Source organism: Arthrobacter sp. R4-81, assembly GCF_054792365.1.
In genome coordinates, this window is the sequence record NZ_CP096445.1 from 918728 (window position 1) to 1030827 (window position 112100).

The window sequence follows — 112100 nt, forward strand, 5'->3', positions numbered from 1 at the left end:
CGTCAGAACCGTAGGTCTCGCCGTCGGCCGTGGTTACGCCGCTGGCCACACCGTCGGTAAGAACCACCGACGCTTTTCCGGCGTTGGTGACCAGCTGGCCTCCGCGTTCGTGGAATTCGCCCATGAGGAAGTCCACCAGATCGGGCAGGCTGACCCAGCCCTCACCAGGATTGAAGATGGCGTTCTCCGGAATAGCGGAAGCATCTATCCCCGGCGTGACAGTGCCGACGGCGGCCGGTTCGAGCAGCTTGGAGTCGTAGCCGATCGACTTCTCGTAGACGTGCCTGGCCTCGGTGACTCCGGACTTGCCTTCGACATTCCACATGAGCCCGCCGCCGAACTGCAGCCACTCCCGGTGGGGGTCTGCGGCAAACAGGGTACGGTAGCGGTCGACGCCGGCCATCCGCAGCTCATGGTACGGACGGGAGCGTTCCCCAGCGGAATTCAGCCAGGAGAGGGACCGTCCGGTCGCCTCGCTGCACAGCTGGCTTTCGGTAATGAGGGTGACGGCCGCACCGGCCCGCAGCAGATGCACTGCCGAGGAAACGCCGAGGATTCCGCCGCCGATAACGGCAACGTGCTTGGCGGAAACAACGGATGACATAACGGGCTCTCTTTCTTGAGGCTAGGAAATAATCAGGGGGCAGCTGCCCGGCTAAGGAATGCCAGGGAAGCAAAGGTGTGTGGGGCTAGCTCTGGGAGTGGATTTTCTCGATGATCCGGAGTGCTTGCACTGATTCGGCGGGGTCTACCGGCAACGGTCCCTGACCCATAAGCGCATCGCCCAGGACCTGGTAGAACTCGGGATAAGCGCCGCGTTCCGGCCGCACCAGCTCCTCGGAGCCGTCAATGCCAAGCCGGCCCCACGTGCTTTCGGGTTCCACCCCATAGTGCGGATCGGTGGGACGAACGCCCGCGTCCAACGCAGGTTCCTGCCCGTCCAGGCCCCACTTGGTGTAGCCGGCCTTGGTCCCCAGAATATGGAAACGGGCGCCGACCTGGGCTGCAGCCCCGTTCATCCAATGGCGGGACCGGACGCCGGACTGGTGCAGTAATGACACAAAGGCCTCCTGATCTGCACCCTCAGCCCCCGAGCCGGAGCCCTGTCCGTGTATGGAAGTTTCGCCATAGCTCTCCTCCACGGGGCCAAAAAGCTGGATGGCCTGGTCGATCAGGTGCGCGCCGAGATCATGCAGGATGCCGCCGCCGTCGCTAATGGGAGTCGTATCCCGCCAGTTGCCGAATCCTTCGGGGCGCCACCATTCAAAGCGGGATTCGAAGGTGCGTACTTCACCCAGCGATCCCGCGTCCAGGAGCTTTCGGACAGTGAGGAAGTCGGCGTCCCACCGCCTGTTCTGGAAGACGGTGAGCCGCACCCCTGCCTCTGCAGCCCGGGAGATAAGCTCCTCGCCTTGTGCTGAGTTGGGCACAAAAGGCTTGTCCACCACCACGTCCAGTCCACGGTTGATAGCCTTCACCGCCAGATCAAAGTGTGTAACGGGCGGCGTCGCAAGGACAATCAGGTCCACAGCCCCGGCCCGGTCGAACAGCTCCTCCGCTGTTGTGACGACGTCGGCAGCGGGATAGCTGCTTTTCGCTTGACGGGAGCGTTCGGGATCGGCCGTGACAATAAAGTCCAGCGAGTACCGGGGATCGGCGGCAATTAGCGGGGCGTGGAAGACGCGTCCCGAAATTCCAAAACCGACGACGGCGGTGCGGACAGGATCACCGTGCAGGTCCCTATTCACCCCTTGGTCCGTCATTACAGCACCTCGGAGAGGAAGCGCTGGAGGCGTTCGCTCTTGGGGTGGTCGAAGAGGTCCGCAGGGGTGCCGACTTCCACGACTTCGCCTTCGTCCATGAACACCACTTGGTCAGCCACCTTGCGGGCGAAGCCCATCTCGTGGGTGACCACCAGCATGGTCATGCCGCGGCGTCCAAGTCCGGCCATGAGGTTCAGAACGCCCTTCACGAGTTCAGGGTCCAGCGCGCTGGTGGCTTCATCGAAGAGCATGACTTCCGGTTCCATGGCCAGTGCCCGTGCGATGGCGACACGCTGCTGCTGTCCGCCGGAAAGGTCTCGAGGTCGATGGTCGGCCTTTTCTGCCAGCCCTACCTCGGCGAGGCTCCGGTGTGCCCTTTTCCTGGCCTCGGCTTTGGACATGCCCTTGACGCTCCAGAGTGCCAGAGCGACATTTTCAAGCGCGGTGTGATCCGGGAAGAGGTTGAAGTGCTGGAAGACCATGCCGATGCGGCGGCGGAGGGTGTCCGGCTGCACGGCCAAGGCGCTCTTGCCCGCCAGCAGGACATCTCCGCTCTTGGGTTCGTGCAGGCGGTTGACTCCACGCAGCAGGGTTGACTTGCCTGAACCGGAGGGCCCGATGATGCAGGTGGTGGTGCCGGGAGCCACAGACAGGCTGACGTTACGGAGGACTTCGATGTCGCCGTAGGCCATGGTGAGGTTCCTCAGTTCCAGGCTGGAGCCGTGGAATGTGTGGATCTCCTGTGCTGGGATATTGGTGCTGGTGCTCATGTGTTGCTCCCGGTGATGAGGGGCGATGCCGAGTCGAGTTCCTTGACTTCCTTCAGCCCGCTGCTGGGCGGGGCAGGCAGGCGGCGTCCGGTACGGAACCGGTTGTCAAAGTAGTTCACGAGGTGCGTCAGGGGCACCGTGATGATGAGGTAGAAGATCCCGGCCATTACCAGGGGCGAGAGGTTGCCGGACAGAACTGCGGCGTCCTGGCCTACGCGGAACAGTTCGCGTTCGCTGACGAGCAGGCCCAGGAAGTAGACCAGGGACGAGTCCTTGACGATGGCGATGAATTGGTTGACGAGGGCTGGCAGGACGCGGCGGATGCCCTGCGGAACGACCACCAGGGCCATGGACTTGGCGTAGCTCATGCCCAGGGCGCGGCACGCCTCGCCTTGCCCTTTGTCCACGCTTTGGATGCCGGCGCGGAAGATCTCGCCGATGTAGGCGCTGGCGATCAGGCTCAGGGCGATGATGCCGAGCGGGTAGGGGGAGGGTCCGAAGACCGATTGGCTGAACCGGGCGAAGCCCTGGCCGATCAGGAGGATAGTGAGGATGGCCGGAAGGCCGCGGAACAGGTCCGTGTAGATCCGGGCGGGGATGCGCAGCCATTTCGACGGCGATATCCCCATGACTGCCACGATCATTCCCAGTACCAGGCCGATGGCCGTAGCAGCAATGGAGATGATCAGGGTGTTCATGAGTCCAACGCCGAGGAGTTGGGGCAGGACTTCGGCCATTGCCCCGAAGTCGAAGAACGTGCGGATGATGGTGTTGAGCCAGTCCATGGTTGCTCTCAGTGCTAGTAGCGAAGGATGGGAACCGGGCGGGCCAGTCGGCCCGCCCGGGCTGCTTACTTAGTGGCGGTCGCCGTCGGGCTGGAAGTCTGCTCCGCCTTGGGCAGGTACTGTTCCGGCATGGGGGAGCCGGGGAACCACTTCTCGTAGAGCTTCTTCCAGGTGCCGTCCTCCATGGCTTCGGCAAGTCCCTTGTTCAGGGCTTCCTTGAATTCGGTCTTGCCTTTGGCGATGGCAAAACCCGCCGGTGCGTCGAAGGAGGGGATATCGGCGGCGCTGACCAGACCGTACTGCTCCTGGTAGGCCTTGGCTGCCTCGTAGTCCAGGAAGTGGGCGTCAGCTGAGCCGCTGTTCACTGCAGAAATAGCTGAGTTGTTGTCGGGGAAGCGCACCAGGTTGGCATCGGTGAAATTCTTCACCGCGTATGCTTCCTGAAGGGTGCCCTGGACCACGCCGAGCCGCTTGCCGCCGAGATCGTTCTCGTCTTCGATGCCGGAGGTCTTGGTGGTGATGACCGTCAGGTAGCCAGCCAGGTACCCGTCGCTGAAGTCGACAGTCTCCTTGCGTTTGTCCGTGATGCCGATGGCGGCAACGCCGACGTCGAACTGGCCGTTGGCGACGGCGGCGAGCAGACCGGAGAAGTCCTGGCCGGTGAACACCACATTGTCCACACCGGCACGGTTCGCCACGTCCTTGAAGAGTTCGACGTCGAACCCGGTGAACTGGCCCTGGGCGTCCGTGAAGGTGTACGGCTTGGAGTCTCCGAGGCTGGCCACGCGGATGGTGCCGGGTTCGATCAGGCCGTACGGGTTGTCAGCTGGAGCCGCAGCGGGGGTGCCTGAGCCGCCACAAGCGGACAGGGCAAGGACGGCGGCGAGGGCCGAAGCTACGATTCCGCCTTTGCGGCGGCTGTTTCCTTTGAACACGTTATTTTTTCCTATCGGGGGTGTGAGTTGGGGAGCCCGCAGTTTTTGCGGTAGTCAGATTTTCCTGCGGAATCCCTTGTGGAGTCCGGTCTCAGTGCTTACGATTGAGACCGGACTCACATGGGCTTGTTTTCGACTGTAAGTCATCTCATAAACCCTCGTCAAGAGGTTTCGGAAAGGCAGTAATGAAAAATTCTTCCTCCCGGCAGCGCGACACCACAGTGGCGGATGTCGCGAAGGCTGCGCAGGTTTCGAAGGCCCAGGCCGCCCGGGCGTTGGGAAACTATGGGGCAGTCAGCGATGACGTCCGCGAGCGCGTGCTGGCTGCGGCGGAAGAGCTTAACTACCGCCCAAATGAGCTAGCCCGCACCATGAACACGGGAAAATCGAACACCATCGGCGTTGTGGTGGGAGACATCGAGAACCCGCATTTCGGCTTGGCGATGCGGGGGATCTCGGACACGGCGAAGGCCGCCGGGTTCGACGTCATCCTGATCAATACCGGCGAAGATCACATGGCTGAGGTGGACGCCGTGCGGGTCTTGCTGGAAAAGCGTGTGGACGGGCTGATCGTCGCGCCCGCGTCCTCGGCGGAGTACGAACATCTGCGGCGCGTGCACGACGCCGGCAGGCCGCTGGTTCTCTTTGACCGGAAGGCGCCAGGGTTGGACGTGCCGGTGGTTGCTGCAGATATGACGCCGGTTGCGCGCGAGTCCACGGCCTACCTCATCGAGTCAGGACACCGCCGTATCGCCTTCATCTCCACGTTGGAAATTCAGGGACCATACCGGCATGGCATGGAGCTTGCATCCTCACAGATCACTGAGCGGATCGAAGGCATGAACCAGGCGCTTCTGGCGGCCGGACTGGATCCTTGCGAAGAACTGGTGCGGTTGAATGCCGGGGATGCCGACTCCATCAGGGCGGTTGCACGCGAATTGCTGCTCATGCCGGAACCGGCGACGGCGATGATCGCCTCCGATGGCCTGGTGGCGTTGGGTGTTGTAGAGGCCATCCAGGAGTTGGGCCTGCGCATCCCGCAGGATGTCTCGTTTCTGATGTACGACGATTTCGCTTGGACCAAGCTCACCACGCCGCCGCTGACCGTGATCTCGCAACCCGTCTATGACATTGGTGCCTCCGCTGCCGAGGCTTTGATCCGCCTGATCAGGCAGCCGGGGAAAGTCCTTGAGCTGCCCGTATTTCAGGCAACGCTCAAGCATCGGGGATCCATTGCCGCCCCAGTGTCCGAGCGGAAGCGGAAGCGGGAGTCTGCCGCGGCAGTCTCCTGACTGAGAGGCCTGCTTCTTACAGTCCCTCTGCGATCCGCTTGATGGCAACGAGGCGGCGGTCCCACTCATTGCCGATGCTGTCGAGGCGCCGTGCCGTCTCACTGAGCTGTGAGCCGAGCACCCGATAGCGGAGTTCGCGGCCGACGCGTACGGACTCGACCAGCCCGGCCTCCTGCAGCACAGCAAGGTGTTTGGCGATTGCCTGGCGGGTGACCGGCAGGCTCCCGGCGAGGGCCGACGCAGATGCGTCGCCCTCGCCAAGGGCCGCCAGGATACTCCACCGGGTTTCGTCTCCGAGGGCGGCGAACACCGGAACGAGGGTACTTGTGGTCACGAGCCGCCCTCGAGGTAAGCGACCAACTCGTCCAGCTCGGCGTCCCAGCCTCCGCGGTGGCTTTCCATCGCAGAGGAGGGGTCGGTGTGGGTTTCAAAGCCCGATTCGACCACTGTCAGCTGCGTGCCGCCCTGGTGCGGTTCAAGAGTGAAGCGGAACAGCGTGGAGCGGCTGGGGTCGATTGGTGCGTGGGGATCGGCCTGCTCATTGCTCCAGCGGTAGGCGATCATCCGTGGCGCGTCCAGCTCTTCGATCCGCACAGGGACGTCGCCGTGGCCCTCGAAGGAGAAGACGCCGCTGGCGCCGACGGCGGCGCCGTCAAGCACTGCAGACTGGCCAAACCATTTCGCGATGTGCTCTGGCTCAGTGATGGCAGCCCAGACTTTTTCGATTGGTGCTTCGATGGAAATGGTGCGCCTGACAGTGAGTTCGTCCGCGTCGATGACGGAGGGCTGGTTTGTGGTTGTGGTCATGATTCCTGTTTCCTTTCGATGATGTACTGCAACCATATGGTTGCACCGCACCATCAATAAAGCAACCCTCCGGTTGCAGTTCATGTGCCTATGGGCTCGTGGGAGGCCTGCTCCCGTGACGCAACCCGGGCTGCCCGGCCAATAATGGCGCTGTAGGTGGGGTAAGCGAACTTGACCCGAGCCAGGGTGGCAAGGTCGGTGCCCGAGGCCATGGCGGATGCAACAGCTTGGATAACTTCCACGGCGTTCTCGCCAACAGCGTGAGCACCGAGGATCAATTCCCGATGCCGGTCTGTAACGAGCTTCAGGAAGCCGGTTTCACGATCATCGATGATCGGACGCTCCACCGCCGCATATGGAACGGTAACGGAGCGGCACTCGGAGTCCCGCTTCCGGGCCTGCTCCTCGGTAAGGCCGACCCCCGCATAGTCAGGGTCGGTAAATCCTCCCTCGGGCAAAAGATGGTGGGGAGTGGTCCGGTTGGCGCCCAAAACCGCATTGCTCGCCGCCGTTTCACCTTCAAAGACTGCGGCCTGCACCAGCATGCTGGTGCCGTTGGCGTCCCCGGCCACAAAGATGTGCGGAACGTTGGTGCGCAGGTAGTCGTCCACCGGGATGAAGGACCGCTCAGTCTCCACCCCGGCGGCTTCCAGGCCCAGTCCGGGGATGTTGGCCGGCCAGCCGGCTGCCATGATCACGGCGTCAACATCTGCGGTGAACGCTTCTCCGTTCTTCGTCCAGGTGATGCCGAGACTTCCGTTGGCTGATGTCCTGGTAATCCCTTCGATTCCTTGGATTCCCGTCTCCACCCGGATCCCCTTCGAAAGGAAGCTCTGCCCCACAAAAGCGGCGACGTCGTGGTCCTCGGTCAACAGCAGGCGCTGAGCGACGTCGAGGAGCAGAACCTCAGACCCAAGAGCGTTGAAGATGGTGGTTAGTTGCGCGCCTGTATGGCCGCCGCCGATGATGGCCAACCTTCCAGGAAGCTCCGTCAGAGCCAGTACTTCATCGGGGAGAACGGAGAGTTCCGCGCCCGCAATGGGAAGCCGCCTCGCTGCCCCACCGACACAGAGAATGAAGGAGCGTGCGCTGAGTTCCTGCCCGTCGACGTCGACTGTGTGCTCTCCCGTAAACATCGCCTGTCCGGAGAAGAGGTCGATGCTGAGGCGTTCCATCATGGCGTCGTATTGCTTGGCCTGGAGGACCCGCTGCACGGTGTCCTGGACGCGGGTGACCGTCTTCTTCCAGTCAACTGCGGGCTCCTGGACCACGATTCCGTAGTCAAAAGCTGTTCTGACTTCGCGATACAACCGGGCAGTCTTGGCCAGCACGCGCGTGGGTACACAGCCTGAGTTGAGACAGGTTCCGCCCAGTGCAGAACGCTCGACGACGGCGGTTTTGGCGCCCAGTTCCGCAGCGCGTTCGGCCGCAGCCATCCCGGCCGGCCCACCGCCGATGACGAGGACATCGTACGTGTAGTCCATGAGCTGCTCCTTGAATCGGCTGGCCTCGGCTGGTTTACACGGTACCGGAGCGCTCGGAACTTTGGCCCCACGGCAGGCGTAGCAAGCATGCGGACAACAGCTGTCCTGAGTGCCACCATTGGGCGCGCCTTAAGGACAGATCCTGTCCGCAAACCACCCTAGCCTCGAAGTATGGCAAAGAAGGGACGGGAAGAGATGATCTCAGTGAGCAGCAGGTTCGAGGAAGTGTTTTCGTTTATGGGCAAGCGGAAGGGGATGAAGAAAGAAAGGCCCCTGTTCAATGGCGACCTGCTCGATCGGAACAGGGAAGATGTGTTTTCGGAGATGTGCGCGATGGGCATGGGCCGCTGATTCCCGAGCGGACGTGCACCCCAACTACCTCGAGGACGTGTACAGCTGGCGGACCAGATCCTCGATGCCAGGCTCGTGCAACGACAGATCGGCCACCTCTGCAGTTGCTGAGACTGCCGCCAGCAGGACCGCGGCAGAGAGCTGACGCGGATCAAACACGATGCGGTGCCGGATCCCCTCCGCCTCAGCTCCCAGGTGTACTGCACCTGTGGGCAGGACGAGGTCTGCACCATCCAGCGGCGCGATGAGATCCACCACCATGGTCCGCCGCGCTTCCGCCACGTCTGAAAGGCCGGTGAGAGGCCCGTCAAAGGCGATAGCGCCGTCGTCCACTACCAGAATCCGCTGGCAGAGACGCTGGACGTCACTCATGTCGTGGGTGGTCAGCAGCAGGGTGGTGCCGTGTTCACGGCGCTCAAAGTCCAGGAAGCGGCGGAGGCTTTCCTTGCTGATCATGTCAAGGCCGATGGTGGGTTCGTCCAGGATCACCAGCTCGGGCCGGTGCAGTAACGCGGCTGCAACCTCTCCCCGCATCCGTTGTCCGAGCGAAAGCTGCCGCACTGGCGTGCTGAGAAAAGGCCCGATCGCCATGTGTTCAGAGAGCTCCTTAAAGCGCGGCCGCCATCGGCTTTCAGACTGGCGGTGCATCGCGCCCAGGATGGGGAACGAGTCCTTAAGGGGCAAATCCCACCAAAGCTGCGAGCGCTGACCGAACACGACGCCGATCTTGCGGGCCAAGGCCTGCCGCTGCGGCACCGGCTGCAGCCCGCAAACGGTGACCCTGCCTGATGACGGTACCAGGATGCCCGTGAGCATTTTGATGGTGGTGGATTTCCCCGCACCATTGGCGCCGATGTATCCCACAGCCTCACCCCGCTCCACAGTGAAGCTCACGTCCCTCACGGCGTGGACTGTCCGGGAACGGCGCCTCAGCCGGTTCCAGCCCCGGCCCTCACCGGCTTCCGTAACGGTAAAGTTCCGGCACAGTTGCTCTGCCTCGATAATCATTCAGCCTCCTGCTCCGGTGTACTTTTTGATGGCTGCCCGCCACAGCAGCAGCATGAGCCCCCAGAGCACGACGGCGGCCGGCAGTCCCAGCCAGCCCGTCCAGCCTGGGATTCCAGCAGGGCCCTCCAGCTCCAGCAGGACCAGGCTCGGGGCGTAGGCCACCAGCGTGGCCGGGACAACGAACGTAAAAAAGACCTGCATGGGGAGGAACAGGGCGGCGCCCGGCATGGACGCCACGTAGCGGCCCCCGTAGGTGAAGGCGTTTCCAAGCTGGCGCCCGTCCACAAGCCAGAATTGCACCGCCCCCGCGCCCACGAAAAGCGCACCGAAAATCGCGGCACCGGCCAGCGGGGTGATCATGAACAGCAGCACTTTTCCCGGATCCCAATCAATGTCCGTCAGGAACAATGCGGCCGCCATTGCCAGCAATGCGAAGGCCAGCCGGCCGACGCGCCGCAGCTGGAAGTCAGACGTCATGAGCTGCAGCAGCACCGGAAGCGGCCGGGTCAGGAGCACCTCCAGCTTCCCCATCCGGATGGCATCGCTCATAGAGTCGGTCTCGCCCAGCAGCAGATCGCCGATAGAGAAGCCGATCGACGCAAAGGCAAAAACCAGCAAAGCCTGGGCGAAGGTCAGGCCGCCGAAGGTCGGAACGTTATGCAGGATCGCATACAGCTCAACGAACTCCGTAAGCGCCAGCACCACCTGGCCCGTAACATCGGCGGCAAAGCTTCCGCGGTAGGCGGTCTGGGAGCGCAGCCGGGCTGAAATCAGCAGCCGAAGGAGTTTGGCGTTCGAGACCCTGGTGCTGTCCAGGGCTTCACCATCAGCCACCTTGCACCACCAGCTTCCGGGCACCGAACCGGATCATGATCTGCGTGCCGGCCAGCAGCACTGCCAGCCATAGGAGCTGGACGCCCACCAACGCAAGACTCTGCACGCCGTCGGTCCTGCCGGCAAGGATGTCCACCGGCGTCTGCAGCATCGACGGGAAGGGAGTGGCACGGGCGAACTCGAGCATCCATTGCGGGAACCAGGTCACGGGAACCAGGAATCCGGACAGCAGCTGCATGAGGACCAGGTACAGCATCCAGTAGCCTCGGATTTCCACTACCCAGAACGCCAACAGGTTGATGATGAAAAAGCCCAGGAAGTTCAGGGTCATCGCCGCAAGGATGGAGATGAAGCCGAGCACGTAGGGACCGGCTGTAGTGGGGAGCGACAACCCCGTGACAAGGGCCCCAATGAGAAGGGGCGGCAGTCCGCGGGGAAGGACGTCGAAGGCTGCCCTGCCGAGATCCTGTGCCCAGTAGGACGCCGTCAGATTGACCGAGCGGGTAAGGTCGACGGCGATATCCCCGCTTTTGACCCTGTCAGCAACTTCGGCCCGGCCGAAGAGCCCCAAGGGTGACAGGAGGGCCTGGCCCAGCCACACATATGTTGCCGCCTCGACAGGGGAGTAGCCCCCGATCGATCCTCCCGCCGTCGAAATGGCTGAGAGGAGCAGCGATGCGCGGATCAGGCCGAAAACTGAATTGGTGAATGCGCCGGAGACAGCAGCCAGACGGTAAGTGGAGTGGCGCCGGAAGGATGACTTGGCCAGCTCCCAATACGCGTTCACCGGTCGAGTCTACTTGGGCCGGTGCTTTCTCAGGCTGTGATCAGCTGCAACGGCCGGTCGCCGAGGCGGACCTTGATTTCCTGGCCCCAGGTAGCCGTGAGCCGGTCCTCCTCCATCCCGTCGCCGAACACCACCAGCTGATCCGAGGCGACGGTGATGTTCAGCGCTTCCGCGGCCTCCAATGAGCCCTCGGTAAGCGTGGTTCCCGTGACGGGGGAAGGCCAAGCCTCGCGCACAAACCATGCAAGCTTGCGGTCCACGGGCCGGGGGAGTGTCCGGCCGCCGCGTTCAAGGGCAATGGATGCGCACCACCCGGTGGCGCCGGTTCCTGTTGAGACTATGAGGCCGGATGAGGATTGCCGCTCGGTCCCGCCTCCGGGTGTCCGCAGCAAATAACGGGCGGACTGGTGGGAAGCGTGTCCGATGAAGATCTCGTTGAGGCCCGAGAGCTGCTGACCGTCGTCCAGCTCGGCAGTGACGGTGGGAAGCTGTTCGCACGTGGGAACCGGCAGGGTGCCCGTCTCCGCCTGCCCCAGCCGCTGGAAAATCCGGACAGCGTGGGCAACTGTGTGCCGGACAAGGATGCCCGGGTTCGCTCCTGGCTCCGGGTCAATTCCCAAGACCGGTTGGCCGGACAGATACTTTGCGACGTTGGCCACCAGCCCGTCCTGGCCCACGACGGCGATGATGTCCTCGGGCGCCAGAAGGAACCTGCTCAGGTCCGCCCGTTCCACTTCGGCCCGCCGCCAATCGGACGGGATGGCTTCACGGAAGGTGGCCAGTGAATCCTGGAGAAGGTCGTGCCGTTCCTGCACGGACTCGATGGTGCGGCCGCGAGTGCGGAGGAAGAACTCAGCCTGCCCCCGGGTGGCATGCCGGTCAAGCAGCTCCTGAAGTTCGGTGCGCCGGTGCACAATAACCACTCGGGGGTTGGCCATCTTAGGCTCCTGCCTGGTTGGCTGCTGCCGTGCCCGGTATGGCGGCAGGTGCCCTGTGGCCATCACCGCCAGCTGGGAGGTTACCGCCGAGCAGTCCGGCGAGTGCGCCGCTGAGGAGGTCAGGGGTGATGGTGAGATTCCCGATGTTGGGCAGGGATCCGGCTGCGTCCCGCAGGGCCAGGGCCAGAAGCGTGGCCTGGTCCATGCCTTGGTAGACCTCCATGGCGGCGGCTTCCTTGGCGGCGGATGCTTCACCGACAATACGGATGTGGTTCGCTTCCGCGGCAGCTCCGATGCCCTTCCTTTCGGCTGCGGCGTGGGCTTCCACGAGTCCTGCAGTCGCTTTTTCCTCGGCCTGGCGCCGTGCGTTTGCGCCTTCCTGAGTGACCAGTTGCTCCCGGCGGATGGCCAGTTCGATCTGGCTTGCCATCTCGTTTTCGGAGATGGCGCGTTCCCGCTCCACGGCAAGGGCCCGGCGCTCGTAGACTGCCCTGTCCGCTTCGGCCTGGAGTTGTTCGCGGACGGGTGTCTGCAGGGCCCGTTCGACGTCGGACTGGGGGCGGATGGCCAGGACCTGGACTCCCAGGATCTCTATACCGGTGGACTCGAGGCGGGCATCTCCGCGGAGGGCGGCGATAAGGATGCCGCGCAGCTGACTGATCCCCCGTTCAAGTGCTTCCGCCAGCGTGGTGGTGGCCAACTGGTCGATCGCGTGGCTTTGGCAGAGCTGTCCGATGATGCTGGCGACTTGTTCGCGGCCACCTGCCGGACCTGCGCCGACAGGCTGCAGCCCGAAATCCAGGCGTCCTGAAACGGACACCGGATCGATAAAGCGGTATGTCACGTTAGCCTGGACGCTCACGTCCTGGTGATCCCGCGTGATGGCGTGGAACAGGATAGGCAGCTCCTGATCGTCCACGGGAACTTCGCTCAACACAGAGGTAGAGGGCCGGAACCAGAAGGCCTGCCCCACACCCTGGTGGCGAACAGAGCCCGCCTGCAGATGAACCACATAACCTGTGGGGCTTCCCAGGAAGTGGCTTATCCACGGGTAGTTCTTGATGCTGGCCATGAGCTTCTCTTTAGCATTCCGGTTATCGTCAAGGTGACGATAACTTCACAGTAAGTGGTGGGATCATTATTGTCAAGGTGACGATAAGTCGCTTAGGATGGAACGGTGTCCTCCCGTGATCACTCTCCTGCGCGCTTCCCGGTTGCTGTCGACGTCGTTGCCTTGACAGTGCGCGACGACGCCCTGCACGTCCTGCTTGTCACTCGCCTCATAGAACCGTTCCAGGGACGGCTCGCCCTGCCAGGTGGTTTTGTCCTGCCAGGCGAGGACCTCCAAGAGGCGGCTGTCCGGGAGCTGGCCGAGGAGACGGGGGTTGAAAAGGTAGCCGGGCATCTGGAGCAGTTAGGCAGCTACGGGCCACGCGGCCGTGACCCACGCGGGGACGTGCTTGCAGTGGCGCATCTTCTGCTCGCCCCCGACTTCCCGGTCCTGTCCGCCGGAAGCGACGCTGAAATGGCGGCCTGGTATCCCGTGAGCAGCGTCCTTGATGAACACGGGATCCGGCTCGCCTTCGACCATGAGAAGATCCTCAGCGACGGGCTGGAACGGGCCAGGTCCAAGCTGGAGTATTCCCCTTTGGCTGCGGCGTTCTGCGGGGAGGAGTTCACCATTGCACAGCTACGTACGGTCTACGAGGCGGTGTGGGGGCTGCCCCTGGACGCCAGGAATTTCCACCGCAAGGCCACCGGAACCGCCGGTTTCCTCGAAGAGACCGGAAAGCTGACATCCGGCGACACGGGCAGGCCGGCAGCGCTTTACCGGCTGGTCGCAGCCGCCCGGCCGGAACCCGGACATCCCGCCCGGGCCGTGCTGAATCCTCCGCTCATGCGGCCGGTGTCTTAGGCGCCAGTACCTTCAGTGCGGCGCTCTTGGGCCCGTCGGGTCCCTTCATTTCTGCTCCGCTGCCATCGGCGAACGAGGTCCGCTGCTGCCAGTCCTCCAGCGATGGGCGTGATGGCGACGGCGGCATAGACAAAGATCAGCCAGGCAAGAGTGGACAAGGGCGGCCTGGGCGCGCTGAGGAAGGACAGGTTCCCGAGCACTGCTGCTACCCAGAAGAGCAGGACACCGCCCAGAACGGCAGTGCCCGGAACGAATTCCCTGCGCATCTCACCGTCCTCGCCTCAAAATAGGCCCAAGACAGGGGCAGCGGCGCTGGATATTCCGCTGGTGCATTTGGCAGCAGCAGAGGAACCCGCGGTGAGCCGATCCGGCGTCCTTCAGTTTGCAGGTCATGGCAATCCTCAAAGAAACGGGGTGGCCACTGCTCAACCGAGACCATATTAGCCAGACAGAGGTAACGCCCCGCCAACTGCCTGGCCTGACACGCCGCAGTTGCTGCGGGAGCCCTCGACCGGGCCTGAAGCACGGCCGTAAAATTGGAGCCACGAGGTGCATGAAAATGTCTGTGGCAATGGCCGTGGTACTCATCTTCCTCGGCCTGGTTTCCTTTGCGGCCATGATCGGCACGGTCGTCCTGGTGATCCGCGACGGCCGTGGGCACACTCCCGTGGAGCCATCCGTGCGTCCATGGACGGCGGGGAACCTCCCCAGCCGGCCGTATTCCACAATCCGCTTGTAGCCCTGCCGACTGCGTGCGGCCGGGTCCCTGTTTCGAAACGAGGCAACCCGATGAGATCCCGGCCCAGTCGGCTGCAGCATGTGGCCGGATTCAATATCGATACAGTGGCCGCGGCGGCAGGGGACGACCCCGACATCCTCAGACTGGAAAATCTTGACACTGACCTACGCCGGCATGCTGAATCGAGTGCATCTCGCCGGCGGCGTGCCGCGCCTGGTGCCGATGAGGGTGTCTGGCGGCGCGTGGCGGCTGGATCTTGAGGCCTTGGAGGCCGCCGTCTCGCCAGGGACGCGGGCCGTTTTCCTCCAGAATCCATCCTTCCCTTCGGGCTACCGACTAAACGAAGATGAGTGGAGGGCCATTACTCGCTTGTGTGTTGATCGGGACCTGTGGCTGATTTATTGGTCCTTCATGGAAGGGGTTGTCTACGACGGTCAGCCAGTCCTGAGTCCGGTAACGTACCCCGGAATGCGGGAGCGGACAATAATCATTGGCGCGGCCTCCATCGAGCAGCGGATGATCGGTTGGCGGATCGGCTGGATCGTGGCGCCCGCGGAGGTCATGTCGGATCTCGCCGTCGTCCACATCTATAACGGCATTACGCCAGGCGGCATCGCCCAAGCCGGCTTGATTGCGGCGACGGCGACGGCGGTCTGGGGTTGCGTTGAGGAGTGGCAGCGGCGGCGCAATGCCCTCACCACGGCCCTCGACGGTTTTGCCATGATCCCGGCAGCCGGCGGCTGGTCCCAGATCCTGGATACCGTGGAACACGGTGTTGACCCCGGTGACCTTTCGCGCGTCCTGTTGCGCCACGGTGTGGCAGCTACGGCCATGACGGGCTAGGGCGGAGAAGTTGCAACCGCCACCTTCGGCTGGTGTTCAGTAACGAGCCCGTGGAAAGGATTAAGTTGGTGGGTGATCGTTTCAGGGCGGCGATGCGCGAAGCGGGTGGACGGGTCTAGCCGTCCTGGCGCTGTCAGGCAGGCATTCCTGGCGCCCAGGTCTGCAGCCGCCCGCACATTCCAAAGAGCCGCTCTGCGCTCCTGGGATTGGCCCGGGCCACGGATGCCTTCGCAAGGTGTGGGCCCTCACCTTGCTCCAGGTCAGTGAGCCAGGTGTCTGTTTCGTGGACCTCAGCCAGGACCTTATCGGCCCACAGCTTCCGCCACTCCGGAACCCGCCTCCGCACCACATTAACGGCGGCCTTGTGGAATTCCTCCAAAGCGGCATAGCCGCGGCGCTCGACGTCGGCCCTTAGCTCCGCATAGCCGGCCAAGGCGGCGTCTCGCCGGGCGATGGCAGCTGCCGCCACCACCTCGGCACCGGCTTCCGGCGACGGCAAGGCGGCTAGTCGCCGGTATCGCTCCGGGTCTGCGAGGACGTCCGGCTCAAAGGTGAGCACGGCGTCTCCGGCCTCCGGGAGCCCCGAGTTTTGCATCACCACCAGAATGTCCAGGTTTCCGCCGTTGATGAGCCGGTGAACAGTTCCGGGGCTGAACCACAGCAGGTTGCCGGCGGTCAGTTCGTGGGCTGCATAACCGTCGCTGCTGAGAGTCTCCACCTGTCCAGTCCCGCCGATGACCAGGTAGGCCTCCGTGGATGCGGTGTGCAGATGGGGCGAACCGCCGCAGACCCCATCTGCAGCAGCCGAGTCATAGACGGCGAGCCGTGTCACTGCGGTCCCACCAGGGAAAAACGGCAGTTCCTGCACAATGCTCATCGCCGGCTGCCCACTTTCAGGTTTTGCAATGCCTGCCGCCCGGCTTCCGCCAGGTCGGCAAGCCTTTCTTCGGTGGACTCGCCGTTGGCCGCGACGAAGGAGTAGCGGTTGGTCAAAGTGGCTCCGCTGCTGAAGAGGACCTCTTCACTGAAGAACGGTGCCGGCCCCATGCAGGCAAAGGGCTCGCTGCGCGTGAACCACTCGGGTGGATGCTGCTCGTTGCGGTGATCGTCCACCATCATCACGGTGGAGTGGTTGCACGTTCCGTCATGCTGCCCCACGAAGGCGAGCCATTCTCCACGGCCCCCGCGCAGTTCTTCTCCGGAGAGCCCGTCCGGCCCCAGGATCCGGCCGCCGGTGAAATCCCGCGGTCCGCGCCAGAAGAGGCCCCCGTAACCCGCATTCTCCCGTCCCTCGGTGGTGGGTGAGCCGATCCTGATGTCATGGCCGGACACGTTCTGCATCGACGTTTCGAAGGCAATGGCCCAGGAATCGTCATCCGGGGACTCCGAGATTTCAAACGTGCGAAGCTCATCAACCACGTGTTCCCGGGCCTGGGTCCACCATGCGAGCGAATGGCTGAAACGGAAGCGGCCCTCAATCCTGCCCGCTTCAAGAATGTCTTGGTGTTCCATGGAACCGTTGTTGGGCAACCACTGATAATCCTTGCCCCGGCGATAACTGGGGCCGCCCCAGAAGTTGTCTTCGCCCAGGTGCGGCAGCGACCAAGCGAGGCTCTTGTGCCAGGTGTGGTCGTGGGGGCGGAAAACACTGAGTGCGTCGCCGGCGAGCGTCCGCAGTGTCTGGAAACCGGGCCGCGGTGATTCCTGCTGGGCGTCGTCCGGAACGTAGGTATAGCCGGCAATTTCGACGCCGTCGATGCGTACCGCTATTGCCTTGCCGCTGTCCTCCCATTCAATCCCGACGCTCATACGTTTGCGCTTTCTTTTTCGGCAACTTCCCCGGACGCTTCGGGGGCCTGCTGCGTCCACGGTTCCAGGTGGCCGTCCATCCGGGTGAAAAACGCGTGCCCTTCATTGATTTCACCTTTGCGGATTGTTTTTCCCGTGATGCTGGAGGCGTAGATCGCGGCGGCCAGTTCCATGGTGGGGTACGCCCCGGCCAGCGAGACCGGCGGTACTTCTCCGGCTTTGAGCTGGTCCAGAACCACGCTGTACTGCGCGCTGTGTCCGCTGGGGATGTTGGTTTCAGCGGACTCCCACAATTCGGCGAGTTCCTCCGATCCGGGTGCCGGCGTCAGCGTCCAGTGATCGTTGTCGTAGCCGTACAGATGCTCCAGCTCCAGGGTGGCGTGCTCAAAGTCCAGCCGAAGCTGGGAGGTTTCGCGCGGGGAAATCACCGAGTTCATGATGGTGACAATTGCTCCCGACTCGAAGCGGACCACACCCGCGGACACATCCTCGGTGTCCGTTTTCCTTGCAAGCTTGGAGGCGAAGGCTGTGACTTCCTGCCAGGGGCCGAAAAGGTGCACCAGCAGATCGAACTGGTGGATTCCGTGCCCCATGGTGGGGCCGCCGCCTTCCACATCCCATAGTCCCCGCCAGGGCACATCAAAGTACGCCTGGTTCCTGAACCACAATGTGTTGCAGGTTCCCACGAGCGGCTGGCCCAGCCAGCCGGCCTCTTGCAGGGCCACAACGCGCTGGGCGCCGGAGCCGAACCGGTGCTGGAAGACGCAGCTGACAGATCCGCGGGACGCTGCCTCCGCCTTTATCAGGGTGTTCATTTGTTCCAGTGAAAGAGCGGGAGGTTTTTCGATGACCACATGGAGGTCCATGGCGAGGGCCTCCAGGGCAAGGCCCATGTGGCTTGCCGGGGGAGTGCAGATGACTACGAGGTCCAGCTCTCCATTGGCCGCAGCTGTGCGGAGGTCGGGCGCCGTCCTCTGCATGCTCCATTTAGCGGCGAATTCCTGGGACCGGCCTGGATCAAGATCAACTGCCACGGCAAGCTCAACGTTCTCCTGCGTCGACAGGGCATCGGCATGCGCGTGGGCAATGCCTCCCGTCCCAATGATTCCTACGCGCAACGGGCCCGCCTGCGGATTCCACATGTGCTTTGCTCCTTGGTTTGTCCTTTGGCGGCCCTGCTGGTTGTGTGACCCGGGGCACAAAAGTGATCGATAACAAATGATTATGTTATCGATCACTTTTGCTGTCAATGGAGCCATGGAAAGTTACAGCAGTCCCGGAACCTAGTCTCCGAAGGCTGCCAGTCGTGTGGGGTGGGGAGCTGCCGTGGACTCGCGGATCTCCAGTTCGATCAGGCCCGGCCTGGTGTCATCAGGCGACGGCGGAACCCGAGGCTGGCTGGCCGTGTTCCCTTGGATGATGCCCACGAGTTCGCTCATTGCCTGCCGGCCCTGGCCTTCAAGGTCCATGCTCACCGTAGTGAGTGAGGGAACCAGATAACGGGATTCGGGGAGGTCGTCCCAGCCACAGACGCTGATGTCTCCAGGCACCTTGAGGCCACGTTCATAAAGGGCCCGCATCAGGCCGGTTGCCATCTGGTCGTTGGCTGCGAACACCGCCGTAACGCCGGTGTCCATCGGGAGTGTGAGTCCGGCCTGGTAGCCCGAGGCGGCGGACCAGTCCCCTTGGGATTCACCAACAGCGGCCAGGCCCAGCCGGGCGATCGCCTCGCGGTAGACGGCCCGCCTGTTCCTGGCGGAGGGCCATTGTTCCGGTCCCGCCACGTGAAAAAACCGGCGGTGACCCAGTGAGGCGAGGTGCTCCACGATCTGTGCTGCCGCGGCGCCGTCGGCAAGAGTGCCGCGTGCCCGCATCTTGTCGTCATATTCTCCGGCCACCACAACGGGAAGGCCGGAGTGTGCGGCGTCGAGGTGCTGCTGCATGCCGCCTAATGGGACAAATGACAGGACTCCCGCCAGTTGCTCGCTGCCGAGGAGTCCCAGGAGGCGGCTTGAGCGGGTGTCCGCGATGCCTTCAAGCGCGATCACATCCACCAGGTAGCCAGCCTCATGGGCAGCTGCCGCAGCGCCGTTGAGCATCCTCACCGGGACAAATTGAGTGGCTTCCGGAACGATGATGACGATCCGGTAGACCAGCCGTGTCCTCAGGGAACGTGCAGCCATGTTCGGGCTGTAGTTCAGCTCGAGGATGGCCTGCTGGACTTTGGAAACGGTGGCGGGTTTGAGTCCTCCGCTGCCCCGCAGATGCCTGGACACGGTTTGATGTGAAACGCCGGCCAGCCGCGCCACCTCATAGATCGTGGCAGGTTTGGCCGGAGCCTCGCCACCCGCGGTCCTGTCAGTTTCCACAGCAATGCCTCCGCAGCAGGATGTCTGAGTTTGTCTGATTTTCGCTTGGTGTCAGGATAGCCCGGGACCGGGGACCAGAGTGGCCAACGATGCCCAAAACAACGGGAACCCCGCCGGAAACCGGATGGTCCTGACGGGGCTCCCGCTATGCTGCCGGGCCTACTTTTCAGTGGCGAAGTAGCTGATGCATTCTCCTTCACCCTTGAAACCAGGTTCCACGTTGGTGGCCCAGCCGCCGTTCAGGCATGCCTGCTTGCCGGTAACGAAGGCCACCCGGTACTCCTTGAGCTTGCCGTTGGGCGCGTTTACCGTGACGGTAGCAAGGGGATTCTGCACTGTGGCCTGAGCGACTGATACGTTTGCGTTCGTGTCCAGGGCATAGCCCGCAACGGTGGGAACCGCCGTCGACGCCGTCAGCACCTTGTATTCAGTGGTTCCGGCGTCGAAGCCGACAACGGATTTTTGGTCCACGAGCAGACGGCCAAGTCCGGCGGCACCCGCATCAGCCAGCCGTGTTCCGGAAATCGCTACTTCGGCAACCTTGGTGTATGAACCGGGAGTGGCCAGCGAGACGCGCATCCCGCGGGTGGTGACCGGGTTGAAGACCACCTTCACGGGGGACGTCGTGGTCAGGCCGGTAATCACCCCCGCCGAGGTTCCCTGCCAGCCTCCCTGCGCGTCCTGGAACTGGACACTCAGGCTTTGGGCTGCGTGCTCGGCAAGGGTCACAGTGACAGAATCCACCGTGTAATTGCGGGTGAAGGCGTAGCTCAGGCTGTCAGCATTCCGGCCGCCGCCCACCCAGTTGGACCACCGCGTGGTGGTGTTGCCGTCGCAGGTGTTTTTCGGCGCATAGGAGGCTTCCGAGTAGCTGGCGGTCGCCGTCGTCGAGGTGTCCTCCTTGCAGATATGGGTACTGGCCACCCGGTCAACCACCAGGACGGTCAGGACAGCGTCAAGGGGTTTGGAACCGTCGACGCCGGTTGCCGCCTTACCGGCGACGGTGACCGTCCCGGTGGATTCCAGCGCAGCTGATGACAAAGTGCTCCAGTCCCACGTCACTGCAAGGTTGTTTCTGGCTGTCCCGGTACCGATCTGGCCCGGAACATGCGTGGGAGCAGCAGCCTGGACCTCTGTGACAGCCGATCCAACCCCCACCGTCAGCGAGACGGGGTCGGTGGCCACGTACTTGCCGACGGTGACCACGAGCTCGGCGTTGTCAAAGGTCTTGCCGTAACGGTCAACGCCTGATCCATGCAAAGTCACGGTCCCGCGCTTGTTCCAAACTGTCGGATCCACTGCTTCCCACTGGACCGCGATGGGGCTTCCCGGTCCCTTTTCGTACAGCGGAACGACGGTGCCGGGCAACGCGGGGGCAGCGCCAAGGGGAGTGCTGAGGTCAACCCGCCGCGTTCCCTGCAGCACGAGGTCCTCGAGGTCCTCGAATCCCCACGTCTGGTGCGCATTGCTGGTGGCGGTGGCCGTGGATCCGCTGGACGAGGCCAGGGCCACTGAAGAGCCGGCAGCGGTCTGGCTGCCCGAAACCTGCAGCGCGATTGCCGCAGCAGCGTTCACCAGCGTCCATTGCTTCCCGTTTTCGGTGCTCACAATCCACTGTGCCTTGGGCTGGGCCTTGGCCTCCTCCAAACTCAGGCTGGCCAGACGGGCAGATCCAGCCTGGCTTCCGTTCAGGACCCCGCCATCGCCGGTCAGCACCTTGCCGTCTTTATTGGTGACAACAAACCGCCGGTCGTGGGCGTATTCGTCGTCGGCCTTCACAGCGTTGAACGTCCACAGCTGTGGCGCGATTTCCGTGGCATTCGCTCCGAGGTCCTGGATGGAAACAGTGGCGTCCGCCTTAGCCGTGAGGTACTTCCCGCTGGCCTCGCCGCCAACCTGGTAGGTGTGGCCGTCTTTCACGGCCGGGGCGTCTTCAGCCACGCCGCTGACGCCATCCACCAGGAAGGTCACTACTGACGCCGCGGGAATCTCCAGCGTTGCTTTCTTTCCTGCACGGTCCACGGATACCGGTGCACCCTTGATCAGCGCGTTGCGTTCGATGTCCTCAATGGGCGACTTCGTGGTGATCACCGGAGTGACAGTGGCGCCGTCGGCGATGCTGCCGAACTTGGAGAGGTCAATAGTGACCGTCTCGGGGGCCGCGTTGTCATTGAAGTGCACCAGCGTGGCACCGCTGCCGTCAGCCCGCAGTGCGCTCGCGGTCTCCGGGTTGTCGTTGGCGATGAGGAAATCGCCGGGACGGATGTAGTGCGTGAAGTTTCGGGTGGTGTTGTATTTCTGGTTGGTCAGGACACGGCACTTGGCGTCTTCGGCGGAGTCGCCGTCGTTGAGCCGGCGGTTGGAAGAGCCCACACGGCCTTCATAGTTGCAATCGAAGTCGACGTAAATGGAGCCCCAGCCGCCGTTTCCGTGTTCCTGCTTGTAGGTGTCCTCCACCGGCTGCCAGAAGACCCAGGCCTCCGGCTCAAGCTCGCGGAGATCGTTGACCATGCGGCCCGCGATGCCGAGGCCGTTGTTGATGTTGGAGCGGTCCCAGCCTCCGGTGGTGTCGCCGAGGGCGGGGTTGCCGCCCCAGGAACCGCCTACTTCACTCATCCACAGGGTTTTCTGGGTGGATTTCGCGAGGTCCCGGACGCGCCGCCGGTCGTTGGTGCCATAGGTGTGGACGTTCAGCTGGGCGACCGCGTCCTTTGCCTGCTGGCTGTAGGCGTTCCAGTTGTTCATGAACTTCGTGGGATCTGTCTCGTCCATCGCGGAAATGACAGCGGCAGTGGTGGTTCCCTCCTTGCCGAGCTCCCCCGCGAGCAGTTTGGTGACACGGTCCTGTGCGGGCGGGTAGATCAGGGCCCCTTCCTGCTTCTGCGTGTAGGAAGTGGGCGGCTTGCCGGTGACGCTATCGATGGTCGTTGACCAGTAGCCGGAGTTCGGCTCGTTGAACGGGTCAATGGTGTCCACCTTGATGCCGCTTCCCTTCTCCAGAAGTTCGACGGACTTCTTCATGTACGCGGCAAACTTCTGCTCAGCCTGGGGCAACAGGTTCTCGCCCTTGTTGGTGCTGACCTGGCCTGAGACGTACCCGCTTTTGGTCATGAACCAGGGTGGCGAGTTGCTGAAGGCTTCCCAATGGGTGATCTGCTGGTCGGCGGCGAGGCGTTCCACCCACCACCGTTGGGTTTTGTCGGCGTCGCGGTTGTAGGAGGCAGGATCATCCGGGTTCCACTGGTTCAGGAATGCGAGCTTGTTTGCCTGCGTTGCGTCCACTGAACCGTCAGGTCGGTACAGATTCGAAAGTACGGGGTTCTCTGCGGTGGCTTCCGTTACCGGGTTCCACCAGCCCTCCACGGCGCTGCCGTCGTTGAGGTAACTGGCGACGTCGGATGCGCTTCCTCCGCCCACGTTGTAGCGGGCAATGTTGAGGTTCAAGCCATTCTCGCCAAACACCTTCTGGTACAGCTCTTCACGGATCTCCTCCGGGTACCCGCCAGTGGCGTTGGCGAACCAGACGAGGCTGGTCCCCCAACCCTGGAAGGCCTTGCCCTTGCTGGCAGGGTTGGGAGTGATGGTGACAGGAGTACCCACGGTTTCGGCGGCAGTTGCCGGAGCCTCACTGCCGGAGAAAGCCACCAGTCCCGACGCTGCTGTTGCAGCCATGACGGCCATTGCCGCCGAGCGCCGGAACCGGCCTTCGGAAAACGTCATTGTTCAGCCCTTCATCGTTGGAGAGTTCTTGATCGGGCGCGACCGTCATCCGTCAGCGACGTCCAGCCGATCCGCTACCCGCCGACGCTATTACCGCCACCGGTGGCCCACAAGGAATGCGAACATGAACGAACAAACTCGATCATCAACATGCAGGGGGAGCTGAAGCAAGTAGTCCGCGGTATTGTCCTGCCCTATTGTTCGGGGACCCGACCGGATCCATACTGGCAAAATGTTGATGGCGGTCCTCTTTGGCGCGGTGGCCTCCAGCGCGCTGCTGGTGGGGGCCTTCATCGGCATGAGGTTCGAGATGCCCAAGCGGCTCCTCGCCATCCTCCTCTCTTTTGCCTCCGGCGCGCTCATCACCGCCCTGACATTTGAACTCTTCGAAGACGCCTACGAACGGGGTGGAATAGAGCGGGCCGCCATTGGGCTTTTTGCCGGCGCTGCGGTGTTCACAGGCCTCAGTGCGCTGCTGGACCGGTGGGCCCAGCCAGGAGCCGGAGGGGCTCCCGCAGATGAGTTCCAGGGGAGTGCCAAACTTGATACGGACGCTGCGGCTTCCGACCGTCCGCCCACGCCTTCGTCCACCCGCGGCGCTGCCGGAATGGCCCTCCTTGCCGCGGTGACGCTGGACGGGGTTCCGGAGAATGTCGCCCTGGGTATCTCGCTCGGAGAAGGGACCGGCGGGCTGGCCTTGCTGGCGGCCATCTTTGTTTCGAACCTGCCGGAGGCCCTTGTGGGGGCGTCGTCCATGAAGGCGCAGGGAAGAGCTTCAGGCCTGGTCATCGGGCTGTGGACAGCCTGTGCTGTGCTATTGGTGCTGGCAGTCGTACTCGGCGCAGGGCCGCTTTCGGGAAGCGACCCCAGAACAATTTCACTGCCTTTGGCGTTCGCCGCCGGTGCCGTCATAGCTTCGCTCGCCGACACACTGATGCCAGAGGCCTATGAGCACGGCGGCCCTGCGGTGGCCCTGGGCACTGCCGCGGGCTTTGTGCTTTCCTTCGTTCTGTCCCTGGCCTGATGATCAGGACGGCGTGCCTGGGACCCCACAGCCCCGCCCGAAAGGACTATTCTGGAGAGTACCGTTCAGCAGCGCGGGGCCAACGCCTGCCTGTGCCTCGCTGGCGGTTCCAGGCCTACCTGTAGAGGCAAGGTGGAGAGGGGTCAGTCCCATGGCAGGTGACGCCAAGAGGGAAACAGCGGCGGACATTGGACTCCATCTCCAGGATCTGGTGCTGGACAGCTCAGACGTGGGGGAGTTTCTTAACGAGCTCGCGGCCTACTCCGCGAAAAGCCTGTCCAAGCCAGGCCTGAGTGTCTACTGTGGCATCACTGTAATCCGGCGGAAACGGGCACTGACAATTGCCAGCAGCAATGATTGCGCAAGGGCCATGGACGAGCTGCAGAACACCTTCGGTGAGGGGCCGTGCCTGACTGCAATGAAGGAAATGACCACCATTCATGTGCCGGATCTCCGTGATGAATCGCGCTGGCCGGACTATGTCCGGGCCGTGGGAGGTCAGGGCATCCTGTCCATTCTGGGTGTGCCGCTTCCCCTCGAAGGGGAAACGAGGGCCGCGCTTAATCTGTACTCGCCGGAGGCCCATGGATTCTCCGGGGAGGACATTGCTGACGCCGAAGATTTTGCGGAGCGGATCTCGAAGAACCTGCGGCTGGCCCTGCGGATAGCGCAACTGACAGAAGCGCGCAATGACCTCGCGGCCGCAATGCAGTCCCGCACCACTATTGACCTAGCTGTCGGAGCGATCATGGCCCAGAACAGGTGCAGCCAGGATGCCGCCCAACAGATGCTGAACAGAGCCTCGAACAGCCGGAATATCAAGCTGCGGGACGTGGCCGCGGGGATCATTGCGTCCATCAGTGAGGGCTCGGCTGTGCACACCCACTTTGACGAGTAGGGCGGGTTGCGAAGGGCATCCGGTGGACGCAGCCGCGTGCTTGTCGGATTGGCTGCAGGACGTTAGCCTGATCTCGGGAGCATCGCTCAAGCAGCGTGGGCACAGGCCTCCCATACAGCAGGAGTTCTGTCAGTGTCGACCATCTCCAACCGCTTCATTCCAGGCGGCGCCCACCATCCCTACAGCCAGCGGCTGTGGTGCACCCAATGTCATACCGATCGTTTCCTGATCGTCGAGTCAATCGAAGCACTCGAAGGAGGGGAACGGGACTTGGTCAGGGTTTCCTACACGTGCGGGGAGTGTGAATGCTTCTACGAGCACGCTGCTGGTGTGCCGCAGGTGGCGGCCATCCTCAACCGTCCCGGGCCTCCAAAATCGCTGAGCGTTTTGCAGTTTGGCGGGGAATACATCCACTGCGGTGAACCTATGCACGTGGCCGGTTCCGAGCTCCGCAATGCCTATGCCACCATGAAAACGGAGCGGGAGCCTGAAGCGCTCCTGGACGTTTACCTTCGAACCCGCGTCCTCAGATGCAATTGCGGCTTCCAGATGGAGATCCCTGACTGAAGCCCTTCTGCCTGTTTCAGGTGTTCCTCTTGGAGTTCTTGGTGCCGGTGCTGCCGGCGCCGTGGCTGGGCTCGAGCTCCTCAGCGTAAGGGGCACGTGGCAGCGGTGGAACTTCTTCGATCAGTTCGTTGGCGGCGCAGGCCAGCAGGTCGCGCTGCAGCAAGGGCAGGGACAAGAGTCCCTGCAGATACGCGTGGACCTCGTATTCACCCACCGCTCCACCGATGCTGAAATACGTCAGCCATAGGTCCGCAGGGGTGATGTCGGCGGATTTCAGTGCCTTCCTGAGCAGCCGGCACTGTTCTTCTTCGTGGGCCTCGAACCCCATCGGTGACTCCTCTACCCGCGGCGTCCCGGTACAGCCGCAACGATCCGACTGCACTCTTCCAAGAGCGTTGTCCGATCTGCCCTGACACGGCTTAGGAGTTTCCGCATTGCGTCGTCGCTGCTTAGCCCGTGCCGCTCCATCAATATCCCTGTTGCCCTCGCGATGGTGTCCCTGCTGTAAAGTGCGGTTGACAGCGATTCGCTGATGCGGCGTGGCGTTTCAGAACTCTGGACGTTCGCCAGGAGGGTGGCGGCGGGGCCGGCGAACAGCTGAAGTAGCCGGCTTGTTTCCTCGCCATAGATCCCGGGCTGGGCGGCGTAGATTTTCAGCGCGCCGAGTGATTCCTTGCCTGCTGCCAGCGGGGTGCTCAACACTGAACGGATGGGGATCTCCTTCATTGCGGCGCACCATTCCGGCCAGCGGGATTCCGTCCGCACGTCCTCGACGAGAATTGTTGCTTCCGAAGCCCATGCGGTCAGGCAGGGTCCCTGCCCCAGCTCGTATTGTGCGGTATCCGCCTGTTCCACAATCTTGTCAGTGGCGGCGCTGCTGGTGCGTTTGCCCTGCGTATCGAGGAGGGAGATACCTGCACCCAGCGTCCCCGGAATGGCCTGCTTTGCGGCGGCCGCGAGCAACTGTACAGCGCGGTCAACTTTCTCCTCGGTAAGGAGGAGCCCCTTCACCCGGGCGATGACAGAAGAGAGTTCGTCGAGGGGAAGCTGTTTGGACATGATTGCCTCTTGGTCGGGTTCGGGGGTGTGGGCTCAGACCCCTTCCCGGGGTTCCCCAGCCCACAAGCCGGCTTCTTCCAGCATAGCCTCATGCCCGCTGGAGCGCCGGAAACCGCTACCGCCATAAGTCTGACTCAAGGTTGAATCAAGAACGCATTTTTTGGTCTTTTGCAGCCTGAATACGCTGTACTTTGTTCTCTAAGCCTCCGCTTTCCCCCGAAGACCGGAGTGCCTGGAAGCCCCCGCGCTTGAATCACAAGCTCGCGCAGGGGCTTCCGTCATGTAGGCCTCATTGACGGCCGCCATGTCAGTGCGGATGCTTAGAGCGGGCCTCTTGGCCTGAAACCGTAGGGGTTCTCTGCGGGACCCCCGGAGGCACTGTCGTAGCCTTCCTGCCAGGCATTCCTCACAGAGGTGACCAGAGCTGCCAGCAGCCCGTAGTAGGGATGATCCGGGCCCAGGAAAATCATCTCTTCACCGGCTTTTTCCAGAACCATCTGGATGTCCTTGCTCATCTGCCATCTCCTCCTTCATTGGAGTGTTAGCCATTCTGGCCATGAGGGAGGACCTGCGCAATGGCGGTTCGATCAGCCTGTTCCAGACGGGCAGCCAGAACAGGATGGCAGCCATGCTCATGAGTACTGCACCCAAAACATCGCTGGGGTAATGCACGCCCAGATACAGGCGGGAGTATGCAACGCCAATGACAAGAACCGCGCCGGCGACGGCAGTGACTGTTCGTTGATGCCGGGTCTGCGCCAGTACGAGTACGGCACCCCATGCGAGCGCCGCTGCGAACGCCGTGTGCCCGCTGGGGAAGCTGTCGTGGCCGGCTTCTGCGATCAAAGCCTGCGTGGCGTCCGCGGGTGGCCTTAGCCGGAGGATGGCGATTTTCCCCAGTTCCGACGACAACCACCCAACGGAAACCAGCGATCCGAATGCGATAGCAGCAAGTGGCTTCTTCAGAATCACCAGGAGCAGGCAGGCGAGCGCAAGAATAATGATGTTCCCCAGCGGGGAAAAGACGGCATTAAAGGTCAGGAATAGTCCTGTTAGGACAGGGTTTCGCCCGGGAATGAGCAGTTGATCCATTGCCAGGTCCGGTCCCGGGGATCCGTAAGTTTTCCCCAGGTATCCCAGCCCTAGCGTCAGCGCAAACAGTGCGAAGGACGCTGTCAGTAACAACCAGCTTTGACCTGGCATGCGGAGGCAAGGCACGGGACGGCGTGGTTCCTTCATGTCTTCTTTCTGGCATGGATCTGCAGGAAAAGGAGGGGGTTCAAGTATTCCACCCGAACTATTCCATGTGTAGGTGGGAGGACGCTGAGCGGATGGTGGGGGAGCCGGTCACGGCGGGCGGCCTCTGGAACGCCGGGTCGGCCGGGCGTATTCTGGAAACACGTTTCACCACGTTGAGCTGGAGAGCCATGGAGCTGAAAGATAGCCCAAAGCTGACTCTTGGTGCGGCCCTGGCAAGGGTCCTCGGATTTTTGGTGGTGAGCGTGCTGTGTGGTGTGCTTGCCGCTGGTTTTGTGGTGCCCGCAGTGGCCGTCACAGGGACGACTGTGAGCAATTCCGTTGCCTTCTTCAACAACCTCCCGGGCGAACTGGATGTAGACGCCCCGTCTCAATCCACCAAGGTTCTGACTGCTGACGGTAAACCCATTGCCACGTTCTATGCCGAGAACCGCGTACGCGTCCCGTTGGATCAGATCTCGCCCTATATGAAGAATGCCGTTATTGCTATCGAGGACAGCCGTTTTCACGAGCACGCGGGTGTTGACCCTCAAGGCATTGTGCGGGCACTTAGTTCGAACCTCAGCAGCGGGGGGCGCCAGGGTGCTTCCACGATTACCCAGCAATATGTCACCAACGTCCTCAACGAATCCCGCCTCTCCGAAGGCAACACCGAAGAAATAGTCCTCAGCGGCCAGAAAACAATTGGTGACAAGCTGCGTGAGATGAAGCTGGCCCTTGAACTTGAGAAGAAGTTCACCAAGGACCAGATACTCGAGGGCTACCTGAACATTGTTTTCTTCAATGCCAATGCCTACGGGATAGAAGCCGCATCGCGGTACTTCTTCAGCACGTCGGCCAAAGATCTCAATCTGCCACAGTCCGCGTTGCTCGCAGGGCTGGTCAACAGTCCCAGCTTCTACGACCCCTCGGTCAACCCGGAAAACGCGCTGCAGCGGCGTAACCAAGTGCTGGGAAAAATGCTCGAAGAGCGGATGATTCAGCAGCCAGAGCATGACGCGGCAGTGGCCTCCGGCGTCGAACTTAAGATCACTCCGTCAAAGCAAGGCTGCGCCGGGGCGGAAATGGCCGTGTATTTCTGCGACTATGTCTCGCACCTGATCCTCAACGACCCCGCGTACGGCGCTGATATTTCCGAACGTGAAAGGCACCTCTACCGCGGCGGGCTGACCATCATCACCACCTTGGACAGCAGATTGCAGGGACCCGCCCAGGCCCAGGTGGACGCCACGGCAGGGCCCAACCCTGATAAATGGGGTGCTGCCCTGGTAACGGTCCAACCCGGTACCGGAAGAATCCTGTCCATGGCCCAGAATACAGTTTTCCTTCCCCAGGAAGGCAAGTTTGATACCCAGCTGAACTTCAACGTCGATGCCAAGGACGCCAACGGCGGTGACCTCAACGGGGCCGGCGGCTTCCAGCCCGGATCTACCATGAAGCCGTTCACGTTCGCCCAGTGGCTCAATGAGGGCAAATCGATCACGGCCGAAGTGGATGCCTCGCGGCGGACCTATCCGCTTAATTTCCCGTGGCGGTCCAGTTGCGGGAAGGTGCTCGGCGGCTACAGCACGGCCGAGAAGAATGCCGGTCTGGGCACGGCAGATGACTTGCAGAACGCCGACGAAGGGTACTACAGGAAAATGCCCATCAACTATGGGCTGTACAACTCCATCAACACCGCGACGTTCGCGTCGGCCACCCAGCTGGACTTCTGCGGCATCCAAAAGATGGTGGATGCAGTAGGAATCCACAGCGGCCTGGACGGTGCTCCGGTCAACATGCACCAACTCGGCAACCTCCTCGGAGCAATCGGGGTTGCCCCGCTCCATTTGGCAAATGCCTTCGCGACCTTCGCCAACGACGGCAAATACTGCACGCCGATCGCCATCCTGGACGTCACGGATCCCAGCGGGCGAAAGTTCCCGGCTCAATCAACCAGTTGCCGGGACGCCGTGAAACCCGAGGTTGCCCGCGGCGTGAATGCAGTTCTGCAGGACGTTTTGAAAGTGGGATCCGGTGTACACATCAACCCCAAGATCCACGACAAGGTTCCCACTGCTGCCAAGACCGGAACGTCCAACAACAACGGTGCGAGTTGGGTGGCTGGCTACACCTCCGGACTTTCCACCGCATCATTCTTTGGGGACACCCTGGAAGGGCAGAGCCGGCCGGGCCACAATCTGACCATCAACGGCAAGTTCTATCAGCGGGTTGACGGCTATATGATCGCCGGCCCGCAATGGGTGAACTACATGCTGCAGGTTGCCGGACTTTACCCGGCGGCACCGTTCCCCGGCCCACCGGCGTCAATGATGAAGCCCTGAGAGCTACCCTGGTGCCCTGGAAGCAAACTCGCGGTTCGGACCACAGTTAGCCGGCCGCCGGGGCCGGTACAAACCGCGTCGCCGTCTGATCGCGGAACCAATGGGCCAGCTTCTTGCCTTTGCCCTTCCACCAGTTGTCTTCGTCCTTGCTGGCGTGAAGACGGAAGACCAGAGCCACCATGATGAACGTCCCGAACGCCACGTCCATCCATGCCCAGAAGGCCGCATCCATCAGAACGCCCACGCCGGTGACCAGAATCGACGGCACGGCCAACGTGCGGAAAACGGTGTTGGCTATGTAGCGTCGGTGAGACCGGGGTACCGAGAGCATGCTTACCAGGTCACAGCACAGGCAAAGCACCACCATGGTTTGTCCGAGGCCCAACAGGATCATGCCGGGCATAGTGGCTCCGAAGGAAGCCAAGGACAGCAGCCCGGAATTCATGGCGTGACCCGGCCCTTGGGGTCTGCGATCGGATCCATTGGGGCTCCTTGATGACGTTTTGACCGTTGATGTAACCGCGGACGCCGGGTTTCCGGCTGTGCACCCCAGAATGGCCGGACAACATCAAAAATCGCCTCAATTTCCCAAAAAATCACCTCAAGTTCCAGGCTGGCAGAATCCTGGGACCGCAGACCCTAGGGCAAGCGGCTTGGTTCCGCCGCCAGTGCAGCCCGAACCGTCGGCCACGATCGCAGAATCTCCAGGACGTCAGGATTGCGCTCGGCGGCGACGCATTGGGCGTAGGACTCCTCCAAGAGCCCATCCACCATGATCCTCTTACCGCTGGACGCACTCTGAACGGCAGACTCCACCATGGCCAGGCTCATGATGTTCTGGTGAACCTGCCCCATGGGCGCGGCCCCCGACCGGAGCGCGGACACGAAGTCCACCAGCGCGCCAGCGATCTCCTGGCCCGGATTCTCGCTTTCGAGCTCGCCAACAGGTTCACCATAAGCAGCGGCCGACTCCACGAGGGGCTCGTTGTCCCCGTCCCAGATCACCGATCCATGCTCACCGCTGATCCGCCAAGCGGCGTTCCAGGACGTCTCAAGTCCAGGGCTGCACCAGCTGCCCGTGAAGACAAAACGTTCGCCGCCGGACATCTCGAAGATAGCCGTGGCCGCGGCATCACCCCGGTACCAGCTCCAGGATGGGTTGTACTCCTCGCAGAAAACGGACACCGGATCCGCGTCCAGCAGGAACCGGGCCATGTCGAATTGATGGATGGCCATGTCCAGCAGGAGTGGATGCTCCATGGCGTCACGGAATCCGCCGAAGCGGGGGGCTTTGAAGAAGTCAGCCGACACAATACCGACGTTCCCGATTGAGGAGGCGAGGCGCTTCGCGGCAAAAAGCTGGCGGTTGTACCGGCGGGATTGGCTCACCATAAAGAGCTGCCCGGAAAGCTCGGCCGCGGCCGCGAGGGACATCCCCTGGGCCAGCGTGGAAGCCACCGGTTTCTCGCCCAGGACCGGCAGCCCTGCTGCCAGCGCCTCCGTCGTGACCGGGTGGTGCGCGGCCGGGACGGTGACGTTGATGACGGCCTGGGCGCCGACGTCGGCCGCTAACCGGGCGGTGCCCGTTCCCACGGGAACAGGGCGGCCTACTGCCGCGGCACCGGCAGCCGCAAGGTCGAGGTCAACGATTCCCGCGAGTTCGACGAGCGGGGACTCCTCCACAGCGTTCAGCCACGCGCGGCCCATACCGCCGGCGCCGACGACGACGACGCGCAGGGGAGTCCCGTCGTCGGGAATGGTGGCAAAAGAGTTGCTCACGCCCTGGCTCCCTGGTAGCTCTTGCCGTTGAAGAAATCGTTGGTTTCGTAGCGGAGCAGCTCCGGGTACACACGTTCCGGGCTGTCGGTCAGTGCCCACTCCACGGCATTGGAGATCACGCGGCGGATGTCCTTGTGGTGGTACACCGGGTAGTCCTGGTCGCCGGGGCTGAAGTAGAAGATCTTGCCGTGGCCACGGCGGAAGGTGCAGCCGGAGCGGAACACTTCCCCTCCGCTGAAGGAGCTGATAAACACAAGTTCTTCCGGAGCGGGGATGTCGAAGAACTCGCCATACATCTCCTGCTCGTCAATCACGATGGGGTGCGGAACACCTTTGGCAATGGGATGCGTGGGATCCACAGTCCACACGAGTTCGCGGTCCTGCTCGGAACGCCAGCGCAGGGTGCAGGAGGTGCCCATGAGCTTGGTGAAGATCTTGGACCAGTGGCCCGAATGCAGAACGATCAAGCCCATCCCGGAGAGCACATGGCGGTGCACGCGCTCAACAACTTCGTCGCTGACGTCGGCGTGGGACATATGGCCCCACCAGGTGAGGACGTCAGTGTTGGCCAGAACCTCTTCCGTGAGGCCGTGTTCGGGGTCATCCAGGGTGGCTGTGCGGACGGTCACCCTGCTGCCGAGGTTCTCCTCAATACCCTCCTTGACGGCTCCGTGCATGCCCGTTGGGTACAGGCGGGCCACGAGTTCGTCGTGCTTCTCGTGCTGGTTCTCACCCCACACGGTGACGCGGATTTGTGGTGCTTCAGCGGCATTGGCGCTGGTGGTCATAGTCTCTCCTGGATTGGTTGGGGGTGGGGTTGGTTTGAGTCGGAACTACTTAACAGCTCCGCTGGAGGTGCCCGCCGCGATGTATTTCTGCGCCGCCACGAGCAGGATGATGGCAGGGATGGAGGCCAGGACGGCGGTGGCCATCACCGAACTCCAGTCGTTCACATAGGCGCCGATGTACTGGAAGATGCCCAGTGTTACCGGCCGGACTGCCTCGGTGGTGGTGAGCGTCAGGGCGAAGAGGAAATCGCTCCATGCGAACAGGAAGGTAAAGAGGCCCGCGGTAATCAGTGAATTGCGACTCAGCGGAATGACAATCGAGAAGAATGCCCGCAGATGCCCGGCGCCGTCTACCTTTGCCGCTTCTATCACCGATGAAGGCAGGCCGTTCATGAACGCCCGGATGATCAGGATGGCAAACGGGATCCCATGGGCCGAGTCCGCCAGGATCAGTCCGGGGATGGAGTTCAGCAAACCCAGATCGTTGTAGGCCGTGTAGAGCGCATTGGCTACGACGATCCCGGGAATCATCTGGCTGATCAGGATGGCGAACAGCACCACCCCGGCGCCTTTGACCTTGAAGTAGGCCAGGGCGTAGGCAGCCGGTGCGGCGATGGCCAGGCTCAGCAGCACACTGCCGAGCGAGATGACCAGGCTCGTCACAAGATTTGGCCCCTGCTCCCGGATTGCCGTGAGATAGCCCGTGAAATCCGGGTTAAGGGGCAGCCAGGTTGTGTCCACCGTGGCCCCGTTCGGCTGCAAGGACGCGTTGATCATCCAGTACACCGGGAAAAGCATGATGGCCAGGAACAGGATGGCCAGGGCAGTGTTCCCCCAGCTGCGGGGCTCAGCCTTCTTTTGAATCGGCCGGGTCATGGTTTCCTTACTCATCGACTGCCCTCCTGCTCGCCCGGAGGTACAGGACTGCAAACACCAGCGAAATGATCACCAGGACGTTCCCCAGCGCTGCACCTTCGCCGAACTTGAACTCCTGGAAGGACAAGGCATAGGACTGCGTGGCAATGGTCTGCGTGGAGTTGGCAGGACCGCCGTTGGTCAGGCCCAGGATGATGTCCAGCACCTTGAGCGTGTAGACGACGCCGAGCACCAGGACCACACTGACCACCGGCTTGAGCATGGGCCAGGTGATGTAGCGGAAGGCCTTCCAGCCCGTGGCTCCATCGAGGGAGCCCGCTTCATAGAGTTCGTCCGGAATTTCCTGCAGGCCGCCGTAGAGAATGGTCAGGTTGAACGGAATCCCGATCCAGATATTTACGCCGACGACGGCGATCAGCGCCAGCGATGTGCTGGTCAGCCAGGGAACACCTGTCTCGATGATGTTCAGGTCCCCGAGGAAGCGGTTCAGCGCGCCGCTGTCCTTGTCCAGGATCCAGCGCCAAACGGCGCTGGACACGATCAGCGGAAGCAGCCACGGGAGCAGGAGCAGTGAGCGGAGGATCCCGTTGAGTGGAAATTTGCGCTGAAAGAAGATGGCAAGGGCAAGGCCGATCACGAACTGCCCCAGGATGGATCCGATGGTGAACAACGCCGTATTCAGGAGGGACGTTGAGAACAACGACGACGACAGTACGGTGACGTAGTTCTGCACGCCCACCCAGGGGGCTTCTCCGGTGAAGAAGGTTGCCGTGGTGTAGTCCTGGAAGCTCATGATCACGTTCTTGACCACGGGGTAGCCAAAGAACAGGGCCATATACACAACGGCCGGCACCAGGAAGAGCCACTGGAAGAGGCGTTCTTTTCGATGGCGGTTGCGTCGGCGCGGAACCGGGGGTTCTTGACCCACGCCCGGCAGGTGCTGCCTGGATTGCGCCTTCGAAGGCGACAAGTCAGCTGCTAGTGACATGACTCCCTCTTACTGGCCCTGGGCTTGCTTCAGTGCGTCCGCCGGAGAAGCGCTTCCGGTCAACGCAGCCTGGATCGCGGTGTAGATCTTGGTTGCCTGGGCCGGCCATCCGTCACCGAGCTGCCCGGTACGCGCCCGTGCTGTCTTGACGAGTTCGGTGAACGTTGCGAGCTTGGGGTTTTCCTTTGCGAAGGTCTCCGCCAGCGAGGTCTTGGAAGGAATAGTATTCCGGGCCTTAGCCATGGACATTTGGTTTTCGTCGTTGTTCAAGCACGAAACGATCTCGGCGGCTTTGGCCTGGCGTGCCTTGTTGCCCGTTTGGGGAACAGTCCAGACTTCTCCGCCCAGCGGAGCCACCGCCGTCTGGCCGGCCTCGCGGACAGGGATCTTCACGACGCCGTACTGCAGCGAGGGCTGCTTGCTGAGAGCGGGGATCTGCCAGGGTCCATTGACCATCATCGCTGCTTTACCTGCCAGGAACTGATCGTTGACGTCGGCCTGGGTCCAGTTGAGGGCAGATGAGGAGACTGAGCCATCCTTCACCAGATCCGTCCACAGCTGTAGTGCCTGGGTGGTTTCCGGCGTGTTGATGTTTTTCTCGTCCCCGCCGTTGGACCACATCACGGGAAGGAACTGCCACGTGCCCTCGTAGGTGGGGTTGGCGTTGAACGCCAAGCCGTATTGGTCGCCCTCTGTCAGCTTGGCGGCTGCCGCCTCCAGCTCATCCCACGTTGCAGGCGGGGTGACGCCTGCCTTGGCCAGGATGTCCTTGTTGTAGAAAAGGGCAATGGTGTTGACAGTGGGGGCGAGGCCATAGACCTTGTCCTTGTAAGTTCCCGCACTCAACACACCGGGAGCGAAATCTTCAGTGCTTACCTTGAAGTCGGACAATGGCGCCAGGGCGCCGGTTGCAGCGATCTGCTGAAGATCGGGGTTGTCCAGCATCAGGACATCCGGCAGCGTTTTAGAGGAAGACTGCTGGAGAACCTTGGAGATCAGGGATTTGCCGGGCACTGTCTCGCGCTTAAGCGTGACTCCGGCCTCTGCAGCACAGCTGGTCAGGGCGTCGCCGATGAACGACTTGTCGGGCTCATTGTTGTAGTAGTCCATCACGGAGATTTCCGTGACAGTTTCAGAACCGGCGGAGCCAGAAGGGGCCCCACATCCTGCGAGCAGGAGTGGAAGGCCCACCAGTGCTGTGACGGCGGTGGCAAGGGGCCTGTTTCCGGTGAATGCTGACTTCATTGTCTGTCCTTCTTGATAGTGGTTTAGTCGATGCGTATCGATAATGCGCAAAACGGAATGGCTGGGGGGATGGCGGGTTGATTGGGCTAGCTTGCTTTGGCTTTGGCGGGGCGGATGACGCTGGATCTGTGCGTGATCGTTGGCGGCACCAGCTCCAGGGATTCGTGGGGTCCCTCTGAACCGGATTCGAGCAGATTGCAGATAATCTGCACTGCCCGGCGGGAGACTTCGCGGGGGCGGAGGTCGATGGTTGACAAGGGTACGGGTTGGAGTTCCGCCAGTGCCGGTGATGCGCTGCCGATGACGGAAACGTCGGTTCCCGGCGTCAGTCCTCGGGCGGAGAGAACCCGGAGCAGAATCTCCTGCACTGTTCCCTCGGGAGCGATGAATGCCGGCTGTCCTGTGGTCTGGGCCAGCACCTCATCCACCGACTTGGAAATGGTGCCGATGTCGGTTCCGCCAACCACGTGGACCAGCTTCACTCCCAGCTCCTTCGCTGCCTTGTTGGTGCCCTGCACGAAGCGGTCGACGTAGTTGACCTGGCGTTCCACAACCTCAGGTTGCCATGCGATGACCCCTATGGTTGTATGTCCGGCTGCGGCGAGATCGTTGACAGCCAAGTGCCCCGCCAGTTCAAAGTCGGCGTCGATGCAAACGAGGCCGGAAGGATCTCGTGGAATTCCAATGAGTACCACCGGAACCGTTAAAGCTCGGGCAACAGGAAGCCGTTCGTCCTCTCCCGCCACCTGCATCAGGATCAGCCCGTCACAGATTTGCTGCCCGACGACGCGGCGGAGCCCGTTTGCACCCTCGTCTTCCGTCACCAGGAGGATGTCGTGGTCGTGCTGCCTGGCGGTTGACGCGATGCACGACACAAATTCCATGAGGGAGGCCATATGCAATTCCGGTATGAAGGGAATGACCAGGCCGATGACGCGGGTCCGGCGGCTCGCGAGTGCGCGGGCTCCGGCGTTGGGGTGGTAGGTGAGCTGTTCAATTGCAGCCTCGACCTTTTTTCTTGTCTTTTCCGAAATTGGGCGTTTACCGCTCAGCACGTAAGAAACAGTACTTTGGGCTACTCCCGCGGCGAGGGCAACATCCTTGCTGGTTGGCATGGATTCTGTCCCCTCCCGTGTAGGTGCTTCCGGCTAATATGGTTTATCGATACGCATCGTCGATACGCATCGAGAAAGAGTATGGCACGCATCACTTGAACAGCGCAATGGTTAATTTACGAATCAGCGATGACCCAGGCAGTCGTATCCACCGGAAGCGTGCCATTGACCAACTGCCTGCTGGCGATGACGACGTCGCCCTCGGGCAGTGCGACAGGTTCTGGGCTGAAATTGGTGATGCTGTGCCACCCTCCGGGGCGCACGAAATGCAGGACGTCAGGGCGGTGCCCCTCGACCCAGCTGAGCGTCTCAGCGGACCGCAGCCTCCTGCGCAGCCGGAGCGCGCGGCGGTAGAGCTGCAGGGTGGAATCGGGATCAGCGTCTTGAGAGGCGACGGATAAAGGACCGAACCACGCTGGCTGGGGCAGGTGCGGTTGCGTAGCGCTGAATCCGAAAAAGGGGGCGTCGGCGGTCCACGGGAGCGGAACCCTGCAGCCATCCCGGCCCTTTTCACGGTGGCCGGTCCGGACCCAGATGGGATCCTGCAGGACGGTTTCGGGGAGATCGGCAACCTCGAAAAGACCCAGTTCCTCGCCTTGGTAAAGGTAGGAGGATCCTGGCAGGGCCAGCATCAGGAGCGTTGCGGCTCGGGCCCGTGCCAATCCCACGTTTCTGTCCTCGGCAGGCGAGGATCCGCCAGAGAGCAGCCACGCCTGGAAGTCCACTCCGGGAGGGAGCCCGTAGCGGGAGGGATGGCGGACGACGTCGTGACTGGAAAGCACCCAGGTGGAGGAGGCGCCCGACAGTCCGGCTTCGGCAAGGTTGGTGGTGATGATTGTCCGGAAGGTCTGTGGCTCCCAGTTGGCCTCGAGGAGATCGAAGTTGAAGGCCTGGCCCAGGCCGGTGGGCTTTGCATAGAGCGCGCGCCGAGGGGCAGTGGGAGCCCAGGCTTCCGCGACTGCTGCGCGCGGCGGATCGTACTCGTTCAGCACCTTGCGCCACTCTGCGAAGATGCGGTGGACGTCGTCCCGGTCAAACAAGGGGTCGGTGCCGTCGTCGGGCGTGCTACGCGGGTCCGAGGTGGGCCTGCTCCTGAGCGGTTCGGACAGATCCTTGGCCATGCCGTGGGCCACATCGACGCGGAACCCGTCCACTCCCCGGTCCGACCAGAAGCGGAGCGTTCCCAGGAAGTCCTCCCGGACCTCCGGATTGTCCCAGTTGAAGTCCGGCTGCTCCGGGCTGAAGAGGTGAAGATACCACTGGCCATCCGCCACCTGGGTCCAGGCGCTGCCGCCGAAATGTGAGAGCCAGTCCGACGGCGGCTGGGAACCGTCGGGGCCGGTTCCGTCCCGGAAAATGTAGCGTTCGCGGGCCGCTGAACCCGGTGGTGCAGCGAGCGCTTCCCGGAACCAGACGTGCCGGTTGGAGGAGTGGTTCGGAACAATATCCACGATCAGGCGGATCCCCACGTGGTGAAGGGCGGCAAGCAGCTCGTCGAAGTCTTCGAGTGTCCCCAACCTGGGGTCGACGTCCCGGTAGTCGTCAACGTCATAACCGCCATCGGCCAAAGCGGAGGGATAAAACGGGCTCAGCCAGACCGCCTCGATGCCTAATGACTGCAGGTACGAGGCCTTCGCGGTGATCCCGGGAAGGTCGCCCAGACCGTCCGCGTTGGAGTCGGCAAAACTGCGGGGGTAGATCTGGTAGACGGCCGCCTGGCGCCACCAATCGGCATCGGGACTCAGACCGGTCTGGTGGAACTCGGCGTTCATGTGGACCATCCTATGGGGCCGGCCCACCCCTTGAGGCTCTGACGCGGGTGGTTTTCCGCAGGTTTTCGCCTGTGTTTTCCCACCTTTGGGCACGGCTCGCCAGTCCCCTTGCAAGGATCCTGCAAGGCTTCTGCAAGGATCCGGAAAGAGACAAAAGCGAAGCCTACTCTGGAATAGCCCCCAGAGCGCTATGAGCACTCCCTCCTCCATATTCATCAGGCCAAGCAGGCTCCCTTTTTGAGAAGGACCCCAAAATTTCCGCTCTCCGATTCCCCCGCAAAGCAGTAGCCGGCACTCTCACTGCCGTTCTTCTTACCTCCCTTGCAGCACTAACGACGGCGGGTCCTGCTTCGGCAGCGACGTCCTTGGCTCCCGCGACTTCGCCCGCTCCGCAAAATTCTCAGGTCGCGGGGGACAGCGGACGCTATCTGGTCCAGTTCGTTCCCGGAGCTGATGTTGCCGTGGAGTCCGCGGGGCTACGGTCCCAAGGTGTCGGCGTCGGCCGAACTTTCTCCGCCGCCACGCGCGGCGCCGTCGTCACTGCCACAGCGGGCCAGGCCGCGGCACTGAAGCGGTCAGCACGGGTCACAGCGGTGGAAATCGATGCCCCTGTCAGCATCAAAGAGACGCAACAGCCAGCTCCCTGGGGATTGGACCGGACGGATCAGCGCGCTCTGCCGCTTTCGGGGGGCTACACCTACTCGACTGCAGGAGCCGGAGTCAGCGCCTACGTTGTGGACTCTGGTGTCCTCGCCTCGCACGTCGACTTTGGCGGCCGCGTAGCCACCGGCTGGAGTGCGGTTTCGGACGGGCTAGGCTCCGGTGACTGCAACGGGCATGGCACTCACGTGGCCGGGACCATTGCCGGAAAGAACTACGGAATTGCGAAGGCCGCCACGGTTGTTCCGGTCCGGGTGCTCAATTGCGCAGGCTCCGGCTACAACTCTGATGTCATCGCAGGGCTGGACTGGGTTGCCGCCCATCATGCTTCCGGTACGCCGGCTGTGGTGAATATGAGCCTCGGCGGCTCGGCCAGCTCTATGCTGGACTCGGCCGTGCAGGGAGTCATCAACGACGGCGTGACCGCCGTTGTTGCGGCCGGAAATTCCAGCGTGGACGCCTGCAACAGTTCCCCCGCGCGGGCGCCCCAGGCCCTGACGGTTGCCGCCACTGATTCTTCAGACCGTCAGGCTTCCTTCTCCAACTACGGGTCGTGCGTTGACCTTTACGCTCCAGGCGTGGGCATTACATCCGCCGGATCCAGCTCGACGACGGCTTCTGTCACAATGAACGGGACTTCCATGGCAACCCCGCATGTTGCCGGGGTCGCCGCCGTTCTGCTCTCCCGCACTCCCGCCTCGACTCCCGCCGATATCGCCGCCAAGGTCCTTTCTGCCGCTACGCCAGGGGCAGTGGCTGCGGCTGGTGCAGGGACTCCCAACCGGCTCCTGTTTTCAGACCCGGCCCCAGCTCCGGCCCCCGCGCCTGCTCCGGCACCTACCGTAACTGCCTATGGACCAGCGAAGAATGCCATGGCAGTCCAACCGGGAACCAACGTCACAGCCACCTTCAGCACGGACGTCCAGGGTGTCAGCGGCGGCACCTTCGTCCTGAAGACGGCGACGGGCGCCACGGTTCCGGCAGCCGTCAGCTACAGTGCCGCCACCCGCACGGCAACCCTCGATCCCTCCGCCAATCTCGCCGCAGATCAAAAGTACACAGCCACCCTTATTGGCGGAACAGCCGGCATCCGGGATGGGGCAGGCACCCCGTTGGCCACGACGTCATGGACCTTTACCAGCGGACCGGCCCCCGTTGTCACTTCCCGGACGCCGAGCGCAGGGGCCACCTTCGTCCGGAGGGCCAACAACATCACCGTGACCTTCAGCGAGGCCATTCAAGGAGCAGGGACCGGCACCGTAACCGTGAAAAACACAGCGACAGGAGCACTCGTCCCGGCCAGCGTTTCCCGGTACGGAACCACCAATCAGTGGATCCTCAATCCTTCGGCCTCCTTGGCTGCCAAAACGAAGTACACAGTGACTGTCACCGGCGGCGCAGCTGCCATTCGGAACCTGGCCGGGAATCCTCTGTCCACCGTCAGCTGGACCTTCACCACGGGAGCATTCTGAGGGCTCGCCTCGTTGCCCCATCCTCCGGGATTGGCTTGGCGGATGAATCTGCTGGCCTAAAGGCTGAGCTTTGACGAAAACCGCGGGTTGGGGACTTCAGGGTGGATAGTGTGGCAGGCATGCAACCACTCCTGAAAGTCCTGCGGCAATGGGGCGCCCCCGCGGCGGCCGTCATCTTCTTCATACTCTGGTGTGTGGGTGAGTCAGGACGAGGTATGTCCCTCTCGACGATGCTTACGTGGGTGGGGATCGTCCCGTTAGTTGCCTTCAGTGCAGCGACTGCTGTGTCAGTGGTGAAGCCGTATCTGTCGCTGGGCCTTATCGGCGCCGTGCTCATTGGCCAGCTGCTGTACTTCGTTCCTTTGCTCTATTCCGAAACCTGGCCGATTTACCTGGGCGCCTTCATCCCACTGGCTTTCATCCTGTGGACCGCACCAAAGAGGATGCGTGTGGTAGCGGCGGCGGTGAATGTGGCGTTCGTGGTCATGATGACGTATCTGATGATCTCGTGGCGGTACGGACGTGGGGTGGGCTGGTTTGAGCTGCTTTACCTAGGAGACAGGGTGAATTTCCAGGTTCACGGTGGGAATTTGTTCTCGATACTTTTCCTGATCGCCGCTGCCTTCGGGTCTGTGGGTCTCCTTCTGGCTCTTTACGAGGAGCGCGGCAGCCTGTTCCGGGCGCGCAACCTTGCGCAATCCACCCTCAAGGAAACAGAAGTCAATCTCATCGTTGAGCAGGAACGCACCCGCATAGCGCGGGATCTTCACGATGTCCTGGCCCACTCTTTGGCTGTGATTGCTGCCCAGGCGGATGGCACGAGGTATCTGAGCAAGGACCAACCGAAGGCCGTGCTCAATGCTCTGGAGAACATCGCCGTTTCCGCACGGAGCGCCCTGGTGGACGCCCAAAGGGTCATCGAAGGAGTCCACGACGACGGGATGGTCACCCCCCAGCCCCGCCTCAGCGATGTCGGACCACTGGTGGAGAGAATGAAGCAGGGAAGCCTCGCCGTCGAGCAGAGCCAGTCAGGAGATCCGGTTGAATTGACGGCAGGGCAGCAAGTGGCAGTCTTCCGGATCGTCCAGGAATGCCTAACGAACGCCCTTAAGCATGGCGGCAGGGGCACCGCCGTCAGATTGCACTTCGATTGGAGCGGCCCTGGTTTGGCAGTGAATGTGGCGTCCGCGCTGCCCACGGATAATGCAGGCACGGACGGAGCTCAGCAGCGGGTAGGCCGCGGCCTGCCTGGCATGCGGGAAAGGGCCCACCTGGCTGGCGGCTGGATCACTATGGGGCCAGATGGTGAGCAGTTCCGTGTCACAGTCTTCATTCCCTACGGCAAGCGGTCGGATGACTCTCCGGAGCAGGTGGAGGCTGTGGAAGCAAAGACTGCCCTGGAAGCAAATGTTGACCCCAAAACTGCGCCACACCAGGAAGAAACGGTGGGCGCACTGGTTGGATCGGCGTCGTCGTCCCCTTCCCTGCAGGAAGGCACCTCTGGTGCCTGATGCAGGCAGCCGCATCCGGGTAGCTCTGGTGGACGATCAGCCGCTCTTCCGCTCGGGTATTCGGATGCTGATCGAAAGCCAGCAGGACATGGAGATGGCAGGCGAGGCCAGCGACGGGGAAGAGGCTGTCACCCTGGCTGCTGAAACGAGTGCTGACGTCATGCTGATGGACCTGCGCATGCCTGTCCTCGATGGTGTGGCCGCTACCCGGCGAATCATGGAACAGGGCGGAGCGCTCGGTGAGGCCCGGCCAAGGATCATCGCCCTGACCACGTTCAACCGGGATCAGGCCGTAGTGGAGGCCGTCCACGCCGGGGCGAGCGGTTACCTTCTGAAGAGCGCAGAGCCGGAGTTCCTCCTTGCAGCGATCCGGACCGTGTACTCGGGATATTCAGTGATTGCTCCGGGCTCAATCCATGATCTCTTTCAGCATGCCGCCCGGACGTTCCCCGGCGCCGGCCCGGATCTCTCGGTTTTGGAGGTGCTTTCCGCACGGGAAAGGGACGTTTTCCTGCTTGCATCAAAGGGTCTCGGAAACGCTGAAATCGCCGGAAGCCTCTTCATTTCCGAGGCAACGGTCAAGACCCATTTGCGGAGTGTGTTGGACAAGCTGGAGCTGCGAACCCGGCTTCAATTGGTGGCATTCGCGCATGAACGCCGCCTGCTGGGATGATGGACTACCCCAACATCCCCGGGGGGCATATTCTGAAGGCGGCCGGGACGCCGCTTTACCGGTTCCCCCACTGCCCGGCCTGAGAGGTCACCATGTCTGAAAAACTGCATCTGACGCCTGAGGATGCCTTCCCCGAGGACCTCTCTGTGGTGAAGGACAAGGACCTGCAGATCCTCGACAGCCAGATCCAGCGCCAGCTTGACTACGAATATGTTGCCGAGGGCGGGCCCAACCCGGAAACCGAGTTCAGGCACTATGACCTCGATGAAGAGTTCGACGAACGGGACAATCGCGACATCAAGGCCGAGTAGGCGCAGGGCCGGGCCGGCGTACGTCCTTTTGTTACTCCAGCGTCAACTAAACTGACTTTACAAATCGTGGCTCTTAAGGAGCGGCGCGGGTTCGTGCTGTCCCTAGCTGCAGTTGCTGCATAATCAGTGACTTCAGATCCTTGATGGTTGAAAAAAGCTGTTGCGGTACCGGTTTTTTGTAGTATTGGGGCATCAAAAAGCGTGGGGGCGTGAATGGAAGAGCGGGGCATTGCCGTGGTCGTGGAGGACGACGACGACATCAGGCATTCGCTCAGGGAAGTTTTGCAACAATCGGGCTTCACGGTGTTTGCGACGTCCACTGGAGCGGAGGGCGTTGAAGCTGTCCGGCAGCACAATCCCACCGTGGTGACTGTCGATCTGGGGCTCCCCGACTTTGACGGAATCGAAGCATCGCGGCGAATCCGGACGTTCAGCGATGCCTATCTGGTCATCGTCATGGGGCGCCTGGACGAAGCGGACGCCCTTCTGAGCTTCGAAGCCGGGGCGGACGACTATCTCACCACGCCTTTCCGGCCCAGGGAACTGAGGGCACGGATCGCCGCCATGCTCCGGCGGCCGCGGCGGTTCCATCCACCCCAACCCGCCGCATTGGTGCCGGCCGCACAGTTGCCGGCCGCTTCCGAGCCCTTGCCGGCAGAAGCCCTCCCCGCTGGCTGTTTTGAGCACAATGGACTGATCCTGAATGAGGACAGGCGGACTGCGAAAATTGATGGCCGGGCCGTGAATCTGACCCGTACACAGTTCGACCTCCTGCTGGCCATCCTGGAAGGCGGACGCCTTGTCCAGACGAGGGCGGACCTGGTGAGGCGCGTCCGGAACCAAACAGCCGGCGCAACCTCTGTCTCAGTTGCCGATGAACATGCCATTGAAGTGCACATGGGAAATCTGCGCAAACAGCTGGCGGACGATTTCCGTGCCCCCCGCTGGGTGGAAACTGTCCGCGGAATCGGCTATCGGCTGGGGCGCGCACGTTAGCCTCTTCACTCCAAGGCTGAGCCGCAGCGGGATCCGGCCCGTGTGGATCTCATTTACTCAGTAGGGCGCTCGCTGAGCTGGACTTTAGCTTCCTGGCCCTGGTTGTCACGGTTGAAGGAAACGGTGACTGTCTGGCCAGGATCGAGGCCTCGAAGGGCTGCCAGCAGGTCTTCGGGAGCAGAGAGTTCTTTCCCCTCCAAGCTGAGGAGTACGTCGCCGGGTTCGATTCCCGCATCATCAGCTGGGCCGCCGTTGGCTATGGACATGACCAGGACGCCGTTGATGTCCTGGATGCCCAGCCTTTCGGCAATCTGGGGCGTCAGCTGGCCGGGAGTCAGGCCAATAAAAGCGTGCTCAGCGCGCCCGGTTTCCTTCAACTGCTCGGCAACTTCAACTGCCGTTGCTGCAGGAATCGCAAAGCCCAGGGCAACAGCACCTGCCTGCGGCGGGATATAAGCCTCACTGATCCCTATTACTTGCCCCCGTGAATTGACCACTGCACCGCCGGAGTTACCAGGGCTGATGGGCGCATCGGTCTGGATGAGGTCCACCAGGGACTGGCTGCTGGCTGCCGATCCGGGGATGGACCGGTGAAGCCCCGAAATGATCCCCGCAGTGACAGTACTTTCAAATCCCAAGGGGGAGCCGATCACTACGGCCGTCTCGCCTACGCGCGGCAGCTCTTTCTGGAATTCCGGCACGGGCAGTCCCGTGCGGTCAGTCTGGACCAGGGCTAGATCGGAAATGGGATCAGCGGCCCTGACAGTGCCTCGTACCCTTTGGCCATCAGCGAAACCGACCTCAACCTCTGGGCTTCCCCGCACGACGTGTTCGTTGGTCAGAATGAGTCCCTCTCCGTCGTAGACCACGCCGCTGCCCACGCCCTCGCCGGCAAAGATCGTGACCACGGACGGTGCCAGTTCTTCGACAATCCGGGTGATGTCCAGGTGCTGGCCGCCTTGCTGATTGCCTTGTTGGTTGCTTCCCGGAGACGGAGCCGGCGAAGGCGTTAGGCCAGTGACGGCGGGGGAGGAGGGGCCTGGATCAGGACTGCCCTCCATCCCTGTGCAGGCGCAGAGCGACGCGATGGTCAAAGCGGCGAGTCCGGCAAGGCAGGAGCGGAAAAACATTGATGTTGCCACTCGCGGGAAGGGGCTCATTGGACAGCCTTTCCAGTTCTTTGTCTCCAGATTTCAACCGTATCTCTCAGGGGGTGGGCGGGAACAGTGGTGATCTGCAACAATTAATCAGTATGCTTATGAATTGGGGGCGACGAGGCTGGCTGCTGAATTGAACGAAAGCTGTGAACATGACTGAAGTGGTGAAAAGCGGCCTGACCGGGATGCTCTTGACCGAGCGGTACCGGGTATTTGAACTGGTGGGACGAGGCGCCGCTGCTGTCGTCTACAAGGCCCGGGACGAAGCCCTCGGCCGGGAAGTGGCCGTGAAACTCTTCCACCGGGAGAGCGCAGATACAGAGATGCTTGCCCGGCAGCGAGCCGAAATCAGGATGTTGGCATCCTTCAACCATCCCTGCCTGGTGACCCTCTTTGACGCCGCAACCGACGATGCAGATCCCTTGGGCGCGCGGGTATTTGTGGTGATGGAATTCGTCGGTGGCCGTGATTTGCGGGCTCTGCTGCAGGCCGGACCCCTTTCGCTGCCGGACACTGCCAGGATTGGGGCCGACATCGCTTCAGCCCTTGGCTACGTCCATGACCAGGGCGTGGTCCACCGGGATGTGAAGCCCGGCAATGTTCTGTTGACCGCAGTGGATGGAACCGTTGCTGCCCGTCGGGTCAGCGCCAAGCTGACCGACTTCGGAATTGCCCGGGTGCTGGAGGGGGACAGAATTACCGGAACGGGGCGGACCGTGGGAACTGCTGCTTACCTGAGCCCGGAGCAGGCACGCGGAGAGTTATTGACAGGGAAAAGCGACGTGTACTCCCTGGGGCTGGTTCTTCTCGAATGCCTGACCGGACACATAGAGTTCCCCGGCAGCCCGATTGAATCTGCGGTGGTCAGGCTTCAGCGGGATCCCGCAATCCCGAGCGGCCTGAGTTCGGAGTGGCGGGAACTGCTGGGGGCTATGACCTGCAAGGAACCGGCCGGCCGGCCTTCCGCCGGGGAGGTCAGCTCGGTCCTGAGTTCACTCTCAGACGCTTCCCTCACTGACGCTTTTCTCTCGAGCCCTGACGCCGTCCCCGCTGGCGGTGATGCTGTTACGACGGCGATCGGTCTGACGGAGCCTGGCCCCGTCACCACCAAAGTCCCCGTCGCTGCGGAAGTGCCTGTGGCCTCCAGTGTGTCTCAAGTCCCCTTTTCCCGATCATCTGTCCTCAGGAAGGGTGGAAGGCTCCGCAGCAGGAGGCTCCGGATGGCGCTGGTCCTTTCCGCTGTGCTGACGGGCGGTGCCGGAATAGCCGCCGTGGGTGGGGGAGAGCAGCCCAACTCCCCGGTTACCCCAGTCCCTTCACCGGCCCTGTCCGGGACGCTGGAGCGCGAGATGGCTGATCTGGAAAGGAGCCTCACCCCGTGATCCGCTGGAATAAGCTGCCATCGGCCCTGATGGTCGCCACTTTGTTGGTTCTCGCCCCCGCATGTTCCGCGCAGACTCCTGAATTGTCAGTCGCCGCCGCCCGGGATCTGCAGTCACGCCTCCCGGAAGTCCGGCAGGCTGCGGCAGGAAACGACTATGCCCGCGCTCTCGCGCTCCTGGAGCAGTTCAAGAAGGATCTGGATGCGGCTGCCGGTGACGGCAAAATGACTTTTGCACGGTACCAGGGCATCAGCAGCGCGTTGGAGGACGTCCGGAGCGAGTTGCAGACACTTGCGGTGGCCGCAGCGAAGGCGGCAGGAACAACTGATGTGGTTTCCCCTGCTCCCGGGCCGACGGCAACGGCAGTTCCCGACATCGCAACAGCCCCTCTCCCGCCGGCGCCCGCCCCGCTGACCGAGGAAGCCGGTTCGCCCGAAAAGGACGGCGGCGATAGTGGTTCCCCTGACAAAAACGATGCAGGAAAACCTGATGACGGGAAACCTGGCGCGGGCAAACTGGATCCTGGCGGGAAGAACAAGGACCCTTAGGAACCATTCCACACGGCGTGCCTACGCTTCGAAATGGGTCCTGACGTGGCCGTGCCCCAGGGAATCAACAATGCTGGTCGCCACACCGTGGAGTTTTACGTTCCGGGCGCTGGAGGCTGCCTTGAGGAGTTCGAAGGCCTCGGCCTGGCTGCAGCGGTTCTGGGCCATGATGATCCCGACCGCGACGTCGATGGCCGTCCGGGATTCGAGGGTGGCCTTGAGGTTTGCTGCCGCTTCACTGTGGTGGGCAAAGCGTACTGCCAGCCTCAGGGCCATGGACGTCTGGCTGACGAAGTCCTCCGCGAGCTTCGACACTTTCCCTTCAAACCGTCCGGGCCGGTGCGAGTAGAGGTTGAGCGCGGCCCTTGTGTCTCCCTCCAACCGGAAAGGAACGGCGAGGATGGAACGGACACCCTGCTCCAGGACCGTCTCGAAATAATGAGGCCAACGCTGGTCCTTCTCCAGGTCCCGAACATGAATTGTCAGCTGCTCCCGGGAGGCGGTCATGCACGGACCGTCTCCATACGAGTACTGGATCTCGTCCATGGACTGGGCCTGCTCGCTGCTGCTGGCAACAGTCGCGGCTTTGCGGTGGCGGAGAAGGGTAATGCCGCACAGAACCTCGTCGCCGTCTACTGACAGGCTGCGGGCGGATACGCGTGCAAGCTCGTGAAGGAAATCCCCTACATCTGAGCTGGTGAGTACCAGTTCCTGAAGGTGCTCTGTGATTGATGTTGCAGATTCTGCGGTCGACTCGCTGGCCACGATTGTTTGATGCCGTTTCGCTCAGGTCAAAACGACCCGGCACTGCAGATACTGCCCCCGAAAAAAGTGAGGACAAGGTATCGGCGGCAGGAGCCGGATCGAAGAACTCCCCAACGGCCTTCTGCTAAACCGTACCGGGAAATTATATACACCAGACGGCAGGGACTCTGACTCGTCGGTTCTGTCAGTGCTTATCAGTGCTCCTCAGGTGCAGCTCAGCTGCTGCCGTCCAGAATCCGCGAGGTGGAGTCGACGATCCTTTGCATAAGGTGACCGGCGTCGTCGTCGTTATCAAGGGCTGCCGCGATAAGGGGTGCGGACTGACCTGCCCAGAGTGACATCAGTTCCGGGATGTCCAGTTGCGCCGCTTTGGTACGGAACTGTCCGGTCAGCCAATTCTGTACGGGGAAGGGCGCATGAAGGCGGGAATCGGTAAGTTCGCGTGCAACCCGGTTTGGGATACCGCGGCCCAACCTGCCGCTGTAGGCCCGCGTGAGCACGGTCTGCCGCGTCCCGGGATCCCGAAGCGCGGACCGGTATCCGTTGCTGGCAGCGGATTGCTTTGTAGCCAGGAAAGCCGAACCGATCTGCACAGCGTCGGCTCCCAAGGTGAGGGCAGCAGCAACTCCGCGGCCGTCGGCAACCCCTCCGGCAGCAACGACGGGAACTGCCACAGCGTCTGCCACCTGCGGCACCAGGGAGAAAGTGCCGATCAGCGAATTCTCCGGCTTATCCAGGAAAGACACCTTGTGGCCGCCGGCTTCCATGCCCGAGGCCACGATCGCGTCCACGCCGCCCTTTTCCAGGGCCAGTGCCTCCTCGACAGTGGTGGCGGTTCCCATCACAATTATGCCGCGGGCGTGCGCAGCATCGATGACATCTGCAGGAGGAACGCCGAATACAAAGCTGAGGGCGGCGGGTTCTGCCTCCAGCGCTGCCTGGATTTGCCCCTCCACGTCGGGCAGGTAGGCTGCAGGCCTGGCAGGCGGCTCAACCCCCACAGTCTCGAAATACGGACGGAGGACCTCAACGTAGGCCGCAAACTCTGCCTCGTCGGGCTGCGGCGGTTCTTCGCCCGGGATGGGCAGCCACAGGTTCAGCGCGTAGGGCTTGGTTGTTGCTTCGTTAAGGGCATGCGCCGTTGCCCTGATCCGGTCCGGGTCATAGCCGTACAGGCCAAAGGATCCCAGCCCGCCTCCTTCACTGACCGCGGCTGTGAGGCCGATCGAGGAAACGCCCCCGAACGGCCCCAGCACGATGGGCAAGTTAATGTTCAGCAGACGCGAGAAGGGTGTACTGGTCCAGGCTGTCATGTGCAACAGTCAATCATGTCAGGCTGGCACGTCTTGCCCCGGGGCCTACTGGTTCACCAGGGTGACAGTGCGGCTGTTCAATTCCTGCGTTGGACGGTTGTTTGCCGAGTGGACGGCACGCAGTTTGCTGATCTGGTCGGCACCGAGTTCGATCGGCTGGTCCAACACCAGCCAGAGCACGTTCTCACTGCACGGGGGAGTGGTGAGGCTCCCTTCGTAGGCAAAGTGTTCCAGGGAAGCGGGAAGCAAGGACGCGAGGTTGACGCTGCCGATCGAACGCGCCGAGGTGGAGCCAGCGGCAGCATCGACGAATGGTGCCCATGCTGTATTCGTCTTTCCCGCTTTCGCCAGAACCCCGAGGACGGCAAGAACGCCGTCATCGGACTGGTGGACGAAGTGGAACTCGACGTCGTAGCGGGTGCCCTCGATGGTGTGTTCGGACGGATCGTGGAAGTGCATTTGCTTGAAGGTGTAGGCCTTAGCGCTAACAGTGAGGCTTTGGGCTGAGCCTGCATGCAGCTCGACAGTATGGCCGTTGTCGTGGACCTCGCATTCGGAAGCGGAGTAGGCCAGGCTGATCGGAGCCGGAGACTTGGGTGTGGCCGCAGGAATATCAACGGGCGATTGTGCTTTGCCGGTGGCGCAAGTCTGGAAGGCAGGGCTGAGATTCCCCCAATCCCCGGGACCGTCCGCGCCTTCATAGGACCAGTGGGCCACGTTGGCCGCTGACGCAGTTGGCATGCTGGAGGGAAGGGCCTCACTGCCCGTCGTGGGCTTGGCGCAGCCGGCGGCGAGGGCAAGCAGCCCCCACGCGGATCCAATGAGCAGGGACTTTCGGGTGATTTCTGGTGTGGAACGCATTCCCATCCTTTACAAAAAACAGCGGTGTTGCCGTTGGGGTGTTCAGAGAAATACCACGAGAAATAGTCCGGGCGATTCATGGGACTCCATGTGAAGTGCCCCGGGGAGCTGTCATCAGCGGATTTTCTGACGGTGTGAAAGCGGCGAAAACGTGTTAGGGCCCTAGTGTAGGGGCATGAGAATTGCAGTTACCGGTGGAAGCGGAAAGCTTGGCAGAAGTGTGGTCCGTCGGCTTAATGAGGATGGTCACGACGTCACGAATCTTGACCGTGTGGGCCCGAAATCACGCGGTTTTACCCAGATTGACCTGAGAAATTACGGGCACGTCCTGGACGCGCTCCTTGGGCTGGACGACAGGCACGGCGGCGTGGATGCGGTAGTTCATCTGGCTGCAATTCCAGCCCCCGGACTGGCCCCCGATGCTGCCACTTTTGAAAACAACATGCTGTCCACATACAACGTTTTCCAAGCAACTCGGCGGGCGGGTATCAGGAAACTGGTGTACGCCTCCAGCGAGACCTTGTTGGGCCTCCCTTTCGACGTGGATCCGCCCTACATTCCGGTGGACGAGGAGTATCCCGCGCGGCCCGAAAGTACTTATTCCCTCGTTAAGCATCTGGAAGAGCAGATGGCCATTCAGCTGACCCGCTGGGATCCTGAACTGAGCATCGTGGCACTGAGATTTTCTAACGTCATGGACCCTGAGGACTATGAGGCATTCCCGGCCTTCGAGGCCGACGCGTCCTTACGAAAGTGGAATCTCTGGGGCTACATCGACGGACGGGATGGTGCCCAGGCGGTGGCCAGGGCACTGGAATACCAGCCACCTGGTTTTGAGGCCTTCATCATTGCGAACGCCGACACGGTGATGCAGAGGTCCAGCGCAAGCTTGGCCGCGGAGGTGTTCCCGGCGGTCACTGTGACCAAGGAACTAGGAGAAAACGAGACCATGCTCTCCATCGACAAGGCGAAGCGCCTGCTGGGCTTCGCGCCGGAGCATAGCTGGCGGAGCTATCACTCGCTCCGTACTACCCCTACGGAGGACTGAAGCGCGACCGCTGATTGAAGCCCGACGTCGGCTGGTTTCTTGGAGTGTTAGTCCTGCGGCACCAGGCGGACGCAGCACCGCTCCACCTGCGGCTCCAGGACGGCCTTGTAGCAGCCTGGCTCGGCTGTCTCGGCCACTGCCGCCAGGAGATCCAGATTGAGGCCGCAGATGGTGGAGGTGTGAGCCCTGGACAGGCGGTGAAAGGGGCAGTTGAGTAGCTCGATGCTGCCGTCCTCCCCGGCGTTGGGCCTGTAGCCGTAGAGCTCCAGTGCACCTTCAAGGGTGGCAGCCTCCTGCCCGATCTCCTCCCCGGCATTGGCGGCAACGGCCTGCAGGGCTTCGGCTACGGGTATGCCGGTTTCGACGGCGGCTTCCACACCGGCTGCAAGCAGTTCGCCGGCCAGGTCATAGCGCCTTGGAGGAAGGCTTAAAGCCACTTCCCGAACCGCGGGGGAGTAGAGCTTGTGAGGCCGTCCGGATCCTGGTCCGGTCCTGCCGGTCAGTCGCCGGAAGGAAACCTCCAGGAGGTCTTCGGCCGCCAGTCGGTCCAAGTGGAAGGCCGCGGTGCTCCGCACCATGCCCAACGACCCGGCAACTTCATCACGGCCCACAGGGCCATCAGCGTGAAGGACGTACTCGAACACGGCCCGGCGGGAGGGGTCACCTAAGGCACTGAGAGCCTTGCCCATACTCAGGCCGGTTTCCGCTGCAGTCATAATGAAATCCTACTCTAAAATCAATGACCATTGACATAACAAGGCCTCAATTCTAAAGTCAAGTATCAGCACTTTTAGAAGGAGGAAGTCATGCTTGACCATCAGCCGCAGCCCGTTGCACAGGAGGCTCGGCATCACGAGACGCACCAGGCTTTTCTGCTGCTTCGAACCGTCTTTACCATTGCGCCGATTGCCTTCGGAATCGACAAATTCACCAACTTCCTGGTGGATTGGACCAGCTACCTGGCTCCCCTTGCCACGCAGATCGTGCCGGTAAGTCCCCAGACCTTTATGTACGGGGTGGGAGCGGTGGAGATCCTCGCGGGCCTATTGGTGGCTTGGCGTCCCAAGATCGGCTCATTGGTGGTGGCCGCTTGGTTGGCAGGGATCATAGTGAACCTGCTGCTGGTGCCGGGATTCTTTGATGTGGCCCTGAGAGACTTTGGTTTGTTGGTAGGCGCCCTGGCCTTGAACCGCCTTGCTTCGGGGCAGGACCGTTAAAGGGGGCGAACCTCGTAGCCATCTGTCCTGGTGACAAGCTGGCGGCCGTGGTTCCCATCAAATCGCAGCCACAGGATAGACGAATCCGGGGTCACATCCTCCACTTCGGCAGTGCGGACCACCTGTCCGTTCCGGCGCAGTTCAACAACGCGACCAACCAGCTGACTCCAGTCTTCACCAGGATCACACATGCGCTTCTTCCCCCTTTTACGCATAAAAACAAAGCGCTTCCCGCGGGATCCCCCTCCCGCGGGAAGCCCTTTGATTAGTGGATGAGTTCCCTGGTCATTCCGAAGGGCACCTGGTCCGAAAGCGCGGCGGTGTAGTGCCCTGGCTTGTTTCGGGTGAGCAGGATGCCGTGGGTCCCTGCAGCCATAGCAACCTCTTGGAGGTCACGCACGGCTGCTTCGAGTCGCTCGTCTAGGAGGTGGCGGCTGCTCACCTGGATATCAATGCGATGGCTGGGGGTAGACATGGAAAAACTCTTTCTTTACGGGTGATCTGACGGGGGATTTCAGGGGTTCCGCGAAGCTGCGGCTTTCTCGGGCCTGTCACCGGCCGGCTTGCTGGAAACGGGGGTGGTGCTCTCGCCGCCTGCTGGCGGCGAGGTCTTGCGCTTGAAGCGGCTACCGATGGTGGATCCGCCACCGCTGCCGCTTCGGTTCTTGTTGAAGATATCAAAGCCGACAGCCAGCAGAAGAACCAGGCCCTTGATCAGCTGCTGATAGTCGGTGCCCAGGCCCAGGATGGACATGCCGTTGTTCAGCACGCCCATGATGAGGCCGCCGATCATGGCTCCTGCCACGGTGCCGATGCCGCCCTGCACGGCAGCCCCGCCAATGAAGGCCGCGGCGATGGCGTCGAGCTCAAAGCCGGTACCGCCGGCGGGCTGCGCGGAGTTCAGGCGGGCGGTGAACACGAGTCCTGCCAGTGCTGCAAGCACACCCATGTTGACGAACAACCGGAAGGTCACGGCCTTGGTCTTGACGCCGGACAGTTCAGCGGCGTGCAGGTTCCCGCCGATGGCGTAGACATGGCGCCCAAAAACGCTGTTGTTCATCAGAGCCGAGTACAGGATCACCAGTGCAGCCAGGACGATCAGGACGATCGGGGTTCCGCGGTAGCTGGCCAGGAGGAACGTGATAATCAGCATCAGCAGCGCGATGAAGGCAGTTTTGACGGCGAACCAGGCCATGGGCTCGTTTTCGAGGTTGAACTTCCGGCGAACCCGGCGTTCCTTGATGGCCTGGAAGAGGATGGCAGCTGTGCCGCCCACGCCGAGGATCACCGTCAGGAATTCCAGGACGGATGTACCGCCGGAAATATCCGGAAGGAAGCCGCCACCCAGGGCACGGAGCTCATCGGGGAACGGGGTGATCTGCTGGTTCTTCAGCGTGATGAGGGTGAGGCCGCGGAAGATCAGCATCCCGGCCAGGGTGACGATGAAGGCCGGAATTCCTACATAGGCGATCCAGTAGCCTTGCCAGGCACCGACGAGCGCGCCCACCAGCAGGCACGCCGGAATGGCGATCCACCAGGCCCACCCCCAGTGCACGATCATCACGCCTGAAACAGCCCCGATGAATCCTGCAACGGAGCCGACGGAGAGGTCAATGTGGCCGGCGATGATGACCATCACCATGCCGATGGCCAGGATCAGGATGTAGCTGTTCTGGACCACCAGGTTGCTGACGTTCTGCGGCTGCAGGAGGATGCCATCCGTCAGGACCTGGAACAGGATGACGATGAGTATCAGGGCGACGAAAATGCCGACCTGGCGCAGGCGGCTTGTCAGGAAGCTCAGGGATTCTCTGAGGGCGGACATGTTCGCTATTCCTTCTCTTTGGTCATGTAGTGCATGAGCTTCTCTTGGGTGGCTTCGGCGATTGGCACCTCGCCCGTGACGTGTCCTGCGGACAACGTGTAGATGCGGTCGCAAATACCCAGGAGCTCGGGCAGTTCGGACGAAATCACGATCACTGCCTTTCCTTCGGCTGCAAGGCGCGCAATGATCGTGTAGATCTCGAATTTGGCACCGACATCGATCCCACGGGTGGGTTCGTCAAGAATCAGTACATCGGGGTCCGAGAACATCCACTTGCTCAGCACCACCTTTTGCTGGTTTCCGCCGGAGAGCTTACCGGTAATGGCGGCGACGGTGGGTGCCTTGATGTTCATGCTGGTGCGGTAGCGGTTGGCGACAATCGTCTCTTCGTTCCTGTCCACCCAGCCGCCTTTGACGAGCTTGCGGAGCCCCGCCATGGAGATGTTGCGCTTGATGTCCTCGATGAGGTTCAAGCCATACTGCTTGCGGTCCTCGGTGGCGTAGGCGATGCCATGGCTGATGGCCTCGGACACGGTTGACGTGTTGATTTCCTTGCCGTACTTGTACACCTTGCCTGAAATGGCACGGCCGTAGGTGCGCCCGAACACGCTCATGGCGAGCTCGGTGCGGCCGGCGCCCATCAGGCCCGCCATGCCCACAACTTCTCCCTTGCGGACGTTCAGGCTGGCGTTGTGCACCACGATCCGGGAATGGTCCTGCGGGTGCTGGACCGACCAGTCTTCGATTCGCAGGACTTCCTCGCCGATCTGGGGATCGCGGTCGGGGTAGAGGCTCTCCAGATCGCGGCCAACCATCCCGCGGATAATCCGCTCCTGGGTGATCTGCCCTTCGTCGAGCCGGAGCGTCTCGATGGTCTTGCCGTCGCGGATGATGGTGACGGCGTCAGCCACCTTGCGGATCTCGTTGAGCTTATGGCTGATGATGATGCAGGTGACGCCCTGGCCCTTGAGGTGCAGGATGAGGTCCAGCAAGTGGCCGGAGTCCTCATCATTCAGAGCAGCCGTCGGCTCATCGAGGATCAGCAGCTTTACTTCCTTCGACAGCGCCTTGGCGATTTCGACGAGCTGCTGCTTGCCGACGCTGATGTGCTGCACCGGAGTAATGGGGTTCTCGCTGAGTCCCACCCGGGCCAGCAGCTTAGCGGCCTCCAGGTTGGTCTTGCGCCAGTCGACCCAACCGCGGGTGGCCTGCTCGTTCCCCAAATAGATGTTCTCTGCGATGGAGAGGTAGGGGCTGAGTGCCAGTTCCTGGTGGATGATGACGATGCCGCGCTTCTCGCTGTCGGAGATGCTGGAGAAACTGCACGGTTCGTTTTCGAAGAGGATGTCGCCCTCGAAAGAGTTGTGCGGGTAAACGCCCGACAACACTTTCATAAGGGTGGACTTGCCGGCCCCGTTTTCACCGCAAATGGCATGGACTTCGCCGCGGTTCACGTCCAGGGTGACGTCCTGAAGGGCCTTCACTCCTGGGAAGGTCTTGGTGATTCCTCGCATTTGAAGAATGGGTGTATTCATCGTCAATTCCCACTGAATGATCGAAACTTGTGCTGTCCTGCGGCTGCAGGGCTGCTGGGTAAGGGTTTGTGGCCGGACCTCGGGGTCCGGCCACAAACCCTTGGACAGTGCTACTTGACGTCGGCCTCGGTGTAGTACCCGGTGTCGATGAGTTCCTTCTTGTAGTTATCCTTCGTGATGATCAAGGACTTGAGCAGGTAGGACGGAACCACCTTGACCTTGTTGTTGTAGGTCTTCGTGTCGTTCACCTCAGGCTCTTCGCCCTTCAGGGTTGCATCGACCATCTTCACGGCCTGCTCGCCAAGCTGGCGGGTGTCCTTGAAGATAGTGGAGTACTGCTCGCCGGCGATGATCGACTTAACCGAGCCCTTCTCAGCGTCCTGGCCGGTCACGATCGGGAGGCTTCCCTTGGCGTAGCCGCCGGTGCTGGTGAGGGCGGAGATGATGCCGATGGAGAGGCCGTCGTACGGTGACAGAACGCCGTCGAGCTTGGTGCCGGAGCTGTAAGCGGACGTCAGGATGTCTTCCATGCGCTTCTGGGCAACGGGTGCCTGCCAGCGGAGGATGGCAGCCTGCTCAAAGTTGGTCTGGCCGCTGGGGACCTTGATGGTTCCCGCGTCCATGAACGGCTTCAGCGTGTCCATGGCGCCAGTCCAGAAGAAGTTGGCGTTGTTATCATCCGGGCTGCCGGCGAAGAGCTCAACGTTGAACGGGCCCTTGCCTTCGACCTTCTTGCCGCTGGCATCGAGCAGACCCAGTCCGGTCAGCAGGGAGGTGGCCTGCTGGACGCCTACGGTGTAGTTGTCGAACGTGGTGTAGTAGTCAACGTTGGGCGTTCCGTTGATCAGGCGGTCGTAGGCGATGACCTTGACGTTCTGTTCCTTGGCCTTCGCCAGGACATCGGTCAGGGTGGTGCCGTCGATAGCTGCGATGATCAGGGCCTTGGCGCCCTTGGTCAGCATGTTTTCAATCTGGGAGACCTGGGTGGGAATGTCATCGTTGGCGAACTGGAGGTCCGCCTTGTATCCGAGCTTGGTAACGGAATCGGAGACGTTCTTGCCGTCTGCGATCCAGCGTTCCGAGGTCTGCGTGGGCATGGAAATTCCCACTAGCGAACCTGCGGCGTCAGCTTCTTCTGTGGGCGATGTTGTTCCGCCGCGGGTGCCACAACCCGTAGCCCCCACGGTAACTGCGAGGACGACGGCGAACGCGCCCAGGAGTTTTTTGATTCTCACTATGTTCTCCTTCCGCTGACCGGGGGTCAGCGAACTGGTGCTTAGCCGAAAAGCATCTGCGCTTACGGCTGTGTCCCGGCCAGTGATGTCCGGTTTCCTCACGAGGGGCTGATGGCCCCTTGCCAGGAAGAATTTGAGGGTCAGGGCCGGCGAACGGATGCCGGTCTTGAATACTCCGAGCTGCTGCTAGATCTACCGTGATACTACAATGACGATATAGCGTCCTGTGAGCGCTAACAACTACCATAGAGTAACCCGAGCTTCTATTGTGAGTCAAATCACATTTTAGCAACTCCCTCAGGACCCTTCGGGTTGGAGCACAAAATCGACCATGTGGTACCGGATTCCGTTGACCTGAAGCTCCAGGCTGTGCTTCCCGGGATGGTGGACACGCGTCGTCATCTGGCGGAAAGCGTGCCGTTTGGAAAAGCTCTTGGTTTCGCCGGCAACCAAGGTGACGGTGGCGAGTTTGAAGACCTTTGGCGAGCGCGATCCATTCGCCTTGCGGTAATGCACCACATAGTCAACGGCCAGCCTCACAGGTTTTGCCCCGGTGTTGGAGATCTCGAATGCAAAAGCCAGATCCGAGGGGAGAACGACGTCGGCCCGGTCCAGTTGCGGTGCGCTGACAGTGAGGTCCGCCGGGGCAAAGCCTTGCAAGGCCAGTGCCTGTGGGTGGCCCTTCTTGATCAGTGTCCGCAAGCCGTGCCGCACAAGTGAGGCAGTGTTGCGATCCGGATTTGCCAGCCACCGAGTCGCCGTCGCAATGACCAGGTCCGGCGCATGGCGGGCTAGATCGTTGAGGTGGTTGGCCACCGAGCGCCTCACGTACTCGTGGGAGTCCCGGTACAGTGCGTCAAGGATGGGAACTGTGGCTTCAGGGTGATCGATTATCGCGGGTACCCGCACCGCCCAGGGCAGGTAGGGTCGCGTGCCTTCGCTGGCGAGACGCCTGACATGTTCATCCGGGTGTGAGGTCCAGGACTGGATTGCCGTCAACGATCGCGGAAGGTCGGCAGCCAGCAGCCGGCGAATCGCGAATTCCGCAGTCAGCCGCGGCGTCAGTTCAGCCAGCAGCAAGAGGCAGTCATCGAAATGTGCCGGATCTCCTGAATCCAACGCCAAGGTAACTGCAGTCTCCGTCACTGGCCACAACGCCCACCCGGAGAAGCCTGCATCCAGCAGGGCGCGGCGGAACGTTACTGCCGCCGTCGTATAGATTCCAGCGGCCAGGGTACTGTCAGCCGGGCGCCCGAAGTCTGCAAGGAGTGCTTGGCTGACGTGATCGGCGCGCTCCCGCAGGCTCAGCCCATCCAGGGTTGCCCCTGCAGCTGTGAGCTCCGGCCAGCTTCGGCCCGGAGCTGCCGGTGTGAGCGCCCCGCGTAATGAATCGACAGCGGCCCGATTGATGAGTTCGTTCATGGCGCCCATGGAGTCAGGGTACTTCGGGCCGGCCGTCCAGAGATTTCATTTCAGGATTTTAGCTGGGTTCCCTGGTATCCGCGGGGGTATCTTCCACCTTTTCAGTGCTTTCCGCAGTGGCCGTGGGGTCTTCCTCCGGCTCGAAGGTGTTCGGCTCATCGCCGGCGCCCATCCCTACGCCCTTGTCGCTTCCCGGAACGGTGCCTTCTGGCCCCGCCATCTTGCCGGACGCGTTGTCGTCTTCGTGGCTCTTCCGGTCCTCACCAGCGGCATCCATGCTCATGGCCCCTCCTTGCTCTGCTGTTGCCCTGCTGTGTTGTGGCCCTCGCGGTCCACACTTCTGCCCACGCTAACAGTGCTTCCGGAAAATAGTAAGTAGACTGGCCACCTCCAGCGCCGGAACGCTCAGGCCTCGGATGGAGATAATTTCTTGACGAAGACGACTTGCACCGGTACGAGGCGGAGACGGTAAAAATGACTGAGAGAACGGCCGATAACCGGGGGTTTTGGCGTGTTTTCCACGACAAGTTTGTTGTGGAGGAGCGGTACATGACTGCCGCTGCCAGGACCAGGCTCTACCGGGTGGCGGCTGCCCTGATGCTTCTGGGGTCCGTGTTCTTCTTCCTCACCCTCGGGGCCATCCTGAACAAGGATGGGATCGCCGGCAGCGATGATCCCATGCAGTCATGGTTTCTCACCCAGCGCTCAGAACCCTTGACCACTGCCATGATCATTCTGGCGGTCATCTTCGGTCCGGTGGTGTTGCCGATCATCATCCTGGTGGTGACGGTTGCCTGGAGTCTCGCAGCCAAGCATGCGTGGCGGCCCATCCTGCTTGCTGCCGGAATGCTGACGGGCGTAGTGCTGGCCCAGATCATCGGCCATTCGGTGGGCCGCAGCAGGCCTCCCATAGAGCAGATGCTGTTTGGGCCGGACTCAACGTTTTCCTTTCCCTCCGGCCATGTGCTTGGCGCGGCCGACTTCCTCCTGATTACGGCTTTCCTGGTCTTTTCCCGCCGGAAGCATATTTGGCCGGCGGTCATCGGGCTTGCCGCCGCCGCCGTCGGGATCTTTTTCGCGGCGATCAGCCGCCTTTACCTCGGATATCACTGGGTCAGTGACGCCCTCGCGTCAGTCTCGCTCTCATTGGTGATCCTTGGTGCGGTCATCGCTATTGATACGTGGCGCACAGCCCGGATTCCCGGCGAGAAGATCACCGGAGAGCTGTCAAAAGCCGACTCGAGCACCGACTGAACTTCCCGCTCAGCGGCTTGACTTGTCCGATCAGCGGCCGCGCGCGCGCTTCAGGTCCCGGTGGAGCTTGGCGTTCATTTCCTCCAATTCCAGGACTTTGGCCACTCCTGCAAGGTTCAGCCCTTCGTCAAGCAGTTCACCGATCCGCCGCAGGACTGCGACGTCGGATTCGCTGTACTGGCGCGTTCCACCTGAGGTGCGATCGGGCGTAAGCAGGCCCTTTCGCTCGTACTGCCGAATGTTCTGTTGACCGGTCCCGAGCAGCTGCGCTACAACCGAGATCGCATACACGCCCACGTCGTCTCCGTGCTCTGCCATGATGCTCCTTAGCCTTGTGCTCAACAGCTCTTGCCATAGTCTCTCACTGGTGTTATAAAAAATCTATATCCAGCACCACAGATTAGTGGAATGGATACCCAAAAAGATATGAGCAACTACCTCATGCTGAAGGAGTGGGAAATGATGTTGATGCGCACCGACCCGTTCCGTGAGCTGGACAGGTTCACGCAGCAGGTCTTCGGAACCGCAGCCCGGCCGGCGGCGATGCCCATGGATGCCTGGCAGGCGGACGGGGAATTCGTCGTCGAGTTTGATCTCCCTGGGGTCAACGCTGATTCCGTGGACCTGAATGTCGAACGCAACGTTCTTACCGTCCGTGCGGAACGCGGTGAACCGGTAGGCGAAGGTGTTGAACTGATTGTTTCCGAGCGGCCCCGCGGCGTCTTCAGCCGCCAGCTGATCCTCGGTGACACGCTCGACACTGAAAACGTCAAGGCAAGCTACGACGCCGGTGTCCTGACCCTCCGCATCCCGGTCGCTGAGCAGGCCAAGCCCCGCAAGATCGAAATCGAGACGAAGCGCCGGCAGGAAATCAACAGGTAACTCCAGCGGGAACAGGGTGACCGGTATCCCGGGTTGCCCGGGGCGGCTTTCGGCAGGGCCGGAAGCCGCCCCCCACTGGCACCAGGCGGCAGGGGATGGCAAGCATGAGCAACGAGCCTGCGGACTACTACACGGTGTTGGGAGTGGCTGACACCGCCACCCAGCAGGAAATTTCGCGCGCTTTCCGCGGGTTGATGCGGACACGTCATCCGGACGTGGACTCTGCCGGGGCTGCACCGACGTCTGCTGAAGTGCTTGCCATCATGAACGCTTTCGGAGTACTGCGCGACCCCAAGAAGCGCGCAGACTATGACCGTCGGCACAACCGCCATCGGAAAAACGATACGGCCCGTACACGGGACAACAGTGCACGGGATAGAGGCTCCCGGGATAGAAGCGCAGGGGAAGAAAGTGCACGGGATCATCGGGCACGGGAGGCCGCACGGGGCGAGCGCCCGATACGGACAAGCGCACAAGACATACCTGTGCGCTATGGGCCCCGTGAAGTGCCGGTCCGCCGGATTTCAAAGCCGTCCCCGCTCCTCCGGGTGACCCCTGTGCGGTGGGAAGAAGGGCCCTGGGCCTGGCCGGATGTAACGGATTAGGAGAACCATATGAGCACGTGGCGCCGCTACGATTCGCATCTTATCCCTGCGTTCCACGAACGCTTTGAACAGCGCTGGGGAGTGGGAACAGCACCGTTCCTGGACCCGGAAGCCCATGAGGAGCCCCTGCCAAGAGCCCAGTGGATCAATCCGGACACGGGGGCTGCCATGGCCGTTGTGCCGATCTGGGCTCCTGATGACATTCAGCATCGCTCCTTCGGTGTTTTCTACCTGCCGCCGGCGGGGGACATCTGGGTGTTGCGTCCTGGGTATACGGCCTACCTGGAGCCGGACGGCACCGATTCGGAGCAGCTGATAACTCTCCGCAATGATGCCTTCAAGAAGGCGCTGGCGCACGCGAAGGACTTCCTGTTTGGTTCAGATGCCCTGCTCCACTGATCACTTGTACCGTGTAAGCCAACGGGAACTCCTGCCAGTGCGTGGCATGGAGGCGCCGGGGGTCCTAAAATCAATCCACCACCGGCACAAGAACATAGGGGTCCCTGGACATGAGCGTAACCGCCAAAGACCTGGCCGCATTGATACCGGCGTCCTTCACGATGGGCGTTGCGACGGCAGCCTTCCAGATCGAGGGGGCTTTGGATAAGGACGGACGCGGACCAGCCGGCTGGGATGTCTTCGCTGCAAAGCCCGGTGCAATCGTAGATGACGGGAGCCCTGCCGTTGCCTGCGACCACTACCACCGGATGCCCGAAGACGTTGCCCTGATGAAGGAGCTCGGCATTGATTCCTACCGTTTCTCCCTGTCCTGGCCTCGGATCCAGCCTGATGGCAAGGGAGCGCTGAATCCGTCCGGCCTCGACTTCTATGACCGGCTCCTGGATGAGCTGCTGGCCAGCGGGATCGCCCCGATGGTAACCCTCTACCACTGGGACACCCCTCTTCCGTTGGATCAGGCCGGCGGCTGGATCAACCGGGACACCGCCTATCGCCTGGGCGATTTTGCTGCGATTGCAGCCTCCGCTTTCGGTGACCGGGTGGCCCGCTGGGTGACGGTTAACGAACCTGCCACCGTGGCCACAAACGGATATGCCCTGGGTCTGCATTCACCGGGTGAGTCGCTGCTGCTGAACGCTTTTCCCAGCGTCCATCACCAGCTCTTGGGGCATGGCCTGGCTGTCCAGGCTTTGAGGTCTGCCCAAGTTCCGGGAGAAATCGGCATCACCAACGTGTACTCCCCGATGGTTCCTGCATCGGGTAACCCCTTGGACAAACTAAGTGCCGGCCTTATGGATATCGCCCAGAACCGGCTTTACGCCGACCCTGTTCTGACCGGCAAGTACCCTGACGTCATCCGCGCAGCCAAGTTCTTCTCGTCCTTCAACCACCCGGATGAGGACATGGCCGTGATTTCTCAGCCGTTGGACTTCTACGGCTTGAACTACTACATGCCCACCAAGGTGGCGGCGGGGGCAGGCGAAGGGCCCGTCCCAGCAGGCATGGCCGAGGCAATGGGCAGCGACCTTACGGACAGCGCGCCTGGTTCGCCCTTCCACATCACGGCCTGGTCTGACGCCCAGACAACTGCCTACGGCTGGCCCATCAAGCCCGAATATATGTCTGTTGCCTTGGCCGAAATGGCCGAACGGTATCCGGACCTTCCGCCGGTGTTCATCACTGAAGGAGGAGCCAGTTTCGACGACGTGGTGGTCCGGGACAGGAAAGCGGACAGAATTTTCATACCGGATGAACGCAGGCTGAGATACCTGGCCGAACACCTTGCCAGCGCGTTGGAGGCAACTGCCCCCGGCGGTGTGGCGGAATCGATAGATCTGCGCGGGTATTACGTTTGGTCCCTCATGGACAATTTCGAATGGTCCGCGGGATACCGGCAGCCTTTTGGCCTCATCCACATTGACTTTGAGACGCTTGCCCGGACGCCGAAAGCGTCCTTCTACTGGCTTCAGGAGGTCCTTGCCTCCCGCCACCCCGGCGTTCCTGAAGCAGCGGCAGCCACGGTGAGTCAGAGCTAAGGCAAGCGGTCAGAGGAGCTTCAGGCCTTTGAGACCCTTGGCAATCCCGGCGCCGTCAGGGGAGTAAATCCAAGGGACATTTGAACCGGTGTGATCGCCGTTCTCCGAGTGGCCGCCCGCCAGGACAGATTCACTTACGGACAGTTGCCGGATGGCGATGGCTGCCACGCGCGACCCGTGCTCCCGGGAAAACTCCGAGTAGATCTGTTCGTCGTGCTGGCCGTTGTCACCAACCAGCAGCCAACGCATGTCCGGGAACTCCGCCGCCAGCCGTTCCAGGTTGCGAAGCTTGTGTTCCTGACCGCTGCGGAACCAGCGGTCCTGGGTGAGTCCCCAGTCCGTGAGCAGCAAGGTGCCGGAAGGGTACATGTTCCGGGTGAGGAAACGCGCCAGCGTGGGTGCCGCGTTCCAAGGCCCCGTGGACAGGTAGACAACAGGCGCATCAGGATGCTCCACGATCAGGCGGTCCAGCAGCACAGCCATGCCCGGTGTTGCCATCCTGGCCCGCTCACTCAGGACGAAGGTGTTCCAGAGAGCCAGGAACGGGCGGGGAAGGGCCGTGACCATGACGGTGTCATCGATGTCCGAAACAATCCCAAAGCGGGTACCGGGAGCCACCACAAAGATGTTGGCCTCGGCCGGTTCGGTGCCCTCAGCACGAAGCACTGCTGTATGCCATCCCGGCGAGAGGGAAACCTTTACATCCGTGTCCACCAAGCCGCCGCGGTCCGTTTTTACTGTGGTCACAACTCCGCCGATTTCCATCTCGACGGTCACATTGGGGATGGGAATGCTGGTGAAGGCACGCCAGCCGCGGACGTTCTGGTTTCCGTTCTTTGCGGCGTGCTCTGCGCGGCTGCCGGGGGCAGGCTTGCTGGTCAAAAGGACCCGGGCCAGGATACGGACGAACTCAGTGGAACCGTATCCCTGGTACGCAACGGTTTGGGGAACGAACTTCCAGCGCCTCGCCAGCCGCATCCTCAAGGTGTTCCCGGCATCCGACAGCTTGTGGGCCAGCCGGAACACGTGGTTCCCTGCCAGTGATGATTCCTTAGGCGCCAATTCCATGCCTCCACTCTGCCACAGCTGCTACGCCCGAAGACGCAGATCAGCGCAGCGGATCAACCGTCTCCCAGCAGGCCACGCAATGTGAACGCATTCCGCACTGCGTTGCCGCCGCCGTCGTTGTTGAAGTAGACCAAGACGTCCTTGCCCGCGGAACGCCATTCGCTGATCCGATCCGCCCACCATTTCAGGTCATCGTCCGAATACGACCCACCATAGAGGTGCTGGTGGTCGGGGCCGTGGAGCCGGACATACACAAAGGGGGCGGTGGCGCGAAGGATGCAGGGCAGGTTGGCCCCGCTCATGATGCAGTAGGCGGCCCGGTGGCGTTCGAGGAGTTGGTACACCTCCGGGTGGTCCCAGCTGTCATGGCGGAACTCCACCGCCACGCGGATCCACTCCGGCAAGGCCGACAGGAAATAGTCCAGCCGGGCGTCGTCACGGGCAAGATTGGGCGGCAACTGTGCCAGCAGTACCGCCCTTTTGTCTCCAAGTTCATGCCAACACCGGGTTATCCGTTCCACCCACACTTCCGGGCTGTAGAGCTTCTTGGCGTGGGTGAGGCCGCGAGGGGCCTTCACTGACATGGCAAACCCCTGGGGAAGCCGGTTGCGCCAGCTCGCGAAGGCAGTCTCCCGAGGCCAGCGGTAGAAGCTTGCATTCAGCTCCACGGTATTGAACCGCGCCACGTAATGCTGCAGCCGGTCCCTGGACGGCAACCCGGGAGGGTACAGAACGTTCTCCCAGTGGTCATAGCTCCAACCGGACGTGCCGATATTGAGGGTCACTTAGTCTTCGCCGGCCCATTCCAGCGCGTGACGGGTAAAGGCCTTCTCCCAGCGGTGCAGTTCAGTTTCCGGCAAAGGGCCACGGGCGACGGCGGCCGCGGCCTCCTCAAGGTGGGCGGCATTGGAGGTGCCCATGACCATGGTGGACACCCCCGGGGCGAAAGCCGAGAACCGGACTGCCGTGCCGGGCCAGTCGTCGGCCTGTGGTTCGAGGCCCATCTGGTTGATACGGTCCCAATACGTTTCCCCGTAAGTGCCTGTTGGCCGCTCACTGTAACGCCAGGGTGCGTTAGCGAGCGGGCGTTTGGCCACCACGCCGATTCCCCGGTGCGCGGCGTCCGGCAGTATCTCGTGCAGGGAGTTCTGGTCCGCAATGTTCACCGACGTCTGGAGGGCGCCGAAGGCATTGGATGCGGCAGCCCAGGCGAGGGCTTCGTTGTCGCCGCTGTAACCGGCCACCCGTATTTTGCCGGCATCAACGCAGGCAAGCAGCGCGTCGATGGCTTCCCCTTTTTCGAGGATTGCCAGCGGGCAAGAGTGGAGGAAGACGACGTCGATCACGTCAGTGCGCAGGGTTCGGAGCGACTCCTCCACCCCGAGTCGTACTGCTGCCGCGCTCCAGTCCGGCTGACCAGGAACGCCAGTCCCCACCTTCGTAGACAGCACCACGTCATCCCGGTGCGGGGGCAGAAAGGCGCCGAGCCGTTGCTCCGAGCGCCCGTAGCTGCGGGCGGTATCAAAAAAGGTGATGCCCAGTCCCAGCGCCCGCTCCAGAAGGTCATGGGCCTCCTGATCCGTGAGGACGTCATCCCCGAGGTGTCCTGCACCGAAGCCCAAGGCTGAAACGGAGAAAGTGGTGTGGCCGAACGTCTTATGAAGCATTGACTGGGTTCCCTTCTGTCCTGCGGCATCCACATGCCCGCGACAGAACCCAGCACATGGAAATGTATCCATCGGCAGCTGCATCACCGTGTTTCAACCCTACACCTCGTGCCTTGAGGCCAGATTGTGGCACGCTAGGGTCCATGGCACGCATCGAGGATTATGCGATGGTTGGGGATCTTCACACCGCCGCGCTGATCAGCATGGAAGGATCCGTCGATTGGCTGTGCCTCCCGCGGTTTGACTCCCCGGCGTGCTTCAACGCCTTGTTGGACACGCCGTCCGCCGGCCGCTGGCTTCTGGCTCCCGTGAACGGCGGCAAATGCACGCGTCGGCGGTACCAGCCAGGGACGCTCATCCTGGAATCGGAGTGGGACACCCCTGATGGGCAGGTCCGCATCATTGACTTCATGCCACCCCGTGACGAAGTGGCTGACATTGTCAGGATCGTGGTGGGTGTCAGTGGACAGGTGAGGATACGTGGCGAACTGGCCCTGAGGTTTGATTACGGCCACATTGTTCCGTGGGTCCGCCGTGACCACTTCGGAGTGCATGCCGTGGCCGGACCCGATGCCGCCTACCTCGTGACCCAGGCGCCCTTGCGGGGCGAGAAGTTTCAGACGGTCAGTGACTTCACGGTCCATGAGGGCGAACGTGTATCTTTCGTGCTGACGTGGGCGCCCAGCCATGTCCGCAGGCCCCGCTCTGTTAATGCTGAAGAGGTGCTGCAGGCCACTGAGGAGTTCTGGTTGGAATGGACGGAGAAGTGCCCTGTCAACGGGCCCTACAGCGAAGCGGTGCAACGCTCGCTTATCACCCTCAAGGCGCTTACCTATGCCCCGACCGGTGGGATAGTGGCAGCGGTTACCACCTCGCTGCCTGAGCAGCTGGGCGGCCCGCGGAACTGGGATTACCGCTACTGCTGGCTGCGCGACGCCACCCTGACCCTTCAGGCCCTCCTGGCCGCCGGTTACACGGACGAGGCGGCAGCCTGGCGCGACTGGCTGCTGCGTGCCGTTGCGGGGGACCCGGCGGACCTTCAGATCATGTACGGAATCCACGGCGAACGACGGCTTCCGGAGATGCAGCTCCCCTGGCTGGCCGGTTATGAGAATTCCAAACCGGTGCGGATCGGGAATGCGGCAGCAGACCAACTGCAGCTGGATGTCTGGGGCGAAGTGCTGGACTGCCTGTCCCTGACCCGCAACTCATTGCTGCGGCACACCGATGAGGCGTGGGATGTCCAGATCGCGCTGATGGAATACCTCGAAGGAGCCTGGGACCAGCCCGACAACGGGTTGTGGGAAATGCGCGGGCCCCGCCGCCACTTCACCCACTCCAAGGTCATGGCCTGGGTAGCTGCAGATCGCATGGTCAAGGGTGTCCGCGAGTCCGGCCTGCCGGGGCCAGCCGACCGCTGGGAAGTCTTGCGGGACACGATTCACCATGAGGTGATGACCAAGGGTTTCGACGTCGAACGCAACACGTTCACGCAGTCCTACGGCCGGCCTGAACTGGATGCGAGCCTGCTGCTGATTCCGCGGGTAGGATTCCTGCCTCCCGAGCATCCACGAGTGATTGGCACAATTGATGCCATTCAGCGCGAACTGTCGCGGGACGGTTTCCTGCTCCGCTATCAACCTGAATACAGCGACGACGGATTGCCCGGGGACGAAGGGGTGTTTCTGGCCTGTTCATTCTGGATGGTTGAGGCGCTGCTGGGGGCGGGGCGGCATTCCGAAGCGAGGGACCTCTTCGAAAGGCTCCTGGCGTTGCGTAACGACGTAGGCCTGCTGAGCGAAGAGTTCCACGTGGGCGATGGCAGGCACTTGGGAAATACCCCCCAGGCATTCAGCCACTTCGCCTTGGTGTTGAGTGCTTTGGAACTCGAGGAAGACACGATGCACCGCAGCGATACGCCGTTGCGGGGAAGTTGAGCAGCTGCTGAAAGGCCCCCTCACGTTTTCCTCTCAGGCGTCGGTAAGTATACTTACTAATACCTCACGACGCCGTGGAGTATGGAGGAGATGCAATGTCTGGATATTTCGAACTCGTGGACGCGCCCGACGGCGGATACCGCATCAGGATGCTGGACGGAACGGGAGCTCTCATGGCTGTCTCCATTACGTTCCCGACGAAGAAAGCAGCAGTGGCCGGTATTGCCAAGGCCCGCGAAATCGCCGGCACCGGGCTTGTCCGTGACCGCAGCCATGACCAGCAGTCGGCACCCGTCAAACAGCAGAGCCTCAAGCAACATGTCAAGGCCGCCAGGAAATCCACGGCTGTTGGGGGGCACGGCCAATTGATCGCCGCGGGAAGGCGCGCAGGTATGGGCCACTGATGCCTAACGGCAAAGCCCGTGGAAAGCATCGGGCGGCGGTCCTTTTCGACGTGGACGGGACACTCGTGGACTCGTCGTACCTGCACACCATGGCTTGGTGGCATGCTTTCCGCGGAGCAGGTTTCGACGTTCCCATGGCTTCGATCCACCGGGCCGTGGGCATGGGCGGGGACAAGTTGGTGGCCCATCTTTTGCCCCCGGACCGCGACATGGGCCAAGACGCTTCGGTGATGAATGCCCACGCCGCCATCTTCTCAACCTACTGGCCATTCCTGAAGGCGTTCGACGGCGCCCGCGACCTTCTGTTTCAATGCCGGGAAGGAGGGCTCGCCGTCGCGCTGGCCTCTTCCGCACGTGAGCAGGACCTGAAAATGCTCCGGTCCGCCCTTAATTCGGACTCTTACATCCACGTGGCCACGAGCGCCAATGATGCCAAGGAAAGCAAGCCTGAGCCTGACATCCTCCTGGCTGCCCTGGAAGGACTTGGGGTGAGCGCCCACGATGCTGTTTATGTGGGGGACGCAGTGTGGGATGTGTACGCGGCCGCCAAAATCGGCATCCCCACGATCGGCGTAACCTGCGGCGGCACCAGCGAGGCCGAGCTCAGGGATGCGGGAGCTATAGAGTTCTATTCCGGTCCGCGCGAACTGTTGGGCAATCTCAGGGACAGTGCCATCGGGAAGCTGCTTCAAAGCAAAGCGCTCCATTAAGGGACTGTTTAGGCGGGGGCTGCCTTGTATCGCAGCTCCTCAGATGTCACGCCACTCATGGTCGGGCAGATTGGCTCCGGCCGTCGGCCCCATCTGGAGCATCCCACCATCCACCACCCACGACGCCCCCGTGACGTAGCTCGACGCCGGCGAGGCAAGGAAGGCGATGACGGCCGCGATCTCCTGGGCGCGACCAGAGCGGCCAAGCGGAATCCCGGGCTCGTTCCTGGGTTGCGGGTCGTCACCCTCTTGCCCGGACATGGGAGTAGAGATGGCGCCCGGGGCGACTGAGTTCGCCGTGATTCCATGGCTGGACAGCTCAAGGGCAATCGTCTTGATGAGCCCGCCCAGCCCGTGCTTGGCTGCCACATAAGCGGAGGAGCCCACCTTGGGCTGCGTTTCATGGACGCTGGTCACTGCAATGATCCTGCCGCCTTTCCCGGCCTGGACCATATGGCGGGCTGCCGCCTGGATACACAGGAAGGCCCCGTTGAGGTCCACATCCATGGTCTTGGTCCAGCCGTCGTAGCCAAGCTTCAGGAACGGGGTGCCTTCACCCGTTCCGGCGTTGTTGACGAAAACATCCACGCCGCCGAGCCCGGCCGCGAGTTCATCCACGACGCCGGAACATGCCGGAATGTCCGAGGTGTCCAGTTGCCGGACCACGGCTGTCCTCCCGGCCTCCCTGACCTGCGAGGCAGTGTGTTCCGCGCCTGCCTCGTCAGTGTGCCAGGTGATGCCGATATCCAGGCCGTTCCGGGCCAGGGCCACAGCTGTTGCCCTGCCGATACCCGAGTCGCTGCCCGTGACGATTGCCGTCCGGGGGGAAAACTCCTGCGATGAAAATCCCATGCCGCGTTCCTCTCGGTCTGGTGGTCGTTAGTCCTGATCACTAAGCCCTGGTTCTAACCCTCGCTTGCGTCCACGACGCAAAACCGGTTGCCTTCGGGATCTGCCAGCACTATGAAATCTGCATCGTCCGGGTAGAGATCCCAGTCAACGCGTTCGGCTCCAAGGTCCAAAAGCCGTTGGACCTCCGCTTCCTGGTTATCGGCCCAAAGATCCAAATGGATCCGCGGGTGCAATTGAACTGGACTCTCGCTGAGCATCAGTGCCAGCCGGGCGCCGTTGCCGTTCTGCGGGTTCAGGATCACCCACGTGTCGTCCCCGTTGTCCTGGGGAGCGTAGTCAAGGGCGGCGCTCCAGAAAGCTGTGGCTCTGGCGACATCGCCAACGCCAAGGACGGTGGTTCCGACTGTCAGCATTCCTACACGGCCTGACCCGTGGTGGCCTCGTTAGCAGCCTCGTCCTTCCGCCAAGCCACGAATACGCGGACCGAGCCGTCGTCGTTTCTGTCCACTTCCGTGACGATGTCCGCCACGCTGGCCCCCATGCCCATCAGCTTTGCCCGATAGGTGGTGACCAGCTCTTCGAGGCTGGATTCGGTCCATTCGCCCGGCCGCATGCGGGTGGAAATCTCGACGGGCTCGGGCTGGTATAGCGTCATGATGTTGCCTTTCCTTGGGGGACTGGGGCACCTTCAACGCTAGTGAGTTCCCGGTCCGGGAGGCAAGGGATTTGATCAGGTTGCTTAGTTTTTCTCTGACCTAAAAACTAATAAGCATGCTGACCTTCACAGGGAACTGAATCGGCGCTACGGTCAAAGTACCCCCGGAGAGTTGTCCGCCATGACCTCATACGGGGACCAATTCCATATCCATTCCGGGCAGGATGCTGCCGCCCGGAGGACCTCGTGAGGAGTGAGCACAATGCCAAAGGCACGCGATTTTATGACTCCTGGCGCCGAATGCGTCGGAGAAAAGGAAACCCTGGAGGCGGCGGCCCGCAAGATGAAATCGCTCAACGTAGGTGCACTTCCCATCTGCGGAGAGGATCAGCGGCTCAAGGGAATGGTCACTGACCGGGATATCGTCATCAAATGCCTGGCTGAGGGCGGAGACCCGCGCAGCGTCACGGCGGGCGAAATGGCTGAGGGGAAGCCCGTCACGATCGGTGCCGATGACACCATAGAAGAAGCCATCAAGACCATGCAGGAACACCAGGTCAGGCGTCTGCCAGTGATTGACGGGCATGACCTGGTAGGCATGCTCAGCCAGGCTGATATCGCCCGCAACTACCCCGAGGACCGTGTGGGTGAACTCGTAGAGTTTATTTCCTACTGATCCTTCGGACCCTTTGCCGTCCGGCTACCGTTATCCGATTTCTCATCGCATTGAGAGGCAAACGATGAAGGCACTCACCTGGCAAGGCAAACGATCCGTCAGCGTCGAGGAAGTTCCTGATCCGGTGATCCAGGAACCCACAGATGCGATCGTCCGGATCACCTCCACCGCCATCTGCGGATCCGACCTCCACCTGTACGAAGTGCTGGGTCCGTATATGCATAAGGGTGATGTGATTGGCCATGAACCGATGGGCATCGTGGTGGAGGTCGGCAGCGCGGTTACCAACCTGAGGGTGGGAGACCGCGTCGTCATCCCGTTCGGGATAGCCTGCGGCGAATGCTTCATGTGCCGCCGAGGGTTGCAGTCCCAATGCGAGACCACCCAGGTCAAGGAGAAGGGCTCCGGAGCCGCCCTGTTCGGCTACTCCGAGCTGTACGGTTCCGTGCCGGGCGGCCAGGCCGAGTATCTGCGGGTGCCCTTCGCAGACTACGGCCCGGTGAAAGTGGGGACCGAATTGCCTGATGAGAGGTATCTGTTCCTGTCCGACATCCTGCCCACGGCCTGGCAGGGGGTCAAGTATGCCGACGTCCCTGTTGGGGGAACCCTCGCTGTCTTCGGCCTTGGCCCTGTCGGACAGTTCGGATCAAGGATAGGGCGGTACCTGGGACAGCGGGTCATTGGCGTTGATCCCGTTCCGGAGCGCCGGGCAATGGCAGCCAGACACGGCGTGGAAACGCTCGACTACTCCAAGACCGTGGCAGATGAACTGCGCGACATGACGGAGGGCCGCGGCCCCGATGCGGTGCTCGATGCGGTGGGGATGGAAGCCCACGGCTCGCCTGTCGCAGGGTTCGCCCATCAGGCGTTGGGGCTGCTGCCTGACAAGCTCGCGCAGAAGGCGATGGAAACGGCGGGAGTGGACCGGCTTGCCGCCCTCCATGCGTCACTCGATGCGGTGCGTCGGGGCGGTACGGTTTCCCTCAGCGGCGTCTATGGGGGCCAGGCCAGCCCTATGCCCATGCTGTGGATGTTTGACAAGCAGATCCAGCTGCGGATGGGGCAATGCAATGTGCGGAACTGGACGGATGAACTGCTTCCGCTGGTGGAGGACGACGCCGATCCCCTGGGTGTGATGGACCTCGTCACCCATCGAGCGGGGTTGGGAGAGGCGCCGGCCCTGTACGAGAAGTTCCAGAAGAAGGAGGATGGCTGCATCAAGGTGGTGCTTAACCCGTAGCTCAGCGTTGCGGCTACGGGAAAGCCTTCCAGGCCTTGAAGAATTCCTTTTCGGCTTCCTCAGCCCGTCGTTCTTCCAAGGCGTGCAGACGGCCGAAGGTAAAGCCGCTGTCTGCTTCGGATTTTGATCCCGGCTCTGGCTTTGATCCCAGTCGCAGGAGCTGTTCCCTGGCCATGACGCTGTCCTGGTGCTGGCCAAGGATCTTTTGGATCGTGTGCGCTGCATCCTCGATTCGGTCCGCGGACTTGGCTTCTGCGATCGAAGCGGCCTCGGCAATGTAACGCACCCGTTTCGCTGCTTTCCGCACGTCGTGGAAGGCCGCATCCCGTGGGCCTCGGTCAGAGTTTGGGTCCGAGTTTGCTTCCGAGCCTGCCTCTCCCCATTTCGGCTGGTCCAGTGCTGCAGCCTTCCTACGCAGCCTCCGTACATCCTTTTTGACCAGCTTTACCAAACCCTTGCCGGCCGGCCGTGCTGCCTTGTCACCCACAAAGGGCCTGTCCGTGAGGGCGTCCAAGGCTTGAACCAGACGGCGGTAGCGGTCGCTGCCAAGCGCCTCCAGCACCTCGCCGTGGGCGTCCCGGGCTACGGCCCTGAGAGCCTGGTCAATGCGCTCTGCGGCAGGGCCCAGAAGCAAGGCGTCCGCCTCCTCGGCCACAAGCGCCGCCAGCCGGTCCCGGATTACCTCCGGATCGCGGGCCTTGCCCAACACCCCGGAGAGCCACTTCAGTTCAGAACGCAGCTCAGGGAGGGACAGGTTCGGGCTGCCATCGTCTGCCTGCCGGTTACCCGGCCCGAGCATTGACTGCGCTGATTTAAGCACCGCGCGGAGACGCCTGGCAGACATCCTCATCTGGTGGACCGAGTCCGGCAGATCGTCCCGGACACGCGGCGCCTGCTGCTGGAGTTCCGCCACCTGGCGTCGCAGGTACTCCAACAGGACTTCACCGGAGGTCGGACTCGACGACATCTCCGTAGCTTCCCGGGTGCTCGCCATGCTTCACTCTATGGCCGGAAGGCGGGCGATATACAGCCCGGACGAAGGGCTACAGTTGCCTCATGAATTCATTGGGGGATGGGCGGGACAGTTCAGAGGCAGGACGAATCAGAACGGTCGCGCTGTCGGCAGCGTTGGTGCTGTTGTTGCTGGCCGGCCTGGTGCTTGTCCTGCTTCCGAGCACGGAGACGTACGGTTGGTTTGCCTATGCGCCGCTGTCCCAGCAGTACTTCATGCCAGAAGGGCTGGTGTTCCTTGGGGTCCGGGCCAGGGTGGGGATCGCGCTCATTGTGGTGGCCCTGCTGGGAGCTGCTTTCTGGGCCGGCTTTTGGCTGGGCCGGCGCCGCGTGGATCCACAGGCCAGCGTGGACCCTGGCCGCGGATAACAGAGTCTGCGCTACGGCCTTAGGTAAGGCGGATCTGCCGGTTAACGTCCTTGTACAGCAGGTAGCGGAAAGGACCCGGGCCGCCCGCGTAGCAGGCCTGCGGGCAGAAGGAGCGGAGCCACATGAAGTCTCCGGCTTCCACCTCCACCCAATCATCGTTAAGCCGGTAAACGGCCTTGCCCTCCAGCACGAAGAGTCCATGCTCCATCACGTGCGTTTCGGCGAAGGGAATGGTTCCACCGGGCTGGAAGGTGACGATGTTGACGTGCATGTCGTGGGCGAGGTCGTCCGGGTCCACAAACCTCGTGGTGGCCCATGCTCCATTGGTACCAGGCATAGGACGGGGCTCAACAGCCTGGTCACTGGTGACGAAGGACTTGGCCTCGAAACCCTCCAGCGGCTCGTAGGCCTTCCGTATCCATTGGAAAGTGGCCGGTTCCCCCGAGCTGTTCCTGATGGACCAGTCCGAACCGGCGGCCAGGTAGGCGTAGCCTCCGGCCTCAAGATGGTGGAGATCGCCGTCGAGCGTCAGGGCGAGCTGACCCTGGGTCAGGAAGATAACGCCCTCGACGCCGGATTCGGCCTCCGGGTTCTGCGATCCGCCTCCTGGAGCTACTTCCACGATCAGCTGCGAGAACGTGGTGGCGAAGCCTGCGATAGGACGGGCGATAATCCACGCGCGGCTCTGGTTCCACCCTGGCAGGTTGCTCGTGACGATATCCCGCAGAACGCCCTTGGGGATGACCGTATAAGCCTCTTTGACAATGGCGCGGTCAGTGAGGAGCTGGGTCTGCGGCGGAAGGCCGCCTTCCGGAGAAAAGTAGCTGCTCATGGGTTCGCTCCTGGTGCGCTGGACGAGTCGGTTGATGAGTTGAGGGACGTTTGCGGCTGGGCCAAGGACCGGAGCTGGGGGAGTTCCAGGCCCGCAAGCAGCTTCACTTCCGCGGTTCCCACGGCGCCGCACTGCAATCCGCGGAGCACGAAGGCTGCGAGGGCACGGGCGCTGGCGGGCTCGTCCATCACACCCTTTTGCGTGCGCTGAACATAGTTCCGAAGCCGCGTGGCAGCGGGGATAAGCCCCTGCCGGTAGAAGGCATAAGTGGCTGCAAAGCGGCTGGGAAGCTGCGCCGGATGAAGGTCCCACCCTTGGTAGTAGCCACGCTCCAGCGAACGCCGCACCAGCCGTCCGTGCAGGACCCACGCCGTCTCGACGTTCTCACCCACCGGAATGATGTTGGTGGAGCCGTCTGAAAGCCGGATCCCTGTCCCGGCCACGGCAAGCTGCATCACTTCCTTCGCGAAATCAGCCACAGGATGCTCCATGGACTGATATTCGGCAGAAATCTGCAGTGATGCTGAATAGTCGTAAGTGCCGTAGTGCAGCCCGCTGATCCGTCCGGGGACCACGTGGGGCAGCTGTGCCACCGGCGAGGTGCCGTCCGGGCCGAGGATGAGCTGGGGCGTCTCCACCTGCACTTCGAACCTCAGCCTTCCTGGCGGGAGCGAGTGGATCTCTTCCAACCTGGTCACTGCAAACTCGAGGGCCTGCACCTGCGCCACAGTGGTTACTTTTGGCAGCGTGAGCCTGAGCCCGGCGGGAAGCTCGCCTGCGTGCGCAAGCCCGGAGATGAAGAGGTCCAGCGTCCGCAGTCCGCGGGTGCGGGTGGATTCTTCAAGACCCTTAAACCGGATGCCGATGAACGGGGGCGAGGTTCCGGCAGCAACCGCCTCGGCCACGGCGTGAGCGGCTGAAACAGCGTCGGCGTCCTCGGCGTCGTCGCCCCGGTCCCCGTATCCGTCCTCAAAGTCCAGCCTGAGATCCTCTATGGGCTCGCTGGTCAACTTCGCTTCCACCCTGGTGGCCACGGCGGTTGCCAAAGCACGTTCCTGGCCGAGCAGGTGACCGAGGTGGACCAGGCCGCCCCGGGACTCGGCAGTTGCAAGCGCCTGGGCACCCCATTCGGCGGCAAGCGATGGCGTGAAGGTGTCCGCCGGAATATACGCAGTCTGAACGGGTTGGCGCGAGCCATCGTCGCCGGGGTAGTTCTGCACCAGCATCCTGTCCGTGGCAGCGAGCCGCGAATCAATCTGCGCCAGGTCAGCGCTTGAAAGCGATCCCCGGGGCGCTCCATTCATGCGTCAGCCCACCAGTTCATAGGCGGGGGTGGTGAGGAAGTCCGTGTAATCCTCTGAGAGGCAGATATCGGCAATGAGGCTGCTCGCGGGCTGATAGTACTTCTCGAACGCGTCCTGGCCCACTTCACTGCGCAGGCGCTCAGTCTCTTCGGCCAGGATTCCTGCCACAAGCTCGCGGTTTACTGTGTTGCCGGTGTCGGCCAGGACCACCGCGTTCCGGATCTGCTGCCAGACCTGGGACCGGGAAATTTCGGCGGTGGCAGCATCCTCCATCAGGTTGTGGATTGCTACTGCGCCGTTGCCGGAGATCCAGACCGCGGTATAGGCGACGGCGACGTAAAGATTCAGCCGCAGCCCGGCTTCGGTGACCTGGCCGCCGGCGGAGGCAATATCCAGGAGCTGGCCAGCGGTGACGGAGACCTCGGGACGCTGCTTGTCGAGCTGGTTGGGGCGCTCGCCGAGCACGGCATCGAACACCTCCTGACAGACGGGAACAAGGTCGGGGTGCGCCACCCAGGAGCCGTCGAAGCCGTCAGTCACTTCGCGGGTCTTGTCAGCCCTTACCTTCTCGAAAGCCTGGGCCGTTACCTCCGGCTCCCGACGGTTTGGAATGACTGCTGCCATCCCGCCCATCGCGAAGGCGCCGCGGTGATGGCAGGTTTTGACCAGCAATTCGGTGTAGGCGCGCATAAACGGAGCGGTCATGGCAACTGAGGCACGGTCCGGCAGGACGAAGGCCGGCCCCGCGTCCCGGAAGTACTTGATGATGCTGAAGAGGTAGTCCCAGCGCCCCGCGTTCAGTCCTGAGGCGTGGTCCCGCAGCTCGTAGAGGATCTCGTCCATTTCGAAGGCCGCCGGGATGGTCTCAATCAGCACAGTAGCCCGGATGCTCCCCTGCGGTAGGCCGAGGTAATCCTGCGCGAAGACAAAGACGTCGTTCCACAGACGCGCTTCGAGGTGGCTCTCCATTTTGGGCAGGTAGTAGTAGGGGCCATGACCGTTGCGGAGCAATTGTTCGGCCACGTGGAAGAAGTGGAGTCCAAAGTCCACCAGCGCGCCGGCGGTGGGTTCGCCGTCGGCCAGCAGGTGCCGCTCATCCATGTGCCAGCCGCGGGGGCGGGCCACCACCACAGCTAGCGGGGCGTCTGTGCGAAGGGTGTATACCTTGCCCTCAGGGGAGGTGTAGCTCAGGGTGCCGCGGGCCGCGTCACGCAGGTTCAGGATGGAGTCGATCACGTTGTGCCAGGTGGGCGTGCTGGCATCCTCCAGGTCAGCGAGCCACACCTTGGCGCCGGAGTTCAGGGCGTTGATGGCCATCTTCGCCGGAGAAGCTGGGCCCGTCATCTCCACACGCCTGTCCTGGAGCGCAGCAGGGGCAGGAGCAACTTTCCACCCACCGGAGCGGATATCGGCGGTCTCCGGCAGGAAATCCAGCTTGCCTGTCCGTGCAACCTGCTCACGCTTGAGCACGCGGGCCTTCAACAGCTCCGCACGCGTTGAAGTAAAGCGCTGGTGGAGCTCCTCAATGAAGGCGAGAGCCTCCGGCGTGAGGATTTCCCAGGCCCTTGAAACGGGCTGCGGATCGGTGACTGTGAGGGCCATCGAGTGTCCTTTCCTAGGCAGCTGAGGCTGCATTTGAGGCTGCGTGGGCAGCCGCTGCGGCGGCAGCGTCCGCTGCCGATTCGGGGCGAAGAACCTGGGGACAATCTAACCGGCATTAGGTCCGCCGTCAGCAAAAGCCGGCGATGCCGGTCCAGGCGGCATCAGCTGGCGCGGCATCTTCACGCTGCACCGTGGCTTCAATCAGGCCGTAAGGGCGGTCTGCCGCGAAGAACACTTCGTTGGGGTTGTCCAGGCCGAAAGGGGCGAGGTCCACCAGGAAGTGATGCTTATTGGGCATCGAGAACCTGATCTCGTCGATCTCGCCATGGGCTTCCAGCACCTTGGTCCCCATGTCGAACAGTGTCTGCTGCAGGGCGTGGGAGTACTTCTCAGCGAAGCCCTCCAGCAAAAGCCGCCTGACGTCGTCGTAATTCCTGTTGAAATCGAAGGCGCGCACGTCCAGGGCAGGATTGAATCGCCAGCGGGCCGTGACATCGGTAGCCAGGATCCGGTCTGTGGTCTCGGGGAGGGTGGTGTATTTGTCCTTGGGGTAGCCGGTGAAGCCCGACTGGGTTGATTTCAGGACCGTGAGCTCCCGGAGACCCGAGACGACATGGATGGCCGCACCGTCCCGGACCACCACGGCGGTGCGTACCTCGCGGCCGTTGCGCACGAACGAATGATGGTGGTCTTTGCCCGCCACCTGGATCCGGTCCCAGCCGTAGGACTCCGCTTCCCAGCGGCCGCCGCTGACCCACTCGAAGCTCGAGGAGAAGTGCTCGCCAAGCCTCAGCAGGAAGGCTTCAGGGGAGCCGATGCCGGCCCGGGCGAAGGCGTAAATGGTGTTCTTCTGGGTGTCGGTGGCCACGACGTGGGTGTTGTTGCCTTCCAGATGCGCGGCAGCAAAGTCCCCGCGAAGTTGCGAGGTAACGTTGAGGTCCTCAATCTCGTGGCGTTTGGTATCCCGGGTGATTTTGACGACGCGGACTTCGGCCTTGCCGTACTGGTTGCTGCCGAGGACTATCTTCCCGCTCATGGTGTTTTCCCAACTTCCGGTCGCTGGAACCAAGGTGGCACAGCGAAATTAACAGCATGTTTCCTGCCCTGTCCTAAAAAGCACTGCCTTCTAAAAGCACTGCCTGTCCTAAAAAACACTGCCAACAAAAAAGAGCCTAAAGGAACCCGCAACTTTCACTTCGGGTGGCTAGCCGGAACACTGTCGGCAGGATTGATCCCAGGCGGCTGCGGCGGGGCTTGCTTCCTTCGGCGGAGAACAGGCAGCAGAATGGACAACACCGCGGCGAGGGACATGCCCGGGGACGAAGGGAGAGCCGCATGCTGAATCTATTGCCTTCCGTCCGGGACTGGCAGCCTGCGGTTTCCGGCCAGCGCTGTGCTGTGGCCACCGTGGTGGGGGCAACAGGGTCTGTGCCGCGGCCCGTGGGTACGTCGATGATCGTGTCCGCCGCCGGCGAGGTGCTGGGCAGCCTGTCCGGCGGGTGCGTCGAAGGGGCAGTCGTCGAGGCTGCACTGGAGACACTGCACGACGGCGGCACCCGCCGCGAGTCGTTCGGTTACAGTGCCGAGGACGCATTTGCGGCGGGCCTCACCTGTGGCGGGCGCCTGGATGTGCACATCGAGCAGTTTGAATTCGGTCCCTCCGGGCCGTTGTGGATGAAATTGCAGGAGACCCGGCTTCCGGATCGGGTGGCTCTGGCACTGATCCGCAGGCTTGACCGGGAGGGGAAGGACGCGGTCGTGATCAACGATCCGGCGCACTTTGACGTCACTGCCTCAGCTGAAATTGCCGCGCTTCTGGACCTCGGCTCGTCACAGCATCCAGCCCTGCGCGCCGCTGCGGCCCAGCTGGAGCCGCTGCTCCGTGGGGGCCGGTCGGGACTCGTCAGGCTGGCTCCCCAGGAGGGTTGTTCACCTGCGTCTGGCCAAACCCTGCCCGCGTTTGGCCAGAAACTGCCCACTGCCGGCCAAACCGTGCCGGAGCCGGTCACCCTGCTGGTGGAGAGCCGCCTTCCGCCGGCCCGGATGCTGATCTTCGGGGCCAGCGACTTCAGCGCCGCGCTCCTGCCCGCCGCCAGACTGCTGGATTATCACGTCACCGTGTGTGATGCCCGCGAGGCCTTTTCGCGCCAGGAGAGGTTCACCGGAGCCGATGACGTGATCACGGACTGGCCCCACCGCTATCTGGCAGCGGAGGTGGACGCCGGGCGGATCGACGCCAGGACCGCAGTCTGCGTCCTGACCCATGACCCCAAGTTCGATGTCCCGCTCCTTGCCGCAGCACTTCAGCTGGAGCTGGCGTATGTAGGGGCCATGGGGTCGCGGCTGAGCCACCGCGGCCGGGTGGAATCCCTGCTGGCGGAGGGCGTGGCGCCGGAGTCGTTGTCGCGGCTGCATTCACCCATCGGTCTTGATCTTGGGGCCGTGACTCCGGCGGAAGTTGCCGTCGCCATCACGGCCGAACTGGTGGCAACCCTGAACCGCGGCAACCAGGCCACAGTGGCCTCCCTGAAGGACGGAGCCGGTCCCATCCACTGGCAGCCCGGCCCGGCAGAAGAACTCTAGGGGAGGGCCCGTGGATCTGAATACCGTTGAGGCAGTTATTTCCACTGCCGATCCCGGGCAGTGGCAGCCGGGTGACGCGTGGTTGGCCGGTGGTACTGTGCTCTTTTCCGACGGAGGAGCCGCAGTCGGTGAGCAACCGCTGAAGCGCCTCCTGGACCTCGGTTCCACAGGCTGGCCACCCATTACTGTGACCGAGGAAGGGCTGGAACTCGCGGCCACCTGCACAGTGGCTGAGCTCTACGATCTTCCCGCGGACTTCCATAGACCCAGCGGGCCGGACGACGGCTCCGCCACTGCCAGCGGATTAGCCGACTGGCCGGCCTTGGCGCTCATCCGTCCCTGCTGCGACTCCTTCGTAGCTTCGTTCAAGGTCTGGAACATGTCCACCGTGGGAGGAAACCTATGTACGGCCCTGCCAGCCGGGCCCATGATCTCGCTTTTCGCTGCCCTCGACGGGCTGGCCACTGTGCTTGACGCCGTGGGTGTGGGCCGGACGGTTCCTGTGGCCGACTTCGTCACCGGCGACGGGCAGAATTGCCTTGCGCCGGGGGAACTGCTGCGCAGCATCACCCTTCCGGCTGCCGCCCTGCGCTCGCGGGTGGCGTTCCGGAGGCTTTCGTTGAGCAATCTGGGAAGGTCCGGGGTGCTCCTGATCGGAAGGCTCGACGCCGATGCCGGCTTTGTCCTGACCGTCACGGCCGCCACCAGGCGTCCCGTTCAGCTGCGCTTCGGATCAGGTTCAGGCGTCCCGCAGACAGCGGTATTACAAAGTGCTATTGACGATGCCATCCCTGACGGTCTCTACCACAACGACGCCCACGGACTCCCGGCCTGGCGCAAGGACATGACGTACCGGCTGGCCGAGGAAATCCGGGTTGAGCTGGGGTCAGTGCCGGGCGAAGGCGGGCGACCGTACGTTTCAGGGGACTTTTGGCCACCGGCCGGGCAGAAGGGGTGGTGACCGTGGTTATCGGGATCAACGGGAACACTGCGGGCTCCCAGCCAAGGCCGGGCCAGTGCCTGCGGACCTTTCTCCGGGAGCAAGGGAATGTCGGGGTGAAAAAGGGTTGCGACGCCGGTGATTGCGGCGCCTGCACAGTACACGTGGACGGGATCCCCGTGCACAGCTGCATCTATCCCGCAGTCCGGGCCCAGGGAAAAGAAGTCACCACCATCGAAGGCCTTGCGGGAGCCTCAACAGGGGCATCCACCGAAGGTTCAACAGGAGCCCCGACAGGAGCCTCAAGCGAAGCAGGGCTGCATCCCATGCAGCAGCAGTTCCTGGACCGCCAGGGATTCCAATGCGGCTTCTGCACGGCCGGGATGATCATGACGGCGGCCACCTTTGACCCGGCGCAAAAAGAGAACCTGGACCGCAGCCTCAAAGGCAACCTGTGCCGCTGTACGGGCTACCGCTCCATCGAGGATGCGGTGTGCGGGCATGACGGGCACCCTGACCCGGAAGCTCAAATCTCAGGCATCGGCGCCAGGGAACACCCTGATCCCCGGCCAGGACAGCTCGGCGATGATGCTCCCGCGCCTGCCAGCCTCGGAGTGGTCACCGGTTCCGCCCCGTACACACTCGATGTCCCGCCCGGGGAACTGCGGGGCCTCCTTCACCTGAAGCTGCTTCGTTCCCCGCACGCCCACGCCCGCGTCTTGAACATTGACGCAACAGCTGCTTTGCAGGTCCCTGGTGTGGTGGCGGTCTTCACGCATGAGGACGCGCCGGAGCAGCTGTTCTCAACTGCCCAGCACGAGCTCTACACCGACGACCCCGATGACACTCGTGTCCTGGATGACGTGGTGAGGTTCATCGGGCAGCGGGTGGCCGCCGTCGTCGCCGATTCGGTGAGCGCAGCGGAAGCCGGAACGCGCGCGCTGAACGTCGAGTACGAGGTCATGGACGCGGTTTTCACACCGCAAGACGCCATCCTCCCCGGGGCGCCGGTTCTCCATGGCGACAAGGATGGCGACACTTCGCGCATAGCCCGCCCGCTTCAGAACGTGGCGGCCGAGCTGCACTCGGAGCTCGGCGACCTGGCCGCAGGATTCGCCAAGGCCGACTTCATCCACGAACATACGTACCGGACCCAGCGAGTGCAGCACGTCGCCATGGAGACGCACGCATCCATTGCCTCCTTCGACGACGACGGCCGCCTCACCGTCCGCACCTCCAGCCAGGTCCCGTTCCTGGCCCGGCGTACCCTGGCGCGCGTCTTCGGCTTGCCGCAGGAGCAAGTGCGGGTGGTAGCCGGGCGGGTGGGAGGAGGTTTCGGCGGCAAGCAGGAAGTCCTGACCGAGGACATTGTGGCGCTCGCGGCCCTGAAGCTCCGGCGGCCGGTGCAGCTTGAGTTCACCCGGACGGAACAATTCACCTCCTCCACTGTCAGGCACCCTTTCACCGTCCACCTAAAGGCCGGTGCCACCAGAGAAGGGGAATTGACGGCCCTGCAATTGGAGGTCCTGACCAACACGGGCGCGTACGGCAACCATGCCCCCGGCGTCATGTTCCACGGCTGCGGCGAATCCCTGGGCGTGTACAAATGCCGCAACAAGAAGGTGGACGCGCAGGCCGTCTACACCAACACAGTCCCTTCAGGCGCCTTCCGCGGGTACGGCCTGAGCCAGATGATCTTCGCCATTGAATCGGGCATGGATGAACTGGCCCGCGGGATCGGAATGGACCCCCTGGAGTTCCGAAACCTGAACATGGTTCGGGAAGGGGACCAGATGCTCTCCACCCATCCGGAGCCCCAGGAGGATGTGCACTACGGCAGTTACGGCCTGGACCAATGCATCCGCCTGGTGCAGGACGCTCTTGACCGCGGCCGTGAACGCTACCGGGCCGCCGGGTTGGAGGACGCCGGGCCTGGTTGGGTTACCGGCGAGGGATCCGCAATCTCCATGATCGATACCGCGCCTCCCCGGGGGCACTTTGCCCACTCCGTCGTTAGGCTCCTCCCGGACGGTACCTATGCCGCCGACGTCGGCACCGCCGAATTCGGCAACGGCACCTCCACTGTCCACGCCCAGCTCGCAGCAACGGCACTGTCCACCACGTCCAGCCGCGTCACCATCCGGCAATCGGACACGGACCTGGTCCCGCACGATTCAGGCGCTTTCGCGTCCACTGGGACGGTGGTTGCCGGCAAGGCGACCCTCGCCGCCGCCGAAGACCTTGCGGTGCGGATCCGTGCCTTCGCTGCCGGCATCCGGCGGGTCCAGTCCTCCGGCTGCGTCCTGGAGGGGGATGCGGTGGTCTGTGAAGGAACCAGGGTGCCGCTGACTGAAATTTACGACGCCGCCTCTGAGGCCGGCGTCGAGCTCTCGGCTGATGGGCAGTGGGGCGGTACCCCACGTTCTGTGGCCTTCAATGTCCACGCCTTCAGGGTGGCGGTCAACACCGGCACGGGGGAGCTGCGCATCCTGCAAAGCGTGCAGGCAGCCGACGCCGGGGTGGTGGTCAATCCGAGGCAGTGCCGCGGCCAGATCGAAGGCGGTATCGCGCAGGCTCTTGGTGCGGCGCTGTATGAGGAAGTGCAGGTGGACGACGCCGGCCGGGTCACCACGGATACTCTCCGGCAGTACCACATCCCCACCTTTGCGGACGTTCCGCGGAGCGAGGTCTACTTCGCGGACACTAACGACAAGCTGGGGCCGCTGGGGGCAAAATCTATGAGCGAGAGCCCCTTCAATCCCGTTGCTCCGGCGCTAGCCAATGCGATCAGGAACGCCACTGGAATCCGTTTCGGGGAGTTGCCGATTCGCCGGGACCGGCTGTACCTGCGCATGAAGGAAGCACGGCCCCGCCCCAGATAACTCCTGCGCCGAGTACTAGCCAGCGCTGGTGTCAATCTGTAAGTGTGAGCCCATGAGTATCGATCTTGAAGAGCTTTATCGCGACCTGCATGCCAATCCGGAGCTTTCGTTCCAAGAAGTCAGGACCGCTGAAATCGCTGCTAGGCATCTGGTTGATCTCGGCTACAAAGTACACCGTAACGTGGGCAAGACGGGTGTGGTTGGCATCCTGGAGAACGGTCCTGGTCCCGTTGTCCTTCTCCGCGCAGACATGGACGCCCTTCCTGTCAAAGAAGCAACAGGACTGGACTACGCCAGTGAGGTCGTCGGCGTGGACCATGAGGGCAGGGAGGTGCCGGTGATGCACGCCTGCGGACACGATGTCCACGTCACCTGCCTGGTTGGAGCCGTGGAAATCCTGGCTGCCCAGCATGAGGACTGGCAGGGAACACTTATTGCAGTATTCCAACCGGCTGAAGAATGGGGTGGAGGCGCACAGACAATGGTGGCGGACGGGCTCTATGACCTGGTACCCAAGCCTGATGTGGTTCTGGGCCAGCACGTCGCACCGTTTCCGGCCGGGTGGTTCGGCATTCGCCCCGGGGTCCTCATGGCATCGGCCGATTCCCTCAGCATCACGCTGCATGGCAGGGGTGGTCACGGATCGCGTCCCGAAACCACCGTTGACCCGGTCCTCCTGGCCGCTGCGGCAACGGTCCGGTTGCAGGGGATCGTCTCACGTGAACTGGCTCCCAGCGATGCTGCCGTGGTCACCGTTGGGCAGATTCACTCCGGAACCAAAAACAACATCATCCCTGAGACTGCCTCTTTGGGTCTTAGCATTCGCTCTTTCAGCAAGGTGACCAGAGACAAGGTTCTAGGTTCCATTGAGCGTATTGTTCGCAGCGAAGCAACAGCCTCAAATGCTCCCAGCGAGCCGGAATTCCACTATGAAGAGCACCTCCCGCTAACGGTCAACGACGAAGCCGCGGCAGCGAAGATTACTGCCGCATTCCAGCAGAAGTTCGGGCCAGGGAAGGTCATTAACCCGGGTGCAGTTTCGGCCAGTGAGGATGTTGGAATGCTGGCACAGGCTGCCGACGCGCCACTGGTCTTTTGGTTTCTTGGGGGAGCTGACCCTTCGTTGTCCTCCTTCAAGGACTGGGCCCAAAGCGGCCGCATGCCGGAGGACATTCCGTCAAACCATTCGCCCTATTTCGCCCCGTGTATCCAACCTACGTTGAGCCTTGGTACGGAAGCGCTCGTTACGGCTGCCCGAGAATATCTGGACGGATCCGCGGTTGAGGATCAGTAGCTGAGATCGCAGCGGAAAAATGGTCTGTACTTTTGGGAAGCCTTGGGCGCAAGAGCGGCCTTCAAGGAAGGCCAGTGCTGATCCAGTCCGGAAGGCTTCCTCTCACAAATGAAAACTCGGGCCAATGGGGGTACCTCGATGTCTGGTCTTAACACCCGGGCCTACCCTCTGCGGCCCGCCAGACGGCCTTGAGCGTTTGTTGCGTGTTCCTGCCAAAAAGCTGGGGAGAAATCGACGGGTCCTTGAGTCGGGACCGTAAGAATTTCTGCAACGGGACGCTCAGGTCCCAGGCAGCACATAAGGTCTAAGCACCAGACAGTTCCGGGGGGACACTGAATGAACAAGGCAACAAAAGGCGCCGTAGCAGCGGGTGCAGCGGGGGTCCTGCTCCTGGGGGAGCAGGTACTCCTGAGGGAAAAGGTACCTTCGCCCTCTGGAAGACACCGATTCGATTGATCGGGCAGCAATTTCAACCGGTGTGCTGACGCTGGGTGTCGGCTCCGGTACCTGGTACAACGGGACTAGGCCAAAATACTACGCTCGACCTCTTCCCTCGCCTTGAAGCTTGAGCAGGCGTAGTACCAGGTTCGCATTCCCAGACCGAACACGATGGGCCGCAAGGAGTCAGGCTTTCCGGGACGATGTTCTGGAGATCAAGCGGGGCCGGCGACGAATCGAGCCTTTCTGAGCCGAAGGCTCAACCCCCCTCGTCGCCGGCCCGTCATGTTCGAACCATGGTGGGCTAAGAAAAAGGGGATCTCGCGGATCTATGCGGCAGCGATCAAGGGTTCGTTGAAGCATTCCTCTGTGGTCTCGTAGTGTTTCAGATCCAGTCCAGCCTGGTCATCTGGAGCGCCATCATGTCCTGGGTCCTGGGTTGTGAACCGCAGCCATAAGTGGCGGCATTTTCGCGACGCTAAATGTCACCCCTGATGCCCGTAAGCCGAACGCTCTGCGGACATTTACCGCGATGGATGGGCTAACCAAATATACGGATGATGGTCCTGTCTTAGTCTTAGTCTTCTTCCGGGACTTGACGCCGCCATCTTGATCTAGCGAGGGCAACGTCTATAGGAATGGCGATCACGAGAACGATTACGAATGCATAGATGAGATCGATCCATTGGCTCAGAAGCAGGACAAGTGCGACTCCTACGGCAGTTGACCAGAAAAACCACTTTCCTAGGAGAGACCCGATGAGCGGAGATTGCTTGATCGCCGTGGACTGCCCGCCCTGAACCGTTCGGTGCCTTGGGGCTACTCTGGCAGCTTCGGCTGCCGTGCGGAGGAGACTCTCAAGTTCTTCTTCGAAAGCCTCCTGAGCGCCGAAAAATGCGCGCTCATCAAGGATCATCTGCCGCCAAGCCGGCCCCGGTGACAACACCCCCCCCGGATCATGAACGACTGGGGGCAGAAACCATGCCGGGACCGACCGGCCAACACACCCATATCCTGCAACAGGACCGGGGTACGAAAAAGGTAACGGGGTTGACGGTGGTCGTCAGGAGCTGTACCTTTTAGTACAGCTTGTACCGCACGGTACAACTTTATCTCGAAGGAGTCCATCATGTCTCGTCCCCCCTCCCTCCGTTCACCGAACAGACCGCCGTCCAGAAGGTCCGTGCCGCCGAGGATGGTTGGAATACGCGCGACCCCGAGCGCATCTCCCTCGCGTACAGCGAGAACAGCTGGTGGCGCAATCGCTCGACGTTTGTGCAGGGTCGCGCCGCCATCGTCGAGTTCCTCGCTGACAAGTGGGAGCGCGAGCTCGACTACCGGCTCATCAAGGAGTTGTGGGCCTACACCAACGACGTCATTGCGGTCCGCTTCGCGTACGAGTACCATGACGCCGCGGGCCAGTGGTTCCGCGCCTACGGCAACGAGAACTGGCACTTCGACAAGGATGGACTCATGACGCACCGTCACGCGAGCATTAACGACTTCGCCATCGACGAGTCCGAGCGCAAGTTCTTCTGGGACGCCTCCGGACCCCGCCCCGCGGATCACCCCGGCCTGAGCGAACTCGGACTGTAATGCCACGCACCCTTCTCGAACGCTCGGACGCCGTTCGCGCCCTCGCCGGTGTCTTCCGCCGGCGAGGGTTTGAGAGCAGCTCCCTGTCCGTCATCCAGCAGGAGGCCGGCATCGGTCGCGGCAGTCTGTACCACTTCTTCCCAGACGGGAAGGCGGACATGGCCAGGGCGGTGCTCGACCAGGTGAGCGACTGGTTTGAGGATGAGGTTTTCGCGCCGCTCCGTTCCGCAACTGACGCCGCTGACGCGGTCTCCGCGATGACGAAGGCGGTCGCTGACTACTTCGTCTCCCGTGAGAATGTCTGCCTATTCGCCGCAATGACACTCGGCGAGGAGAAGGAGACGTTTGCGGGCGAGGTCAAGGTCTACTTCGTGGACTGGGTCGACGCGTTGGCCGCGCTGCTGCAGCGCGGCGGACTCACCCCCGAGGATGCTCACGAGAGCGCGCTGGACGCCGTTGCCGTGATCCAGGGTGGACTCATCATTACCCGCGCCTACGGCGACGAGTCTACGTTCCTGGGGGTCATGGGACGTGTCGAGCGTCGTCTGCTCGCGCAGCTCAGCTGACGCCTGGACCGCGCAGCCCGCTAGACCTAGTCGGCAGGCCCGCAACGAACACAGTCAGCGGACCGGTCAGGGGCTGCACGTCCTCAAACCGGCCCCCAATTCCCAGATCGCGCAAGCGATTTGGGACGACGTGGATGCTTCGACAGTCGCTTCGGCAACAGGCATAACGTACGTCCAAGCAAGGTCAACCGGACTGGCCTTTGACGACGTCCCAGCTTCCGGGACCACGTCTCTTAGCCGGAGCGCTTGCAACCAGATTGCTGGAACCCGTTGATAGCAGCAGTCACGGCCTGCGTATCGAATACATGGACATCCGCGACCCGCCGCCCACGCAGAACCGTGTCGAAGCAGACAACGGTCCGTGCAAGACGCACCATGACCGCCCCCAAACCTAGGAGAGGAGAAACAACAGTGGTAGCAAAGTCAGCTTCACCCGATACCATCCAACCCTCCTTTCCAGATCTGGGATCATCCGCGTCCGCGGGTCGGCAGATCCTAACGGCGGCGGCTGGATTAGGGGAGGCTCCCGCTACGCAGCCGACGAAGTCTGCCGGGCATATCATTGTCGACTCGCTGGTCGCCCACGGCGTCAGGCGCGCGTACGTCGTTCCCGGTGAGAGTTTCCTTGACGTCCTGGACGGACTCCACGATTCACCGATTGAAACGATCCTCTGCAGGCATGAAGGCGGAGCCACGTACATGGCCGAAGCCGACGGCAAGATGAAGCAGGTACCGGGAGTGGCGATGGTGACCCGGGGCCCTGGCGCCGCTAATGCGCACGTCGGACTGCACACAGCCTGGCAGGACTCCACACCGCTTGTGCTCTTCGTAGGCCTGATCCCGCTCGCACACAGGGAGCGGGAAGCCTTCCAGGAATTCGACATCAAGGCGTGGTTCGATACTGGCGCCAAAAGGGTCATGGTGCTCGACGACGCCGAACGTGCCTCGGAAATCGTTGCCGAAGCAATGTTCTCAGCCATGAACGGCCGACCCGGACCTGTGGTTATCGGGCTTCCCGAAGACGTGATCCTCAAGCACATCCAACCGAGACTCCATCCGGTCATTCCTGTGGCTATGGGCGGAATGACAAACGTCGATTTGGCAGCGGTCGCCGAAGGACTCATGAAGTCAAGTAAGCCGCTGTTCGTCACCGGCGGAAACGACTGGACGCAGGCAGGTGCGGACCAGCTCACACATTGGCTGGAAAAGCATCACATCCCGGCAGCGGCAGAATGGCGAACCCAAGGCACGGTCCCCTTCGACTCCCCCTCGTACGTCGGACCAGTCGGTTACGGCCGGCCCCGCCCCACCTACGACCTGCTGGAAGAAACCGACTTCTTGGTTTTCGTCGGTACCGTCCCAGGCGACGTCATCACCGACGGGTTCGTTTGCCGCCAGGACTGGACCAAGCAAAACTTCCTGGTCAGCATCGACCCCTCGCTGCGCGGGCGCTCCGGCCCCGTCTCCTGGCAGATCCTGGCAAAACCCGACACCTTCGTGCGTGACCTCGTCACCCTCGATCTGCCAGTGAAAGAGGAATGGAAAGCATGGACATCCCGCATGCGGGATGAGCAAACAAACTTCTCTAAGCTGCCATCTGCCACCCCCAGAAGCGGACCGGCCCGGATGAACACATTAATGGCCAACCTCGTCCCCACGCTTCCGGACGATGCCATGGTCACTTTCGGGGCAGGAGAACACACCAACTGGGCCCACAGATACTTTCCCACGCGCCGCTACGCCTCCATGATTAGCGCACGCAACGGATCAATGGGATATTCCGTGCCGTCCGCAATAGCCGCGTCCCTCGAAACTCCAGGGCTACGGGTGGTCACCATCGCAGGCGACGGGGAATTCCTTATGAACGGGCAAGAGCTCGCCACTGCCGCCCAGTACGGCGCGACACCGCTGGTGGTGGTTATGGACAACCAGGAATACGGCACTATCCGCACACACCAAGAACGCCACTACCCGCTGAGGGTCTCAGGAACCCAGTTGCAGAACCCGGACTTCGCCCTGATAGCCCAGGCCTTCGGCGGCTTCGGTATCCGAGTGGAAAACGACGTGGATGTTCCCGAAGCTCTCAAAGCTGCTCTGAAAGCCATCGACGAGGACCACGTCTTCGCGCTCGTCCACCTCATTGTCGAGCAACGAGTCAAAGCGTACTAAGGCCGTTCGATTGTGACAGGTTTGGATGGCCGCGTCTCAACGAGCGATCAGGACCTCACGACCCAACGAAACGCTCTCCTTTCCCTGGGTGTGGATGAGAAGCAGATCTTCGTTGAGCACGGACTGACGGGAGCGAATCGGGTGCGCCCTTCCGTGAAGCCATGACAGCCTGCCGAGCCGGGGACACACTCGTGGTGACCAAACTCCACCCTTAGGGCCCGTCAGATTACGCTGTGTTCCCCGAATCCGAGTGGTAGGGGAGTGTCCCGTGCCGGGCGTACCGGTTGTAAGGAAATGGGACGACCGAGTGGCGGGACGTTGGTGCATGTACCTGTCTGACCTGCTGGATAGGATCGAGGGCATGGCATCCACCCGAGATCTTGCGCTCCCCGCCGGCTACACTGACCTGCTCGGCGAGCTCAAGAATCGGGTTCGGGCCGCGCGCACAGCGGCATTGCGGACAGTCAACACCCAGCTCATCGAGCTGTACTGGTCCATCGGCCGGACGATCCTGGAACGTCAGGAGGTCGAGAGTTGGGGGAGCGGGGTCATCGGAAGGCTAGCGGATGATCTCAGGGCGGAGTTCCCCGAGATGAAAGGCCTTTCGCGTTCAAATCTTTTCTACATGCGCGGGTTCGCTGCAGCGTGGCCCGACTCAATTGTCCAACAGGCTGTTGGACAATTGCCCTGGGGCCACATCACCGTGCTGCTGGATAAGCTCGACCGCCCGGATGACCGAGCATGGTACGCAACTGCCGCCGTCGAATATGGCTGGTCCCGAAATGTTCTGCTGAACATGATCATGAACAAAACGCTGGAGCGCACCGGGGCGGCACCGTCGAACTTTGTCCAACGGCTTGTTGGACCAGACTCGGAACTCGCACAGCAAGTCGCCAAAGACCCCTACAACTTCGAGTTCCTGGGCCTGTCCGGCGAAGTGGCTGAGCGCGACCTGGAGAACGCCCTGACCAGCAGAATCACCGAAACGCTGCACGAACTCGGTCCGGGCTTCTCCTTCGTCGGCCGGCAGGTGCACTTCGACGTCGACGGCGACGACTTTTATGTCGACATGCTATTTTTCAACATTGACCAGTCCCGGTACGTCGTTGTAGAGCTCAAGACTGGGAAGTTTCAGCCCGAATGGGCCGGAAAACTCAACTTCTACGTCGCGCTTGTAGATGACATGCTCCGACGCGAGCACCACAAAGAAACCATCGGCATCCTGATCTGCGGCACCAAGAACGACCGCAGCGTCAGGTACAGCCTGGGGCGATCCACTTCGCCCATGGCGGTGGCGGCGTACACCTACGACAAACTTCCCCCGGCTGAACAAAAAGCCCTTCCCGACGAAGGACATCTGGTCGCGGCACTTGAATGGGCCGAACCTGAGACGAATATCGCTGCCGATTGATCCGTGACGATCCTGGGAGAGGTATCCGCAGATAGTGTCCGAAAGTGCCCTCGCCATCGTAAGGATCTAGGAGTTTCCCTATGAGTCCTCGCCATTAGCGAGCCGTCCCGGTCAAGGTTCGGCGGATTCAGGCGGTCATTGCAACAGGAGTCCTTCGATCAGTTCGATCGGTTTTTTGAACTCTAGTCTTTTGCGTGGCCGGTCGTTGAATCCGCCGTTCGGCTTACGGGCACCAGGGGCGACACTTAGCGAAGCGAAAATGCCGCCACTTATCGCTGCGATTCATATCCTACGGAAAAAACGCTAGGGCTGCGTCACAACTCATGTCTGCAAGCGAGAGAGGTTTCACAAACCTGCTGGGAGGGTTTTTGACACGCAGTGGGCAGTGTCATGGGGTACACGGCGTCACTTCCAAGGGAGAGTCGCTAGGAAAGCCGGATAGACCTCACATGGCGTGCGCCATCACAGTGTTCAGTCACTTGCGCCCGGGCGGCGCTGGCGAGTGGGGGAGTTTCGAGCCAAGGCGCTGGAGTTGATAGCGCTAACGGCTACGGGGCAAGCCTGAGTTAGCCAAGGCTGAACAAGCATCTATAGTCGCATTATGGAACAACGCACATTAGGCAAAACCGGCCAGAAGGTCTCCGTTATCGGCCTCGGAACATGGCAGCTCGGGGCCGACTGGGGCAACGTCGATCCCGCCCACGCCCAGGCCATCCTCGCTGCCTCGGCGGAAGCCGGAGTCACTTTCTTCGATACAGCCGACGTATATGGCGATGGCCGCAGCGAGCAGGCCATCGGTGCTTTCCTCGCCGACAATCCGGGGCTGCACATTACCGTGGCAACCAAGATGGGCCGGCGCCTGGATCAGCTGCCCGAAAACTACAACCTGGCCAACTTCCGGGAGTGGACGGACCGTTCGCGGCGGAACCTGGGTACGGAGTGCCTGGACCTGGTCCAGCTGCATTGCCCGCCCACTGCCGTCTATAGCAACGCCGAAGTCTACGACGCCCTGGACACACTCGTGGCAGAAGGAGCAATCCGCAATTACGGTGTCAGCGTCGAACGCGTCGACGAAGCCCTGGAGGCCATGCGCCACGAGGGAACCGCAACCGTGCAGATCATCCTGAACGCCTTCCGCCTCAAGCCGCTCGACGCTGTTCTTCCCGCCGCCCAGGCTGCCGGCGTGGGCATCATCGCACGCGTGCCCCTCGCATCAGGATTGTTGTCCGGCAAGTACACGCTGGACACGCAGTTTGCCAAGGACGACCACCGGAACTTCAACCGCTCCGGCGACTCGTTCGACGTCGGCGAGACCTTCTCGGGGGTGGACTACGAACGGGGACTCCAGGCGGTCACGGAGTTTGAGGAACTGGTGCCCGACGGCGTCAGCACCGCCCAGGCGGCTCTTGCCTGGATCGCGGCCCAGGACGGGGTGAGCACCGTGATCCCCGGTGCCCGCAACGTGGAGCAGGCGCGGGCCAATGCTGAGGCTGCCAGCGTTCCGGGCATTGATGCAACGTTCGACGTCGGCGTCCACGAAATCTATGACCGCTACTTCCGCGAGGCCATCCACCCGCGCTGGTAGGAGCCGGTAGCTCAGCCGTCCGATTGCAGCAGGTGCAACTGGTCCGGGGTGTCGAGGTCCTGGCCCCCGGACTGGTCGCTGCAATCCACGAGGTCGATCAGCCCTGGGTTGGCCTTGAGGAACAGCCGGGCTCCCCCTTCACTGCTTGCGGATCCTGCCGCTGCCTCCCTGAGTGAGGCGTCCAGCAGCAAGGGATGCCCGCGGGTGAGTTCCCCGCCCGCATTCCTGTACCCCGCGGCAGTGACACGACCGGGACGGTGGCGCGAGATCAGCCTCGCCACCGATTCGGAGGTGAGTCCCGGCTGGTCCACGAGTGCTATCAGCACATGATCCGAAGGTTGGGCGGATTGCACGCCAAGCCGGAATGAGCTGCCCATTCCCGACTCCCACTCCGAGTTGATCACCACCTTGTGCCGCTCCAGATCCACCTTGGTCAGGACCCTGGCTGCGTCGGCCCCCAGGATCACCACCACTTCGCGGCACCCACCCTGGCGGAGCAGGTCCGCCAAGATCTCCACCAGGGTGCGGCCGCCGAAAGGGAGCAGAGCCTTGGGCCCCATTCCCAAACGAGAGCCCGAGCCTGCCGCGAGCAGCACACCAGTGGTGGGCCGGGTATCCGTCCCGCCCGTCGCCCAGGGGTCCGCCATGCCGGGCTCCTGTCCATTCCGGGTGCTCATAGGACCACCATAAGCGCCTGATGGTTGGCGTTGCTGTGGGGCGCCGCGACGATGTACACCCCTTCCTGGACCCACGGACTCGAAGTACGAAGCTGCAGAACATCGTGCCGCACCGATAACAGGTGATCCTCAGAGCGGTAGCAGCGCTGACAGGTCCGCCCGCAGCCCCGACGCCGACACCCGGCCGGCGTCTACCGCCTCCGCCCAGCTCAACTGTCCGGTAACCATGGCCAGCCAGGTGGCGGCGTCGCACTCGATCACGTTGGGGGGAGTGCCGCGTGTGTGGCGGGGGCCCTCCACACACTGAGTGACGCCGAAGGGCGGAACCCGAACTTCCACCGAATTTCCCGGAGCGCGGGCGGTGACCTCCTCAAGCGAGTACCTCACCGCCGTCGCTGTTACTGTCCTGGGGACTGCTGCAGGGGAATTTTTAGGGTCCGACGACGCCGCGCTGGCTTCCAGCCAGGCGGCAAGCGCCGCGCGGCCCTCGTCCAGCGGAATTCGTCGCCGGGATACGGCCATTTCTGGGCTCCTGCAGGTCAAAAGCTGGTTTACAAAGGGCGGTTCAACGTTACGTCAGATTCGTGCAATGAGCCTGAATCTCACTCAAGAAGCGCTGAAACAGCGTGGCCAAGCCGGATCTTGCCCACGGGACGGCCGCCGCCCATCACTGGTTCCACCACCTTTTCCAGGACACTGGAAACTCCTGGAATGTCCACGGCGCCGGCGGCCGCCAGGACAGTGAGGCCCACCAGGGTGGTTGCGCGGAGGTTCCCGTCGAGCATTTTGATGGCAACGGAAACGCCCTGTGTTGTGGCCATCACCAGGACGCCCTCTGCACCAACCTTGGCAATGATTTCCAGTTCATCCATCACGATGGTGTTGGCTTCGCCCCGCCCCTGGACTGCCCAGGGATAGTCCAGCATGGAGGTGGCAACCGTGGCCGCCCGGGCGTTGGAGCTCTTGTCCCCGGGCGCCTTGGCGAGCATCGAAAAGGCGCGCGCCAGGCCTGTCAGTGAAATGGCTGCAACAGGCGCTCCGCAGCCATCAATGCCTAGGTGCGCAATGCGTTCCCCGGAGTATTCCTCGATGACGGACCGGATGCGCTGCTGCAAGGGATGGTTGGGCTCGAGGTAGCTGTGGATGTCCCAGCCGTTCTCCGTGCAAGCCCACAGGAAAGAGGCATGCTTTCCGGAACAGTTATGGGCCAGCCTTGAGATGCCTTGGTCTGAACGGACCAGCCAGTTCCGTGCAGTTTCATCCTGCGGCCAAGCGCCCGGGCACTGGAGGTTCTCCTCTTTGAGGCCCGCTGCCTTGAGCATGCCTTCCACAACATCCATATGGTCCAGCGACCCTGTGTGGCTTCCGCAGGCAAGGGCCACCTGCGCGCCGCGCAACGGCACGCCGGACTGCATGACTGCAAGCGCCTGCAGCGGTTTAAGCGAGGAGCGCGCATAGATGGGTGTTGTGATGTCCCCCAGCTGTGTGACGACGGTTCCGTCGGCGGCCAACACGACGGCTGAACCGATGTGCCGGGATTCGACGAAACCGCTGCGTTCCACCACTGCCAGTTCGACGGCGGAGTCCACGGAAAAGGTGGCATGCGAATTTTCTGGCATGGCTAAAGTCTAGGGCGCAGGCCTGCGAATACCCGGCTATTCGACCGTGACCATAACCGATTGCCAGCCGGACGCGCCGTCGGGCACCGGGTCCGCCCGCTGGTCCGTCTGCACCTCACCGCTTCCGTCGGTGGCCCGGACCTTGATGTAGTGCGGGCCGGGAGTGGCTTCCCAATCAAAAGACCATTGCCGCCACGTAATCACGGATGCCTCAGTGGAGAGCACGGCCTCGGCCCAATCTTCGTTGTCGATCTGGACTTCGACCTTCGTGATTCCCCTCGTCTGTGCCCACGCCGTGCCGCCGATTGCCACCCGGCCTGCGGGGACCTTGGCAAAGGACCTGGGCACTTCCACCCGCGCCATGGTCTTGATGGGGCCCCGTTCCGACCACCCACGCTGCGTCCAGTAAGCCTTGCTGTCGGCGAAACGGGTGATCTCAAGATCCACCACCCACTTCGTGGCGGACACGAAACCGTACAACCCCGGCACCACCATCCGGACAGGGTAGCCATGCTCCAGCGGCAAGGGCTCTCCGTTCATGGCGATGGCCAGCATGGCGTCGCGGTCATCCTGCAGGACCTCCAAAGGGGTGGACGCGCTGAAACCGTCCTCCGACGTCGAGAGCACCATGTCCGCTCCGGGCTGGGGGCGCGCCATCTTCAGCACATCCCGAAGAGGCACTCCCAGCCACTTGGCGTTTCCGGCCAGGTTGCCGCCCAGGGGATTGGACACACAGGTAAGGGTCACATGGGACTCGATCAATTCGGCGTCGAGCAGGTCCTGGAACGTCAGCCGAACCTCCTGTTCCACGAGGCCATGGACCCGGAGTTCCCAGTCCTCCACATTGATTTCCGGAACGCTGAGGGCCGTATCAATCCGGTAGAAATCGTTGTTGGCCGTGATCCACGGAGTGACTCCCGGAACAGCAGATTGGACGCCCGCTGGAACTGCGGGAGCCGCCGTCGCCGGTTTGGGAAGTTGCAGCGACTGCCTGGCCTGCGCGATGTTGCTCCGGGCGGCACCCAGTAGGCGGCCACCAGCTGTGGCCATGACCGAAGCTGCAGCGGTGATCCCCGTCGCCGCGAAGAAAGCCCGCCGGGTGGAAGGCACGCGCGCGGTCCCCTTCGCGGCAAGGTCGGCAGGCGCTTCCGGCCAGGTTTTCATCCCCCATAGCTGCCTCATCAGGAGTCTCAGCACCACCAGTCCTGCGATCGTGCCAAAAAGGGTCGGGAGGGCGTCGAGGGGTTTCACTCCGGCGCGCGTGACAACGCTGGCCACAATCACCGCGCCCATCAGCAGGACACCGGTCACGCCCAGAACCCACCTGCGGTATGCCACAATGCCCAGGATCCCGGCGAGCACTGTGATGGTGAGGCCCATTCCAACGAACAGGGCAGCCTTGTCGTTGGTGCCGAACGTGGCAATGGCAAAGTCCTTCATCCAGGGCGGGGTGAAGTCGATGAAGGTCGATCCCAAAGCGATAAGCGGTGTGGCGCGGGCTGTGAAGAAGGCACCCGCCAGTTCCGCAACGGAAAGGACGACGGCGGCCGCGGCCATTCCAGCCAGGGCAGCCAGTGCCGCGGGGCTTCCCAAGCGGGATCTGAGGTTCTTCATACCCTTCGTTCGTAGCCGCTCGCCCCGCGGATTGTCCGGCCGTGGCGGTCCCGCCCAGTTACCTAGTCCAAAGCCGCGTGTCCCGGAAGAAACGCCGCGAATTACGGGGGCTTCGCCGAGGTAACTGGGCGGGAAGGGTGGACCTTCAGCCGGGAAGGGGCGGAACGGGCTAGGGAACCTCGATGACGATGCTCGGCAGCCCCTGTTCTGGGCCCTGAACGGCTCCGCCCACGCCGCTAATTGAAGCGACGCGGGAGACGCAGCAGCAGATTTTCTCGGCCGCTTGTTGCCCGCGCGGAACACGAAATTGCCTGGGCGGAGCGGGGACTGGCCCTGATCTCCGAGCTCTACCGCACCCCCTGACCACGTGCTGATACGCACCGGAGCGGTCCCGGGCAGGCGCCCTTGCCCGCCAAAAGCTTGGGTTCCGAAGGTCATGGCTTAGGAGTGCACCGGGTCCACAAAGTACCCTTGGAGACTGTGAAGGTACTCGTCATTGGCCCTGGTGGCCGCGAACACGCCATTGTCCGCTCCCTGCTTGCAGACCCCAACGTCTCCGAAGTCCACGCGGCTCCGGGCAACGCCGGCATCAGCAAGCTGGTTCCAACGCACGCGATCGACGCCAATGATCCTGACGCTGTCGCCGCTCTGGCCACGCGCCTGACTGCCGACCTCGTGGTGGTCGGCCCCGAAGCACCGCTGGCCGCCGGGGTGTCCGACGCCGTACGTGCCGCCGGCATTCCCGTATTCGGCCCCAGCAAGGCCGCCGCACAGCTGGAAGCGTCCAAGGCCTTTGCCAAGCAGGTCATGGCCGAGGCCGGCGTTCCGACAGCCATGGCTTTGGTTGCCGCCAACGCCGAGGAAGCCGAAGCCGCCCTTGATACGTTCGGGGCCCCCTACGTGGTGAAGGACGACGGACTTGCCGCAGGCAAGGGAGTGGTGGTTACTCACGACCGCAACGCCGCGCTCGCCCATGCCCAAAGCTGCTTCGACGCCGGCGGAACCGTAGTTATCGAGGAGTTCCTGGACGGCCCGGAAGTTTCGGTCTTTGTCCTGTGCGACGGCCACAACACTGTGGCGCTTTCCCCGGCGCAGGACTTCAAGCGCATTTTCGACAACGACGAAGGCCCCAACACCGGTGGAATGGGAGCCTACACACCGCTGGATTGGGCACCTGAAGGCCTGGTGCAGGAGGTCATCGACAGGGTGGCACAGCCCACTGTCAACGAGATGGCCGCCCGTGGCACGCCCTTTGTTGGTGTCCTCTTCGTCGGGCTCGCTCTGACTTCCCGCGGCACCCGTGTCATCGAATTCAACGTTCGTTTCGGCGATCCGGAAACCCAGGCTGTACTGGCCCGGCTGAAGACGCCCCTCGGGTCCCTCTTGCTCGCCGCCGCCAAGGGTGAACTGGACAAGGCAGAAGAGCTGCGCTGGGCCAAGGAAACCGCGGTGGCCGTCGTCGTCGCTTCTGAAAACTATCCCGACACCCCGCGCACCGGTGACCGTATCCGTGGGCTCAAGAAGGTCGAAGAGCTCGAAGGCGTGCACGTCATCCATGCAGGGACCGCTCTCGACGACGACGGCAAGGTCATCTCCGCAGGCGGCCGGGTGCTCGCCGTCGTCGCGCTGGGAACCGACCTTGTGGAGGCGCGGGAACGCGCGTACGACGGCGTGGAGCTGGTTCAGCTGGAAGGCTCACAGTTCCGGACGGACATCGGCCGCAAGGCAGCCCGGGGCGAGATTCGCGTAGCCGCTTCAGGGGTCCAGGCAGCCTCCAAGGCAAAGGCATGAGCATGGTGGATTTGAACGCGCCCGGAACACAGGCCGGAGGGCTCCAGACCCAGGCCCCGCAGCTGCCGGGCTGGAAGCACGTGTACTCCGGAAAGGTGCGGGATCTCTACGTACCCCTTGATGAAGCCATCAAGGATCAGCTCCACCAGGACTGCGTTCTGGTGGTGGCCAGCGACCGTATCAGCGCCTTCGATCACGTCCTCAGCAGTGAAATCCCGGACAAGGGACGCATCCTTACGCAGCTGAGTCTCTGGTGGTTTGAGCAGCTTGACGTGGAGCACCACGTCCTCGCGTCCACTGTGGAAGGCGGCGTCCCTGCAGCTGTTGAGGGGCGGGCCATGATTTGCAAAAAACTGGACATGTTCCCGGTGGAGTGCATCGCCCGCGGATATCTCACAGGTTCAGGTTTGGCCGAGTACAAGCAGTCCCGCACCGTGTGCAGCATTCCGCTGCCCGAGGGCCTCGTGGACGGTTCCCGCCTCGAAGCACCGATCTTCACTCCGTCTGCCAAGGCAGAGGTTGGGGAGCACGACGAGAACATCACTTATGAAGCCGTGGTGGACATGGTGGGCGTGGACGTTGCCGAGCGCTTGCGTGAGCTCACGCTGAAAATCTACAGCCGGGCCGAAGAAGTGGCACGCGGACGTGGCATCATCCTCGCCGACACCAAGGTGGAGTTCGGATTCGATGTGGTCACCGGAACCATTACTCTCGGGGACGAGGTGCTGACCCCTGACTCTTCGCGTTTCTGGGATGCCGCCACGTACGAACCCGGAAAGGCGCAGCCCTCCTTTGACAAGCAGTACGTCCGCGACTGGCTGACGTCTCCGGAATCCGGCTGGGACAGGGCTTCGGACACACCGCCACCCGCGCTTCCGGCCGAGGTGGTGGACCGCACGCGCGGCCGCTACGTGGAGGCTTACGAGAAGCTCACAGGCCGGAAGTTCGCCTAAGCCCTGCTCACGGAGGACCGCTCCAGCAGGCAGGTCTCAGCCCGCAGTGTCAGCTGAACCGCCGGACGCCGCAGCAGCGCGGCGTTCGGCGAGTTTGATTTCCAGAATGGCGTCCATGGCCTGCTGCAGGCGGTCCGAAGCTCCGGCCGAGCTGAATTCTTTCCGCGCCTCTTCCAGGTGCTCCAAAGCCTCCGCGGGCTCGCCCGCTACCTTGAGCGACTTCCCCAGCAGGAGGGACACTTCGCCGGCCGTGTGCTTGCCCAGTGCCTTGCGTTCCGCGTGGATCTCGCGGAGCTTGTTGACGGCTGCCACGATATCGCCGGTGAGGTAGAGCCAGCGGGCCCGGATGAACGCAACCTCGAGATGGTCCGTCTTGTTGCCTCCCACAATCGAGAGCGCCAGTTCGGCACGCTCGATAGCGGATAAGGTTTCGGGCTCTACAATGCCGGAGGACAGGCGGACTGCCGCTGAGGCTTTGTTGAACCGTGCCCAAAGTTCAATGTCGTTCGCCGGCGAGAGCAATCTGGCGGCGCGTTCGTGGTGCTTGATCCCTTCCGGGTAGTCGTGGCGCATAAACGCCACGTTTCCGATCACCCAGGCCACCTCGCCGGCAAGTTGGGACATGGAATTTTCGTCCGTTTGCTCGTTCATGAGCTGGCAGTATTTCCAGGCCTCCTCAAGCCTGCCGCTTTCAGCCAGCGCGCCGATCAGCGCGCGCATCGCACCGATGATCAACGTGGATCCCTGAGGCAGTTGCTCACAGAGCCTTACGGCTTCCTGCGCATGCTCGACGGCGATAGTGAGCTGGCCTTGGCCGTGGCACACTGCGGCGAGCATCTGCCGTGCCCTGACGCCCAGGCCTACCGACTCGGAGGCCATGGGATGCTCCAAAAGGTGCTGGATGATTTTCTGGCATTCGGCCAACTGACCCTGTTTCATGAGGCACTCGGCCTGCATGTAAGTCATGTTCCACCAGGCGCTGGTGTTCCGGCCTTCGAGGGCTATTTGTGCGGCGGTCGCAGCGTGGCTCGCGGCAAGCGGATAGTCTCTCAGATCCCAGGCCTGCCGGGCATACAGGCCGGCCAGAACGTACTCGGCGTCGCTGATGGATACCGGCTGGCTCCAGGCTTCGAGGGCTTTGGGAGCCATTTCCAGTCGCCTCGCCAGCTCTTCAATGACGTCGGCCGTAGGCTCACGCCGGCCGGTTTCCAGCAGGGAAATGTAACTGGGGGAGTAGAGGTCCTTCCCGAGTTCGGCTTGAGTCAGCCCCCGTTCGAGACGCTCCGCACGGAGCTTCTCGCCGAATCCGTTCCCCACCGGTTCCTCCTCATTTTGGACAGTCTTAAAGGAAATGCTTGACAGTCTCTGTGGAAAACATTTTACAATGTATGTCAACAAGCCCTGCGCAGACTTTGTAACGAATCCAACTCGTATTGAGGAACATCCATGTTGAAGAAGATTGCTGCTTCCGTTGCCATGGCCGGGGCAGTGGCTTTCGCGTTTGCTGCTCCAGCCGTCGTGTCGGCCGCCCCCGCTGAGTCCTCGATCGTAGCGATCGGCAACTGGCCGGACCCCATGAGCACACCCCAGGCAATCGGGGGCACGTTCGCTCCTATGGGCATCGGCAACTGGCCTGATCCAATGTAAAAAGACGTCAGCCCGAAAGGGACCATCCAGAGCCCCGGGTTCATGCCAAGTGCTGAACCCGGGGCTCGAGACTTTAAGCCGGCTTGAGAATCAGGTCCACTCACGTCGCAGGGAAAACGGCCTGGATACGCGAAAGAGGGCCTTCCGACTGGAAGACCCTCTTACTGTTTGGTCGGGATGACAGGATTTGAACCTGCGACCTCTTCGTCCCGAACGAAGCGCGCTACCAAGCTGCGCTACATCCCGATCCGCTGCAAAAGCAACTTTACAAGAATAGCGGATCGGAGCACCGGATGCGAAATCACCGGACTCCCCGCGCCGCCCCTGGAACCGGACTCAAACCAGCGAGTCCTTCCATGCTCCATGGAGCTGGGCGAAGCGCCCGCCGCCACTGATCAGTTCCTCGGGACTGCCGTCTTCCACCACTCGGCCGTCGTGGATGACCAGGACGCGGTCGGCCGTCTCCACCGTGGAGAGGCGGTGGGCGATGATGAGCGCGGTGCGGCCGGACTCCTTGCCGGCAACCCCTTCCAGAAGGCCGGCCAGGCCCTGCTGCACCAACCGCTCTGAGGGGACGTCGAGCGACGACGTTGCCTCGTCGAGGATCAGGACAGCCGGCTTCGCCAGGAAAGCGCGGGCAAAGCTGATGAGCTGGCGCTGGCCTGACGAGACCCTGCCGCCCCGCTTGTTGACGTCGGTGTCGTATCCCTCGGGCAGTTCCATGATGAACTCGTGGGCGCCAACAGCCTTGGCCGCTTCCTCAATTTCCGCCCGCGAGGCCTCCGGCCGTCCCAACGCGATGTTGTCCGCCACGGAGCCGCTGAAGAGGAAGGCTTCCTGTGTCACCATCACAACGTTCCGGCGAAGATCTGTGGTGCTCAGATCCCGGAGGTCCACTCCGTCCAGAGTGAGCGTTCCGGAGGACACATCGTAAAACCTGGCGATCAGCTTGGCGAAGGTTGATTTTCCTGCACCGGTCTGGCCCACCAGAGCCACCGTCTGCCCGGCGGGGATGTGGAGGTCGAGTCTGGGAATGATGACAGGGCCGTCGCCGTACCGGAATTCCACTCCCTTGAAGGCGATAGTGCCGCGTGCGTCCTTGAGCGGTACAGGGTTCTTGGGTGGACGGACCGTGGGGACTTCCTCCAGGAGACCCGAGACCTTTTCGAGGGCTGCCTGTGCGCTTTGGAAGGAGTTGTAGAACATGGCCATCTGGTCCACCGGCTGGAAGAAGCGCTTGGCGGACAGCATCAAGGCCAGCAGGACGCCCACTTCGAGATCACCGCCCAGAACCCGGAACCCGCCGAAGAGCAGGACGACCGCCACGCAGACGTTGCCGATCAGCACCAGGCCCGGCTGGAAAATGCCATTGAGATTGATGGAGCGCACAGTGACCTTGCGGTAGTTCTCGGAGAGGTCGGTGTACCGCTGGGCGTTCTCCTTTTCCTTGCGGAAGGCCTTGACGGCACGGATCCCGGTCATGGATTCCACAAAATGAACGATCAGCCTTGCCGACACCACCCGGGATTCCCGGAAGACAATCTGGGAGTGCTTCTGGTACCAGCGGGACAGGAAGTACATCGGGACGCCTGCAGCCAGCAGGATCAGGCCGCTTCGCCAGTCGAGGGCGAACACCGTGACGGCTGTGAACACCATGAACAGCATTCCTGAGGCCAGGGAGCTCACGCCGGAATCAAGGAGTTCCCTCAGGGCTTCCAGATCGGAAGTCTGCCGGGCAATGATGCGGCCGGAGGTGTACTTTTCGTGGAACTCGAGGCTGAGACGCTGGGTGTGCCGGAACACCCTCAGCCGCAGGTCAAGGAGCATCGCCTGGCTCAGTTTCGCCGTCGACGTGACATACAGCGCGGTGAGGGCCGCCGTCGTGATCGCAGCCGCCAAATAGGCGACGCCGGTCAGCATCAGGGGGACATTGTCCCCGGCACGTAAGGCCGGTAGTGCATGGTCGATGCCGAAAGCGATCAGGACCGGCCCCGAGACCCTCGCAAGCTGGGACAGGATTACGGTGGCCAGAGTGAGCCAGAACCGGAGCCGGACCGGACGGATGAGGGACCCGAGCAGCGCAAGAGATCGCCTTCGGACAGTCCTGCTGTCGCTTTTGCTGAGGAAGGCGTTGTCCTCGTTGGCTGTACCGAACGTGGTGGTGGTCATCGGGATATCTCCTCGGCCTCGGCGTCGAGTTCCGACAGCTCGGAGTCGAGATCCCGGGGTTCAGCGACCAGGTTCGCAATCACGTACCGGTAATGGTCGTTGGCAGCGAGCAGTTCCGTATGGGTTCCGACGGCGGTGATGCGGCCGTTCTCCAGCAGAGCCACCCGGTCCGCCAGTGCGACAGTGGACGGGCGGTGCGCCACGATCAGCGTCGTTGTATCGGCGAGGACTTCCCGGAGCCTTGCTTCCACGAGCTCTTCGGTGTGGACATCCAGGGCGGACAAGGGGTCATCGAGCACCAGGACTTTGGGCTTGGCCGCGATTGCCCGGGCCAGGGCGATCCGCTGGCGCTGGCCGCCTGACAGGCTGAGCCCTTCCTCTCCGATCAGCGTGTCCACGCCATCCGGAAGGGAGTAGGCGAAGTGGGCCTGGGCGACGTCCAGCGACTCGTGGAGGAGTTCCTCGGTCCGCTCCGAGGCCCCGAGCAGTACGTTGTCCCGGACTGAGCTGGAAAACAGAGTGGTGTCCTCGAAAGCCATGCCTACAATGCGCCGGAGCTCTTCGACGTCGAAATCGCGAAGATCAACGCCGTCGATGGTGATGGAGCCGTCCGTAACGTCATAGAGGCGTGGCACCAGCTGAAGCATGGCACTCTTCCCGCTGCCGGTAATGCCCACCAATGCCAGGGTTTCGCCGGGCCTGACGTCCAGAGTGATGCCGCGAAGGATGGGGTGTTCGGGTGCATCCTCAAACGCGAAGGAAGCGTTGTTGAAAGTCAGCGCGCCCTTTACCTCTTGCGGCTTCCGGGGCGTCTCGGGGGTGGTGATGGTGTTGACCGAATCCATGACTTCGAAATGCCGGTCCACAGCGGTCTTAGCGGTGAGGGCCATGGCAAGGAGCATCCCTGAGAACTCCACGGGCGCCGCGACCACAGCTGCGGTGGCAAAGAATGCCACCAGGGCACCGATGCTCAGCTCGCCGCTTGCCGCCAGCATTACCCCAACCACCAGCCCGGCACCAAGGGCAAGTTCGGGGAGCAGCGTGACCACCATGGTGAAGGTGGCCTGGTGCTTTGCCTTGGCGATTTCCGTCTGCCGCAGCACCTCAGCCTGCTCATTGAAGTTCTCCAGCGCTTCCCGGCTCCTGCCAAAGGCCTTCAGAACGCGGATGCCGTGCACCGACTCCTCCACCGTTGTGGCGAGGTCCCCGGCCTGGTCCTGGCTTTGCCGGGTGACCTTGCTGAAGCTCGTACGGAACCGGAAGCCATAAATCATGATGGGCAGGGCGGCACAGAGGAAGATCAGGGCCAGCTGCCAGCTCATGGTAAACATCACGACGACGCCGATCACCACAGTCAGGGTGGTCACCACCAGCATGATGGCGCCGAAAGCCATCCAGCGGCGGAGGAAGTTCAGGTCCGTCATGGAGCGGGAGAGCAACTGTCCGGAACCCCAGCGGTCGTGGAAGGCAACAGGAAGGTCCTGCAGGTGGTGGTAGAGCGAGATCCGCATCCGGGTTTCCACCGTGGTGGCGGGGTTGATGACAAACTGCCGGCGCAGGGCAACGAGTCCGGCCTCGGCGATACCGAGCACAAGTATGGTCAGCGAGGCCATCAGCACGGACTCCCCGGCTCCGCCCGGCTGGAGCGATTCATTGACCAGCACGCGGAGTACTTGCGGAATGGCCAAAGCCACGACGCTGGCCAAAAGAGCACAAAGAAGCCCCATAAAAAGCCTTGGGAGAATGGGCTTCATATGGGGATAGAGACGGCTGATGGATTGGAAGAATGAGGTCTGCTTGGTCATGCCCGCTTCTTAGCGCTCAACTGCGTATGTGGTGTCCCGTAGCAACTACCTTATTCCATGGCCACAGACGTTTCACGGAATTCCAGGAGAGACTCCGGGCTTAGGCAGTTATTGCAATACGCAATGCTGGCGTCCGAGGGCTTGCTAACCCTTTGCAGTAAGCGTGAGCAGCACGGCTTCCGGGCGGCAGGCGATCCGGACCGGTGCGAAGCGTGAGGTGCCGATGCCTCCCGAAACGTTTACCGGCGTCGTACTTCCGTTGCTGTTCCAGTCGTTGAGGCCTTTTGCCCGCCAGGTGGGGAGGTCGCAGTTGGCCACAAGCGCGCCGTAGCCGGGGATGCAGATTTGCCCGCCGTGGGTATGGCCCGCCAAGAGGAGATCGGCGCCGTCCTCGGTGAAGTGGTCCAGGACGCGCTGGTAGGGGGCATGGATCACGCCCACGCGGAGATGCGGCGTGATGTCCTGGTTCTTGGTGCCGCGGGGCCAGCCGGCGTACCGTTCCAGGCCAAGGTGGGGATCGTCGACCCCGGAGAAATCGAAGCGGAGTCCTTTGAGTACCAGGGACTGGGCGCGGTTGGTCAGGTCCACCCAGCCGCCCATACCGAAGCCTGCACGCAGCCGCGGCCAATCAAGCTCCAACGGTTTCCGCTCCGCTTGGGAGGGCCGGAGGAGATACATGGCCGGGTTTTTCAGCCGCGGGGCGAAATAGTCGTTGGAGCCCGGGACAAAAACCCCGGGGAATTCCATCAGCGGCTGCAGTGCTTCGAGGAGGGGATCGACGCCCTTCACGTGGCTGAGGTTGTCGCCTGTGTTGACCACCAGATCGGGTTTCAAGGCTGCCAAAGACCGCAGCCAATCCGCTTTGAGATTCTGGCCGGGGATGAAGTGGATGTCGCTGAGGTGGAGGATGCGAAAAGGGCCGTAGCCGTTGGGGAGGATCGGCAGCGTTTCTTCGCGCAGCTCAAACTGGTTCTTTTCCCACATCCCGTAACCTGCGGCGGCGAGCCCTGCAGTAACCGCGACAGCGGTTGTGACGGCAAAACCGCGCCCGACGGCGCGGGCGCGGTCTGCCACTGCGGAGAAATTGGCCATCGTCGGGCTATCCGTTCCCGCGGCCCTTGTCGTCCGACCCTGGGGCCGGAGCGGGGGCCTGGGTGGGCGCCTGGGCCGGAGTGGTGCTTTGGATGGACGGACGGGGAGCGGGCCCGCTGACCAGGTTGGACGGCGGTGCCGGGAACGGGTTGGTCCCATAGGCAGGGGCCACCTGAGCCATGTACTGGGAGAACATCGGCCCGGCAATCATGTAACCGTCGATTCCCTGGTAGAACTTGCCGTTGACGGTAACGTTTTGGCCGGGACGCTGCTGGCTGCCCAGCGGATCGCCGAACCAGGCCGCTGTCGCGAGGCCCGTAGTGTGACCCACTACCCAGGTGGAGCCGTTGTTGTTCGACGTACCGGTCTTGGCAGCGATGGGGAAGTTGGTCCGGGTAGAAATTCGCGGTTGAATCAGCGAACCCGAGCCTCGGTTTAGGACCTCCTGCAAGGCGTAGTTCACACCGCGGGCAACCTCCGGTTTGAGGGCGTCACGGCAATTGGTGGATTGAGCAGGGAGTTGGGCGCCGGTCTGGTCGGTAACGGCGGTTATGGCGATCGGTGCGCAGTACTTGCCGTCATTGGCGAAGGTGGCGAAGGCGCTGGCCATCGTCAAGGGTGCCGTCTGTGTTGCACCAAGGAGGTTGCTGATGGTGGTCATAGGGATTTGCGGGTTCGGACGACCATCGGGGCTTGGAAGTCCCTGGTGGATGCCCACAGCATCCACCACCTTCTGGATCCCGCACAGGTCTACTCTTGCCGCAGTTGCGAAGGTCATGGTGTTGATGGAGTTGGCAAGCCCATCCAGGACGGTCATGCTGCGGTAATAGCCCGGCTCGGCGTTCTGCAGATCGGTGCTGTCGGCAACGTTGCTGTCATACCAGCCCGTGGTAGGCGTGGGGCAGGTGTTCCTCCACGGGAAGTTCTGTGGGTATTTGCGGACGGCACCGTTCAGGACCGTGTTCATCGAGTTGCCCTCGTTGAGATATTCAGCAAAGGTAAACGGTTTCATGGTAGAGCCGGGCTGTGCACCACCCAAGCCGTTGAGGTCGTTGCCGTTAGCATCCTGCTTGTCGACGTTGAAGTTGATGTTGGTGTCGAACTTTCCATCGGACGGTAACCACGTGGTGTTCTGAGCCATGTTGATGATCTTGCCCGTGTTGGGTTGCACCGACACCAAGGCCGACCCCCATTTGTCCGGGTTGGCCCCAGCCGTAGTGTCAACCTGTGCCTGCGCAATTGCCTGGGCGTTGGGATCCAGCGTGGTGGTGATGGTCAGCCCGCCGCGGTAGATCTTGTTCCACCGTTCGTCGGGGTCGGCGCCGTAGGCCGGATCATTCAGCAGGAGGTGGAGCACATAGTCACAGAAGTACGGTGCGGTGGCGGCGTAGGCGCAACCCTGGCGGGCAGGAGTGACCTTGGTTTCCACCGGGGTGGCAATGGCGGCGTCATGTTCGGCCTGGTTGATCTTGCCATGGGAGAGCATAAGGTTCAGGACCAGGTCGCGGCGAGTTTTCGCGTTCTCCGGATTGGCGATGGGATCGTAGAACGAAGGGCTGTTCACGACGCCGGCCAGAAGAGCGGCCTGCGGGAGGTTCAAATCCTTCGCGGAGGTGCTGAAGAAGAGCTTCGACGCGGCTTCGATGCCGTACGCATCCCTGTTGAAAAAGACGATGTTGAGGTAACCCTCAAGGATCTGCTCCTTGGTGAATTTTTTCTCCAGGGCGATGGCAAGCTTCATTTCACGGAGTTTGTCCCCAACGCCCTTGTTGACGCCGTTGAGCTTGATGTCCGCTTCCTTGCCTTCGGCGGCGAGGTTGGAGTTCAGGACGTTGTTGACGTACTGCTGGGTGATGGTTGAAGCACCTTGCTTGTTTCCCCGGGCGGTACTGACGAGGGCGCGGAGAATACCGGTGGTGTCCACCCCTCCGTGGTCATAGAACCGGCTGTCCTCAACCGCTATGACCGCTTCTTTGATGTATGGCGACATCTGGTCCAGCGATACGCGGGTACGGTTCTCGTCAAAAAGCGTGGCAATGACACTGCCATCGGCCGCAAGAATTTTGGTGGACTGGCTCGGCGGGTCCACCTGCAATTCGGCCGGAAGAGTGTCAAAGAACTCGATGGATCCGCTGGCTGTGCTGCCCGAAACGGCTGCGGCCGGAACTAGCAAACCTGCCACCAGGACACCACAAATGGCACTCACACCCAGGAATCCGAGGATCTTTCCGAGGGTAGTGGCCGTGTCAAATAAAGGGTTCTTACCAGTCGCCATGTTTTCCACTTTAGCGGGTAGGACTAGTCTTTCTCTCATGACCAAATGGGAGTACGCCACGATTCCGCTCATTATTCACGCCACAAAGCAGATTCTTGACCAGTGGGGAGACGACGGCTGGGAGCTGGTCCAAGTTGTTCCGGGTCCTGAAGGCAACGGTCTGGTTGCCTACCTTAAAAGGGAGAAGCAGTAGCATGACAAGCCCCGCAAACACCGACGCTGCGGCGTCTGACGCACCTGCATCCGCCGTCGAGCAACGACTCGCCGAGCTGGGACTGACCCTGCCCGAGGTGGCTGCCCCGGTGGCTGCCTACGTCCCGGCAGTGATTTCCGGTAACCACGTTTACACATCGGGCCAGCTGCCCTTTATTAAGGGCAAACTCGAAGCTACGGGCAAAGTGTCCACCGGTTCGGAAGGGTATGCCGACGAGCCGACAGTCTCCCCTGAAGACGCCAAGTACTACGCTGCGGTGTGCGCCGTCAACGCGCTGGCCGCCGTCAAGAGCGTCATCGGTGACCTTGACCGCATCACGCGGATCGTCAAAGTTGTCGGCTACGTCTCGTCAGACCCGTCCTTCAGCGGGCAGCCGGGGGTCATCAATGGTGCCTCCGAACTGCTGGGCAAAGTCCTTGGCGACGCCGGGCAACACGCACGCGCCGCCGTCGGCGTTTCAGTCCTTCCCCTTGACTCTCCGGTTGAAGTGGACCTGATTGCCGAGTTCGCCTAAGGCCGGTCGTTCCCTTTGCCTCAGTTAGCCCGTCGCCTGTTTGTGTTGCCCCCGGAACTTGAGGGGGCAGCACGCAGCTGGCTCGAACATGGCGAGCGGACACCACGTGCTCCGCGTCTCGCCTCATCTGTTGTCCTGCTTCGGGATTCACCCACGGGGTTGGAGACCTGGCTGGGCTATCGCCCGGGGTCTTCCCCTCTGGGTGTGCTCGCCTTCCCCGGCGGGTCCCTTGATACCTCCGACGACGACCCCCTCGGCTGGCTTGGACCCTCACCACAGCATTGGGCCGAGCAGATGGGGACGGACGACGTCGGACTCGCCCGCCGCCACATTGTGGGGGCCATCCGCGAACTTTTCGAGGAAACCGGGGTGCTGTTGGCGGGTCCGGACCTTTCCACCACTGTTGAAGCAACGTCGACGCCGGAATGGATGCGGGCCCGTGAATCGGTGGCGAACCAGGAAACGTCGTTCGCGGACGTCCTTGCCAAACGTGGGCTGTCCCTGCGGACGGACCTGCTGAAGCCCCTCGTCAATTGGCTCAGCCCGGATTTTGCCCACCACCGCTTCAACACGCGCTATTTCGCTGCGACTGTCCCGGTCAACCAGCAGCCCACACTCCTGGAAAGCAAGGGCGTCTGGGGCCGCTGGGTATGTGCCAAGCGGATCATCGAAGAGCGTGACACCACCGCCCTCGGCGATGAAGTGGGCCAGGAAAATACCGTAGGTCTCACCCTGGGCCAACTCCTGGTGCCGGGGTCGGAAATCATGCTCGAGAAAATGGCGGCGGCCAATGGCTGCATCGCCTACCTGAGCTACAAGCGCAAACCGCACGTGTACCAGCCGAAGCTCGTGGAAGAGGACGGCAAGCTGATGCTCGAAGTCGAGGCAGCAAAGACCGTAGCCGGCGAGCCTCAACGGGAGCGGTGAATCTTTCGGCTGAGCGGCCCGGAACCTGACATCCTCTGCGTGCTCGCTCGTCCCTCGCTTAGACGCACGCTGACGGATGCCACGCCCCGGTCCGCTCAAGAGAAAGGGCCGGCTCCGTTGTTACGGTGCCGGCCTTCTTCTTTGAGCTGCTGAGTGTATTTAGCGGGAGCGTTGGCGGAGGCGCTGCATGTCCAGGATTACGACGGCGCGCGCCTCCAGGCGCAGCCAGCCGCGCTGCACGAATTCGGCCAGGGCCTTGTTCACGGTCTCGCGGGAAGCGCCAACGAGCTGGGCGAGTTCTTCCTGCGTGAGCTCGTGGGCCACCAGCACGCCGTCGGTTGCCGGACGGCCGAAACGGTCGGCGAGATCCAGGAGCGCCTTGGCCACACGGCCGGGGACATCGGAGAAGACAAGGTCAGAGAGGGAATCGTTGGTGCGGCGAAGCCTGCGGGCAAGGGCCTGCAGCAGCTGGGCCGAAACCTCGGGACGGGTGCGGAGGAGGGCGTTGAGACTCTCGTTCTTCAGGCCCGCCAAGCGTGTTTCCGAGACAGCCGTTGCCGTTGCAGTGCGGGGGCTCGGGTCAAACAATGCCATTTCGCCGAAGAGCTCGCCCGGGCCAAGGATGGCCAGCAGGGACTCGCGGCCGTCGGGGGAGGTGCGTCCGAGCTTTACCTTGCCGGAGACGATGAAGTACAGCTGGTCACCCTGGTCGCCTTCGCGGAAAACGGATGCTCCGCGTGACAGGTCCACCTCGGTGAGTTCGTCCGTCAGCAGACGGAAAGCTTCGTCGTCGAGCGTGGCGAAAAGGGGTGCGCGGCGCAATACCTCGATGTCCATGAAATCTCCTGAGTAAAAGTGTCGGCTGTGGGCGCTTTTGCCATTGTTCCAGAATTTTGGCGGTTCTGTGACGTACTTGGCACGGGAAACGCCCGGAATGGCGCTTAGGAGAGCTCTGCAGCGGGCCGGACGGACGGGTATTGGACTCCGGTAGCAACCCCCGCCGTCACGCCATTGAGGGCAAACTGTCAGACTTCGCCAGTAGAATCGGATCCTAACTGTATGTAAGGAGCCTTGGTGTTCGGCTTGACCGTTTTGGACCTGGCGCTGATTCTGACGCTCTTGTCCTATCTGATCTATGGCCTGCGCAACGGCTTTCTGGTAACCCTCGGCGGCATTGCCGGGTTCGCAGTCGGAGCAGTTGCGGCCTTTGTTTCCATACCGCTCGTCACCGATTTCGTTGAGGACACCGGGTGGAGGCTCACCGCCGTCATTGGCAGCGCAGTCGTCCTGATGGTTATGGGGCATGCGCTGGGGACTGCTATCGGCCGGAGAGTCCGCAGTGCCGTACGAATCAAGCCTTTGCGGGCTGTGGACCGTGGGATAGGCGGCGCAGTCAACGTTGTGGTGGCGGCTCTGGTTATGTCCATGCTCGCCTTCAGCATCAGTGCGCTGGGTGTCCCGTTTGTCTCGCAGCAACTGGCCGAGTCCAAGGTGATCAGGTTCAT

At 62.3% G+C, this 112100-nt stretch carries 111 protein-coding genes and 1 tRNA gene (2 of these 112 running past the window's edge); 46 read left to right on the top strand and 66 right to left on the bottom strand.

The annotated features are described in order from the left end of the window. The 5 genes from M1E05_RS04285 to M1E05_RS04305 all read right to left on the bottom strand — a co-directional run. On the bottom strand, window positions 1-604 hold the 5' portion of the coding sequence (locus M1E05_RS04285; RefSeq protein WP_461164547.1) for an NAD(P)/FAD-dependent oxidoreductase. The gene continues 521 nt to the left of window position 1, outside the view; the window shows 604 of its 1125 coding nt (coding positions 1-604); its start codon is at window positions 602-604; the stop codon falls past the left edge of the window. Window positions 605-689: 85 nt separating this feature from the next. After that, on the bottom strand, window positions 690-1763 hold the full coding sequence (locus M1E05_RS04290) for a Gfo/Idh/MocA family protein (protein WP_461164548.1): 1074 nt from the start codon (window positions 1761-1763) through the stop codon (window positions 690-692). Next, on the bottom strand, window positions 1763-2533 hold the full coding sequence (locus tag M1E05_RS04295; protein ID WP_458112002.1) for an amino acid ABC transporter ATP-binding protein: 771 nt from the start codon (window positions 2531-2533) through the stop codon (window positions 1763-1765). The genes M1E05_RS04290 and M1E05_RS04295 overlap by 1 nt, the downstream gene beginning before the upstream one ends. Further along, on the bottom strand, window positions 2530-3318 hold the full coding sequence (locus tag M1E05_RS04300) for an amino acid ABC transporter permease (protein WP_458112001.1): 789 nt from the start codon (window positions 3316-3318) through the stop codon (window positions 2530-2532). Before M1E05_RS04300 ends, M1E05_RS04295 begins: the two co-directional genes overlap by 4 nt. 65 nt (window positions 3319-3383) lie before the next feature. Continuing rightward, complete coding sequence (locus tag M1E05_RS04305) at window positions 3384-4253, bottom strand: ABC transporter substrate-binding protein (RefSeq protein WP_461164549.1); 870 nt, start codon at window positions 4251-4253, stop codon at window positions 3384-3386. A gap of 185 nt (window positions 4254-4438) precedes the next feature. Between M1E05_RS04305 and M1E05_RS04310 the strand changes: the two genes are divergently transcribed. Then, complete coding sequence (locus M1E05_RS04310) at window positions 4439-5545, top strand: LacI family DNA-binding transcriptional regulator (protein WP_461164550.1); 1107 nt, start codon at window positions 4439-4441, stop codon at window positions 5543-5545. A gap of 16 nt (window positions 5546-5561) precedes the next feature. On the opposite strand, the gene M1E05_RS04315 is transcribed toward M1E05_RS04310, so the two are convergent. From M1E05_RS04315 to M1E05_RS04325, 3 genes are all read right to left on the bottom strand, one after another. Next, window positions 5562-5879: an ArsR/SmtB family transcription factor gene (locus M1E05_RS04315; protein WP_461164551.1), complete on the bottom strand. Its 318-nt coding sequence runs from the start codon at window positions 5877-5879 to the stop codon at window positions 5562-5564. Continuing rightward, window positions 5876-6352: an SRPBCC family protein gene (locus tag M1E05_RS04320; RefSeq protein ID WP_461164552.1), complete on the bottom strand. Its 477-nt coding sequence runs from the start codon at window positions 6350-6352 to the stop codon at window positions 5876-5878. Before M1E05_RS04320 ends, M1E05_RS04315 begins: the two co-directional genes overlap by 4 nt. Window positions 6353-6432: 80 nt before the next feature. Beyond that, the gene (locus tag M1E05_RS04325; protein ID WP_461164553.1) at window positions 6433-7836 is read right to left on the bottom strand and encodes a dihydrolipoyl dehydrogenase family protein; all 1404 of its coding nucleotides are present in this window, start codon (window positions 7834-7836) and stop codon (window positions 6433-6435) included. Between the two features lie 171 nt (window positions 7837-8007). Here M1E05_RS04325 and M1E05_RS04330 point away from each other — a divergent pair, with 171 nt between their 5' ends. Next, window positions 8008-8187, top strand: a complete 180-nt coding sequence (locus tag M1E05_RS04330; RefSeq protein ID WP_458111995.1) for a hypothetical protein — start codon at window positions 8008-8010, stop codon at window positions 8185-8187. A 24-nt stretch (window positions 8188-8211) separates the two neighbouring features. On the opposite strand, the gene M1E05_RS04335 is transcribed toward M1E05_RS04330, so the two are convergent. The 5 genes from M1E05_RS04335 to M1E05_RS04355 are packed head-to-tail and all read right to left on the bottom strand — an operon-like array spanning window position 8212 to window position 12826. After that, a complete protein-coding gene (locus M1E05_RS04335) occupies window positions 8212-9195 on the bottom strand; it encodes an ABC transporter ATP-binding protein (protein WP_461164554.1) in 984 nt (327 codons plus the stop codon). Continuing rightward, the gene (locus M1E05_RS04340) at window positions 9196-10029 is read right to left on the bottom strand and encodes an ABC transporter permease (protein WP_458111993.1); all 834 of its coding nucleotides are present in this window, start codon (window positions 10027-10029) and stop codon (window positions 9196-9198) included. After that, window positions 10022-10816, bottom strand: a complete 795-nt coding sequence (locus tag M1E05_RS04345) for an ABC transporter permease (protein WP_461164555.1) — start codon at window positions 10814-10816, stop codon at window positions 10022-10024. Before M1E05_RS04345 ends, M1E05_RS04340 begins: the two co-directional genes overlap by 8 nt. A gap of 29 nt (window positions 10817-10845) precedes the next feature. Then, window positions 10846-11754, bottom strand: a complete 909-nt coding sequence (locus M1E05_RS04350; protein ID WP_461164556.1) for a diacylglycerol kinase catalytic domain-containing protein — start codon at window positions 11752-11754, stop codon at window positions 10846-10848. A gap of 1 nt (window position 11755) precedes the next feature. Further along, window positions 11756-12826: an SPFH domain-containing protein gene (locus M1E05_RS04355; RefSeq protein WP_461164557.1), complete on the bottom strand. Its 1071-nt coding sequence runs from the start codon at window positions 12824-12826 to the stop codon at window positions 11756-11758. A gap of 105 nt (window positions 12827-12931) precedes the next feature. Between M1E05_RS04355 and M1E05_RS04360 the strand changes: the two genes are divergently transcribed. Further along, complete coding sequence (locus M1E05_RS04360; protein ID WP_461164558.1) at window positions 12932-13669, top strand: NUDIX hydrolase; 738 nt, start codon at window positions 12932-12934, stop codon at window positions 13667-13669. Here the strand turns inward: M1E05_RS04360 and M1E05_RS04365 are convergent. Continuing rightward, the gene (locus M1E05_RS04365) at window positions 13666-13935 is read right to left on the bottom strand and encodes a hypothetical protein (RefSeq protein WP_461164559.1); all 270 of its coding nucleotides are present in this window, start codon (window positions 13933-13935) and stop codon (window positions 13666-13668) included. The genes M1E05_RS04360 and M1E05_RS04365 overlap by 4 nt on opposite strands. 293 nt (window positions 13936-14228) lie before the next feature. On the opposite strand from M1E05_RS04365, the gene M1E05_RS04370 reads away from it, so the two are divergent. Together M1E05_RS04370 and M1E05_RS04375 are read left to right on the top strand one after the other, a co-directional pair. Continuing rightward, window positions 14229-14408, top strand: a complete 180-nt coding sequence (locus M1E05_RS04370) for a hypothetical protein (RefSeq protein WP_458111990.1) — start codon at window positions 14229-14231, stop codon at window positions 14406-14408. A 153-nt stretch (window positions 14409-14561) separates the two neighbouring features. Next, window positions 14562-15251, top strand: a complete 690-nt coding sequence (locus M1E05_RS04375; protein WP_461164560.1) for a pyridoxal phosphate-dependent aminotransferase — start codon at window positions 14562-14564, stop codon at window positions 15249-15251. A gap of 133 nt (window positions 15252-15384) precedes the next feature. Here the strand turns inward: M1E05_RS04375 and M1E05_RS04380 are convergent, their stop codons facing one another. The 5 genes from M1E05_RS04380 to M1E05_RS04400 form a co-directional block, all read right to left on the bottom strand. Further along, window positions 15385-16128 carry a cupin domain-containing protein gene (locus M1E05_RS04380; protein WP_461164561.1) on the bottom strand — a complete coding sequence of 248 codons (744 nt, stop codon included), beginning with the start codon at window positions 16126-16128 and terminating at the stop codon, window positions 15385-15387. Beyond that, a complete protein-coding gene (locus M1E05_RS04385; RefSeq protein ID WP_458111987.1) occupies window positions 16125-17060 on the bottom strand; it encodes a DUF6807 domain-containing protein in 936 nt (311 codons plus the stop codon). Before M1E05_RS04385 ends, M1E05_RS04380 begins: the two co-directional genes overlap by 4 nt. Further along, entirely contained in the window at window positions 17057-18202 is a 1146-nt protein-coding gene (locus M1E05_RS04390; protein ID WP_461164562.1) for a Gfo/Idh/MocA family protein, read from the bottom strand. Before M1E05_RS04390 ends, M1E05_RS04385 begins: the two co-directional genes overlap by 4 nt. A gap of 141 nt (window positions 18203-18343) precedes the next feature. Then, window positions 18344-19429, bottom strand: coding sequence for a LacI family DNA-binding transcriptional regulator (locus M1E05_RS04395; protein WP_461164563.1), 1086 nt, complete (start codon window positions 19427-19429; stop codon window positions 18344-18346). Window positions 19430-19588: 159 nt separating this feature from the next. After that, window positions 19589-23149, bottom strand: a complete 3561-nt coding sequence (locus tag M1E05_RS04400) for a discoidin domain-containing protein (RefSeq protein ID WP_461164564.1) — start codon at window positions 23147-23149, stop codon at window positions 19589-19591. 232 nt (window positions 23150-23381) lie between these two features. Here M1E05_RS04400 and M1E05_RS04405 point away from each other — a divergent pair, with 232 nt between their 5' ends. The 3 genes from M1E05_RS04405 to M1E05_RS04415 all read left to right on the top strand — a co-directional run bounded on the left by M1E05_RS04405 (window position 23382) and on the right by M1E05_RS04415 (window position 25638). After that, on the top strand, window positions 23382-24173 hold the full coding sequence (locus M1E05_RS04405; RefSeq protein WP_461164565.1) for a ZIP family metal transporter: 792 nt from the start codon (window positions 23382-23384) through the stop codon (window positions 24171-24173). Between the two features lie 151 nt (window positions 24174-24324). Next, window positions 24325-25071, top strand: a complete 747-nt coding sequence (locus M1E05_RS04410) for a GAF and ANTAR domain-containing protein (protein ID WP_461164566.1) — start codon at window positions 24325-24327, stop codon at window positions 25069-25071. 132 nt (window positions 25072-25203) lie between these two features. Then, entirely contained in the window at window positions 25204-25638 is a 435-nt protein-coding gene (locus M1E05_RS04415) for a hypothetical protein (RefSeq protein WP_461164567.1), read from the top strand. Between the two features lie 16 nt (window positions 25639-25654). Here the strand turns inward: M1E05_RS04415 and M1E05_RS04420 are convergent, their stop codons facing one another. From M1E05_RS04420 to M1E05_RS04435, 4 genes are all read right to left on the bottom strand, one after another. Beyond that, complete coding sequence (locus M1E05_RS04420; RefSeq protein ID WP_458111980.1) at window positions 25655-25966, bottom strand: hypothetical protein; 312 nt, start codon at window positions 25964-25966, stop codon at window positions 25655-25657. Window positions 25967-25977: 11 nt separating this feature from the next. Beyond that, window positions 25978-26697, bottom strand: coding sequence for a GAF and ANTAR domain-containing protein (locus M1E05_RS04425; protein WP_461164568.1), 720 nt, complete (start codon window positions 26695-26697; stop codon window positions 25978-25980). 320 nt (window positions 26698-27017) lie between these two features. After that, window positions 27018-27212: a hypothetical protein gene (locus M1E05_RS04430; protein ID WP_461164569.1), complete on the bottom strand. Its 195-nt coding sequence runs from the start codon at window positions 27210-27212 to the stop codon at window positions 27018-27020. Continuing rightward, window positions 27172-27936 carry a phosphatase PAP2 family protein gene (locus M1E05_RS04435; RefSeq protein WP_461164570.1) on the bottom strand — a complete coding sequence of 255 codons (765 nt, stop codon included), beginning with the start codon at window positions 27934-27936 and terminating at the stop codon, window positions 27172-27174. Before M1E05_RS04435 ends, M1E05_RS04430 begins: the two co-directional genes overlap by 41 nt. Before the next feature lie 188 nt (window positions 27937-28124). On the opposite strand from M1E05_RS04435, the gene M1E05_RS04440 reads away from it, so the two are divergent. Further along, window positions 28125-30278: a transglycosylase domain-containing protein gene (locus tag M1E05_RS04440; RefSeq protein WP_458111976.1), complete on the top strand. Its 2154-nt coding sequence runs from the start codon at window positions 28125-28127 to the stop codon at window positions 30276-30278. A gap of 46 nt (window positions 30279-30324) precedes the next feature. Here M1E05_RS04440 and M1E05_RS04445 read toward each other — a convergent pair whose 3' ends face one another. The 8 genes from M1E05_RS04445 to M1E05_RS04480 all read right to left on the bottom strand — a co-directional run bounded on the left by M1E05_RS04445 (window position 30325) and on the right by M1E05_RS04480 (window position 38841). Next, window positions 30325-30723 (bottom strand): hypothetical protein, encoded by a 399-nt coding sequence (locus M1E05_RS04445; protein ID WP_458111975.1) that lies wholly within the window; start codon window positions 30721-30723, stop codon window positions 30325-30327. Window positions 30724-30917: 194 nt separating this feature from the next. Further along, window positions 30918-32057, bottom strand: coding sequence for a Gfo/Idh/MocA family protein (locus M1E05_RS04450; protein ID WP_461164571.1), 1140 nt, complete (start codon window positions 32055-32057; stop codon window positions 30918-30920). Beyond that, entirely contained in the window at window positions 32054-32845 is a 792-nt protein-coding gene (locus M1E05_RS04455) for a ThuA domain-containing protein (protein WP_461164572.1), read from the bottom strand. Before M1E05_RS04455 ends, M1E05_RS04450 begins: the two co-directional genes overlap by 4 nt. 45 nt (window positions 32846-32890) lie before the next feature. Beyond that, on the bottom strand, window positions 32891-33721 hold the full coding sequence (locus tag M1E05_RS04460) for a carbohydrate ABC transporter permease (protein ID WP_458114564.1): 831 nt from the start codon (window positions 33719-33721) through the stop codon (window positions 32891-32893). A gap of 7 nt (window positions 33722-33728) precedes the next feature. Then, window positions 33729-34709 carry a carbohydrate ABC transporter permease gene (locus M1E05_RS04465; protein WP_461164573.1) on the bottom strand — a complete coding sequence of 327 codons (981 nt, stop codon included), beginning with the start codon at window positions 34707-34709 and terminating at the stop codon, window positions 33729-33731. 9 nt (window positions 34710-34718) lie between these two features. Further along, window positions 34719-35954: a sugar ABC transporter substrate-binding protein gene (locus tag M1E05_RS04470; RefSeq protein ID WP_458111971.1), complete on the bottom strand. Its 1236-nt coding sequence runs from the start codon at window positions 35952-35954 to the stop codon at window positions 34719-34721. An 86-nt stretch (window positions 35955-36040) separates the two neighbouring features. Beyond that, window positions 36041-37069, bottom strand: coding sequence for a LacI family DNA-binding transcriptional regulator (locus tag M1E05_RS04475; RefSeq protein WP_461164574.1), 1029 nt, complete (start codon window positions 37067-37069; stop codon window positions 36041-36043). A 116-nt stretch (window positions 37070-37185) separates the two neighbouring features. Next, window positions 37186-38841, bottom strand: coding sequence for a glycoside hydrolase family 13 protein (locus M1E05_RS04480; protein ID WP_461164575.1), 1656 nt, complete (start codon window positions 38839-38841; stop codon window positions 37186-37188). A gap of 365 nt (window positions 38842-39206) precedes the next feature. Here M1E05_RS04480 and M1E05_RS04485 point away from each other — a divergent pair, with 365 nt between their 5' ends. From M1E05_RS04485 to M1E05_RS04505, 5 genes are all read left to right on the top strand, one after another. Continuing rightward, window positions 39207-40973 carry a S8 family serine peptidase gene (locus M1E05_RS04485; protein ID WP_461164576.1) on the top strand — a complete coding sequence of 589 codons (1767 nt, stop codon included), beginning with the start codon at window positions 39207-39209 and terminating at the stop codon, window positions 40971-40973. 119 nt (window positions 40974-41092) lie between these two features. Then, a complete protein-coding gene (locus M1E05_RS04490) occupies window positions 41093-42484 on the top strand; it encodes a sensor histidine kinase (protein WP_461164577.1) in 1392 nt (463 codons plus the stop codon). Continuing rightward, a complete protein-coding gene (locus M1E05_RS04495) occupies window positions 42477-43157 on the top strand; it encodes a response regulator (protein WP_458111966.1) in 681 nt (226 codons plus the stop codon). Before M1E05_RS04490 ends, M1E05_RS04495 begins: the two co-directional genes overlap by 8 nt. A gap of 92 nt (window positions 43158-43249) precedes the next feature. Then, window positions 43250-43468 (top strand): hypothetical protein, encoded by a 219-nt coding sequence (locus M1E05_RS04500; protein WP_461164578.1) that lies wholly within the window; start codon window positions 43250-43252, stop codon window positions 43466-43468. A 213-nt stretch (window positions 43469-43681) separates the two neighbouring features. Continuing rightward, entirely contained in the window at window positions 43682-44464 is a 783-nt protein-coding gene (locus tag M1E05_RS04505; protein ID WP_461164579.1) for a response regulator transcription factor, read from the top strand. A gap of 53 nt (window positions 44465-44517) precedes the next feature. Here the strand turns inward: M1E05_RS04505 and M1E05_RS04510 are convergent, their stop codons facing one another. Further along, entirely contained in the window at window positions 44518-45624 is a 1107-nt protein-coding gene (locus tag M1E05_RS04510) for a S1C family serine protease (RefSeq protein ID WP_461164580.1), read from the bottom strand. A gap of 149 nt (window positions 45625-45773) precedes the next feature. Between M1E05_RS04510 and M1E05_RS04515 the strand changes: the two genes are divergently transcribed. Beyond that, window positions 45774-47003, top strand: coding sequence for a serine/threonine-protein kinase (locus tag M1E05_RS04515; RefSeq protein ID WP_461164581.1), 1230 nt, complete (start codon window positions 45774-45776; stop codon window positions 47001-47003). Further along, a complete protein-coding gene (locus tag M1E05_RS04520; protein ID WP_458111961.1) occupies window positions 47000-47551 on the top strand; it encodes a hypothetical protein in 552 nt (183 codons plus the stop codon). The genes M1E05_RS04515 and M1E05_RS04520 overlap by 4 nt, the downstream gene beginning before the upstream one ends. A gap of 21 nt (window positions 47552-47572) precedes the next feature. Here the strand turns inward: M1E05_RS04520 and M1E05_RS04525 are convergent, their stop codons facing one another. The 3 genes from M1E05_RS04525 to M1E05_RS04535 form a co-directional block, all read right to left on the bottom strand. Next, on the bottom strand, window positions 47573-48316 hold the full coding sequence (locus tag M1E05_RS04525; protein ID WP_461164582.1) for an ANTAR domain-containing protein: 744 nt from the start codon (window positions 48314-48316) through the stop codon (window positions 47573-47575). A 215-nt stretch (window positions 48317-48531) separates the two neighbouring features. Beyond that, window positions 48532-49629, bottom strand: a complete 1098-nt coding sequence (locus tag M1E05_RS04530; protein WP_461164583.1) for an NAD(P)H-dependent flavin oxidoreductase — start codon at window positions 49627-49629, stop codon at window positions 48532-48534. 45 nt (window positions 49630-49674) lie between these two features. Beyond that, entirely contained in the window at window positions 49675-50490 is an 816-nt protein-coding gene (locus M1E05_RS04535; protein ID WP_461164584.1) for a carbonic anhydrase, read from the bottom strand. 175 nt (window positions 50491-50665) lie between these two features. On the opposite strand from M1E05_RS04535, the gene M1E05_RS04540 reads away from it, so the two are divergent. Beyond that, on the top strand, window positions 50666-51538 hold the full coding sequence (locus M1E05_RS04540) for an NAD-dependent epimerase/dehydratase family protein (protein WP_461164585.1): 873 nt from the start codon (window positions 50666-50668) through the stop codon (window positions 51536-51538). A gap of 47 nt (window positions 51539-51585) precedes the next feature. Here the strand turns inward: M1E05_RS04540 and M1E05_RS04545 are convergent, their stop codons facing one another. Beyond that, window positions 51586-52254: a helix-turn-helix transcriptional regulator gene (locus M1E05_RS04545; protein WP_458111956.1), complete on the bottom strand. Its 669-nt coding sequence runs from the start codon at window positions 52252-52254 to the stop codon at window positions 51586-51588. A gap of 90 nt (window positions 52255-52344) precedes the next feature. On the opposite strand from M1E05_RS04545, the gene M1E05_RS04550 reads away from it, so the two are divergent. After that, window positions 52345-52755: a hypothetical protein gene (locus M1E05_RS04550; protein WP_461164586.1), complete on the top strand. Its 411-nt coding sequence runs from the start codon at window positions 52345-52347 to the stop codon at window positions 52753-52755. Here the strand turns inward: M1E05_RS04550 and M1E05_RS04555 are convergent. From M1E05_RS04555 to M1E05_RS04585, 7 genes are all read right to left on the bottom strand, one after another. Continuing rightward, window positions 52752-52946 (bottom strand): hypothetical protein, encoded by a 195-nt coding sequence (locus tag M1E05_RS04555; RefSeq protein ID WP_461164587.1) that lies wholly within the window; start codon window positions 52944-52946, stop codon window positions 52752-52754. The genes M1E05_RS04550 and M1E05_RS04555 overlap by 4 nt on opposite strands. Before the next feature lie 74 nt (window positions 52947-53020). Next, window positions 53021-53230 (bottom strand): hypothetical protein, encoded by a 210-nt coding sequence (locus M1E05_RS04560; protein ID WP_461164588.1) that lies wholly within the window; start codon window positions 53228-53230, stop codon window positions 53021-53023. Between the two features lie 39 nt (window positions 53231-53269). Further along, window positions 53270-54580, bottom strand: a complete 1311-nt coding sequence (gene mmsB, locus M1E05_RS04565; protein ID WP_458111953.1) for a multiple monosaccharide ABC transporter permease — start codon at window positions 54578-54580, stop codon at window positions 53270-53272. Window positions 54581-54585: 5 nt separating this feature from the next. Then, window positions 54586-56115: a multiple monosaccharide ABC transporter ATP-binding protein gene (gene mmsA, locus M1E05_RS04570; RefSeq protein ID WP_461164589.1), complete on the bottom strand. Its 1530-nt coding sequence runs from the start codon at window positions 56113-56115 to the stop codon at window positions 54586-54588. A gap of 110 nt (window positions 56116-56225) precedes the next feature. Continuing rightward, on the bottom strand, window positions 56226-57350 hold the full coding sequence (gene chvE / locus M1E05_RS04575) for a multiple monosaccharide ABC transporter substrate-binding protein (RefSeq protein ID WP_461164590.1): 1125 nt from the start codon (window positions 57348-57350) through the stop codon (window positions 56226-56228). Between the two features lie 297 nt (window positions 57351-57647). Then, window positions 57648-58781 (bottom strand): DNA alkylation repair protein, encoded by a 1134-nt coding sequence (locus M1E05_RS04580; RefSeq protein ID WP_461164591.1) that lies wholly within the window; start codon window positions 58779-58781, stop codon window positions 57648-57650. 49 nt (window positions 58782-58830) lie between these two features. Next, complete coding sequence (locus M1E05_RS04585; RefSeq protein WP_458111949.1) at window positions 58831-59055, bottom strand: hypothetical protein; 225 nt, start codon at window positions 59053-59055, stop codon at window positions 58831-58833. A 191-nt stretch (window positions 59056-59246) separates the two neighbouring features. On the opposite strand from M1E05_RS04585, the gene M1E05_RS04590 reads away from it, so the two are divergent. Beyond that, complete coding sequence (locus tag M1E05_RS04590; protein WP_461164592.1) at window positions 59247-60026, top strand: phosphatase PAP2 family protein; 780 nt, start codon at window positions 59247-59249, stop codon at window positions 60024-60026. A 30-nt stretch (window positions 60027-60056) separates the two neighbouring features. Here the strand turns inward: M1E05_RS04590 and M1E05_RS04595 are convergent, their stop codons facing one another. Next, the gene (locus tag M1E05_RS04595) at window positions 60057-60344 is read right to left on the bottom strand and encodes a MerR family transcriptional regulator (RefSeq protein ID WP_458111947.1); all 288 of its coding nucleotides are present in this window, start codon (window positions 60342-60344) and stop codon (window positions 60057-60059) included. Between the two features lie 144 nt (window positions 60345-60488). Here M1E05_RS04595 and M1E05_RS04600 point away from each other — a divergent pair, with 144 nt between their 5' ends. The 4 genes from M1E05_RS04600 to M1E05_RS04615 all read left to right on the top strand — a co-directional run bounded on the left by M1E05_RS04600 (window position 60489) and on the right by M1E05_RS04615 (window position 63507). After that, window positions 60489-60908 (top strand): Hsp20/alpha crystallin family protein, encoded by a 420-nt coding sequence (locus tag M1E05_RS04600; protein ID WP_458114563.1) that lies wholly within the window; start codon window positions 60489-60491, stop codon window positions 60906-60908. A gap of 104 nt (window positions 60909-61012) precedes the next feature. Next, on the top strand, window positions 61013-61513 hold the full coding sequence (locus M1E05_RS04605; RefSeq protein WP_461164593.1) for a DnaJ domain-containing protein: 501 nt from the start codon (window positions 61013-61015) through the stop codon (window positions 61511-61513). 9 nt (window positions 61514-61522) lie between these two features. After that, entirely contained in the window at window positions 61523-61912 is a 390-nt protein-coding gene (locus M1E05_RS04610) for a hypothetical protein (RefSeq protein WP_458111945.1), read from the top strand. Window positions 61913-62022: 110 nt separating this feature from the next. After that, complete coding sequence (locus M1E05_RS04615) at window positions 62023-63507, top strand: GH1 family beta-glucosidase (RefSeq protein ID WP_458111944.1); 1485 nt, start codon at window positions 62023-62025, stop codon at window positions 63505-63507. Window positions 63508-63516: 9 nt separating this feature from the next. Here the strand turns inward: M1E05_RS04615 and M1E05_RS04620 are convergent, their stop codons facing one another. From M1E05_RS04620 to M1E05_RS04630, 3 genes are read right to left on the bottom strand one after another with little or no spacing between them, the layout of a single operon-like run. Continuing rightward, window positions 63517-64575, bottom strand: coding sequence for an App1 family protein (locus M1E05_RS04620; RefSeq protein WP_458111943.1), 1059 nt, complete (start codon window positions 64573-64575; stop codon window positions 63517-63519). A gap of 53 nt (window positions 64576-64628) precedes the next feature. Then, the gene (locus tag M1E05_RS04625) at window positions 64629-65360 is read right to left on the bottom strand and encodes a DUF72 domain-containing protein (protein ID WP_458111942.1); all 732 of its coding nucleotides are present in this window, start codon (window positions 65358-65360) and stop codon (window positions 64629-64631) included. Further along, window positions 65361-66242, bottom strand: coding sequence for an aldo/keto reductase (locus M1E05_RS04630; protein ID WP_461164594.1), 882 nt, complete (start codon window positions 66240-66242; stop codon window positions 65361-65363). It abuts the gene before it with no gap. 143 nt (window positions 66243-66385) lie between these two features. Between M1E05_RS04630 and M1E05_RS04635 the strand changes: the two genes are divergently transcribed. The 3 genes from M1E05_RS04635 (at window position 66386) to M1E05_RS04645 (ending at window position 69293) form a co-directional block, all read left to right on the top strand. Then, window positions 66386-68179, top strand: a complete 1794-nt coding sequence (locus M1E05_RS04635; protein WP_458111940.1) for a glycoside hydrolase family 15 protein — start codon at window positions 66386-66388, stop codon at window positions 68177-68179. A gap of 95 nt (window positions 68180-68274) precedes the next feature. After that, complete coding sequence (locus M1E05_RS04640; protein WP_461164595.1) at window positions 68275-68583, top strand: YegP family protein; 309 nt, start codon at window positions 68275-68277, stop codon at window positions 68581-68583. After that, window positions 68583-69293: an HAD family hydrolase gene (locus M1E05_RS04645; RefSeq protein ID WP_461164596.1), complete on the top strand. Its 711-nt coding sequence runs from the start codon at window positions 68583-68585 to the stop codon at window positions 69291-69293. The genes M1E05_RS04640 and M1E05_RS04645 overlap by 1 nt, the downstream gene beginning before the upstream one ends. Before the next feature lie 39 nt (window positions 69294-69332). Here the strand turns inward: M1E05_RS04645 and M1E05_RS04650 are convergent, their stop codons facing one another. The 3 genes from M1E05_RS04650 to M1E05_RS04660 are packed head-to-tail and all read right to left on the bottom strand — an operon-like array spanning window position 69333 to window position 70800. Then, on the bottom strand, window positions 69333-70145 hold the full coding sequence (locus M1E05_RS04650; RefSeq protein ID WP_461164597.1) for an SDR family oxidoreductase: 813 nt from the start codon (window positions 70143-70145) through the stop codon (window positions 69333-69335). A 53-nt stretch (window positions 70146-70198) separates the two neighbouring features. Further along, on the bottom strand, window positions 70199-70558 hold the full coding sequence (locus M1E05_RS04655) for a VOC family protein (RefSeq protein WP_458111936.1): 360 nt from the start codon (window positions 70556-70558) through the stop codon (window positions 70199-70201). Between the two features lie 2 nt (window positions 70559-70560). Further along, a complete protein-coding gene (locus M1E05_RS04660) occupies window positions 70561-70800 on the bottom strand; it encodes a hypothetical protein (protein ID WP_458111935.1) in 240 nt (79 codons plus the stop codon). A gap of 262 nt (window positions 70801-71062) precedes the next feature. Here M1E05_RS04660 and M1E05_RS04665 point away from each other — a divergent pair, with 262 nt between their 5' ends. Together M1E05_RS04665 and M1E05_RS04670 are read left to right on the top strand one after the other, a co-directional pair. Continuing rightward, window positions 71063-71476, top strand: a complete 414-nt coding sequence (locus M1E05_RS04665; RefSeq protein ID WP_458111934.1) for a CBS domain-containing protein — start codon at window positions 71063-71065, stop codon at window positions 71474-71476. A 64-nt stretch (window positions 71477-71540) separates the two neighbouring features. Further along, on the top strand, window positions 71541-72716 hold the full coding sequence (locus M1E05_RS04670; protein WP_461164598.1) for a zinc-dependent alcohol dehydrogenase: 1176 nt from the start codon (window positions 71541-71543) through the stop codon (window positions 72714-72716). Between the two features lie 13 nt (window positions 72717-72729). Here M1E05_RS04670 and M1E05_RS04675 read toward each other — a convergent pair whose 3' ends face one another. After that, window positions 72730-73710, bottom strand: a complete 981-nt coding sequence (locus M1E05_RS04675; RefSeq protein ID WP_461164599.1) for a CHAD domain-containing protein — start codon at window positions 73708-73710, stop codon at window positions 72730-72732. A 62-nt stretch (window positions 73711-73772) separates the two neighbouring features. On the opposite strand from M1E05_RS04675, the gene M1E05_RS04680 reads away from it, so the two are divergent. Then, entirely contained in the window at window positions 73773-74096 is a 324-nt protein-coding gene (locus M1E05_RS04680; protein WP_461164600.1) for a hypothetical protein, read from the top strand. A 19-nt stretch (window positions 74097-74115) separates the two neighbouring features. On the opposite strand, the gene M1E05_RS04685 is transcribed toward M1E05_RS04680, so the two are convergent. The 4 genes from M1E05_RS04685 to pucL form a co-directional block, all read right to left on the bottom strand. Further along, window positions 74116-74928 carry a bifunctional allantoicase/(S)-ureidoglycine aminohydrolase gene (locus tag M1E05_RS04685; protein ID WP_461164601.1) on the bottom strand — a complete coding sequence of 271 codons (813 nt, stop codon included), beginning with the start codon at window positions 74926-74928 and terminating at the stop codon, window positions 74116-74118. After that, on the bottom strand, window positions 74925-76232 hold the full coding sequence (locus M1E05_RS04690; protein WP_461164602.1) for a DUF6986 family protein: 1308 nt from the start codon (window positions 76230-76232) through the stop codon (window positions 74925-74927). Before M1E05_RS04690 ends, M1E05_RS04685 begins: the two co-directional genes overlap by 4 nt. A 3-nt stretch (window positions 76233-76235) precedes the next feature. Then, window positions 76236-77834 carry a malate synthase A gene (gene aceB / locus M1E05_RS04695; protein ID WP_461164603.1) on the bottom strand — a complete coding sequence of 533 codons (1599 nt, stop codon included), beginning with the start codon at window positions 77832-77834 and terminating at the stop codon, window positions 76236-76238. 127 nt (window positions 77835-77961) lie between these two features. Next, window positions 77962-78870, bottom strand: a complete 909-nt coding sequence (gene pucL, locus M1E05_RS04700; RefSeq protein ID WP_461164604.1) for a factor-independent urate hydroxylase — start codon at window positions 78868-78870, stop codon at window positions 77962-77964. Window positions 78871-79169: 299 nt separating this feature from the next. On the opposite strand from pucL, the gene M1E05_RS04705 reads away from it, so the two are divergent. From M1E05_RS04705 to M1E05_RS04750, 10 genes are all read left to right on the top strand, one after another. Next, the gene (locus M1E05_RS04705; RefSeq protein ID WP_461164605.1) at window positions 79170-80417 is read left to right on the top strand and encodes an XdhC family protein; all 1248 of its coding nucleotides are present in this window, start codon (window positions 79170-79172) and stop codon (window positions 80415-80417) included. A gap of 10 nt (window positions 80418-80427) precedes the next feature. Next, a complete protein-coding gene (locus M1E05_RS04710) occupies window positions 80428-81378 on the top strand; it encodes an FAD binding domain-containing protein (protein WP_461164606.1) in 951 nt (316 codons plus the stop codon). Window positions 81379-81380: 2 nt separating this feature from the next. Beyond that, a complete protein-coding gene (locus M1E05_RS04715; RefSeq protein ID WP_461165185.1) occupies window positions 81381-84239 on the top strand; it encodes a molybdopterin-dependent oxidoreductase in 2859 nt (952 codons plus the stop codon). A gap of 52 nt (window positions 84240-84291) precedes the next feature. Continuing rightward, complete coding sequence (locus M1E05_RS04720) at window positions 84292-85533, top strand: amidohydrolase (RefSeq protein ID WP_461164607.1); 1242 nt, start codon at window positions 84292-84294, stop codon at window positions 85531-85533. A 1527-nt stretch (window positions 85534-87060) separates the two neighbouring features. Further along, window positions 87061-87567, top strand: a complete 507-nt coding sequence (locus M1E05_RS04725) for a nuclear transport factor 2 family protein (RefSeq protein ID WP_461164608.1) — start codon at window positions 87061-87063, stop codon at window positions 87565-87567. After that, window positions 87567-88133, top strand: coding sequence for a TetR/AcrR family transcriptional regulator (locus tag M1E05_RS04730; protein ID WP_461164609.1), 567 nt, complete (start codon window positions 87567-87569; stop codon window positions 88131-88133). The genes M1E05_RS04725 and M1E05_RS04730 overlap by 1 nt, the downstream gene beginning before the upstream one ends. Window positions 88134-88625: 492 nt before the next feature. Further along, window positions 88626-90302 (top strand): thiamine pyrophosphate-dependent enzyme, encoded by a 1677-nt coding sequence (locus M1E05_RS04735; protein ID WP_461165186.1) that lies wholly within the window; start codon window positions 88626-88628, stop codon window positions 90300-90302. 12 nt (window positions 90303-90314) lie between these two features. Beyond that, on the top strand, window positions 90315-90467 hold the full coding sequence (locus tag M1E05_RS04740) for a recombinase family protein (RefSeq protein WP_461164610.1): 153 nt from the start codon (window positions 90315-90317) through the stop codon (window positions 90465-90467). 196 nt (window positions 90468-90663) lie between these two features. Next, entirely contained in the window at window positions 90664-91713 is a 1050-nt protein-coding gene (locus tag M1E05_RS04745; protein ID WP_461164611.1) for a PDDEXK nuclease domain-containing protein, read from the top strand. 601 nt (window positions 91714-92314) lie between these two features. Continuing rightward, window positions 92315-93298 carry an aldo/keto reductase gene (locus tag M1E05_RS04750; protein WP_461164612.1) on the top strand — a complete coding sequence of 328 codons (984 nt, stop codon included), beginning with the start codon at window positions 92315-92317 and terminating at the stop codon, window positions 93296-93298. 11 nt (window positions 93299-93309) lie between these two features. Here the strand turns inward: M1E05_RS04750 and nboR are convergent, their stop codons facing one another. From nboR to M1E05_RS04770, 4 genes are all read right to left on the bottom strand, one after another. After that, window positions 93310-93945: a nicotine blue oxidoreductase gene (gene nboR / locus M1E05_RS04755; protein ID WP_461165187.1), complete on the bottom strand. Its 636-nt coding sequence runs from the start codon at window positions 93943-93945 to the stop codon at window positions 93310-93312. A 159-nt stretch (window positions 93946-94104) separates the two neighbouring features. Then, window positions 94105-94497 carry a sterol carrier family protein gene (locus tag M1E05_RS04760; RefSeq protein WP_461164613.1) on the bottom strand — a complete coding sequence of 131 codons (393 nt, stop codon included), beginning with the start codon at window positions 94495-94497 and terminating at the stop codon, window positions 94105-94107. Window positions 94498-94577: 80 nt separating this feature from the next. Beyond that, entirely contained in the window at window positions 94578-95594 is a 1017-nt protein-coding gene (locus M1E05_RS04765; protein ID WP_461164614.1) for an asparaginase, read from the bottom strand. Window positions 95595-95630: 36 nt separating this feature from the next. Then, on the bottom strand, window positions 95631-97208 hold the full coding sequence (locus M1E05_RS04770; protein WP_461164615.1) for a molybdopterin-dependent oxidoreductase: 1578 nt from the start codon (window positions 97206-97208) through the stop codon (window positions 95631-95633). 480 nt (window positions 97209-97688) lie between these two features. Between M1E05_RS04770 and purD the strand changes: the two genes are divergently transcribed. Continuing rightward, window positions 97689-98999, top strand: a complete 1311-nt coding sequence (gene purD / locus M1E05_RS04775) for a phosphoribosylamine--glycine ligase (RefSeq protein ID WP_458111912.1) — start codon at window positions 97689-97691, stop codon at window positions 98997-98999. Between the two features lie 2 nt (window positions 99000-99001). After that, window positions 99002-99952, top strand: coding sequence for a phosphoribosylaminoimidazolesuccinocarboxamide synthase (locus M1E05_RS04780; protein WP_458111911.1), 951 nt, complete (start codon window positions 99002-99004; stop codon window positions 99950-99952). A 36-nt stretch (window positions 99953-99988) separates the two neighbouring features. Here M1E05_RS04780 and M1E05_RS04785 read toward each other — a convergent pair whose 3' ends face one another. Further along, window positions 99989-101269 (bottom strand): helix-turn-helix domain-containing protein, encoded by a 1281-nt coding sequence (locus M1E05_RS04785; RefSeq protein WP_458111910.1) that lies wholly within the window; start codon window positions 101267-101269, stop codon window positions 99989-99991. 129 nt (window positions 101270-101398) lie between these two features. Here M1E05_RS04785 and M1E05_RS04790 point away from each other — a divergent pair, with 129 nt between their 5' ends. Further along, on the top strand, window positions 101399-101599 hold the full coding sequence (locus M1E05_RS04790) for a hypothetical protein (RefSeq protein ID WP_458111909.1): 201 nt from the start codon (window positions 101399-101401) through the stop codon (window positions 101597-101599). Between the two features lie 169 nt (window positions 101600-101768). Here M1E05_RS04790 and M1E05_RS04795 read toward each other — a convergent pair. The 5 genes from M1E05_RS04795 to M1E05_RS04815 all read right to left on the bottom strand — a co-directional run bounded on the left by M1E05_RS04795 (window position 101769) and on the right by M1E05_RS04815 (window position 108940). After that, window positions 101769-101845 (bottom strand) — tRNA-Pro (locus tag M1E05_RS04795). Window positions 101846-101935: 90 nt separating this feature from the next. After that, a complete protein-coding gene (locus M1E05_RS04800) occupies window positions 101936-103768 on the bottom strand; it encodes an ABC transporter ATP-binding protein (protein WP_461164616.1) in 1833 nt (610 codons plus the stop codon). Next, on the bottom strand, window positions 103765-105573 hold the full coding sequence (locus M1E05_RS04805) for an ABC transporter ATP-binding protein (protein ID WP_461164617.1): 1809 nt from the start codon (window positions 105571-105573) through the stop codon (window positions 103765-103767). Before M1E05_RS04805 ends, M1E05_RS04800 begins: the two co-directional genes overlap by 4 nt. A 144-nt stretch (window positions 105574-105717) precedes the next feature. Next, window positions 105718-106665: a metallophosphoesterase gene (locus M1E05_RS04810; RefSeq protein ID WP_461164618.1), complete on the bottom strand. Its 948-nt coding sequence runs from the start codon at window positions 106663-106665 to the stop codon at window positions 105718-105720. A gap of 7 nt (window positions 106666-106672) precedes the next feature. Continuing rightward, window positions 106673-108940: a transglycosylase domain-containing protein gene (locus M1E05_RS04815; protein WP_458111905.1), complete on the bottom strand. Its 2268-nt coding sequence runs from the start codon at window positions 108938-108940 to the stop codon at window positions 106673-106675. 37 nt (window positions 108941-108977) lie between these two features. Between M1E05_RS04815 and M1E05_RS04820 the strand changes: the two genes are divergently transcribed. Genes M1E05_RS04820 through M1E05_RS04830 form a run of 3 tightly spaced genes read left to right on the top strand, consistent with a single transcriptional unit; the run spans window position 108978 to window position 110595 of the window. Continuing rightward, the gene (locus M1E05_RS04820) at window positions 108978-109133 is read left to right on the top strand and encodes a DUF4177 domain-containing protein (protein ID WP_144671455.1); all 156 of its coding nucleotides are present in this window, start codon (window positions 108978-108980) and stop codon (window positions 109131-109133) included. Window position 109134: 1 nt separating this feature from the next. Further along, complete coding sequence (locus M1E05_RS04825) at window positions 109135-109668, top strand: RidA family protein (protein ID WP_458111904.1); 534 nt, start codon at window positions 109135-109137, stop codon at window positions 109666-109668. Window positions 109669-109683: 15 nt separating this feature from the next. After that, the gene (locus M1E05_RS04830) at window positions 109684-110595 is read left to right on the top strand and encodes an NUDIX hydrolase (protein ID WP_458111903.1); all 912 of its coding nucleotides are present in this window, start codon (window positions 109684-109686) and stop codon (window positions 110593-110595) included. A 159-nt stretch (window positions 110596-110754) separates the two neighbouring features. Here the strand turns inward: M1E05_RS04830 and M1E05_RS04835 are convergent, their stop codons facing one another. Next, on the bottom strand, window positions 110755-111432 hold the full coding sequence (locus M1E05_RS04835; protein WP_011693220.1) for a Crp/Fnr family transcriptional regulator: 678 nt from the start codon (window positions 111430-111432) through the stop codon (window positions 110755-110757). A gap of 237 nt (window positions 111433-111669) precedes the next feature. Here M1E05_RS04835 and M1E05_RS04840 point away from each other — a divergent pair, with 237 nt between their 5' ends. After that, window positions 111670-112100 carry the start of a MarP family serine protease gene (locus M1E05_RS04840; protein WP_461164619.1) on the top strand. 754 nt of this gene lie beyond the right edge of the window, so only the first 431 of its 1185 coding nucleotides appear in the window; its start codon is at window positions 111670-111672; its stop codon lies beyond the right edge, outside the window.

Bases quoted from the DNA above. Each gene is read 5' to 3' on its own strand.
- M1E05_RS04290 (WP_461164548.1), bottom strand. From the start codon at position 1,763: ATGACGGACCAAGGGGTGAATAGGGACCTGCACGGTGATCCTGTCCGC.
- M1E05_RS04295 (WP_458112002.1), bottom strand. From the start codon at position 2,533: ATGAGCACCAGCACCAATATCCCAGCACAGGAGATCCACACATTCCAC.
- M1E05_RS04300 (WP_458112001.1), bottom strand. From the start codon at position 3,318: ATGGACTGGCTCAACACCATCATCCGCACGTTCTTCGACTTCGGGGCA.
- M1E05_RS04310 (WP_461164550.1), top strand. From the start codon at position 4,439: ATGAAAAATTCTTCCTCCCGGCAGCGCGACACCACAGTGGCGGATGTC.
- M1E05_RS04320 (WP_461164552.1), bottom strand. From the start codon at position 6,352: ATGACCACAACCACAAACCAGCCCTCCGTCATCGACGCGGACGAACTC.
- M1E05_RS04325 (WP_461164553.1), bottom strand. From the start codon at position 7,836: ATGGACTACACGTACGATGTCCTCGTCATCGGCGGTGGGCCGGCCGGG.
- M1E05_RS04330 (WP_458111995.1), top strand. From the start codon at position 8,008: ATGGCAAAGAAGGGACGGGAAGAGATGATCTCAGTGAGCAGCAGGTTC.
- M1E05_RS04335 (WP_461164554.1), bottom strand. From the start codon at position 9,195: ATGATTATCGAGGCAGAGCAACTGTGCCGGAACTTTACCGTTACGGAA.
- M1E05_RS04350 (WP_461164556.1), bottom strand. From the start codon at position 11,754: ATGGCCAACCCCCGAGTGGTTATTGTGCACCGGCGCACCGAACTTCAG.
- M1E05_RS04355 (WP_461164557.1), bottom strand. From the start codon at position 12,826: ATGGCCAGCATCAAGAACTACCCGTGGATAAGCCACTTCCTGGGAAGC.
- M1E05_RS04365 (WP_461164559.1), bottom strand. From the start codon at position 13,935: ATGCGCAGGGAATTCGTTCCGGGCACTGCCGTTCTGGGCGGTGTCCTG.
- M1E05_RS04370 (WP_458111990.1), top strand. From the start codon at position 14,229: ATGTCTGTGGCAATGGCCGTGGTACTCATCTTCCTCGGCCTGGTTTCC.
- M1E05_RS04380 (WP_461164561.1), bottom strand. From the start codon at position 16,128: ATGAGCATTGTGCAGGAACTGCCGTTTTTCCCTGGTGGGACCGCAGTG.
- M1E05_RS04385 (WP_458111987.1), bottom strand. From the start codon at position 17,060: ATGAGCGTCGGGATTGAATGGGAGGACAGCGGCAAGGCAATAGCGGTA.
- M1E05_RS04390 (WP_461164562.1), bottom strand. From the start codon at position 18,202: ATGTGGAATCCGCAGGCGGGCCCGTTGCGCGTAGGAATCATTGGGACG.
- M1E05_RS04400 (WP_461164564.1), bottom strand. From the start codon at position 23,149: ATGACGTTTTCCGAAGGCCGGTTCCGGCGCTCGGCGGCAATGGCCGTC.
- M1E05_RS04405 (WP_461164565.1), top strand. From the start codon at position 23,382: ATGTTGATGGCGGTCCTCTTTGGCGCGGTGGCCTCCAGCGCGCTGCTG.
- M1E05_RS04410 (WP_461164566.1), top strand. From the start codon at position 24,325: ATGGCAGGTGACGCCAAGAGGGAAACAGCGGCGGACATTGGACTCCAT.
- M1E05_RS04420 (WP_458111980.1), bottom strand. From the start codon at position 25,966: ATGGGGTTCGAGGCCCACGAAGAAGAACAGTGCCGGCTGCTCAGGAAG.
- M1E05_RS04425 (WP_461164568.1), bottom strand. From the start codon at position 26,697: ATGTCCAAACAGCTTCCCCTCGACGAACTCTCTTCTGTCATCGCCCGG.
- M1E05_RS04430 (WP_461164569.1), bottom strand. From the start codon at position 27,212: ATGAGCAAGGACATCCAGATGGTTCTGGAAAAAGCCGGTGAAGAGATG.
- M1E05_RS04435 (WP_461164570.1), bottom strand. From the start codon at position 27,936: ATGAAGGAACCACGCCGTCCCGTGCCTTGCCTCCGCATGCCAGGTCAA.
- M1E05_RS04440 (WP_458111976.1), top strand. From the start codon at position 28,125: ATGGAGCTGAAAGATAGCCCAAAGCTGACTCTTGGTGCGGCCCTGGCA.
- M1E05_RS04445 (WP_458111975.1), bottom strand. From the start codon at position 30,723: ATGAATTCCGGGCTGCTGTCCTTGGCTTCCTTCGGAGCCACTATGCCC.
- M1E05_RS04455 (WP_461164572.1), bottom strand. From the start codon at position 32,845: ATGACCACCAGCGCCAATGCCGCTGAAGCACCACAAATCCGCGTCACC.
- M1E05_RS04460 (WP_458114564.1), bottom strand. From the start codon at position 33,721: ATGACCCGGCCGATTCAAAAGAAGGCTGAGCCCCGCAGCTGGGGGAAC.
- M1E05_RS04465 (WP_461164573.1), bottom strand. From the start codon at position 34,709: ATGTCACTAGCAGCTGACTTGTCGCCTTCGAAGGCGCAATCCAGGCAG.
- M1E05_RS04470 (WP_458111971.1), bottom strand. From the start codon at position 35,954: ATGAAGTCAGCATTCACCGGAAACAGGCCCCTTGCCACCGCCGTCACA.
- M1E05_RS04475 (WP_461164574.1), bottom strand. From the start codon at position 37,069: ATGCCAACCAGCAAGGATGTTGCCCTCGCCGCGGGAGTAGCCCAAAGT.
- M1E05_RS04480 (WP_461164575.1), bottom strand. From the start codon at position 38,841: ATGAACGCCGAGTTCCACCAGACCGGTCTGAGTCCCGATGCCGATTGG.
- M1E05_RS04490 (WP_461164577.1), top strand. From the start codon at position 41,093: ATGCAACCACTCCTGAAAGTCCTGCGGCAATGGGGCGCCCCCGCGGCG.
- M1E05_RS04500 (WP_461164578.1), top strand. From the start codon at position 43,250: ATGTCTGAAAAACTGCATCTGACGCCTGAGGATGCCTTCCCCGAGGAC.
- M1E05_RS04505 (WP_461164579.1), top strand. From the start codon at position 43,682: ATGGAAGAGCGGGGCATTGCCGTGGTCGTGGAGGACGACGACGACATC.
- M1E05_RS04510 (WP_461164580.1), bottom strand. From the start codon at position 45,624: ATGAGCCCCTTCCCGCGAGTGGCAACATCAATGTTTTTCCGCTCCTGC.
- M1E05_RS04515 (WP_461164581.1), top strand. From the start codon at position 45,774: ATGACTGAAGTGGTGAAAAGCGGCCTGACCGGGATGCTCTTGACCGAG.
- M1E05_RS04530 (WP_461164583.1), bottom strand. From the start codon at position 49,629: ATGACAGCCTGGACCAGTACACCCTTCTCGCGTCTGCTGAACATTAAC.
- M1E05_RS04535 (WP_461164584.1), bottom strand. From the start codon at position 50,490: ATGCGTTCCACACCAGAAATCACCCGAAAGTCCCTGCTCATTGGATCC.
- M1E05_RS04540 (WP_461164585.1), top strand. From the start codon at position 50,666: ATGAGAATTGCAGTTACCGGTGGAAGCGGAAAGCTTGGCAGAAGTGTG.
- M1E05_RS04545 (WP_458111956.1), bottom strand. From the start codon at position 52,254: ATGACTGCAGCGGAAACCGGCCTGAGTATGGGCAAGGCTCTCAGTGCC.
- M1E05_RS04550 (WP_461164586.1), top strand. From the start codon at position 52,345: ATGCTTGACCATCAGCCGCAGCCCGTTGCACAGGAGGCTCGGCATCAC.
- M1E05_RS04555 (WP_461164587.1), bottom strand. From the start codon at position 52,946: ATGTGTGATCCTGGTGAAGACTGGAGTCAGCTGGTTGGTCGCGTTGTT.
- M1E05_RS04560 (WP_461164588.1), bottom strand. From the start codon at position 53,230: ATGTCTACCCCCAGCCATCGCATTGATATCCAGGTGAGCAGCCGCCAC.
- mmsB (WP_458111953.1), bottom strand. From the start codon at position 54,580: ATGTCCGCCCTCAGAGAATCCCTGAGCTTCCTGACAAGCCGCCTGCGC.
- mmsA (WP_461164589.1), bottom strand. From the start codon at position 56,115: ATGAATACACCCATTCTTCAAATGCGAGGAATCACCAAGACCTTCCCA.
- M1E05_RS04580 (WP_461164591.1), bottom strand. From the start codon at position 58,781: ATGGGCGCCATGAACGAACTCATCAATCGGGCCGCTGTCGATTCATTA.
- M1E05_RS04585 (WP_458111949.1), bottom strand. From the start codon at position 59,055: ATGAGCATGGATGCCGCTGGTGAGGACCGGAAGAGCCACGAAGACGAC.
- M1E05_RS04590 (WP_461164592.1), top strand. From the start codon at position 59,247: ATGACTGAGAGAACGGCCGATAACCGGGGGTTTTGGCGTGTTTTCCAC.
- M1E05_RS04595 (WP_458111947.1), bottom strand. From the start codon at position 60,344: ATGGCAGAGCACGGAGACGACGTGGGCGTGTATGCGATCTCGGTTGTA.
- M1E05_RS04600 (WP_458114563.1), top strand. From the start codon at position 60,489: ATGTTGATGCGCACCGACCCGTTCCGTGAGCTGGACAGGTTCACGCAG.
- M1E05_RS04605 (WP_461164593.1), top strand. From the start codon at position 61,013: ATGAGCAACGAGCCTGCGGACTACTACACGGTGTTGGGAGTGGCTGAC.
- M1E05_RS04610 (WP_458111945.1), top strand. From the start codon at position 61,523: ATGAGCACGTGGCGCCGCTACGATTCGCATCTTATCCCTGCGTTCCAC.
- M1E05_RS04615 (WP_458111944.1), top strand. From the start codon at position 62,023: ATGAGCGTAACCGCCAAAGACCTGGCCGCATTGATACCGGCGTCCTTC.
- M1E05_RS04620 (WP_458111943.1), bottom strand. From the start codon at position 64,575: ATGGAATTGGCGCCTAAGGAATCATCACTGGCAGGGAACCACGTGTTC.
- M1E05_RS04630 (WP_461164594.1), bottom strand. From the start codon at position 66,242: ATGCTTCATAAGACGTTCGGCCACACCACTTTCTCCGTTTCAGCCTTG.
- M1E05_RS04635 (WP_458111940.1), top strand. From the start codon at position 66,386: ATGGCACGCATCGAGGATTATGCGATGGTTGGGGATCTTCACACCGCC.
- M1E05_RS04640 (WP_461164595.1), top strand. From the start codon at position 68,275: ATGTCTGGATATTTCGAACTCGTGGACGCGCCCGACGGCGGATACCGC.
- M1E05_RS04645 (WP_461164596.1), top strand. From the start codon at position 68,583: ATGCCTAACGGCAAAGCCCGTGGAAAGCATCGGGCGGCGGTCCTTTTC.
- M1E05_RS04650 (WP_461164597.1), bottom strand. From the start codon at position 70,145: ATGGGATTTTCATCGCAGGAGTTTTCCCCCCGGACGGCAATCGTCACG.
- M1E05_RS04655 (WP_458111936.1), bottom strand. From the start codon at position 70,558: ATGCTGACAGTCGGAACCACCGTCCTTGGCGTTGGCGATGTCGCCAGA.
- M1E05_RS04660 (WP_458111935.1), bottom strand. From the start codon at position 70,800: ATGACGCTATACCAGCCCGAGCCCGTCGAGATTTCCACCCGCATGCGG.
- M1E05_RS04665 (WP_458111934.1), top strand. From the start codon at position 71,063: ATGCCAAAGGCACGCGATTTTATGACTCCTGGCGCCGAATGCGTCGGA.
- M1E05_RS04670 (WP_461164598.1), top strand. From the start codon at position 71,541: ATGAAGGCACTCACCTGGCAAGGCAAACGATCCGTCAGCGTCGAGGAA.
- M1E05_RS04675 (WP_461164599.1), bottom strand. From the start codon at position 73,710: ATGGCGAGCACCCGGGAAGCTACGGAGATGTCGTCGAGTCCGACCTCC.
- M1E05_RS04680 (WP_461164600.1), top strand. From the start codon at position 73,773: ATGAATTCATTGGGGGATGGGCGGGACAGTTCAGAGGCAGGACGAATC.
- M1E05_RS04685 (WP_461164601.1), bottom strand. From the start codon at position 74,928: ATGAGCAGCTACTTTTCTCCGGAAGGCGGCCTTCCGCCGCAGACCCAG.
- M1E05_RS04690 (WP_461164602.1), bottom strand. From the start codon at position 76,232: ATGAATGGAGCGCCCCGGGGATCGCTTTCAAGCGCTGACCTGGCGCAG.
- aceB (WP_461164603.1), bottom strand. From the start codon at position 77,834: ATGGCCCTCACAGTCACCGATCCGCAGCCCGTTTCAAGGGCCTGGGAA.
- pucL (WP_461164604.1), bottom strand. From the start codon at position 78,870: ATGAGCGGGAAGATAGTCCTCGGCAGCAACCAGTACGGCAAGGCCGAA.
- M1E05_RS04705 (WP_461164605.1), top strand. From the start codon at position 79,170: ATGCTGAATCTATTGCCTTCCGTCCGGGACTGGCAGCCTGCGGTTTCC.
- M1E05_RS04720 (WP_461164607.1), top strand. From the start codon at position 84,292: ATGAGTATCGATCTTGAAGAGCTTTATCGCGACCTGCATGCCAATCCG.
- M1E05_RS04730 (WP_461164609.1), top strand. From the start codon at position 87,567: ATGCCACGCACCCTTCTCGAACGCTCGGACGCCGTTCGCGCCCTCGCC.
- M1E05_RS04745 (WP_461164611.1), top strand. From the start codon at position 90,664: ATGGCATCCACCCGAGATCTTGCGCTCCCCGCCGGCTACACTGACCTG.
- M1E05_RS04750 (WP_461164612.1), top strand. From the start codon at position 92,315: ATGGAACAACGCACATTAGGCAAAACCGGCCAGAAGGTCTCCGTTATC.
- nboR (WP_461165187.1), bottom strand. From the start codon at position 93,945: ATGGCGGACCCCTGGGCGACGGGCGGGACGGATACCCGGCCCACCACT.
- M1E05_RS04760 (WP_461164613.1), bottom strand. From the start codon at position 94,497: ATGGCCGTATCCCGGCGACGAATTCCGCTGGACGAGGGCCGCGCGGCG.
- M1E05_RS04765 (WP_461164614.1), bottom strand. From the start codon at position 95,594: ATGCCAGAAAATTCGCATGCCACCTTTTCCGTGGACTCCGCCGTCGAA.
- M1E05_RS04770 (WP_461164615.1), bottom strand. From the start codon at position 97,208: ATGAAGAACCTCAGATCCCGCTTGGGAAGCCCCGCGGCACTGGCTGCC.
- M1E05_RS04780 (WP_458111911.1), top strand. From the start codon at position 99,002: ATGGTGGATTTGAACGCGCCCGGAACACAGGCCGGAGGGCTCCAGACC.
- M1E05_RS04790 (WP_458111909.1), top strand. From the start codon at position 101,399: ATGTTGAAGAAGATTGCTGCTTCCGTTGCCATGGCCGGGGCAGTGGCT.
- M1E05_RS04800 (WP_461164616.1), bottom strand. From the start codon at position 103,768: ATGACCACCACCACGTTCGGTACAGCCAACGAGGACAACGCCTTCCTC.
- M1E05_RS04805 (WP_461164617.1), bottom strand. From the start codon at position 105,573: ATGACCAAGCAGACCTCATTCTTCCAATCCATCAGCCGTCTCTATCCC.
- M1E05_RS04810 (WP_461164618.1), bottom strand. From the start codon at position 106,665: ATGGCCAATTTCTCCGCAGTGGCAGACCGCGCCCGCGCCGTCGGGCGC.
- M1E05_RS04815 (WP_458111905.1), bottom strand. From the start codon at position 108,940: ATGGCGACTGGTAAGAACCCTTTATTTGACACGGCCACTACCCTCGGA.
- M1E05_RS04820 (WP_144671455.1), top strand. From the start codon at position 108,978: ATGACCAAATGGGAGTACGCCACGATTCCGCTCATTATTCACGCCACA.
- M1E05_RS04825 (WP_458111904.1), top strand. From the start codon at position 109,135: ATGACAAGCCCCGCAAACACCGACGCTGCGGCGTCTGACGCACCTGCA.
- M1E05_RS04835 (WP_011693220.1), bottom strand. From the start codon at position 111,432: ATGGACATCGAGGTATTGCGCCGCGCACCCCTTTTCGCCACGCTCGAC.